Raw genomic sequence first — 115,343 nt, forward strand, 5'->3', positions numbered from 1 at the left:
CCGTTGCCTTCGCGATGAATTCCAGCAAGGCCGGAACGAGGTCGCGTCCCAGCCATGCATAGGCCGGCTCGCCGGCTTCGTCGAGCGTCTGACCTGGGAAGCGTTTGACAAAGGCTTGCGATGCGATGGCGCCTCGATTGAAGTGCACTTCGTGTTTGTCATCGGCCAGAGGTTCCGTACCGATCGTGATGGTGGTCGCGGATTTTTCTACGAGTGCACCAGGTCGCTTGTACATAGGAATGACCCGGTAGCGATATCTGTATCCTGGTTTGGCTGTGTAGTCGGCCCACTGGAACGCCTGGAAAGGGTGCTCATGACTGCTGACATCATTCAATCCGGTAGAGGGGCGGATGCTGGGAAAGGTCTTGTTCCCCCTCAGCCATATGGTTTCGTCTTCGATGAGGTCAGTACGCTGGATGGCAAATCCCAGGAGCCCCTTTGCGTCCGACTCTTTCATGTCGAATGCAAGGAAAATGACATGGGTTCCGCTGATCGCCCTGACGTTGACCAGTCCTGAGGCCGTTGTTCGCATAAGGTTCCTCCATGGCGTAGCTCATTTTCTGCACATCAGATCACACGACGGGGTGTCTAAATGCACTAAGCGTGCTGTTCAGAGTTCGCCAATCTCTCGACTCTCATGATCAGCAACTAGGTTCGATTCATCATCCATGAGCAGAGGCCAGGGTGACCCTGATTGAAGAATTGGCCAAGGTGCTTGTCTCAGGTTGATGGTCTTATGTCGATGCAACCTCCTGGTCTCGCTCAGGAGACAATACACTGCGCCGTTCCTCTCAAATATACGGCCGAATAGAGAAGCTGTGGCCCTGGCGGTGATCCAGCAATCGTGGTTGGAGCCGTTGTCCTGACTCCCAGTACTTTGATCCGCGTCCCGCTGGACTGAGGCATCACGGTGACTGCAGGCACGATCAGTGAAAATGACACGGTTCGTAGATCAGGAATCGCTTCGAGTGTGACCGTGACGACCTGACCGAGAACTGTCTCCTCGATATGGATCTCCGCACCGCTGAAGGAGAGGCTCAGATGATTGTCACGATAACTGAAAAGCGGTCCGTCCAAAATACTCGTCGTGGAGTAGGTGACGTGAATGGTTCCACCACTGAGTTCGAATAGGTTCGCATTCGTAAAGCCGTCCATGGTCATTTCCTCCTCAAGAAGGTTATTCATGCGCATAGGCTCGATTGTCTGGTAGCTAAGGTCAATATCTCCGTGTTACTTCAAGGGCAGTGCCAGCGGCGAACCTCCACGAATCAGCCAATTTGACTCGATGTTTGATAGGGTTTGCTGCTGCCGCTATCCTTTTGGCGTATCAGGATTGATACGGGGGTGAATCGGATTGGATACAAAACTGTGTGGAGGGATAGGGGTAGCCTCAGGATCTCCCTGATTACGAATGAGCAGCCCGGATGTTCTAAGTCGGTGCCGATGCTGGTCTCGGTAGCATGTGAGGGAGTGTTTGCTGGTAGACGACTATTGGCAACTAAGGAGCTAAAAAGGTGAGTGGCGCGAGAGACCTGCGTTCCCATACCTTCCCAGAATCCCGCTGCCGTATGTCGTAAACAATCGCGCGTCTGCTTCACAACGGCCTGTTCACGCCGGAGCTGTCCACACCTCTCGACCTGCTGCGGCTCTGCGCACCACCGGTAGCGCAGAAGGTCCGCACCGCCCAGATTCCGCGCCACCTGGGCGGCGGGCTGTCCGGACTCCCGGACGAAGCGCACTGCTGCTTCCTTGAACGCCTCCGGATACGGTCGGCGGGTCTTCGTACTCATCTGGTCCTCCGACTCCATCAGGCTCTCCCTTCTATAGGTGTCTGTGAAACCGAGGGAAGGTCATTCTCCAACGACCAGTGCCTTACGAACAGGTGGCGTATTTAGTAAGGGTATGGGCAATGAGTCCATCGTAAGATATTTCGGTACGCAAGGCACGGCCAAGAGTTGGACCACTCGGGAGCAACTGCAATGGATCTTAGGGCAGGTGGCTCGACTGGTGGCGGCTCATGCCTTGCTCCGGCGAGCTGCCTTCATGGGAAGGTGTCGGATCTCCTGGCAGCTTTCTTCGGGCTGGGCAGTCATGGTCTGGCCGTGGCACCGTTGGAGAAGCGCGCTGAACAAATCATGCAGTGCTATTAATGCTTCTCCCACGACATGACGAGCTTCTCGTTCCGTGTATTGCAGAGGAATCAGTCGCCGCCGCTGCCATCCTCGGAGTATGAACGTCCGCCCAACTTGGGCATAGGAGGAGCGTTCACACCCCATCACGAATTCCCTGCCTCGGTCGTCTTCGAGAATGAATCCCTTCACCTTCATCCTAGGTCTCCTTCTTCCAAGTCGCCTCTGTTGCAGTTCTCTACCGGGTACTGGTTCCCACCACGGTTCAGCCCGTGTGTTGAATGTCCTCAAGACGGGACGCTCTCCACAGATTAGTCAGGAGAGAATCACCGGGAGACCTGGTTATCGAAACGCGTCAACAACAACTGAGACGTTTTCCACCTCGGCCCAAGACAGTCTCGCAATTTCTGGCTCGACGTTCAAAGACTGAAGCAGCAGAAGGATACCGAGAAATACGGCAATGATCGCAGGCCAGGCTATTGAGAGGGCGCCAAGGACGAGTGCCAGGGTGATTCCTGCTAACATCTCCTGGGCGAATTGGCTTTTGACTATGATCATAGGACCCTCCGATCCGTGGGGTGACAACATGCTCCATCCTGGGGTCTAGTGAAGGTCTGGAACCGGCGTTCACTGGATGTTCCAGAAGGAATCATCCTGGTCAGGCTCTTTCTCCCCCTTAACATGACTCTATAAACGCGAGTCAGTAGTGAGCTTATGATAAGCAAGGCGCATGCCGCAGTTAACTTTCGGAACGTGCCTCGATTTCAAAGAGTTATCAGGATACCGACATACGTAGTAAATCTTGTATGCGTATCTTTTCGATCCAATGGATCAAAAAGGATTCATGGGGTGTGTGTTCGGTGAGGGGGTAGGTCGCTGCGAGAGAGGGTGTTGTATCCCTCATGGCGAAGTGTCTGTGGCTCTGAGGGTCTGAAGAGTTTTGCAAAAATGGCAAGAATCGGACGTCAGTTGGGTTCAGCTATTGGGTACAACTGATTCGTCTAAGGGTTTCTGTCATTTCCATCATCTTCTGATCCTTAGACGGCGACGAATTTCGTCTTGGTTTGTAGACCGGAGCGCTTTATGGGGTGCAGTTTTGGAGCTGCGAGCGGGAAGCACCGCACATGCTTGATGGGGATCTCAATATCCAGATCTGGCCAATACAGGCTGTCAGGATGGAGCCGTGCCACATGCATGAGACTTGACGAGGAGGCAGTTCGAAATTTTGGGAAATCAATGAATGAAACAAAGAGCTCGCTGGTGGTGGTCAACAGCCAGATACCGTGTGTAGAGATATGGGTTACATCCACTCTCGAAAGGGCATTGCTTTGGAGGAGACGTTTCATCCGACTGCTCCTGCTAAAAAGCTCGATCGGTCTTCACGAACCTGGTAGTAGGTCGTGTGAGTATCAGCTATCCTGTTTTTGACAGACCTTCGCGTCGAAGAATATCGGCGACGTTCTCTCCATTCACAAACACATCAGCAACGAGGCGATGGTAGACATCGCGCCCGTGGGGCACGATGTGAATGGGGCCGCTGCGCAAGAGCTCTTCCAGCCGTTGTTTGGCGGCAAGCCCCGCTTGGTCACTCATTTCGGGCGTATCGATGCCGCGCAGTCTGATACGCTCGCTTCCCGCACGAATGGTATCCCCGTCGACTGCCCGTACCTGGAGCGTGCTCAGCAGCCTCATTTCATACCTTGCCCGAGTTCGCAGAGTGGAAAGCCGAATAGGCTTGTGGCTGGCCCCCAGCTTGTAACGTCCTTTGGGAGAGCGTTGTGGGCGACTGTCTGGTGGGCGTTTGTGTCGTGGCTGTTTGTATGTGGGAAGGCGATCAGAACGCTCTTCATCCGGTGATGGGTACCAACACAGATCACATTGCTGGTTCAGGGTTGAGCCAAGATCGGACTGTTCAAGCCGTGCTGCAGAGGCCTCGGATGGTACTGGGAAATACCACCAGCCGATGAGCGACCAGATCGTCACGATTACACATTGCTTCATGATATGTTTCGTAACGCATGTGTTGTGCCAGATTTAGGCCAATTGACACGGGTCAAAACGACGTGCTGCAATGCATTCGTATCTCATTGGGATACATCGGTATTCTGGCAAGATACGAACGACGCTTCATGATTCACGGAGGTTAATGTCATGGATATGATGGGACGAGTGGGGTTGATTGAAATTCCTGTGTTGATCGCCCCTGATCAGAAAGTCTGGATGGATCGCATGATCAAGGAAGGGAAAATTGCCATTCCGCCAGGCGGGACGCTGGAAAAAGGGTCGTTGTATTCAATGTTTATCCGCATGCTACTCCACAATGCCATGGAAGAGCAGAAGCGACAGGAAGCCCTGGAGGCAGAAGACGAGAATGATGAATAGAGGGATTGAGAGCCTGTCTGGTAGGTGAAGGGAGAGGCTTTTTAGTGGAACGTGCTTGAATCTAAATGGATACGCCCTGTATCCATTTAGATTCAGCTGTCTGTCTTAAAACGAGACTTCTAATCCAGTGGGAGGTCCTTCCCCTGAAAAGGCGGGGGAATCTATAGCTTCTTGAATGCAACCTGAGCAGCACGGATGGTTTTCTCAACGTCCTGACTGCTGTGGGCAGTGGAAAGGAAGGCTGCCTCGAACTGAGATGGCGCAAGATAGATGCCCTGCTCCAACATGTGGTGAAAGAATTGGCCGTACCGCTTTGTGTCGGACTGCTTTGCTGTATTCCAATCGACCACCGGACCTGGGGTAAAGAAAGTCGTTAGCATGGATCCAATACGGGTTTGCGTCACGGGAACTCCGGCCCGTTTTGCGGCTTCACCGATACCGTTGGCAAGGGTACGGGATCGTTGCTCGAGTTGTTTATAGATTCCCTTCCCCCGTAATTGCTTCAGCGTCGCCAATCCAGCTGAGACGGCCAGCGGATTGCCTGAGAGGGTTCCTGCCTGATAGACCGGTCCAACCGGTGCGATGAGATCCATAATGTCTTTTCGTCCACCGTAGGCGCCAACCGGCAATCCCCCTCCGATAATTTTCCCGAGCACGGTTAGGTCTGGCTTGATGCCATACAGTGCTTGTGCTCCGCCATAATTCACACGAAATCCGGAAATGACTTCGTCAAAAATTAATAGAATCCCGTGTTCCGCCGTCAATTGGCGAAGTGCGGGCAAAAAGTCCGGTGCGGGCGGCACGACGCCCATGTTACCGGCAATCGGCTCGATAATCACGCAGGCAAGTTGCTTGCGATGGGATTTGATGAGCTGTTGAAGCGTCCGAATATCATTATAAGGCGCGGTCAAGGTGTGTTTCGCAAAATCCTCAGGCACGCCCGGTGAATCTGGAATTCCTAATGTCGCCAGGCCTGAGCCGGCCTTTGCCAATAGGTAATCGCTGTGTCCGTGATAGCACCCTTCGAACTTGATGATCTCGGTGCGTTTGGTGAACCCCCGAGCGACACGAATGGCGCTCATGACCGCTTCTGTTCCGGAGCTGACCAGCCTGAGTTTTTCCATCGAAGGGAATGCGTGGCGAATTTCTTTTGCCAGCGAGACCTCAAGTTCCGTCGGTGCGCCGTAACTCGTGCCTTGTGCAGCCGCCTTTTTGATTGAGGCGATGACTGCCGAATGGGCATGCCCCAGGATCATGGGTCCCCAGGACAGCACGTAATCGATGTAGGCATTCTTATCCACATCGTAGAGGCGTGACCCTTTTGCCCGCGCGATGAAGCGAGGCTGTCCTCCGACTGAGCGGAATGCACGAACGGGGCTGTTGACGCCGCCGGGGATCAGTTGCTGGGCTTCGGTGAAAAGTTTCGCCGAACGAGATGTTTTCATAACGGGGGCGCACCCTATCATGGAGGACGAGAGTCGGTCAAGAAACCGCCGGTTGGGACATCGGGTACCGATTTCTCAGGGACCAAAAAATGTTGCCAGGATCCACTTCTTTATCGATTTGGATACAGCAGAAGGCACGGTCTTTCGATTGTACGGTCAAATTTCCTTGTAATAGCCTACTCTGTCGACAGGTATCGTTGGCAGCATGATTCTTGCTGGACTCAAGAGAAAGTAGGAAAGTGAGATCGCCATGAAGGTTGTGTGTTCTTGGTGCCGAGGCGAAGGTCAGGACGGTGTCGTTGGGGAAAAAGCGCCGTTCGATGATCCACGAGAGACGCATAGTATTTGCTTCGCGCATGAGCAATCGGTCCGGGCTCGCTGGGAAGCACGTCGACAGCAGACGGGAGTTTTTTCGTTTCCTGCAAGGCGTATCCGGGGTTTTGTGTAGTGTGCCGGATGAGTGGTGTCCTCGATCCTACCGCCTGGGGCGGAGAGTCTCAAATAGCTGGTCTCCTCAATGGGGCACTTCTTCTGAGACAGTTTCAGGTTTTCAGTTTCATATTTCAGGTTTTTGATTTTTGCACAACGTGAAATTTGGAATATGAAACGAGGAACCCGCTTACGTCGCTCATCGTTTATGGAACGTGATGCGTCGTAATCCGGAAGAGATATGCTTCACGAGAGGCGCGATTTAAGAAGTGGTCTCGCCACGAACCGGCATGCATCGTGCGGGCTAGCTCTGCCTGATTCACCAGCGGCTGAACAGCTTCGGCAGAATTCTATTTCTTGGTAGGTTTCCGCTTAGAAATCGCCGAGCGTTTTAGGAGCGGGTTTCTTTGGGACCTCTTCTGCTCCGCGGAGTGGAACTCCTCCAACTCCCAACGAGGTCGTGTTGCCTTATCCTGTTCAGTTACGGCAAACACTGCATGAAATGGGGCGCTGCGACCATCCGCCGTTTGTCCCTTGCTCCATGCTTCTCCGGCGTCATTGAGGATTTCCAGCAACGTTTCATACTCTTCTTCATCATCCGGGAGCACCGCATGGGCATCCGTAATGAGGAGGATATATCCCTTAGCTGGTAACCATTCCAAGTCGGCGAGACATTCTTCTAGGGCGTCCCAATTGTGTCCGAAGTAGTCTGGGAAGGACAGGACCTGAGAGAATTCATCGAAAAGACTCGACGACGTTCGACATTTCTTGCCCTCGATCGTGCGCATCAGAAACCCGGCTGGAGCTTTGACTATCGCTGTGGCCGAACTTCCGCGCGGCAAGATGAGTAGACCTGACCATGGAGGTGATGGTTCGCTGAGATGAGTCTGGAAGGTCAGTTTTGCCGACATCGGGTGTTCGCTTGCTGGCGTTTCTGTCAATTAAGAGGAACAAACGTTCGGTAGTGGTCTCCGGTATAGTAGGCTTTCCCGGTCCGCCGTTCGATCACAATCCGTTCGGCATCACGCCCGCGGCCTCGGATCTTCGGATTGACATCATACTCCCGGTAGCGACCGGGTGGAAGGCGTCGTTCTCGGTTCTGGAAGTCACGTCCCCCGACATACCCTGGAAGCGGCAGACCCCCTCGTTTTTCAAGCTGTGTCAATAGATCATAGGCTTTGTGAGGTGGTGCTGCAAACCACGGGGGATCCTCAGTCTGTGGAGGCAGGAGAGTCGAGGGACTCGTGGTCCGAGTGTTCTGGCCGAGATCGGGACGTGCAATACCGATCGATGGAATGAAGACGATCGTGCAGCACAGGGTGAGGAGCAAGCTGAAGAGCTGGAGCTGTTGCCGTTGATGGGGTGGCACAAGTCCCCTTATGCCTGAAATGTGGTGCGGACGAGGAGACCGTAGCATTCTCATTTCACGAAGGTCAAACACCCTCCGCAAGGATTCGCGTACTTGCCTGGATGTCTCCCCGCCTGTTTGCTAGAATAAGGCGGATGAGGTGTGTGCCGTGAGCGAGCCTGAATCACCTTCGTTTCTTCATTGATCACCGTGCAAAATCAGCCTACTGTGTTTACGATCGATCTGAGCGGCTTGGTGCGTGTGTTACGGGCCGGTCTCTTCTCTCTGCTCGTCGGAATACTTCTCGTGTTGGCGGTGCCGTCCCATGCACAGTTGAGCCCGAGTGGGTCAATGCGGCGCTCGCCGGCAGAAGTCGTCAAGCGGTATGTTCTCTTGGATCAAAAAGGGGCGCGTTTGGATGCCGCCTCATTCGATACGATCACGCCCTATATCGGCTGGAAAGCAGAGCCGGCCTGGGAGCGTATCGTGATCGTGCAAAAACCGACCGTGCCCGAGGATTACCGGCAATGGGAAATCGTGAACAATTTGGAAGTCATCATTCCAGTGACCTTTCAGGTATTGGGGGTGGTGTCTCTCGAGGCGGCCAGTTTTGTCCCTGAAGACCGGACTGAAGAGGTTCGCTTTCGTGTGAAGGTGGTGGGCAATTATTGGCGCATCCTGTCACCGGTCATCCCTCCCCATGTCGGGCTGAAGCGGATGGTGAGTTTCGCTCGAGATGCGGCTCTCCACGAGCTGGACGACGCGCATCGTACGGTACTGGCCACCCTCATCGAATCTTTACGAAAGGCAAACTAATGGCACGGATGCCTGTGGACCTCCTGATCTTTGACCTTGACGGTACGTTGATCGAATCGAAATGGGATATCGCCCATGCCGTCAATTTCACGCTGAATGCGCTGGGATTGCCGGAGCGTCCCATTGAAGAGATTTTCGGGTTTGTCGGGGATGGGGTGAAGCGGCTGCTGCGTCTGGCGGTCGGAGAAGGGAATCAGGAGAAATTTGAAGAGGCGTTGAGCGTGTTCCGAGGCTATTATCTCGAACACTGCTTGGACCGGACGACCTTTTACCCAGGAATCGAGCCCATGCTCGAGCATTTTGCTCACAAACAGAAAGTGATCGCCACCAACAAGTCGATTGAATACACGCGCGTAATCTTGAATGGGTTAGGACCACAACATTTTATGTATATGGTGGGTGGAGACAATGGTTTCGGACTGAAGCCGGAGCCAGGGATGCTCCTCCACATCATCAACAAAATGGGTGTGCCGAAAGATCGGACGGTCCTTGTCGGGGACAGTACGAACGATATCAATGGGGGGCATAACGCAGGCATTCGGGTCTGTGCCGTGGGGTATGGCATGGGCAATCGGCAAAAGATGGAAGCCTGTCAGCCTGATTGGTTTATCGAGAAGCCGGAACAACTCACGGAGATTTTTGTATGACTACTCGAACGTGGCTCGTCTCTCGTAAAGCGTCTCTCATAACGCTCCTAACGCAAGGGAGGGTTATTGTGGACCATTCCGTTTCCTGCATGGGAAATCAGTCCCCCGTCCTTACTGCACGTTGCATTTCACGATTCACGATCTGTGCTGTTCTTATGGCCCTTAGTCTCGGTTTCGACGTCAACGTGCTGTCGGCGGCGTCACCGTCCCCGAGTTTTGCCGATCGGGTGATCGAGCATCGGCTCGCCAATGGGTTGACCATACTTATGGTCGAGCGGCATCAGACGCCGGTTGTTTCGATCAACATCACCTTTGCCGTGGGCGGCATCAATGAGCAGGTGGGGCAGACAGGCATCGCTCATCTCTACGAACACATGGCTTTCAAAGGGACACGGATCGTGGGGACGACCGACTACGAGAAAGAAAAACCCATCCTCGATGAGCTGGCCATCGTTGGGACAGAGCTCGATCTGCAGGAACGAGAGATGGCGGCGAAAGGGGCAACGGCAACAGCGGACGAACGAGCCGCAGTTGAATCGCTCCAGAAGCGGTTCCTGGCGTTACAGGCGCAAGCCGCTCAGTACGTAGTCGGCAATGAGATGGCGTTGATGTACCAGCGTCATGGTGGTGTCGGACTCAATGCATCAACAGGGAAAGACCTGACGCGGTACATGATCAGCTTGCCCTCCAACCGACTGCCCTTGTGGGCGGCGATCGAATCGGATCGGATGGCCAATCCTGTCTTACGTGAGTTTTATAAAGAACGCGGCGTTGTCATGGAAGAGCGGCGTCTGCGCAACGACGACAGTCCGAACGGGCTCTTATTCGAAACCTTCACGTCGGCTGCCTTCCGGGCCCATGGGTACGGGATTCCGACCATCGGATGGGGGTCTGATATCCTGTCCTTGACACCGGCTGCCACGGAAGCGTTCTTCAAGACCTATTATGGCCCGAATCGTGCCACGATCGCGTTGGTAGGGGATATCAATCCGAAAGAAGTCATCGCCTTGATCGAGCAGACGTTCGGGAAAATTCCTGCCGCGCCGCCGGCGCCACCTTTGGTGACGGTGGAGCCGGAACAACGAGGTGAACGTCGGGTCGAAGTGGAATTTGATGCCGAGCCGGCAATCGTGATCGGCTATCACAAGCCGACCTTGGGCCATCCGGATGACGATGTGTGTGACGTCATTGATGCGGTGCTCAGTGATGGTCTCACGTCTCGTTTGCATCAGAAATTGGTTCGGGAGAAACGACTGGCCGTCTCAGTCGGGTCCGATGCCAGTCATCCAGGAGTTCGTGCGCCGAACCTGTTCGTCATCACGGCGACACCATTGGCTCCCCATACGACCGCGGAAGTCGAAACGGCGATTTATGAGGAGGTTGAGCGGCTGAAGCAGGAGCCGGTTTCGGCTCAGGAGCTGGACAAGGTGCTCAATAACTTGGATGCCGATCTCGTGCGGGGCCTCCGGTCAAACAGCGGGTTGGCTTCTCAACTGGCTTTGTACCAGGCGCTTGCCGGTCATTGGCGATACATCCTGACGTCACGCGACAAGGTGGCCAAGGTGACGGCTGCTGATGTCCAGCGGGTAGCGGCACAATACTTTACCAGGTCGAATCGGACCGTCGCCGTGTTGGTCAAGAAAGGCTCCGGTAAAAGTGTGACGGCCATGTCGATCAATGAGGTGCAGCCATGAGGATGGTGAGGAGTGAGGGGCGAAGTATGAAGGGATATGGAATCGCTGGCCTGTTAGGCCTGGCCATCCTGCTGGCCTCAGCTATGGCGGCGTGTGCGGGGGGAGCAGCACTGGGTGATCCCAGAACCATGACGTTCAAGCCAGTGGAGTTTTCGCCGCCGGAGCCAGAACGAGTGGTGCTTGAGAACGGCATGGTCGTCTATCTTCTAGCAGATCATGAGCTGCCGCTTGTATCGGTGACGGCCATGATGCGAACAGGGAGCTGGTTGGATCCGATCGACAAGGTCGGTTTGGCATCCATGACCGGTGCGGTTATGCGTACGGGCGGTGGTGGGGGGCTGTCGGCCGAGCAAGTCGATGCGGAGTTGGAGCAATTCGCAGGCGATGTGAGCATCGGAATCGGTCGACAATCAGGGTCGGCGTCTCTCGATGTATTGAGTAAGGATTTCCATCGCGGGTTGGAAATCTTCGCCGGTCTCTTGCGACGGCCCACGTTCGAGCCTGCTCGCGTGGAGCTGGCCAAACTACAAGCTATCGAGGGAATTCGCCGAAGGCAGGATAATCCGGGGGCCATCGTCGGTCGAGAATTTGCGAAAGCGCTCTATGGAGCTGAGCATCCCAGTGCGCGAGAAAGTTCGATGGAATCGATCACACGGATTACACGGGAGGATCTCATCAAGTTCCATCGTGAGACGGTCCACCCCAATGGCATGTTCATTGGAGTGACGGGTGACTTCAAGCGGGATGACATGCTGGCGGCGCTTCGCCGGGTGTTCGGCGATTGGCAACAAGGAAGAGTTCCGGAGTTACGCATTCCCGATGTCGTGGAAGTTGATAGCGCTCAATCGGTTGTGCGGTTTGTGAATAAGGATACCTCGCAGACGCATCTTCGGGTTGGCCATCTGTCGATTAAAGAGCAGGATCCCGATTATGTTCCCTTGGCGATCGCCAACGACATTTTGGGCGGAAGTTCGTTCCGCAGCCGTCTCTTCAACGATGTGCGGACCAAGCGGGGGTTGGCCTATTCCGTCGGGAGTCGACTCAATGCGGGAGTGCATGATCAAGGAGTGTGGTTGATGCGAGCGGAAACGAAACTGACCTCCACGAAGGAAGTGATCGAGCGCTTTGTGGCGAATATCGAACGGATGCGTGTAGAGCCGGTGACCGATACTGAACTGGCTGAAGCCAAGGAAGCTTATGTGAACTCGTTCGTGTTTTCCTTTGCCAGCCCTTCGGCGATTGTCAGCCGGCTGATCGAGTTGGAGTATGACGGATTGCCGAAGGACTTTCTGCAGCAGCTTCGTGCCAAGGTCGTGGCACTGACCAAGGAGGAGGTCCAGGCTGCGGCCAAAAGACATTTGCATCCGGAACGTTTGAAGATTATCGCAGTTGGGTCTGGTGAAGCCTTACCGAAAGCTTTGGCGACGTTTGGAGAGGTCAAAGAAATTGCACTCAACCCGGAAGGGTGAAGGGGTGGAGCGCCTCGCTTCTGTACATAGGATGAAGAGAATAGAACATACTGCTCAGGGTTGATTCATGCCGCTCGAAGACGAATTTTGCGACATTCTCAAGAAAGCACGGATCGGACAAGGGTTGTCCGTTGGTGACGTGGCCCGAATGACTGGGTTGCCGGGCGGCGATATTACGGCGTTGGAACGAGGTGATCAGCCACGTGATCGTGCAGAAGTACAGGCCCTGGCTAAGGGGCTGGGACTGCGTGCGAAGCCGCTGGAACAGATTGCGATCGACAAGTGGGAACCGGTGGCCCAACGGATGCCGCCCTGGGTGGAGATGGTACAGGGTTCCATCAACGGGTATGGTGTGCAAGGATATATCTTGCACGATGAGGGAGAAGCGCTGCTGGTGGATACGGCGTATAACGCCCCAGTGATGTTGGATCAGCTTCGCCGTCGTGGGTTGCGGCTCCTCGGTATTTGTTTGACCCATGGCCATACGGATCATGCGGATGGGATTGAGCAGATTCTCCGTCCTCACGAAGTTCCTGTGTATCTTGGACCGGAAGATGTGGAACTCCTCAGTTGGCAACCACGGCGGGAGTTGCTGGTGGTCCCAGATAATGATCTCATGATCAGGTTCGGCCGTCGCACGCTCCGATGTATGACGACGCCTGGACATACGCCCGGAGGTATCTGTTACTGTGCGGATGATGTACAGGTGCCGGTCTGTTTTGTGGGAGATACCCTCTTTGCTGGATCGATCGGTCGATCCAATCCCAAAGACCTGTACTCGACCCACCTCCATTCCGTGCGCGATCGAGTGCTGACGCTCTCGCCGGACTATCGTCTTCTCCCCGGACATGGACCTGCCACCACCGTTGAGGAAGAGCTCGATCACAATCCGTTTGCTGCACTTCCATAAGGCGAGCTGATATGGATGGTTTGGGGCGAGAGGAACATCGAGATCTCGCGGACAGGAATGCCCTTGATATCAGGGACGAGACGGCTTCGCCGGTCATCGAGGTTGCGGATACCGATGAGATCGAGCCGTCGTTTTTCTCGAAATGGACGTTGCCAATCATCCTCTTTCTGCTGACGGTGTTTACGACGCTCTGGGCCGGAGCCTACCAAACCTACAATGGCCCAGCGCGCGGCCCATTGAATTTCCTCCTGACCTCGCCGGAGACACTCTGGCAGGGGATCCCATTTGCTGGTTCGTTGCTTTTTATTCTTACGACCCATGAATTGGGGCACTACGTTCTATCGAAAATTCATCGCGTCCCTGCGTCCTTACCGTTGTTCATCCCGGGCCTTCCCCATTTTATTGGGACCTTCGGCGCCATTATTCGTATGCGGGGACCGATCCTGAGTCGTCGTGCCTTATTCGACATCGGTGTCGCAGGTCCCCTGGCAGGGTTTGTGGTGGCTGTCGTTGCCCTAATCGTCGGGCTGAACTTGTCGACCGTGGTGGATCGAACCACCACGTTGGGATTGCAGTTGGGCGAGCCCCTGCTGCTGCAGTTTCTCTCATGGGTGGTGATTGGGCCCCTTCCGCCGGAAGCCGATGTGGTGCTCCATCCAATCGGTTTTGCCGCCTGGTTCGGGCTCTTTGTGACTTCTCTTAATCTCCTTCCGATCGGTCAGCTCGACGGCGGTCATGTGGCGTATGCGCTGTGGGGGAGACGACAACGGACCATGGCGCTCGCCTTTCTCCCGGTCCTGTTGGCGTTGGGATTTTTGGGCTGGCCTGGGTGGTTCCTGTGGGCATTTATGGCGGGATTGTGGGGACTCGGCCATCCTCCAGTTCTGGATCCTCACGTGCCCCTAGGTCGCAATCGAACGATTGTCGGATGGATCGCGTTGGCGGTGTTTGTTCTCACCTTTGTGCCGGTGCCGTTTTCCTTCCACTAAGCGAGCGCTTCATTCTCTTCCTGTTCTACTGATTTTCTTGTCCGATTCCATCCGGAATCCTAGAGTATTGGGATGATTGTGGTAGACGCATCGGTGCTCCGCTGTCCCAAATGTCAGACGCATCGGTCTGATGGAGCGGAGGAATGTGTCCGATGCGGGATTATCTTTGCCAAATACAAACCGCTTACCGCAAAAGCGCGTCCTTCGCCATCCAGTCCGACGTTTACAGCCAAGTGGTTCCGGACAGCGAAGCAATGGCTGATCGAGTCAGACCAGACAAACGAGTTGATGACGTTCTATGGTCGTGCGGTTGTATTCGCGGCCATGGTTTGGTGGGGATGGAAGTTCATCGTGACACCCCTTGAAACGAATTATACCGGCGAATCATTTCTCCACCTGATCAATCTTCCCTTTCATGAAGCCGGGCATGTGATCTTTATGCCCTTCGGTCGCTTTATGACGATTCTGGGAGGCACGCTCGGTCAGATCCTCATGCCGCTTATTTGTCTCGGAACATTTCTGGTGAAGACTCGCGATCCCTTCGGTGGCGCAGTGGCCCTCTGGTGGACGGCGGAAAGTCTGATGGATATTGCACCGTACATCAACGATGCGCGTGCCCTCGATCTCATGCTCATCGGCGGCGTGACGGGCAAAGAGACGGACGGGCATGATTGGAACAACATTCTGTCGATGCTGAATTTATTGGAACAGGATCATCGGTTGGCCCACCTCACGCACAATATCGGCCTCGTCATGATGCTCGCCTCTTTTCTTTGGGGAGGCGCTCTCTTGCTGCGCCACTATCACCGACTTTGGGAATAACGACCCACTCTTCCTGCACAAGTGCTCAGCAGGGTCACAAACAATAAACTAGGTACTTCACACTTCCAAAACACTGATCCATACGGTAGGGTAACGAAATTTAAAATTCTTCCGAGAGATTCTGCGTGATGCATCCCCAATGATTCTTGTGCCATGAGATATTTGTTCAACAGAGAGAAGTCAGGTGACAGAGTGAAGCGATGGAGTGTATTTGCAGGCATCCTCATCGGGTGCCTTCCAGTTTTGGTTTTCGCACAAACCGGGTACGACGCAGATCATCGATCGCAAGCATCTGAGGATCAGTCGAAAGTGCTTGCCGACCGTGAGAAGTCGTCCAAGAGTTTTCTAGGACGATTTGGGGGAGCCTATCTCGAAGGGCTCAATGGGACAGGTGCATCACAGTCAGTTGGTCCAGAACCGATGCGCCGGCTGCCGTCAGCACCGTTTGCCTCCCCACCGTTTCCTATGTCCGAACATGTCGGCCCAGCAATTGGTATTCCAGACTCGACTCCCAACAATTTGCCGCTGATGAACGCATTATCAGATACGGATATCGGACAGGTCCTCAGAGGGTCGAGGGTGAATATCTATGGATGGATTGTTCCATCGTTCAATGCCAGCACTTCTCGCAATACAAACATCCCGTTAACCTACCCGATTGTTCCAAATAGTGCTCAGCTCTCTCAAGCGGTGTTCATCATTGAGCGCGGCCTCGATACGTCGCAAACGAGCCATGTCGATTGGGGATTTCGCGTCACCCATTTATACGGCACGGATTATCGCTATACCGCGGCCAAAGGCGTGCTCGGACATCAGTTACTCGACCGCAATCAGCTTTACGCCTATGACCCGATGGAGTTTTATGGACAAGCATACTTCCCCGGAGTTGCAGAGGGAATGGTTGTGAAAATCGGTCGGTTTATGTCGCCGGCCGACATCGAAGCTCAGTTAGCACCGAACAACTATCTTGTTACCCATTCGGTCATGTTCACCTATGATCCATTTACCTTCATGGGTGTTCTGGCAACGATCAGGCTTAATTCTCAGTGGACGGTTGATGTTGGTGTCCACGGAGGAAACGATATGGCTGTGTGGTCCAATTCGGCCCAACCGAATGGCCATTTCATGGTCAAGTGGCTTTCCCGAAATAACAAGGACGCCATCTGGCTTGGCGCGAATTCAGTGGGAAGAGGGAAGTACACGAATGGACACGACAATCTGCAACACATGGTCGGCGTATGGTCGCATCGCTTCAATGACACGTTCCATATGATGTCGGAAGCGTATTATGCCTACCAATTTGATGCCGCTAAGGGAGGGACGTGCATCTTTGGCCCCACGAAGTCGTTCGCACCAGGTGGAGGCTGCGGCCCAACGATCCCCGGTCTCTCTGACTCCATCGGTGCCGTGAACTATTTCCAGATCAAAATTTCTTCCAAGGATTATTTGACGATTCGTAACGATGTGCTCGCTGATCTGAAGGGGCAACGGAGCGGTTTCAAAACGGTCTATTCAAGTCATACGGTAGGCTGGTCTCATTGGCTATCCAATGAACTCATTGTGAGACCGGAAATACGGTACGATCATGGGTGGAGTTCAGCAACGCCTTACGATAACGGTACCAGCAAAGATCAGTTTGCATTTCTCACTGACATTATCATCAAGTACTAAGCACGAGCGGTATGTTTGAGCGAGCGATGACAGTATCGCTACCTACGGCTTGGGCTTATTGAGGCTCTGCAACTGATCAGTGATGCGTTTACCGAGTGCTTGGATGGCTTGCTGCTTCGCTTCTTGGAGTGCCGTGGCGTCCTCGACGAAGGCTGCTGCCCCCACCGTCTTCGATCGTGCTTCCACTGTCAGGATAGGAGCGTGCCAGTCGGAGCGTACGGCCCACAGGCTTCCCGTGGCTATCGCGAGCGTGTCACTTTCGGTGCCGGGGGCGAGATAGGCGCCGATAACGGTCGGGTACAACCAAGCGAGGCGATTGTTGTACCGATCGACGGCCGCGACGCCATCGATGATCAAGACCATATCAGCTCCAAACCGAGCCCCCGCCTGTCGGATCCCCTTGATATTGTCGCCTCGCAATGTGATATCCACCAACACGAACGTATCTGTGAGAAGCTGTTCATCTCGTAGCGGTGCTAGTTCGAGGAGGAGCTGATCCCGATCTGCGCTCAGCCACTCGACCTTCCTGATGGATGGTGTGTCGGGAACATCATGTTTGACAAAGAAGACTCCAAGGCGAAACGGCGGGGAGGGGCGAGCGCTCTCATGTGAGACTGATTGGTTTTCTGGGGTTGAGAGAGAATCGAGATGAAGGGCTTCGCGCATCGCAGCCTGATCGAACCCTCGACTGGCCGCACAGCCAGCCAACCCTGCCACTATCAGCGCGAGGACAATTCTAAAGGAATACTGGGTTACCTTTCTGGAGAGCCGTCGCATCGCATTCCACCTGTTAGAATCCGCTTCCCCCGCCGCCGCCAAAGCCTCCTCCCGACGATCCGCCGGAAGACCTGCCACTGTTGAAGCCGGATCCTCCAGAGCTTCGTGGTGCAGAGGTCATGACCGCTCCGGTTGCGGTTGACATCTGCGAGAGATTATCGACAAAGCGGCTAGGGCGAAAGTCTTTGAGATGTCTTCCTTGATACCAGGTGGGCGGTTGCGTGTAAATGCCCTCAAAGGCTCGGACCCAATTGTGCTCGACGCCCAATGCCATCGCGAAGGGCAGGAATTTCTCGAACATCTGGGAAGTCTTCATGACTCGTTCAAAGCGATCGGACTCAACCCGGGTCAAGAATTCTTCGAAGCCAAGTATTTGCTCCAACACTCGCGTGCCACGAATCGTTCTCACGGGCATGAACCATCCGAATCCCATGATGATCGCACTGGAGAGCAGTCCCGCTGCGAGACCAGTCTGGAGTGCCAGACCATAGTTTTCCTGTAGGAATACTGCTCCGTAGAGTGACGCGATAGCGGCTGCGATACCGATGGCTATATAGATGTACCTGACGCGATCTGGTCGACTCGCATAGTATCCCTTCTTCAGAAGTTGGTCGAAGAGAGATGATTTGATCCCATCAAGATAGGTGTAGAAGCGATTCTTCAGATCGGAGATGGCAACAACTGTCACGTTGCCGTTCGAAAAGATTCCGTTCATGATTGTCCGTTCATGCGGCTTGAGCTCTGTCCACTCCTTGGCGGACTTCACTTGATGCAGGTAGAACCCTGTGCTCGACCAGAGGCCGAGGAGCTGGGGCTCCTGTCGTTCCTCAATGCGGACAAATCCACGAACGGCGAGGTCCACCACGGTTGCCGTGATATCGCGAAGATCCGGCGAGTTGTCGATAAGAGTCCCGATCTCAGCGGGTGTCAGTTGTCCCGGAGGTTCATAGGCGACCGTAATGGGACGTAGATGTGGATCACGGCCGCGCAGGTACCATAGGCGCCACATCAGGCCAAAGACGCCGATCGGGAGAGCCAGCGGCCAGTTGGATCGCAGAAATAAGCTTGTCAATTTCAGCGAACTTGGCTCGATGACGAGTCCTTTATCCCAGCCGACTACAGCAGTGAGCCCCTCACGAAAGCCGAGTGGCCGTGTCATCTGATAACGAATTTCAGGGCCGGTAATACCTACGTCCGCCTGTTGTTCACGTGCTCCGTAGGCACCGCTGAACGCGAGAGCCTTGACACCCGTCGCTCCAGCAGGCAGAAGAATTCGTGCCTCCGCTGATTCGATCGGTACGTCCCATTCGTCGCCCGTCACGTTCCAGTACAGTTCGTCGTGCTCTTCAAAGTATTTCAGCCCATTGGACACTCTGTAGGTCAGAATCAGCGTCTTGGTGGTGTCCTGAGCACTCGGCAGCCAGACCTTGAAGACTTGATAGTGCCGATCGCGAGAACTCTCATACTTCAGTGGGACGTGGTGTTCGTCCGTGGCACTGACGAGATTCAACCATAAGGTGTAATTGAATCCTTGCGGGGTTCGATATTCGACTGGAATATCACGTTTCAATCCGTTCCACGAGCCTGTAAATCGAGGTCGGATAGTCTCGGTGACGATTAGGTCCCCATTCGTGAGGACCTGAATCTCGGCGTGGAACTGTTCGATGACCATCGTCCGGCCCTGTGCGGGAGGACTGACGACCAGGACGACACTAACCACGAGGCATAGGGTGAGGAGTAGAGGGAAAAAACCGGATCTGAGGATGGATGGGGTGCGCCTTGTCACGGGGCCAATCAGCGTGTCTGCTCGAAGCTGATTTTCGGCACGCCTCGTTCTGCAACATCGACGAGCTCAAAGAATTCGCGCGTTTTAAAGCTGAAGAGATTCGCGATCATGTTGGAGGGGAATTCCTGGATCTTGGTGTTCAGGTCTCGGACCACGGCGTTGTAGTAGCGACGAGCATTCTGCAGGGCTTCTTCGATTTGGTTTAGTGAAGCCTGTAGTTGCGTGAAGCTCTCGATCGCGCGTAGTTGCGGATAGGCTTCAGCTACGGCAAACAGGGATTTCAAGGATTGCGCCAATATGCCTTCTGCTTCCGCCTTTGCGGAGGGAGTTGTTGCTGATATTGCGCGATTGCGGGCCGAGATCACGGCGTCTAGGGTCTGTTTCTCATGGCTCGCATAGCCTTTCACCGTTTCGACCAGATTGGGAATGAGATCATGCCGCCGTTTGAGTTGCACATCGATGTCTGCCCAGGCATTCTCAGACTGAACCTTCAACCGCACCAGGCTGTTGTAGATGCCGATGACAAGCAGTACGCACACTGCCAGGACGATCAAGGGAATCCATGTCATGGGCGCTCCATTGCACGAGTATTCAGAAGTCGGGAACTTGGGGAACTATATCGTTGGGTCGGGGAGCTGTAAAGAAAAGCGAGGATAACCGACACCAGGAAGGAACTATTCGACGATGGGGAGAATGCGGTCCGCTACTGCCTGTACGACCGTCTCTTCGTCGGTCGCCGTTTTCGGACCCTTGAAACTCAGAATCGTTCCTCCGTGACTGGGTGCCTGAATCGTGGCACTGACCTCAACTCGATCACCGTCTTCGACCGCTGGGTCGCGGACGACTGGTTTGCCACAGATTCCCAAGACGGCCACAGACAGGGTTGTCTCGTCCTCTTCCAGACGGAAAAGGTACGCGCCATAACAGAAATCCCCATTCGCTAGGGTATATGGGGCTAGTGACTGCACGTCTCGTACAATGCCTCGCATGGTCACATGCCGAAGATGGTAGGTTTTCGGCTCTTCCAGAATCTGTTGGATGCTAGTGGGTTCCTCAGCCCAGACCAAGGTTGAGGACATGATCGAGGCGGAGAGTGTGAGGCAGAAAAGGTGGTGAGTTGCACGACGAATCATGAGCAGAGACTGATTGGATTGGGTGTCATCCTATCATGTTCTTGATGTGGAACCCGCAGCAGCTTTCTCTTAAATGCTCGCCTCGTTATAATCCCAGCCTCATTGAGCCAAGGAGGGCGACGAGTATGGGACATGAGCAACGACTGCGGACCTTTATCGCAGAGACGCGGCCGAAGTTTGAGAATCTCTTGGGACAGATGGTGGAAGTGCCGTCGATCAGTATGGATTCATCTCGTACGGGGGACATGCGGCGCATGGCCGAGCTTGCGAAGCAATATCTGGGCAGTTTGGGGGCCAATCCACACATTGTCGAGACCGGTGGATATCCCATTGTTTCAGGTGGCTGGACCGTAGGGGCTGAGTATCCCACCGTCACGATCTACAATCACTTGGATGTACAGCCTGCGCAAGAGCCCGAGTGGAGACAAGCGCCATTCGCATTTCGGAACGATCATGGGATCTATCATGGACGGGGGGCTACGGATGACAAAGGGCCGGCCCTTACGGCGTTGTTCGGTGCCAGGTATGCGATCGAACAAGGGGTGCCGATCAATATCCGTTTCTTGTGGGAGCTTGAGGAAGAGATTGGCAGCCCCAATTTCCGGGCGGGTCTCAAGGATCGTATCGCGGTTCCAAGGCCGGATTCAGTCATTGTGTCTGATACGATTTGGATCGCCAAAGGGCGGCCTGCGGTTCCCTATGGCCTACGTGGTCTGCTCGGGGCACGTCTGGTCTTACGCACTGGAGAGAGAGATGCGCATTCCGGTGTCACTGGAGGAGCGGCTCGTAACCCACTGGCTGAGTTGATTGAGGTCGCACAGGCTTGTGTTGAGGCAAAAACCGGGAGGGTGAAGATTCCTGGCTTCTATGATGACGTGGTTGAACCTACGAAGGCGGAGATCAAGAGTTTCCTGAAGTCGGGGTTTCGAGTCAAGGGTTTCAAAGAAGCCTATGGGTTCCGGTCGCTAAGAGTCCAGGATCCTGCCGATGTCCTGCGTCGGATTTGGGCCTCGCCAACGTTCGAAATTCATGGTTTGAGCGGTGGCTACCATGGACAGGGTGTCAAGACCGTCGTGCCTGGCCATGCCGAGCTGAAAGTCAGCATGCGGCTGGTTCCCAACCAGGTGCCGGAACGTGTCTTTACCCTCTTAAAAAAACACGTCGCCAAGATCAATTCGACCATCAAGGTGGAGCGAGAGGGGATGCTCCATCCATTTAAGGGGAACTTTGCCGGCCCCTATGTAGATTGTGTGAAGCGAGCCATGCAGGCGGGATTTGGAAAAGGGCCAGCCTTCGTGCGAGAGGGAGGATCAATCGGGGCGGTCGTCACGATGCAGAATATGTGGAAGGTTCCAATCCTGTTCATGGGGCTCAGCCTGCCGGAACATGGCTATCACGCTCCCAATGAATATTTTGATTGGGGACAAGCTTCTGGTGGAATAAAGGCATTTGCTTGCTATTTTGAAGAGTTAGCACGAATGAGAAAGAGGTAAGGTTAAGATATAGCTCTAATTGTGTAGGTTGCTAGTGGTACCCACAAGAATCAGTTTTGAACACGGTTTCACAAAAATTGGTTGGCTGTGTCGTTTCTGCTGCAATGGTGGGCTTCAATTTCTCGGTTTTCATAATTTTGGTCGTCTAACTTGTTGAAAGTGAGAGCGAGGCAAGAAAATCCTCTCCTGTGGGTGGGCATAGAAGTTGCTGGTTTAGTGAAAGCGGTCAGTATGGAGTATGGTTGATTGTATAAGGACTGGTTGGGTATCCTGACCAGCCTATGGGTAGTGAATCAGCTCATACTATTGTTGTCGTCATGGTGAGCGTGGCGAACCAAGAGGAAGCGGAAAAAATTGCCGATCTGACGGTCCGGTCTCGGCTGGTGGCTTGTGCGTCAGCCATTCCCACAGTCCGGTCAACCTACTGGTGGGAAGGAAAGATCGTGAACGACCAAGAAGCGCTTATCATAATGAAAACAACCTCCGATAAAGTCATACCTCTTCAAGAGGCGATTCGAACGGTTCACTCGTATAAGGTTCCAGAAATTATAGCGATTTCGGTCGAACAAGGATTTCAGCCGTATCTTGACTGGGTTCGGAGCGAAGTGTCTTAGCTTATGGTGGTGGTTGAGAGGGTCTCAAAGGGACACCAGCTCTTAGGGGGGTTGACCGGGAGAAAGAGAAGTCGGTAACGTGACGGTCTCCACCGGGTAAACCTACTGGGATCAATTGGCAGGGGGGCGATTATTATGGCTCAGGCAACGAATCAAGACGGTGGGACCTATACGGTCGTAGTCTTTCGAGGGTCCACGGCAAAGCCGCTGCGTTTCAGTTTTTCCAAGAAGCTTCTCCGGACGCTGCTAACCTGTGTTGGTATTCTTGTTGTTGCCGATCTGCTCGTCGTTTCCCACTATGTCGTGAGAACGGGAGAGGTATGGGAACTCTCGGCCTTCCGCTCTGAAGCCATGAGCGCGCGGGAGCAGACTGCGGCGTTCACGACAGCCATTGATGATCTCAAGAAGCGAATTGGGGCCATGAATGAGGTCAATCAACGGCTTCGGGTCATGCTGGGGATAGAAGTTCCGAAATCAGGCGATATGGTGAATGGCCGAGGTGGTGAGGAAGTTCCCCTTCTTGAAGGAGGGACCATGCCCAGCCTCAGCGGGAATGTAAATGTGGGGCCAGCAAGTTCGGGAAGTTCAAAGGATGGAGGAGAGGGGGGATCCAACCAACATTCGGCTGCAAATGTTGATGAATCCAAAAACCATCTTGAAGCGGTTGCTGCAGTGAAGGATGGCCTGGAATGGCTCTCAAAGGCAACCACGGCCCAGGAACGCATCTTGTCAGAGCTATCGGAGGCTGCGGAGCAACGGTCCTCACGATGGGCCTCGACCCCTTCTATCTGGCCGGTGAAGGGGTGGGTGACATCGGGTTTTGGCCCTCGGGTTTCTCCCTTCACGGAGAAGCCGGCCTGGCATGATGGGTTGGATATCGGGGCGGCTCCTAATACTCCGGTTCGTGCACCGGCACAGGGGCGGGTGACTTCAGTAGGGTATGACCCGAAGCTTGGGAACATGGTCCGCCTTGATCATGGGTCCGGGGTTGAAACGCTTTATGGGCATTTGGCCAAGGCCTTGGTGAAAGAAGGTCAGCGAGTCGATCGCGGCGATGTCATCGCGTTGGTCGGTAGTTCAGGGCTGTCGACGGGTCCTCACCTGCACTATATGGTCAAACTGAATGGCCAGGCGCTTGACCCAACCAAATACATTTTAGAATGATGATGGGTTTAGAGCTAAGGGAGCCTCTCCTGCCCCTGTGTGATCGAGTCTAGCCAGGGTGAGCGCCTCTTGACCGACCTGGAAATCGCGCAATCTGTGACCCCTCGCTCCATTCTCGACATCGGAGCCCAATTGGGGATCCATGCCGAAGAACTGACCTGCTATGGACGGGATAAGGCCAAAGTCTCGCCGGAGATTTTGACCCGTCTCAACACCGCATCCAAAGGACACTACGTCCTCGTCACGGCGATTAATCCTACGCCTTTAGGTGAGGGGAAAACGACGACATCCATCGGTCTCGCCATGGGGCTTGCTCGGCTCGGGCATCGCGCTGCTCTTACGTTGCGGCAACCTTCGCTCGGTCCAGTATTTGGCGTGAAGGGAGGTGGCACCGGTGGCGGGCGTGCCCAAGTCATTCCGATGGAAGAGATCAATCTTCACCTGACCGGGGATGCTCATGCGGTGGCCGCCAGTCATAATCTGCTCTCGGCGTTCGTGGATAATCATCTGTTCCATGGAAACCGGCTTTCGATTGATCCACAAAAGACCACCTGGCCCCGAACGTTGAATGTCAATGATCGGGCCCTTCGGGAAATTGTCCTGGGAGAGGGAGCGGGCGGACGCCACGGCCAATTCGTCATTACCGAGGCATCGGAGATCATGGCGGTCTTGGCGTTGGCAAAGGATCAGCGGGATCTCCGGGATCGTCTCCGTCGTATCGTCGTTGGGCTGACGACGTCCGGAAAGTCGGTCAGGGCTGAAGAGCTGGGGTGCGTGGGGGCCATGGAGGTTCTTCTGAAGGACGCATTGAAGCCGAATTTAGTCCAAACTTTGGAAGGAACCCCGACTTTCGTGCACACAGGTCCCTTCGGGAATATTGCCCATGGTAACTGTTCGATCATCTCCGACGCGATTGCGTTGAGGTGTGCTGATTTCGTCGTCACGGAAGCGGGCTTTGGGAGTGATCTCGGGGCGGAAAAGTTTTTTAACATCAAGTGCCGGGTTTCAGGGGATGCACCGGCTGTGGCCGTGGTCGTTGCTACGCTGCGGGCGTTGAAACTGCATGGTGGGGGAGGTGTGGCAAAAGCAGGTGCACCGTTGCCCACAAGCCTGACGGGGCCGAATCAGGAAGCCCTCTCAAAGGGAATCGCCAATCTGCAACAACACGTGGCCAATGTACGGGCACATGGGGTGCCAGTGGTTGTTGCGGTGAATGCGTTCAAGGACGATCCGCGGTCCGAACTGGACTGGGTGCGTGAACAGTCGATGGAGATGGGAGCGGTAGATGCCGCGGTCTCAACCCATTGGGCGGATGGAGGCAAGGGGGCGGAACAGCTGGCAGCAGCTGTGGCCAAAGCAGTCCAAACCCCCGGTCAGTTCAAACATCTCTACGATGTGTCTTGGCCGATCAAGAAAAAGATCGAAGCCATCGCCATGAACATGTACGGAGCAGCAGGAGTTCAATTCGAGCCAGAGGCTGAACGCCAAATAGATACGGCAGAAGTATTAGGGTATGGCAACATGCCGGTGTGTATGGCCAAGACCCCGCTCTCACTCTCCCACGACTCGGCTCTCAAGGGGAGACCAATAGGGTTCATCGTCCCGATCAAAGAACTCCGAATCCTAGCTGGGGCTGGATTTGTAACCGCGGTTTGCTCGGGGATCCAGTTGATGCCAGGGTTACCGAAGAAACCGGCCGGTGAGCGCATCAGCCTTGATGAGACCAGTGGAAAAATTATAGGGCTGTCATAGCAGGATGTTGAAAAGGTCTCCAGCTTTGTTCTCGGCATCGCTCGGTGGCCAATGTACCGAAGCATCCGCCTCACCACTTTTCTCGCTTAGGCCTTGCAGGACGGCCTTTTTGAACATCCTGCAGGTGTTATGTCTGTTACAAGTCAGCGCTGCTTCAGATATCGGAAGAATTCTGAATCCGGACTCATCACCAGCGTTGAACCATCCTTGAACGCGCTCTTATAGGCTTCCATTGAACGCGTAAACTCGAAGAACTTCAGGTCCTGTCGGTAGGCGTCGGCGTAGACTCGAAACGCTTTGGCGTCGCCGGCTCCACGAAGTTCTTCCGACTCTTTATAAGCTTGGGCGAGGATAATTTCACGGTCTTTTTCCGCTTCTGATCGAATCTTCTGTGCTTCCTCCGCGCCTTCGGCTCGATATTGTTTGGCTTGGCGCTCCCGTTCCGCTTGCATGCGCGCGAAGACGGCCTTCTCGTTCTGTTCCGGCAAATCGGCTCGCTTGATCCGCACATCCTGAATGTCGATGCCGTACGCTGCGGCCTTTTCTTTTGCACGTTCGGTGACGACTTTCATGATATCGGCTCGTGTACTCGACACAATCTCCAGCAGTTCGTGCCGGCCGACCTCGACGCGCAACTCAGAATAGATGATGTCGTGCAACCGTTGCAGGGCACCGCGCTGGCTTTGGAATGCTTGATAGACTTTCAGGGGATCCGTGATCCGCCACTTCGCGAAGTTATCGAGGAGCAAGGTCTTCTTGTCCGAAGTAATAACGTCCTGGGCGTTTGAGTCATAATCCAACAGCCGTTTGTCGAAGTAGGTGACCTCTTGGACGAAGGGGACCTTCATGTAGAGCCCCGGTTCGGTGATGTTTCGAACGGGTTTCCCGAGTTGGACGACAATTGCGGTCTGGATGACGTCAACAACGAAGAGCGGAGAGGCTCCGAGGACGAATAATGCGATAATCACGGCCAGAAGTGTCAGCACCAACCCCTGCTTGGTCATGGCCGAGACCCTCTGGATTTTAGTGTGGGAGATGGTTCTGCCCGGGATTCCTCGCCCTCAAGCTGTGAGCTGGCCTTAGTTCCGCTCACGGATGTCGGCTTTGAACGGCGATCCAGCGGAAGGTACGGGAGCAAGCGCTCGCCCCCTTTCCCATCAATGATGATCTTTTCCATATTGGGGAGGATTTCCTCCATTGTTTCTATATAGATTCGCTTACTGATGACATCTTTCGATTGGTTGTACTCTTTTAACGTGGCCAGAAAGCGATTGGCCTCACCTTGTGCGCGATTCATGCGGGCTTGGGCAAATCCTTTGGCGCGGTTGACGAGTTCTGCGGCTTCACCTTTTGCCTTCGGGATGATGTCGTTGCGATATCCTTGAGCTTGATTGATGAGTTTTTCCCGGTCTTCCTTGGCGTTCGTCACGTCTTTGAACGCGGCTGCAACTGCTTCCGGTGGATCGACGTCTTGCAGCTGTACGGCGGCAATCTGCACACCGGAGTGGTACTGATCCAGAATCGTTTGCAGTAACGTCATCGTACCCTGCTGAATCTCGGCCTTGCCTGTGGTCAAGGCTTCGTCGATCTTACTCTTGCCAACTACTTCCCGCATGGAGGCTTCCGCTGCCTTGCCGATGGTCTCATGGATATCCGCGACGTTGAACAGGAACTCGCCGGCTTCTTTGATCTTATATTGCACGATAAACTCGATCGCTAAGATGTTCATATCACCGGTCAACATCAAGGCTTCTTGCGGCACCATTTGTTGGCGACCCTGTTGACTGGTGCGGAAGCCGACCTCGACACGATAGAGTTTGGCGACCTTTGGCTGGAGGACGGTTTCAGCGAAGGGAATCTTGAAGTGGGGACCTGGCTCGACGGTTCGAACCGGTACACCAAATCGCTTAACGACACCTTCTTCATCCGGCGCGACGATAAACACTGCTTGCCAGATGAACAAGATCACCACCGCAGCAATGACAAGATTCAAGACTCCGCCGGAAGGTAAGAGGCTTTTGAGCCCACCCGGGGGGATGAGATCTTTGAGCTGAGACTGTGCCTGCTTCAGCGCGTCTTCAAGCGGATCAGGCTTCTTGCCCCACGGATCTTTTGGGTCCCAGACCATTCAGCGATGTCCGAATACAATTGGTGATGAAACAACAGCGCTGCACCATACCAGAGTGTAGCCGGGAGTGACAAGATCCAGATAGATCTGCAAGCCGGAGAATAGAGATGGAGTGATGTGATCGATTCCAGAGGCATGCATGCTCAAACTCATTTCAAATGGCTGTAAGGCTCATCGCTGTCCCGCTATCCCCGCATACCGTCGACATAGGCAGCGGTCAGTGGGTCTTGGGATCCTCAAAATCTTCTTGACCCGCTCTCAACGAGTTGATCCACTCCGCTTTGTACTACAAATAAGGCGGTGTAGTCCGGCGATGTGTCGAGCTTAGCAGGGTGTGCGTCGCGATTCAGATGGGTTGACACGCGTGCAGGCTGACGATGAGATCCTCAAGTACGTCGATGATAATTCTCACTCCTTCTTGAAAGAGGGCCCCCCCTCATGAACGAGAGCACGAATACCGACCATCAGGGAACACAATCGATGCAGTGGTGCGCGATAGGGGGTTCAACTACGGGACGGGAGCAGCCTTGTTATGGCTGGCCCTTCAAATCCGAGTGGGGCACCTCTCGCTGTAATTGCTCGACCTGCTTTTGTAACTGCTCCATCCGTTTATTCTGTTCATCGAGCCGATCTTTCAGCTCCTGATTCGTGCCGGAGAGTTCCCGCATTTGACGATGCAACTCCTTCGGCGAGGTACTACCCTGAAGAGGCTCTGGTGATGTTGCGGTGTGTAGAGAAACTGGTGAGTCTGTTCTCCCTTGCTTCGGACGTACAGACGAAGTCGTTCCCTTTTGATCTGACAACTCTTTCACGAAGAGCGAGATGTGAACCCTGTCGAAGGGCGCCCATCGAGGTTCCTCGATGGGCGGCACGGTTGCTGCTTGATCGCTCCCCACGATTCCTAACTGCATACCCTTGGTATCACGGATATCTTTATAATCCCCTCCCCCGGTATCGGTGCGAATGATCGAAGAATGGTCGTTCACAACCACGTGGAGATAAGGCCCGCGAAAAAACAAGGATCCGACTGTTCGCTCTTCGCTATACGTCACGTCCGGTTTCGGCAATGAGAAGGACACTCGTTCATCGGGCTTGGCTTCTCGTAACGCGTTGGCCAGATATTTGGAGATCGTCGATAACTCCTGATGAGTAAAAAGGGGGACCGGTTGCGGTTTCGTTATCAAACCCGAAAGAGTACCACTGTATCCGATGAGCTGAATGGGCCGAAGAAGCGATTCAATCTCATGCGGCGTCAGGTCCAGGGGATGATTATTTAAAACAAGCTGATGTGAACGGGCGACCGTCGGATCGCCTTCCAGGCCGATGTGAATGCCGGCTTGGTTGTACACCACCCGATCACTGCTCAAGAAACTACAACCAGTTAGGTCGCCGATAACTGTGATTAGCAACAATAGGCTGAAGGTGATCGAAGTCAAAACAGGGTGCACTATGACAGGTTGTCCGTCTTTGAGTGTTGTATGCATGATCACGAGCCCGCCATTGAGCGGAATACCCATGGACTGTTTGCACATGTGGCCTCCCCAAGTGTTGCGCCTCGCCTTTCGCGGCGCGGATCGCCTGCCGATTTCTTGCTCACCTGAAGTCTCACGACGGATATCCTGAGTCTATTCAGTTCAAGGCTCGCGGGAAAATTCTCGACACTCACGACGGTTGCAGGTCCAGCCTACGGACACCCTACTTCTAAGTGCCCGTTTGCAGGGATACCGTCTCGATCGTTCTCATGCCCCTGAGCCATAGATAGTTCGCCCGAAGTCCATCCTCTTATCCTGTGCCGTTCCAGTATACAGCCTGAAACATCTCATGAGCCAAACGAACTAGAGCACACTACATGAATCGAACCTGCCACTGGAAGAAAAATGCGTTTTGGGCAAAGGGGTCCGTCGCGGCATTGAGCGCGATGCCGGGCCCCAATCCTGAATGGTGCCGAAACTCATAGTTGAACTGCACCTTGGACTGCATTTTGGGGGGGAAGTTTTCAAAATAGTAGGTCAAGCCAGCGATGTGCCTGGTGTAGAGGTCGTTCGATAACCTGGTATTAGGATCGAACTCCTCATACATGTAGACCGGCTCAAAGTTCTCAAGTGGTCCTTCCGTGAAGAGATACTTCGCCAGGACATACCATGTGCGTCGCTGGGCACCCGGCGCACCGGATCCGCCGCACGTATCAAGGCAGGCTCCGTTGGCCGCTGTCCCTACCGTGGTTGCATTCGAACCGTCATGGCCTTGCCAGTATTCGCCATACATCATGAATCCAGGCAAAAATTTCGGATTGTAGCGAAAATCTATGCCATACCGGTCAAAGTGGCCCTTGCCACGCCCATTGATGAAGGTCCCCGCGTTGTTTGACGTCCCCTGGATCATGGTGAAGCTGATGAACGACACGTCGTCTCCAAACAGCCGGATACGGGTGTACACCGCTTTCGGCTGATTGGCTCCGCCGACCCCCGATGTGTTGCTGACGATCCCGTTGGCCTGAAAGTTATTGTTATTCATGATCCCGACCACGTATTCGAGGCCATTGAGAACTTTCCCGCTTAAAACCTTCCCGCGTACATCGACAAAGTAATCGCGCTCCTGAAGAAATTCTATGGCGCCGCCCGTGCCGTTTCTATTCTGCCCCGGTCCACCGCCGCCGCCAACACCGTTCAGATAGGGAGAACTAATGATATCCCTGAGGCCTCCGGACGTTTCCGTGAAGATGCCGAACGGCATCCGGAAGATCCCCATCCTGATCATGTTCAGGTTCGGCGCCCACGATTGAATCGGGCGCACGTCGATGTAGGCTTCTCGAAAGAAGGTGCCCACAGACGTTGTGGAGGCGCCAGTCAGAGGTGTGTTGCTCGTACTACCGCTGCTTTGGAATTCCATCAGCATGTGCCATCGGGGAAGGTAGTCGCTGAGCTTTCCCCAGAACAACACCTCCGCGCGGCGAACAGAGAAACTATCCTGACTTCTTCCTTCAGGAACCTGTGCATTGACGTGTCCATACAGAAATTGGAGCGCGTTCAGACCGAAATTGACCTTGTCCCGCAAAATCGGAAGCCCTTCTGCTTTACTCTTCCAGTCCTCCAAATTGTCCAACCGTCGTGTTTGTTCAGCGGCTTGATACTCCTGTTCCGCACGAATCCTGAGCCAGTCATCCTTGGTAATGGTGCCCTTCTGAAGAAGCAGGTCTTCCAGCGAAATGGCGCCCTGTGTAGCCTGGCCAGCTGATGAAGGTCCTTGCTTTTCCGGTCCTGGTTCGACCTGTTGAGCGATTTGCATTGGAGCAGGCAACGGCATCTTATTAGATGAAAGCTCCTGGGCCAATATGGGTTGTTGGAATAACACGATGGTTGCGGCGGTCAATGTGCTGACAAGTATCATTCGGGCAGTATCCGCCGCCCTATACAATCCCCTCATGTAAACTCCTCCTGGGTAGAATTCTATTATTGTGTCGTAGCTCGAACGACGGCGTTCCTGCCGGATATTTTAGTGATTCATCAGCTGGGAGAGTACGGCAGGGCAATTATGCTGCTAGTCCTGTTCTCGGCTTGAACATGAGATAAGGGGAACAATCCAGCTCTCATCACGGTCTCTTCTCCCTCCTGACTCATAATGAAAGTCAAGAATTCCTGAACCGATTCAGGCAAGGACGTTTTCGGAGATTGGTCGAAATAGAGGTACAAGGCATGTCGAAGCGGATAGGTTTGATCGGCCACAGTCTCTCGAGTCGGCAGTACAAAGGGCATCCCATCCTTTTCCGCAACGGGGACGGTCCGCACGTTTGCTGTGTGCAAGCCAAGAGCACTGTACCCTATGCCCATAGGGTTATGATTGATGTTTAATGCAACAGAGGCGACTCCCGGATGTTCTTGAACACTCGATTTGAACTCGCCTCCGGCAAGTGCGTGCTCCAGAAACATTGCCCTGGCCTCTGACCGCCTGTCACGGCCATAAAGCCTAATCGGTGCCGCTTCCCAGTCTTCAGCCAATCCAAGGTGACCCCATTGCGAGATGTCGTTTTTGGCTCCGCGTTTTCGCGTCGACGAGAATATGGCATCGACCTGATCAAGTGTAAGCCCAGGGAGCGGATTATCCTTGTGCACATAGAGCGCGACGGCGTCGACGGCCACAGGCATAGCCATCGGTTCATAGCCATGTTGAGTGACGAATTCTTTTATTTCAGCATCGGAAAGCTGATGGGTGGCAGCAAGTAGTTGGAAGCTGGAAGACCTATCATCTATCATCATAATCTTGCCTGTTTTACGTAAAGGCGGCTGTAGAAACTCCGTAACAGCCTTAGAGGTTCCTTTCTTTATTTCAATGGTCACTTTCGGCTGAAATCTCTGAAAATCTGCACTGAGGCGAGTGAGCAGTGGAAACAGTGCTTCCGAGCTTTGAACTTTGAATGCGCCTGAGACGAGTCTCTTTGGACTGTAATGGGCCAGGGTCGAACTCGCGGTCACGGTAGCGAGGGGGTCGCTATGCTCGGCTGAAGACCGCTCAACAAAATAGAAAAGGTGAAAAGCAGAGAGCAGAGCACATTCAAGTGTAAATACTCTCAAAAATCGGTTCATCACTTGTTCCTCCCCCGATAGTAGGTAGATCGCTCCAGTAGTTCATATTGTCTTGCTTCAGGATTGCCGGATGGTAACGGCATTGTTACAGAACTGTTAATTTTCGCTTGCGTGCCTTGTGATAATGCTCTTTTGGAGTGAGATCAGTTTCCGTGTGGCTTAGCCGGACTTCAGATAACGAAGGGTATCCAATACAAGTAGTCCATAAGCGTATCCAGACTCTGTATAGTCTTCGACTGAAAAATCGTCGCTGGTGATGGTGTGTCGTCGGCCTACTACAAGCCTTGAGACGGCGATATCTGTTCCAGAATCCAGCCCTGGTATCCCCGGCTTCGCCGGATCCTTTTTTCATGGCGTGGCCAGCCATGTCGATGGCCCATGGTTATCCTCGCATCCCGTTGACATAGGCGGCGGTCAATGGATCACGAGGCTTCTCAAATAGTTGCTTCGCTGTTCCGGTTTCAACCAGCCGCCCCGCTCCGTTTTGAACCCAGAACAAGGCGGCATAGTCCGCCATGCGTCGAGCTTGAGCCAGGTTGTGAGTGACGATCAAAATCGTATAGCGCCCACGGAGTCTGACGATGAGATCCTCAACGATACCGCTGGAAATCGGATCGAGCGCGCTGCAGGGTTCATCCATGAGCAGCATTTCCGGCGAAAGGGCCAAGGACCTGGCAATACAGAGGCGCTGTTGTTGGCCACCGGAGAGTGACAAGGCCGGCGAGTCCAGCCAATCCTTGACCTCATCCCAGAGGCCGACATCTCGTAGGGAGGTTTCGACGGCAGTGACGAGCTGAGCCTGATCGCGCATGCCGTGCTCACGCAGTGGGAACTCAAGATTTTTTCGGATCGACAGGGGGAAAGGGTTTGGTTTTTGGAAGATCATGCCGATACGACGGCGTAGCTGGATGACATCGGTGCGAGGCCCCAAGATATCAAGCGCATCAATCGTGATTCGTCCTGAAACACGACAGCCAGCGATTAAATCTGTGAGTCGGTTCAGGCAGGTGAGGAAGCTGGTCTTCCCGCATCCGGATGGTCCCACCAAAGCCGTGATGCATCCCTTGTTGATCGATAGAGTCACGTTCTGAAACGCCGGCTTTCCCCGGTAGTGCAAGCTGAGCCGATCGACCTCGAGAAAGGGATGAAGCTCAAGAGAACCGGTTGAATCTTCAAGCGGAGGCTGGGAGGGGACCTCCGCGACGGGTTTAACGGGTGTCATATGGTGAGGATCTTTCGATGGAGGCCATATGTTGCCAGCCAAGATGCGGTCCCGTTGATGAGGAGCAGTAGGACAACTAAGACCACTGCCGAGGCATAGGCATTCGCATCTCCACCTGAGACATTCATGGAAAGATCGAAGATGTGAATGGAGAGCGCGCGACCGGAATCGAGTAACGACTCCGGCATCCGATCCACATAACCGCTGGTGAAGATGAGCGCTGCGGTTTCGGCAATCGCCCTGCCAACCCCAAGGATGAGGCCAACCATGAGACCGGGTACCGCTGCCGGTAGCAGCAGGTGAAGAAGTGTTGTGGTGCGCGATAGTCCAAGTGCGGCGGCGGATAGCCTGTAATCAACCGGCACGGCGCGAAACCCTTCCTCGGTTGAACGGATTAAGATCGGCAGCACCATGCAGGCCAAGGTCAACCCACCGGACAGGATCGAGAAGCCGAGGCCCAGCGTCTTGCAAAAAAAAGCGTTGCCGAAGAGACCGAATACGATCGACGGCACACCGGCCAGGACATCAAGGCTCCGGCGAGTCATCCGTCCGAAGAGACTTTGGTCCGAGGTAAACTCAGCAAGGAGGACAGCGGTGCCGATGCCGATGGGCAGCGAGACCGCGAGGCATACCCCCAAAATCAACGCTGTCGAAACCAAGATAGGCCCGATCCCCCCTCGGCGTCCGGCGTTCTCTGGCGGGGCAGTCAGAAACGTCCAGGAGATATAGCTGAGTCCGTGCCAAAGGATATCGCTTAACAGCCAGAAGAAGGTGCCAGTGACAAGCCCGGCCGTTCCCCAGACAAGAGCGAATGCCAACCATTCCTTTGGAGTTCTCGATTGGTCCCACATGTCAGCCGTAGATTCTCCCGCGGCTGACCCATTCTGCTGCAATTGTCAAAGCGACGATCATAGCCATCAAGACAAGCCCACTGACGAACAGCGCCGCGCGGTGGTCGTCGAGGGCATAGGCCATTTCCAGCGCGATATTGGCGGTCAACGTTCGGATCGGATCAAATATGCTGGAAGGAGCCTGAACTACGTTCCCACAGACCATGAGGATCGCCATGGTCTCACCGATGGCTCGGCCGGTTTCCAGGATCACTCCAGTGAAAAGCCCTGATTTTGCGGCCGGGAAGACGACGCCTCGGATCGTCGCCCATTGAGAGAGACCTAATGCTGCCGCTCCGCGAATATAGTGCTGTGGCACATTGGCAAGACTGGCGTCGGCCATCAATGCAATAGTGGGAAGGATCATGATCGTGAGGATGAGGATACCGGCCAAGAGGCTAGGTCCTGGAGGGTGCATCTCGCCGATCAGCGGGACCAGCACCACAAGCCCCCAGAATCCGTAGACTACCGAAGGAATGCCGGCAAGCAGCTCAATCAGGCGACGATAGGGCTGGGCAAGGGCAAGCGGCGCATAGTAATGACAGAATACGGCAGAGAGAATGCCGAGGGGTGTGGCGATCAACACGGAACCGGCCATAGCGAAGAGAGTCCCCCACAGCATCGGAGTCAGATTGTAGAAGCCTTCGGCCGGGTGCCAAGATGGGTCGGTAAAGAATCGAAGCAGGCCGATTCGATGAAGGACGGGAAGTGCCTCTACGATCAGAAAGGTCACGATGAGGATGACGATCGTGCCGGCGACGGCGGCAAGGCCACGCAAGAGCCAGCAGAGGAGGTCGTCAGTTGACCAATGGGACAAAGTATTGCTGTGCAATGATGTCATGGACGGTTTTGGACTGGGCATAGGCGATAAAAGCTTTGGTTAATCCGGCCGGTGGAGTTCGAGTGACGATGTGGAGTGGACGAGAAATCGGAAAAGTTCCGTTTCGCACCGTCTCTGTGGAGGCGGTCACCCCTCCGGTCGGGAGCAGCTTGATCGGCACTCCTTGCGATTCGTCATATTCGGCTGTTCCGATGGAAACGTATCCGATGGCGTGACGACTGCCCGCGACGGTCTTCACTCCCTGCTCGTTATCGCTGATCACTACCTGCGCCTTGACGTCCGCATTCTTCAGCTTGAAGTAGTGCAAAAACACTTCCAGCGTCGATCGGCCTTCCGCCTTGTTGACGACAGTGATCGGAGCGTCCCTCCCGCCGACATCTTTCCAATTGGTAATCTTTCCTGTGTAAATCGCGACCACTTGTTCGTCTGTGAGAGTCTGGACCGAATTGTCTTTGTGGAGAATGATACTCACGCCATCGCGAGCAACCGGAAACGCATGCAGGTCCTTCTCTTCATCTTTCATGGCGCGAGAGACCATCCCGATGTCGGCAAGCCCCTGGCGCGTATCCGCGACGCCGCGGGACGAGCCACCGGTTTGCACATCCACGCGCACTTTGGGATAGAGACCCTCAAAGCGCTTGCCGATCTCGCTGATCAGTGGGGCGAGGGTGCTGGCACCTGTCACCACGAGTTTGCCGGACAGTTCAGCTCCGGCCGTCTGGGCTGTTGCGATTCCTGGTATTCCGCACAGCGCAAGTAGAAGGACTAGGGGAAACAAGTTGTCGATCTGTTCGCGATAAAGATTCAGATATTGATACATCAACACATCTCCATATCTTCGTTAAGATTATCCGTTAGGTAACGGCTCCACCACAGGATGACCCGGAGCCGGCCGTACAGCCATAGCAATGGTTGCGGGTTACGATTCGGCGATGATTGAGCTGAGCCGGGTCGAAGTCGCGGATATGCGCCGGTGCGCCATGGTCAATGGGAAGCTCCAGCATCTGGTTGAAATCGCAGTCGTATAATTTGCCGTCCCATCCGACTGACAGTGTAGACCGACACATGACGCCGGCGGCGGCGGTAGGATTGAACGCATTGGCGAGGCGTGTCATGTACTGCTCATAGTTGCCGCTTTCAACAAGAAATTCTAGGAACCGGCTGATCGGCATATTCGTGATTGTATAGAGCCGGTTGAACTCAATACCGTGTTTAGTTCGTAGCTCCTTCTTGAATTGGGCTTCAATGGCTTCTTGCTTGGGAGGCAGAAACGCCCCAACGGGATTGTAGACCAGGTTCAAACCGAGGCCGCCGTTCGGTCGACCATAGCCAAGCCGGTTTAAGAGTCGAAGTCCATCCAAGGACTTCTCAAAGATTCCCTCGCCTCGTTGGGCATCCGTCTGGCTGGCACGGTAGGACGGCAGGGAGGCGATGATTTCAACCCGATGATGGGCTAAGAATTCTGCCAAGTCTGCCTGTGAGGGAAGCAGCAGCACGGACAGATTGCAGCGGTCCATGACATGTCGGCCAAGCCTGCGGGATTGTTCGACGAGCCACTGAAAATGCGGATTGAGCTCCGGTGCGCCACCCGTGATATCCACCGTGGGAATGTCGGTCTTGGCAAGGGCTCTTATACACTGCTGTGCCGTTTCCAATGACATGGTTTCGGGGCGATCAGGACCGGCATCGACGTGGCAATGGCGACAGGTCTGGTTGCAGAGTTTGCCGACATTGATCTGGAAGACGGTGATTCCAGTGGCGTGGAGGGGATGCAGGCCGGCTTGATCGAGTTGCGCCTCAAAGGGTGGATTCGGGATGGGCCGTTCCAGCACTTTAAGTTGTTCGGAAGCAGAGGCGAGGGGATTGTGTCGCCCCAGTAAGGTCAACGGCATATCAGTTCCCATCGGGCGGAAGGCATTGTCTTAGCACACAATGGATCTTAGCGTGCACGACCGATCGTCATCAGGGCCGACTCCGGAAACCGCAACTCACAACAGCCGAAATCCAGGGCTTGTCCTTGCCCGTTTGCCAGGGCTCTTTGAATCTCGGGCGTGACACGGTAGCACACCTGTTTGCCGCACCGATGTCCTTCGACCAGGCCGGAGTCCCGCAAGATGCGGAGGTGATGGGAGGCATGGGGTTGGGAACATCCGAGTTCTTGGACAAGGTCTGTCACGCATTTCCCCCCGATGAGTAAGGATTCCAAGATGCGCAGTCGAGTTTCATCGCCCAGTGCCTTGAGAACCGATGCACATTGGCGTGAAGTAAGGACGTTGGTATTAATGGTAGGCTTCATCAGCAACAGCCTCCATCAGGCGAGCAAATCACGGCTTCACCATTCACGTGCTCACCTGCCCGGTTCAGGATGACAAAGTGGGGCTGATATCCATTGGTTCCAAGAACCGCCACCGTCTTGGAGCAAATCTCCAGCGGCTCACCTCGGCGATACACATGCTGATCATCATCGGCTGCTTCAACGAACGGACCGGCTAGCAACGCATAGTGGCCTTGCCAGGTGCAGGGAGCATCGGCAGGTAAGACGGCGCTCCAACGTGGGTCATGGTTGTCCAGCGGGGCCGGTTCGGTCGTCAGAAGAAAGTGTTCGGTAAAGGGAGAATTGCTCAGCAACTGTGTATCGTTCGGGCTAATTGGTTGTGGAATGCCGCGCTGGTAGGTCGTGCCTCGCTCATTCACCAGCCGACTGAAAGGACCGCGCAGGGTGGCGTAGCGGACTGAAGAAGCAGCCGGTGCCGGAGGCAGCTTGTAACCGGTCAACGTCACGGAAAAGAAATGGATACCGTCGATCATGCGCCAGGGCGAGAACTTCACCAGATGGATACCGAGAAATCCGGCTGCCGTCATGCCGTTCATGTAATCGGTGAGCGTCAAGGCGCCGGATAGACAATCGCCCCATTTCTGAGTGTCGTGGACAAGGTACTGCGGTACGGTTTGATCCGACACAATATCGGAGATCGTGAACCGTCCGCCGGGTTTGGCAACCCGGTACATTTCGCGAAACACCTTCCGCTTATCCGGTGCCAGGTTGATCACGCAATTCGAGATGATCAGATCGATCATCCCGTCGTCGACTGGCATTGCATCCGCCAGGCCCTTTCGAAACTCCACGTTCGACGCGGGATAACCGAGGTTCGAAGCCACGACAGCTGTGTTTTTTCTGGCGATCTCCAACATCGTGTCGGTCATGTCGATACCGACCACGCGCCCGGTGGGGCCGACCAGCCGAGACGCTTCAAAACAGTCGATCCCGCCGCCTGATCCAATATCCAAGACCGTTTCTCCGGCCCGCACCGTCTTGAGCCCAGCCGGCGTGCCGCAGCCGTAAGAGATCTTCAAGACTTCTTCAGGAATGAAGGTCTTGAGGTGTCCCATGTCGTAGCTGGTGGGGCAGCACATCTCCTCACCGGTCCGTACGGCGTCCGTATAGCGTTCGCTGACTTTTTGTGTGATGTCATCAGTGGGCATGGTCGGCCTCGTAGGAGTTTCTTGATGATATGGAGCTGGCTCTATATGTACCAATCTCTTAGGGATCTGGTCAATCGGGATATAGTGGAAGCAATTGCCGTAGCATCGTTCCACTCTGAGCCTGTTTCTTGAGGAGTGGTTGTGACACGGGAGGAAATCTTACAGGTGCTCAGACCTTGCGGGGACAAGAATCCGCATGTCGTTAGCTGTTGAGGGGGTAAGATGGGCGGATTCGGGTGCTAAGGTACGAACAGATCGGACTATTTTGGTTTGAGGATGAGGCTAGTTACAAGGGAAGACTGAGTTCAGACACTTTTCGTAGAGCTTCCATCAAGGTGAGGTCAAAATTCAAACGATACAGGTTGGCTTGGAGGGCTTCAAGCGTCTCTCCGTGAGCCCAGTGGTCAGGGAAGTTTAGCAGATAGCCTAACCACTGCTTCTCATCATCCAAGTAGTAGCATTTGATCGCTTGCATGATCTACCCCATGTTGAGACGACGGACATGAATCGAAGAATGAACGGGTCATCAGGCTACAGATTCATTCCAACACGCGATCCTCTATCGGTCAGCGAGTCTTTCTAAGAGCATCTCCATGGCCGCTTTCTAGCGGTGCGCAGCCTTGTATTACGTTCAGCGGGAGACATGGTGACAAGATCGTGGGGAATCGACGTTAGTTATCCTCAACGGTTACTGATTATCGTAAACATGAGCTCTTCAACCCGTGCGCGGCGCTTACTCTGCGCGCGCGACATGGGGCGAGGCAGGGTGGGTATGTGACCATGGGTGCGGCCATGAGACCCCGGGTGCGCTTTTGGATCGGAATGCTGATAGCGGTCCTGATCTTGGATCACTTCTGGTTCTTGATGGTGGCCGGTGAGCTCTTGATGCAATTGCCACAGCTTTACCTGGAGCTCTTCAAACGACTCGCCTTGTACTTCATACTCGGGGTAGCCTTCCAGGTAGCCGCGCCAGCCGTTATCGTCTTGCCAGAGAATGTATTTTGATGAACGCATTTAGAAAGTATAGCCGGACATTTCATATGCGCAAGTGAAGAGGAGAAATAGGGTAGTCGTGCGTTAATGCCAAAAAACACATGGCAGGTCGATAAGTTATGTTGAGGACTTCCTTGCCGCTAGGCACTTCTTTGAGCTCTCCTAACTCGTCATGGCACTCTCCCTCGAATGATTTTAAATGTGAGTGTCCATGACAGATACGATCATCCTCATAAGATAACAAGAAGACAGTTGGGCTTCAGAACCAGCTCGTGCTTGATGGGGCGGAAGGGGGATGGGAGTGCATACGTTCTTGCCCATTCTGAACGGACCGTTGAGAACGAAAGATTGCCTGAAAGGTGACGCAACCCTTCATTGCCCCACCGATGTATCGAAGTGCGACCGGGAGGCTGTGCCGCATCATCCTGAAACGAGCCGTGCGTTCATTTTGATTCTTGCAGATCACGGATCAAACTTTATTGGGCAGCGCACGCCACGTGAAACAGTCGGCGAGTACGCGAAGCGTTGTCTTGAGCATCGGTCGCTCGACTGTGAGGTGGAGAGGCGCGCGAATTTTTCCAGAAAACAATCGACAAGAACGACGCTCACGGCTACATTTCTAATCGACTGCGATGATCACTTTGAGAGAGGAGCCGCACGATGATGCCAACCCACACACCGACGGATGAGGAGTTGAAGAATCAGGTGATCAGGCAAGTGCTGGCGGGTGATACGGCAGGAGCACAACAGACGGCGAACGAGATCGCAGACCACCGATATTTGCGAGACGCCTGGCAGATGATGTTGTTCGTCGAGTCAGAGCGAGGTAATGTGCAGGCCGTGAAAGATACGATTCTCTCCTGTCCCGATCCGTCGCTCTTGGCCAGCCATTTCTATCTTGAGCTTCCACAACTCTTTATCAAAGCCGGGGATCGATCTGGGGCGATCGAGATCGCGAAAGCGATGGGCAATGCGGGGGTTCTCCCGCTCATCGGCATTGCTGCTCATCTGGCACAGGACGGAGATATGGCGGGGGCTCACGACGCACTGTCCCATATGGAAGATGAAGATTTGAGAACCATGATTCTGCGGAAGGTGATTGCCTATCAGCCGATGATTCAACGACTTGATGGGTCGAATCTAGTCGGAGGCCAGGCCGCGGAAGGCGATTCACTGGCAGCCTGACCATTTCTACATCGGGATCTCTTCTCTCAGCTCACCCTCGTTCTGTTCCCTCAGGTGGCTTCCCTTGAAGCCGGTGTGCGACTGTCGATAGGGATGTCTTGACTGCACGTTTTCGTTCGGTCAGCTCGACTTGCCTATCACTGCTCATCTATACTTCCTTCTCGGTTGGTCTTGATCACATTCTATTCCTCTGATTCGCCTTCCCGTGGATGATCTGACTCGACAACTCAAGGAACGGTTCGGGTTTTCGGCATTTCGCCCTGGCCAAGAGGATGTCATACGCGCGGTGTTGGCTGGGCGCGATGTCATGGCAGTGATGCCGACGGGGCAAGGCAAATCGCTCTGTTACCAGTTTCCGGCCACTCTTCTGCCGGGGTTGACGCTGGTCATTTCGCCGCTCATTGCGTTGATGCAAGATCAGGTGATCGCCATGAAGCAGCGTAAGATTGCGGTTGCGGCGTTTCACTCCGGACTCAGTGGGCTGGAAAAGAGTCTGGTTCTGGAAGATCTCAAGCAGCGGCGTATTCAGCTCCTCTATCTCGCGCCGGAGCGGATGCAGCATGAAGGGTTTCTTCGCCTGTTACGGACTCTCTGGGTGTCGCTCCTGGTGGTCGATGAAGTTCATTGTATTTCTCAGTGGGGTCATGACTTCAGACCGGACTATCTCAAGATCGGCCGGCTGCGTCAGGAGCTCACGAATCCTCCCTGTTTGGCCTTGACGGCGACGGCCACTGCGCGTGTGCAGACGGATGTGTGTCGCCGGCTGTCGCTTCATGACCCGTTCCGACTCGTCGCCGGATTTCGTCGGAAGAATCTGGCCTTCTCCGTACATCATTGTCAGACCCTTCGAGACAAACTTGTCCTGGTAGACCGGCTGGTTCGAGAGACAGAGACAGGCACAATCCTCGTCTATGGCGCCACTCGCCGGACGGTTGAAGAGGTAGCTGCGTGGCTGGGCCAATCCCACCCGGCGGTCGGCTACTACCATGCGGGTTTGTCCGATGACGCACGGCGTCTGGTGCATCAGGATTTCCGCCGAGGGGCGGTGCGAATTCTGGCGGCGACGAATGCCTTCGGGATGGGGATCGATAAGCCGGATGTCCGGCTGGTCGTCCATTTCGATATTCCCGGCAGTCTGGAGGCCTATTATCAGGAGGCGGGTCGCGCTGGACGGGATGGGCAACCAGCTGCCTGTGTGGTGCTGTTCCATGAACGGGATGTGGCCACCCAGGAATATTTCATTTCGCAGGCATCCAAGGATTCTGACGGCGCTGAACGGGCGGGGCGCATGACGACGCTTTTGCAAGAATTGCTGGGATATGTGTCGACGTCGACGTGCCGACAGCTCGCGATTCTGGAATATTTTAGTGATCAGGGCGAGCTTGCCTCAGGTCTTTGTGGCCTGTGCGACCGCTGTGTGACGCCGGCGCGGCAGCCGAGTCGCAAGGTTCCTCAAGGGAATGCGATCGCACCGGCAGTACTGGATACGGTGGCCTGGTGCGGAGGTCGATTTGGGATGGGACGGATCGTCGATATTCTTCGCGGAAGTCGATCGAAGGTGCTTGCGGCCTATGGGGCAGCAGATTGTCCGACGTACGGCATGTGTGGAACGGAGACGAAGCTAGCGGTCACCGGTTATGTGAAAGCCCTCGTCAACTCAGGATATCTGCAAGTTGAAGGAACGGAGTACCCTACGCTTGAACTGACGGCAAAAGGACGAGAGGCCCTGCAAGGGCTTCGCCTGGTTGAACTGGAACAGCTGGAAGGTGCGACATCCCATGGATCAGGAGAGCGGCCGCGTCGCTTAGAGGTTGTGCCTACGCCTATTCCGATGACGTTGCCGCCGGATCGGCAGCTTGTTGAACGGTTGCGACAGCTCCGCTCCGAACTCGCTGAGGAAGAAGGCGTCGCGCCATTCCTCATTTTTCACGATAAGACGTTGAAGGCCATCGCCGGTTCCAAACCGGACACGCGAGCGGCGTTACTGGAGATTCCAGGCATCGGCGAGATGAAAGCCGAGCGGTATGGCCGACGGGTGTTGGAGGTGGTTAACGGGACACAATAGCATCCACCTGAATCCCCTCACTCTTTCATGCATGAAGGCAGCGCCTACGGAGCGTGCTTTCCTGTTGAATACGGTAAAGAGATAGTTCAGAAAGCACACCCCGTCTTGCGATCTGTCTGGCCTTGCTGCACCACCATCTTGCTACGCCGCCACTGCCGGTCGAGTCGTCTTTCTTGCAAAACGTGTCGTGAGCCGTCTGGCTCTCTGAGCCTGCTGGGTCGCGCGGTGAAAATGGATCAGTGGGTCCACGATATTGCCGCAGGTCAGGCACCGAAGGGCCTGCAGCCACATCGGCAGATAGCTCTCCTTCATGTCCAATAAATGATCCACCACCATCAGACCACTGCATTTTGTGCACCTCATGGGAATCCCTCCTTCGTGATTGGATGAGCACAGCTGATTGTGCTCAGTATGTATTCAGTCCTATACGCAATGATGATGCCACGGTAATGAGTGGTGCCAACGAAGCGCCTTGTTCCTTACGTTGGCGTGACTACCCTGTGACTCTGGATCAGCAACTGGTGAGCGTTTGCATTGATTCTGAGAGCGATGTCGTCGGGGGTGATGAGGCTCTCGCTAGAGGGAGGGAAGGCCGTGACAGCGTATCTCAAGTGATACGCCTAGAAGGACGAAACGATACAGGGCTCCCTCTGTCGATCCCATCAAAACCCGAGCGGGCGGATTCTTGGGAAGGCTTTATTCTGGCCTCTTGTTATGCTGTCTTGCGTAGGAGCGTCAATGAATGCTGAGAGTCAACGAGGTGGCGACCTTTTTGGATCAGGAGTTTCAACGGCATGACCGTGGGGAGGAGAATCCCACCCTTCTCATTGACGGAACTCTCCTAGGTCCCGATAATGCCAAGTATTGCGGTCTGGCGAGGGTATTTGTGAACAATATGGAGACAAAGAGGACATGCCTGTGAGCAGAGCTGGTGATCTGGTGGCTGCGATTATGAGCGGCGGGCACGTCGTGAGTTACCGATGACGTTTGCCCAGCTTGCCAAGGTGCTCCTGGTTCAGGCCTGTGAAGAACATGACCCTGACCACAAATTTATCTTGCGGTATGAACGGGGGTTGCTTCGTCATGAAAACGCTGGTCGGGACCGAACAATTGCGGGAGATCCTCTGCCAACCGGAGAAGCTCGGGTTCTTGAACGGGCTGAACACATTGTCGATCGACTGATACAGAATCATCCTGTATTCACGTCGGCCTTCGCCGTCCTCCGGTTCAAGGCTCCGTTCATGCTGCTCATCGCTTGTGCGCTTGTGGGAGGTTTCCTCGCCGACCCCATTGGACCTGCCGGGCATATTAACCTTCTGAATTTTCCTCTCCTCACGCTTCTCCTCTGGAATGCGGTCGTCTATATCGGGCTGCTCTACAACGCGGTCGTGCCTGGATCGTCACAAGATCGGTCACAGCCCGGTGTGCCGAGGTTCGTGGAATGGCTGTTAGGACGCATCGTGAAGGGACGGCTCAGCAGACTACGGTTTGATCGGCTACAGAGTCCCGATGAGGTGCAATGGGTCACAACGTCACTTGCGTCCTATGCCGTGCGTCTGCTCCAGAGCGGTCGAGATCTGTTGAGTACCCATACCCGCAGTCTCCTCCACGCGGCTGCGGCCACGTTGGCGATTGGCGTGATCGTGGGACTCTATCTGCGCGGTTTCAGCTTTCTGTACAAAGCTGGATGGGACAGCACGTTTATGCAGGCCGAGGGAGTCCACACCTTCCTGTCCTTCCTCTTCGCACCGGCGAGTTGGCTGTTGAAGATTCCAATGCCGAGTGTAGAGGTCATCACCGAGTTGCGAGGTACGGCCAGGGCCAATGCGGCCATCTGGATTCATTTCTGGGCGATGACGACGGTGCTGCTCATTGTCCTCCCACGAACGCTGTTAGCCGTGATGGCTTGGTTTCGCAAGACCCGTCTGGCTGCCGATGTCCGTCTGCCGATTCATGAGCCGTATTTTCAGCGTTTGCTGAATCCCTATCGTGGGAAAGGGCTGTTCGTGGAAGTGCTGGCCTATAGCCATCGTGTGAAGGAGGCCGATGATCGACTGCTGACATTCCTCAGCGATACCTTCGGTGTTCTGGCGGACATCCATATCGGGAGCTCGGTTCCCTATGGTGAGCACCATCCACATTTTCCGGACGACTCTGCTCGAAGCCTGTGTGCGGTCGTCCTGTTCAACGTGGCTCAGGCTCCCGAGGAAACGCACAGTGAATTTTTGGAGGAATTGAAAGCAACGATCCGAGGAAGAGGACGACCGAACATGTTGTTGGTTGTCCTGGATTGCGAAGCCTATGCGCAGATCGATCATGAGAAGCGTTTAAGAGAGAGGTGCCAATCTTGGGCGGCGCTGGTGAAAGGGTGTGGATTGCAAGCTCTCACATACCGAGATCCTTCCGGCCCTCCGGATCAGGAACTGCGAGCCTTGCCCGACTGTTTATGGCCCGGTGATTTTCGGGAGGCACGATGACGGTCAAAAAATCCCAGATTGCCCTCTCCCTGATTTCTCATACGAATATCGGGAAGACTACGCTGGCCAGAACGCTGCTTCGGAAAGATATCGGCCTCGTCGCAGATCGCGCGCATGTCACGCTCGAAAACCAAAAATACACGGTGCTGGAAACGGACGCAGGGGAGTCGCTGCAGCTCTGGGACACGCCAGGGTTTCCCAACTGTCAAAAGATTCTTTCTCGGTTACAGGGGGCCAAGAATCCGATCGTTCGCATTTTGACGGAAGTGTGGGATCGATTTCGCGATCGGCCTTCATGGTGTGCGCAACAGGCGGTGTTGAACGTCCAGCAAGAGGCGGACATCGTCCTCTATCTGGTGAATGCGGCCGAGGAGCCGAGCATGGCCGGGTACATCGCGCCGGAACTACAGCTGCTTGAATGGATCGAGAAACCCGTCGTCGTTCTCCTCAACCAAACCGGCCGCCCCCGGGACCGTGACGAACAGCAACGTCTTGAGCAACCCTGGAAGGACTACTTCGCCCGATATGGATTCGTCAAAGGTGTCCATAGCCTGGATGCATTCAGCCGCTGTTGGGTTCAGGAAGGGATGCTGTTCGAGACCATTCAATCACTGCTCCCCTCTCGTGACCGCTCCCTCATGAATCGATTGTTCACCGCCTGGCAGAATGCGAATCTGGCCGTCTTCCATGCGTCGATGGAACAGTGGACCATGCTGGTGTCACACGCGGCGAGGTCACGGGTGATGACGGGGGCTGACGGCTCACCAATGGATGTTCAGAAGCAACAGGCGGTCGATAGTCTCTTGAAGGACTTGGTGAACGAGGTTGGCGTGACAACGAAAGCCGTCATTGCTCTGCATGGCCTGGAAGGGGATGCGATTGGTGTCATCCAGGCCAGGATGGAACACGTCGAAGTCCAACGAGGCTCGCAGGGCCGTGGCGATGCGACTCTCAGCGGTACAGCCATTGGCGGAATCGGTGGTGCATTGACCAGCGGGGCCTATGCCGGGCTCCACCTTGATGCGGCGACGGGTGGAGTCAGTATGGGGCTGTTCACGGTCGCCGGGGCAGTGGTGGGAGGCGTGCTTGGGTTTTTCGGAGGGGAAGCCTGGGCGGACCGGCAGGCAGTGCGTACACCGACCCCGGTAACGTGGTCGAATGAATATCTGAATGTGCTGGTGCAAGACGTCATTGTCCGATATCTGGCTATTGCCCATTTCGGCCGAGGCCAGGGAGAGTACGTGATGGATCCAGAAAATCCTCGGTTCTGGGTCGAGAAGGTGAACACTTTGGTCTCGAAACACCACACCACCTTACATGAAGAATGGAAACGCCTGAGGGGGCAAGAGCCTCTATCCAAAACCGAGGAGAAACCTGCAACACTTGCGGCGCTGTTGACCTCCATCACACTCGAACTGCTCTGGAACACCTACCCCGCCTCAAAACGGTTTCTTAACCGCCTGGGATGAGAGCCGACCTGTTCATGTGCTCCGGCACTCGGTTGACAGGCCGCTAATCTGCACAGGAGAATCTGTTGCTATGTCATCGAAAGAGATCCCGGTCATTCACCAGCCGGTTCCAGCTGCGCAGCAAGAAGACGACCAGCCGACATTTCCCCGCTACGAGGGACCGGCGTTTCTGTCGTACGGGTTTCGTCCATTCTTTTTAAGTGCGGCGCTGTTTGCCGGTTTGGTGGTTCTTGCCTGGGTCGCCGTGGTCGCAGGCCGGATGCAGGCGGAGTTTCTCTATCCTGCTCGTGAGTGGCACGTACATGAAATGTTGTTCGGATATTTGCCGGCGTTGATCGCCGGATTTCTGCTGACGGCCATGCCCAACTGGACGGACCGCATGCCCCTTAGGGGGGTCCCGTTGCTGTTGCTGTTTCTGCTGTGGCTGGCAGGGCGGCTGCTCGTTGCCTCACCATGGTTTGGACCATCTGCCGCTGCCATCATCGATGGAGCGTTCTTAGTAGTGCTGGCCGCTTATGTTTGGCGGGAGATCATTGCCGCTCGCAGCTGGGATCGTGCGCCGATCGGTATACTGGTCAGTTTTTTTGCTTGCGCAAACATGCTCTTTCACCTCTCTGCATTACAGGGCAGGCCGACTGACTTTCCAGAACGCCTGGCGCTCGCCGTCATGACGATGTTGTTGACGGTCATCGGCGGGCGCCTTGCCCCGACCTTTACCCGAGAATTCCTGACAGAACGACACATGACGGGACTGCCTGATGTGTTCTCTCGGGTTGATGGCGTAGCGATGGTGCTGGTCCTCGTGGGCGTTATGAGCTGGGTCGCGCAGCCAGAAACGCTGTGGACGGGAACCATGCTGCTGGTGGCCGGGGTGGCGAGTGTGGTGCGTCTCCTGCGTTGGAGGGGATGGCGGACCTGGCAAGAGCCGCTCGTGCTGATTCTGCACGTCGGGTACGGGTGGGTTGGATTATTCTTGATAGCCCTGGGTGCCTCGATTCTGGGTATTGGGTTTTCTCCCGAGAATGCCGTTCATCTTCTTACCACTGGGGCGATGGGTACGATGACGTTGGCGGTCATGACCCGTGCCAGTCTCGGCCACACGGGACGAGTACGCCATGCGGACCGACTCACTGTGGTCATCTATCTGCTGATCAATATTGGAGCGCTATTGAGGATCTTTGCTCCGAACTCGGCGACGCCCACGCCCCTGACCCATACGATGCTTGGGTTGTCCGCGCTCGGCTGGAGCGGAGCCTATCTCCTCTTTGCCTTTCACTATGGGCCCTACCTTGTCCGCCCGAGCCTTGATGAATAGAAGACTTAGAAAGTGAGCGGTGGCGGTCTCTTGACCTATGCGGTATGATGAGTATCTAGAGAGGAGGCTGGAACGGCATGAAGAACCGAACCATCATGGCAGGTTGTTCAAAATGGCTGTCCAGCAAGGCCGCAGCGAGCGAGATGCCGAGGCGTACTTCTTAGTGCGTTGAGGCCTTGAGCGAAGCGAGAACGCAGCCGGCGGTCATTTCCAACAACCTGAACAAAGGGGGCGACCGGTTTCGACGGGGATACTGAGGTCACTGTCGCATGTCGAGCTCTCGGGAACTCGTAAAAGTCCGAGAAAACGCAACTGCCAATCAAGAACTGGCACTCGCAGCCTAATTTAGGCTGAGACGTCGTTCCATCTGAGGCCCGCGGGGGTGGAATGGCGTGATGCAGCGGGCTGGTCCAAGGTCGGTGCTCAGCGGCTGAGGACGAGAATGTTCTGGGCTAGCGGCTGTTCTAAGCCTGCCGATAGGCGTGGATGGCTGCGAACCTTAAATTGTCGGCTACACATGTAGACACAGTGCACTGACGATCTTCGGACAGGGGTTCAACTCCCCTCGCCTCCACCATTCGACTCGCGAATGTGCTCGACTGAGCACATTCATGCTCGCTCATGGCGGGCCATCAAATAATGTGAGGATTTCATTCGCCGGCGAGTCGAATGGTGCCCCGAGCCAGCGAAGCGCGTCGAGGGGCAATCACCAGAAGTTCAGCCCGCCTTTTTGCGTGCTTGACCAAAAGTCTCGACAGGTAGACTTAGGCTTGATATAGAACCCCATCGATGGATGGTAGAGCGCTCATCCCATGTATTACGTGTACATTCTCCGTTGCTCCGACGATTCCTTCTACGTAGGTTCAACTCGGGGCTTGCAAGATCGTGTTCATGCTCACAACGTCGGGTAAGGTTCCACGTATACATTCAACCGTCGGCCTGTTCGGCTCATGTACACAGAGGTCTTTGATACGGAAACGTAAGCCATCAAGCGGGAGCGTCAGTTGAAACGATGGAGTGCGGTGAAAAAGCAAAGCCTGATCTACGGTGATCTCACAACACTCAGATGTTTGAGTAAACGACGTACGTAGGCATGTAGTCTCGCCTTATTGACGCCGCCGGATAGAGTCCTCAACCCACCAGTGATTTCTCCATCCTTTCTATACCTCGCTCGACCCGGAGCCATCTGATGTGGCTCTGGGCGACGGGATGAAACACCACCAGTAATTTCTGTACTTCGTGCGTACCACCCAATCTTGGTCGCGCTGGTTTCTCTGAAAGGCGTCCGAGACGGGGCCTCGTCCTGCTGGATGAGGCCCCATGCCCTCACTTGATCTTGGCAGTGATCTCCTTGCTGCCGCTGTTGTCACCGATTGTGACACTCACGGTCACTGGGTTTTTGGTGCCAGTCAGATCGGCACCATGGCCTTCCACTTTCAATTCGTAGTCGTTCCCAAGAATCAACGACCGAAGCACCGTCTCGAGGTGCACGCCGTTGATCGTTCCCTCGAACACGAATCGTCCTTTGTGCTGTTTGAAGGAGCCAGCTGGGATCGCCGTCGAGAAGGTGCCCACCTGGATGATCATGGGTTCCGTGAGCGGAGCGATGCCGTTACTGCCGGAGCCGAGAGTGAAGGTAGCCTCCAGCTTGAACTCGTCGTCATTCTGACGCTGATGATAACGCCCTTCAACGTCATCGTAATGCGGACGATGGTGAGTTCTCCCGCCATGGTGCCGCCGATCATCTACATCTAGCTTGGCTCTCGCGTCGAACTCGGCGAAGGGGATGCTGCTGCTGATCTTCGCCACAAAGGCGTCAAAGCCACCACGAAGCATGTTCTGGAGTGGACTGCCGGCCGTGCTGGGAAAGTCAGACGAGGAGGTTCTTCCGGACACATAGGCGTTGCCGGCTGCATCCAGTGCGATTCCACTGCCAAATTCACTCCTGCTGCCACCTAAATAGGTGGAATAGAGAATCGCGGTGCCAGTCGAGTTGAGCTTTGTGACGAACGCATCGGTCTGGCCCCCGCCAAAGGTACTCTGGATTGGACTACTTGCTGTCCCTGGAAAACCGGACCCCGGTGTGTCAGTTTGACCCGTCACATAGGCATTGCCGGCTGCATCCACCGCGATTCCAAGGCCATATTCCCTCCCGCTGCCACCTAAATACGTGGAATAGACAATCGCCGTGCCGGCTCTGTTGAGCTTGATGACATAAGCGTCGGTGTCGCCACCGTTCGTGTTCTGGATGGGGCTGCTCGCCGTGCCGAGAAAGCCTGGCCCAGCACCACCGGTCACATAGGCATTACCAACGTCGTCCACCGCGATTGCAATGCCGATTCCACCGCCGTTGCTTCCTAAATAGGTCGAATAGACAATCGCCGTACCGGCTGCGTTCAACTTGGTGACAAAGGAGCTGCCGCTGTTATGGATAGGACTGTTCGCGGTACCTGGAAAGTTTGGCGATGCAGTGGGGCCAGTCACATAGACCTGTCCTTCCTGATCCACAGCAATTCCATTGCCATACTCGGACCTCTGGCCGCCCAAATAGGTGGAGTAGACAATGGCGGTTCCGGCTGCGTTGATTTTCGTCACGAAGGCATCAATGTCGCCACCAAAGATGTTTTGAATAGAACTGCCCGCGGTACCAGGAAAGTCAGACTCCCAGGTTTCTCCTGTCACATAGGCATTCCCCGATTGATCCACGGCGATCCCATATGCAAAATCATCCCCGCCACTACCCAGAAACGTTGAGTAAAGAATCGCGGTGCCGGTGGTATTGATCTTTGTCACGAAGGCGTCACGATCGCTGCGCATTGTACTTTGGATGAGGCTACCAGCAGTGCCTGGAAAGTCCGGCCCCCCCACGAGACTCCCCGTCACATAGGCATTGCCAGCAGGGTCCACGGCGATTCCGGAAGCCGTGTCACCACCGCTGCTGCCTAAATAGGTCGAGTAGAGAATCGCGGTGCCCGCTGGATTAAGTTTTGTGACAAATGCGTCGAGATCGCTGGGGCCAACACCAATAGTGTTCTGAATGGGGCTGCTCGCTGTGCCGGGAAAGTCTGGGGAATTAGTGCTCCCCGTCATGTAAATGTTGCCGGCGGCATCTAGTGCGATACCCGAGGAGGCGTCCCCCCCCCACTGCCACCCAAATAGGTGGCCCAGGAGAGGACGGGGTCAATGATGAGTGGTTTGCTAGCGTCGTAAGAGGCAACCTGAAAGGCAATGTGCTGGGTCTCGCTCGGATGCAGAGCAGCTGACGCAGTATGATGCGAAGGCTGCTTAGAGGATCGGACCGCATAAGTCCCGGCCAGCAGATGCTTCTCGCCTTGCTCATCTCGCTGATAGACCACCGGCTTGTGCAGGCGGAGCGTGGGGGCCACTTGATGTCCATTCTCCCTAGATTGCTGCGGCAGAGTGAGAACGAGATCGCCCTGCTCGTCTACCGCGATGTGCTCGGCTCCGTCGAACGCCAGCATGATCTGTGCGGGATCGGCGCCGGGTGCGACGACGAGGTCATATTCGAGCTGGCCCTGATTGCCGTAGTAGACCAGATCAATCCCCGCATAGAGATTCTTGTATTCGACCTTCCGATACGTCGGAATGTGGGTGCGCCACTTCGTCGGATCATCACCGATGAAGTAGTTGGTGATGCCGGGCAGTGGTGCAAACCCGGCGACCTCGGCGTTCGTATCAGCCCCGGCGAACTTCATTCGGACGACGGAGTTCGAGTGTGCAGAGGGGCGGCTCAATTGCGGGGGCTGCGTGAGGGCATTGTGTCGCTTGCGATCTGTCACTGTACCGGTACTCAGGCTCAGTACCGCTTCATTCGGCGTCAGGAAGAGGGTGTGATTCCTCCCACGAGTGGCGAACTGCACGGAGGGATCCCATTGGCCCTGATTGGCTTCGAAGCTGAGCGGCAGCTTTCCGTAGGTCGATTGTACAGTCGCGATCGCGGGCGCCGGGGGTTGGGTCGCGTTCTCCAGCGCGTTCGCCCACAGCGTAGCTGCGGGTTCGAAACTCACGACAATGAAGAAGACCATGCTGCTGAAATGCCGGAATGTTTCATGGCTGGGTTTCATGATGACTCTCTCCTTGTAGAGTGTAGTCAGCCGATCTGATTCAATAGGTCGAGTGCTCGGCGGTTCTCGCTGTTAACGGTATAACGAGAAGGAATGGTACTGAGAAACGGCAAGCGCTGTGCCGAGTCAGTCGATATGGAAATGCGAGCGATCCTGTGCACTTCGGTAGATCGATCGTAGAAACGGAGCTGTGTGTTGGGGGAATCTGCCCCGCCGAGATCATATCAGTGTCGCGTTTGTCCTCAATACGCCGCGTGTGGGTCGTTCATGGCCGGAAGATTGATCTTTTAGGACTGCGCTTCAGATTGCTGGGATATCTCGGAGCGACGCCTTTCGACCGCCTTGGTAGAAAAGGTCCTGTAAGTTCGTCCGCCATTCTTCTCAGTAACGCTCACCCCATCTGAGGACCACTACCCAACAACCCTGCATGCCGATTTTTGTTTCGTGATTGATACCTCGGATCGAGACGGTAGCTGCGCAAAGGACGAAGGTCCCGAACGGCAAGTTCAGATGGAAGGCTGCTAATTGGTCGTGGATTCATGGAGGTCTAAATTGACGATGTTCTGTCATTTTTGAACCTCTGAAAAACCCTAGCAGAATGCTGAAAAAGTCCTCCAGCGGCGTTCTCGCATCACTCAGAGGCTCGACGTACCGAAGCGTACGCCTCGCCCCTTCGCTCGCTGCGGCCTTGCTGGACGGCCTTTTTGAGCATTCTGGGGTGTAGAGTGCGACAGTTCTTTCTATCATCGTGCAACGGTGCGCGAAGCAGAAACCGAGTTTTTCAGCAGACTGCTAGGTTCCCAGGATCTACTTTCCAGTTGTGCTTAACCCGGGACCGGCACGCATTTCGACGAGGCATACAAAGCGGTCGATACTCACTGAGCGGTCACTTCGGGAAGGAAAGGACGGGTGATTCAGCTGATCGGGACTCCCCTACAGCACATCACTCCATGGAGGACTGATGGCGAAGGCGGCATTGATCAGGCCGACGTGGGAGTAGGCTTGCGGAAAGTTCCCGAGTTGGAGCCGGGTTTCCGGTACGAAGTGCTCGGCGAAGAGGCCGACCGCGTTGGCGCCGGTGAGGCACTGATTCATGATCTGCTTGGCTTCCGGCAAGCGGCCGAGTTTCGCCAATGCTTGAACGACCCAGAATGAGCAAATCACAAAGCTCGCTTGAGGTTTGCCGAAGTCATCCTGCCGCAGGTATCGGTAGAAAAACCCAGTCTCTTTCTCGTTCTGCCGGAGGGCAAGGGCGTGCTTGATCTGAGAGACCGTTGTGTCGCAGACCTCTCGATCCGGAAACCCGACAATCGCCAGTTGTGCCAAGGAGGCATCGTAGCTGTCATCGTTTGGGCCGTTCCGTAAGGCCTTGTCCTTCATCGCGCGTAGAAGCGCATTGGCTGCTCGGGCCCGTGCTGCGTCGAGATCGATCGGCAAGTCGCGGAGAAAGCCTGATCGCTGGATGCGGTAGGCACGATCGAGGCCAGCCCAGCACATGAGATTTGTGAAGGAATGTTCCCGCCAACCATTCCGAATTTCCCAGAGCCCGGCATCCGGCTGAGAGATGCTCCGTTCGCACAGTCGGATCAAGTTCGCCACCAGCGCTTCATGATCTCTTGTGCGGAGGTCGAAAAAGCGGTTATCGAAAAAGATCGGTGCCAGAGTAAGCAACATCTCACCGTAGACGTCGTTTTGCACATGCTCGGCCGCCTGATTGTGGCTGCGTACTGGTCCGCTGCCCAGAAAGCCTCGCCAGTTGGAATGTTCGGTTTCCGGGAGGGGGAGGTCTTGACTGAGCGTGTAGACCGGTGCCAGCCGGTCCTGTGATTGCTCGCGTGTATACCCGACATTCAGTAAGAATTTTAGAAACCCTTCCATTTCCTCAAAATGCCCCAGGTTATAGAAGGCGGAGAGTGAAAAATGCGCGTCGCGCAGCCAGCAATAGCGATAGTCCCAGTTCCGCGGGCCGCCTGGTTCTTCAGGGAGGCTGGTGGTCAATGCGGCAAGGATCGCTCCCGTGTCTTCATAGCAGTGGAGTTTGAGTGCGAGGGCCGAGCGGATGACTTCCTCCTGATAGAGGACCGGGATCGAACAATGTTTTACCCAGATCCGCCAATATTTCGTGGTCTGGTCCAGAAATTCGTGGCTGACCTTGACGAGATCGTCTTCAATCCCGATTCCCCAGGTCAATGCAAAGTACATTTTTGAGGTCAGCGTCACCGGCGTTTCCTCACACAGGTAGGTGAGGGGCATGTCGGTCAAGAGCCGCAAGTACTCACCGCGCATTTCGTATCGGAGGTGGCTATTGCCGCGAACGAATCGCACCGGCGTCTTGTCCCAGCCGGAAACCGGCTTACAGGAGACGCGAATGGAGGGAGAGCCGCTGAGCGGTTCAACGATTCGAAAAAGAGCGGTCGGCCGATAGACGCGGCCATACTGCAGAAATCGTGGACAAAAGTCGGTGATTTGATACGCGTCCCCGTTCGGGAGGGAGACGGTCGTGACCAAGATATTGGTGTTGGGGAGGTAATGCTGCTTGGAGGTTGTTTCCGATAGTGGGACGGATGGGTCGATCGAAAAATGTCCCCCGTCTTGGTCCAGGATCTTCCCAAAAACAGGGGGGCTATCCGGTCTTGGAAGACAGAGCCAGTCGATCGATCCATGAGTGCCGATGAGCGCGGAAATCTGGCAGTTTCCGATGAGTCCGAACTGGTACATAGCAGGACCATATTTGATTTCTGCATGAAAGTAAACTAACTTGTTTCCATGAGGCTCTTCGCGCTTTCGCTAAGGTTCGTCCTCCCCTTGGTGATCGTGTTGGCTGTGATCGCCTATGGGGTGGTTCCGGTCGTCGACTCACTCGAGCTCAAATGGTTTGTCCGCGACCTCGATATGCGGTCCAAGCTGATGGTCAACACGATGGGGGGACCGCTGGCCGATCTGCTGGTCTCCAACTCAACAGGGAAGATCTCCGCCTATTTTACCCGGATCATTCAGGATGAACGGCTCTTTGCTATGGGTTTTTGCGATCTCGAGAATCGTCTTCTTCATAAAACCCAGGCATTTCCGCAGGATGTGACCTGTCAGGAGACACTGGATCTTGCACCAAACTCTTCTGCCGTTCGATCATTCAGCAGCGGGCCGATGCATATTATGTCGGCTTCCATCGAATCCAACGGGCGCCGACTCGGACGGCTCCTGCTGCTCCACGATATGCGGTTCATCCAACAACGGAGCAGTGATACGAAGCGTTATGTTTTTTATGTCTTTGCGGCGTTGACGGCGATCATCTCATCGGTGACTTTGCTCATCGCGCATTTCAGCTGGAAAGAATGGGTGGCCGGGGTACGAGCGATGGTCAAGGGGGAACGACTCTTGACTCCGCTGACGCAGGAGCAGCACGCTCCGGAACTTCAGCCGCTGGCGAAGGACTTGCGCTCGTTGGTGGAAGCGCTCGAGACGGATCGTCGCATGCGGGATGAAAGCCAGATTTCATGGACCCCGGCCAGCCTCAAGTCGATTCTCCATGAGCAATTTTCCGGCGATCAGGTGCTGATCGTGTCCAATCGGCAACCCTACGCCCACTTTTGGCAAGGGCAAAGCATTGCGGTGCAGGTGCCGGCAAGCGGCCTGGTGTCGGCGCTCGAGCCGGTGATGCGTGCCTGTTCCGGCATCTGGGTTGCGCATGGGAACGGATCCGCAGACCGGGACGTTGTGGATGAGCGACACCATGTCAGTGTTCCGCCGTCGAATCCCTCGTATCAGATTCGTCGCGTGTGGCTCACCGCAGAGGAAGAAGCCGGGTATTACTATGGATTTTCCAATGAGGGACTGTGGCCGCTCTGCCACATCGCTCATGTCCGGCCGACCTTCCGGTCATCGGATTGGAAACATTACGTGGCCGTCAATGAACGGTTTGCCCAGGCCGTGTATGAAGAAGCGACGACCGATAATCCGGTCGTGCTCGTTCAGGACTACCATTTTGCTCTTTTGCCGAAGCTCATCCGAGACCGTTTGCCCACCGCTACGATCATCATGTTTTGGCACATCCCTTGGCCGAATGCGGAGAGCTTCGGGATTTGTCCTTGGCGTGAGGAAATTCTCGAGGGGCTCCTGGGGAGCAGCATTCTCGGGTTCCATACCAGGGTGCATTGCAATAATTTCATCGATAGCGTCGATCGCTCCCTTGAGGCACGGATCGATCGAAACAGTTCCACGGTGTCCTATGGGGGGAAAATGACGGCGGTCAATCCCTATCCGATCTCTATCGAGTGGCCGTTGCAATGGCTCCGTAATCAGCAACCGATCCAAGAATGCCGGGCCAGGCTGCGTGAGGCGTATGGAATGCCGGAGGATTGCCTCATCGGTCTAGGGGTCGAGCGGTTGGATTACACGAAGGGCATACTCGAGCGATTCATGGCGGTGGAACGTCTATTGGAACTCCAACCGGAATGGATCGGGAAGTTTACCTTTCTCCAGATCGCCGCTCCGAGCCGCTCCGTCATTGAACAGTACCATCATTTTACCAGCCAGGTCTCTGCGTTGGCCGAGCAGATCAATAAACGCTTTGGGCATGCCGGCTATGAGCCGATCTGTCTCCGAATTCAACATCATGAGCCGGCTGAGGTCTGTGCGTGCTACCGTGGAGTGGATCTCTGTGTGGTGAGTAGTCTCCATGATGGCATGAATCTCGTTGCCAAAGAATTCGTCGGTGCCCGGGACGATGAGCAGGGCGTGTTGATTCTCAGTCAATTTGCCGGGGCTGCTCGGGAACTGACGGAGGCGTTGGTGATCAACCCCTACGACATCGATCAGTTTGCCGCAGCCCTCCATCTGGGCCTGACGATGCCGAAGGTGGAGCAACGGGCCAGAATGCAGAGCATGCGTGGATTGATCCAAGAGTTCAATGTGTATCGGTGGGCGGGCCGGATGCTCATCGATGCCGCTCGCATGAGGCAAAAAGAACGAGTCATGAAGCAGGCGAGACGACCGAGTTTGCTGAGCTGATAGAAAGGCATCACAGGCATCATGGATTATCTCTTGACGGAAGCAGGAACACTGGAATTGGAGAAACTCATAAAGGGGAGGTCGCTCTACGCATTTGATTTCGACGGAACCTTGGCGAAGATCGTTCGAGAACATCATGCGGCGAGACTGTCACGTCCCATCCGCTTCTGGCTTGAAAAACTTGCACAGGGAGCTCCCACCGCGATTATCTCGGGACGCTCGGTCGAAGATCTGAAGTCGCGGGTTGGGACGGTCGTCCCGCACTTGATTGGGAACCATGGCTCAGAAGGCCCCCATACGCGCGAGGAGGATCAGCAGCAGGTTCGCGAGACCTGTCGAGCATGGTTGCAGTTTGTGACCGAGAGGTTTCACGATGAGCTGGCGCACTGCGGGGTGTCTATTGAGAATAAGTCCTATTCGCTCTCATTTCATTATAGAACTGTCGATCGCCGAGATGCGGCGCGGATACTGATCAATCGAGTGATCGGCGAGCTGTCTCCTCCGCCGCGCATTGTCCTCGGGAAATCCGTTGTGAATGTGATGCCGCCGACGGCCTCGCACAAGGGGACGGCATTGTTGGAGTACATGCGTCGGCTAGACTGTCCCACGGCGCTTTATGTGGGGGATGACGAAACGGATGAGGATGTCTTTGCGTTGAGGGACCATCGCATCCTGACCGTCAGGGTCGGTAAGAAGAAGGGTTCATCAGCCCGTTATTTTCTGAAAAGACAGGCAGAAATCACCGCCGTACTGCAGTTCCTGGTCGAAGGCGGTGATCGCGGCCTCCAAACCTGGAGTGGGTGCCATGAGCAGGGGATTTCCAGACCAACCTCCCACCCTAACGAATAGCGTTAGCTGGATGTTGAAAGGGTTCTATGGCGTCGTTCTCGTGTCGGTTCTAAGCGTGTGAGGGGTATCTCGTGAAGCGTCATTCGTTTGTGAGATATAAGGCGCGAACAACGAGAGAAGAACGATCGGCTTACTCCGCCAATTGCGAGCGCTCTCGTCCGAGAAGCAGATCATACGGGGCGAAGTCGTCGCTCAATACTACGCCTTGAGGCCAGGGGTCGGTTCGTCGCGTATTCAATAACGCGATGGTTTCCATCGGCAATCGTTGATTCAGTGCCGCCTCAGTCATTTTCGAAAGGGTCTGGCTGGTCGAGGCCTGTTCAATGAATCGGCCTCCAAAGAACACCAAGTTCTTTGCCGGGGACATGCCGGTCTTCCATGGTCCTTCCACGGCAAAACTCTCCAGAGCCGGGAAAGCCTGCTTCATCGTTTGTACGACCGCCGACGCACGGGCCAGATCCCCTTCTTTTCCGGACGAGGCCAGGTTGACTGCAACAATACCGTCTGGATTCAGGCGTGCTCGCACCAGCGCGTAAAACTCCGCAGTCGTGAGATGAAACGGGATCATGTCACGTGCAAACGCGTCGATCCAGATGAGGTCGTATGCCTGATCTGTCGCGTTGAGAAAGGCTCGACCATCCTTCACATAGACATGGTGATTGGCCGGGGGGCGATACGCAAAATACTCTTCGGCCATGCGGACCACCACCGGGTCGAACTCCACGATATCCAATTCCAATGTGGGCCACCGTCGTGCCAACCACTTCGCTATTGAACCACCGCCATGACCGATAATAAGGCCACGCTTTGGCTCGGACACTAGTGCCAGCGACGCGACCATCATTTGACTGTAGGGGAGAAACAGAGAATCTGGTTCGACTTTCCACATGGTGGCGTGGAATGTCCGGTCCAAGACGAGGTACCGGAACAAATCATCTTCACGAATACGGACCTGCTGGTACGGACTTTCCTCTTGATGGATGGGGGCCCTGAGTCGTTGGATAGGATGGAGTGCCAATGTTCCCAGCAGCGCGATGCATCCGACCACAATCAGCGAGACGAGGGGGTGAGAGGGTATGCCTTGCATCAGCCACAGGATCCCAAGTCCGACCTGAATGCCGCCCAACCAGGCAAGGAGAGACTGGCTTCCAAGCCAGGATAACAGAAAGAAGGCGGTTCCCCAGGTGCCGACCAGGCTACCCACGGTGGAGAGGGCGATCATGCGGCCCGTCTGCCGACCGAGGTGGTCCATATCGGCTACGGCCAACCGCAACATGGCTGGTAAGACCCCGCTCAGGCCGAATGCGGGTGGAGCCAGGAGGACGGTTGCGGCGAGACATGGGCCCCAACGGGGATCCTGTACGAGCTTCTCGATCTCAAACAGAACCGGCTGGTTCATCCATGCGACGAGAAACGTCCATCCACCGGAAAACAGCAATAAGGCCGCCAGGACTCGTCCGCTGGTATACCGATCGGAGATCCATCCGCCGAACGCATATCCGCTGCTCATCGCGGCGAGAATCACGCCGATCAAGGCTCCCCATACGAACAGCGAACTGCCGAACACAGGGGCCAAGAGCCGGCTTCCCAAAATTTCCAAGGCCATCACGACTGCTCCGGTCACAAGAGCGGTGCCGAGCAAGAACCAACGTGGAATGCGAGGTGGGTGAAGCGTCATCGAGTGGATGGGAGTCTGAAAACCCTTCTCCTGATATTGAGTGGGACGCGGCGTCGGATTGTACTCAACGCATTTCACGAGAGTCAACGAAGACGGATCTGAGTTCGCCTCAAGATCAAGCCTAGAATTGATTGCCCCAGGCTGGGCAGGTTGTTATACTTCTGGACGAATTCCTAAGGTGAAGGAGGGTTGGGTATGCATATCAGTGTGATCGGAACCGGCTACGTCGGACTGGTGACAGGCGCCTGTTTTGCTGAATTTGGCGTGAATGTCACCTGCATGGATAACGATAGCCGAAGAATTGAAAAGCTCAATAAGGGAGAAATCCCGTTTTTTGAGCCTGGCGTGGCGGAACTTGTGGCGAAGGGGACCAAGGAAGGTCGGTTAGGTTTCACGACGGACATTGCTCAGGCTGTGGACAAGGCGCTGGTGATTTTTATCGCCGTGGGTACTCCACCAAGCCAAGATGGCAGCGCCGACCTGTCGTTTGTCAAAGAAGTAGGGAGAGGCATTGCTCTCCACATGAATAGTTATAAAGTGATTGTCACCAAGTCAACGGTGCCGGTTGGGACCGGCGAAGCGATTCGCGAAGTCGTGAAAAAAACGCAGAAATCGCCGATCCGGTTCGACATGGTTTCGAATCCGGAATTTCTTCGGGAGGGATCGGCCATCGAGGATTTCATGCGGCCGAATCGTGTGGTCATCGGTGCAGACAGTGATCAGGCGGTCGCCATTATGAAGGATCTCTATCGTCCGCTTTACCTGATTGAAACCCCGATCGTCGTGACTGATGTGCCGACGGCGGAGTTGATCAAGTATGCGTCCAATGCGTTTCTTGCGACGAAGATTTCATTTATCAACGAAATCGCCAATCTGTGCGAGCGGGTTGGAGCCAACGTTCAACTGGTGGCGAAGGGCATGGGATTGGATCACCGAATCGGGTCCAAGTTTCTCCACGCGGGTCCCGGCTTTGGCGGGTCGTGCTTTCCGAAAGACTTGGCCGCGCTCATTCAAACCGGCGAACGCAACGGCTATCCTATGCAGATTGCCTCTGCTGCGTCACATGTCAACGATGTCCAACGTGGGCGGATGGTCGAAAAGATTCGGGATGCTGTCGGCGGATTGAAGGGGAAAACGTTGGCGTTCCTTGGCCTGTCGTTTAAGCCCAACACGAACGATCTCAGGGAGGCTCCGGCGTTGGCGATCGGGCGGGGTCTTGTGGCGGAAGGTGCGACTATTCGCGCGTATGATCCAGAGGCACTGGCGGAAGCTTGTCAGATGATGCCGGAACTCAAACCCTGCCAGGATGCCTACCATGCAGCGGAAGGGGCAGATGCGTTGGTGATCATGACCGAATGGAACGTCTTCAGAAATCTCGACTTTGAAAAGCTGAAGTCCGTCATGCACGCGCCGCTCTTGATCGACCTCCGGAATGTCTATGATCCTGAACGAGTCACGTCAGCGGGATTCAAGCACGTGTCGGTGGGGCGAGCGGCCTACGGCCCGAAGGGGTAAGGGCTGAACAGATTCGAGTGCTGCGTCCTTCGATCAACTCGGAGCAGGGCCTTTGACTGGCCTGCTCTGAGTTTGCCGAAGAGTTCAGAGCGAACGGATAGCGCAAACTGTTGAGGCATAATGTTTGCAATCGCGAAAAGCGGATCCGGTCTCCTTTCAGCATGACTCTGTCGGGATGTTGCCGACAGGGTTCCTACATCTGGTTAGGTCAGCCGTGGCAACTCAGCCTTTGAAGCCGTCTCCTTCGTTTTGGGTTTATACCCCATTCGATCCAAGACCTTCATGATTCTCGTCTTGAGCCGGTCGTCGGCCTCGGCTAACGCGGTGGCCAGCGGTTCCACTGCCGGCTTGCCGATCTTTCTGAGAATCTCGGTCGCCGATTGGCGAATTTCGTCTTCCTCCGATACGAGGAGGGGAATCAGTGGGGGGACCGATGGGCCACCGAGTTTGATGAGGGAATCATACGCTCGCTGGCGGACATCACCGACCTCGTCGGTCAGTGCTGAGACGAGTGGATCCACCGCACGAGGATCTTTCAGCTCACCCAACACCTCCGCAGCGTACTTTCGGTTCAGCCAGTGTGAATCTTTGAGGTCGAGCAACATCGCATCGGCTCGTGCGGTATTCGGATCTTTCGGGCGAATCTTGAAGCTTTTTGCGACCCGCTTGCCGCCTTCCTCCACGACGCGAATGGTGGCGCCGTCTCCGGCCTTGATTTTCTTAAGGTCCTCCAGCGCTTCTTCCGCCACATCCAACAGGACCGTCTTGCCGTCGTAGGCCAGGAGCTCGACCTCGAGCTGTCGGCTCTCCGGATTGACTGCGACGACGCGCTCAGTCACTAAGTTGAATCCGTCTTTTTTCTCTCCGCCCTTCGGGGCAATCTGAATCAACTTGGGGGCTTCATCTGCCATGGGAATGTATCCTCTAGAGTATGGAGTAAAAGGGTTTACTGTTCGGGTTTCCACCCGAGGCTGGCCAATACCGCCTCGACGGTTTCTTGGACCATGGTGTTTTCGTCTTCACGTAACGGCAACAGGGGTTGAATGGCTTCTGTGGCGCCGAGCCGAGCAAGCGACTCGGCGGCATTTCGCCGGACAAGCCAATCTTCGTCGCGGAGCGACGCAATCAAGGGCTCGATGCCTCGGCGATCGCCGATCTTGCCCAGCGCTTCCGCCGCGTGGCGGCGGACCATCCAGTTGGGTCCGAGCAGTCCGTCGATCAGGGCTTCGACCGCCCGCACGTCGCCGACTTTCTTGAGCACACGGGCTGCATCTTCCCGGAGGGTACTATCCATGAGGGCGTCAATCAGTCCGGGGACCGCCTGTGAATCGCCGATCCGCTCGAGCGCCCACACTGCCGCCGTCCGCACCGCCCCGTCACGGTCCTTGATTGCCTTGACCAACGGTTCCACCGCGCGCCGGTCTCGCAACTTTCCGAGTGCCGATGCCGCCTGTTCCCTGATCGCCCAGGACTCGTCCTGGAGAGCTTCGATCATCGGTTCGACGACCGACGGGCCCATTCGCACGATCGCGCTGGTCGCGGCCTCCCGAATGACCACGTCCTCATCGGCCATCAACTCAATCAGCCGAGGCAATGCGTCTTGGCCGGTCTGGCCGAGGCTTGCGATCGCGTGATCGCGTAGGGCTTCGTTTTCGTCGTAGAGCGCGTGAATCAGTTGTTCGATGCGATCAGATGTTGGGTGCTCAGTCATGCTCACTATCCTCTTCTCGAGTCTGGTGTTCCATGGCCATGATGGCCTCAAGCTTATCGGCGATCAACCCGGCATTATAGGCCACCAGGCCGTCGCGATCCGTCCTGAGTCGGTCGAAACTGTCTTTGTGCGGCCGCAACACCCCCACGTCTTTGATCTTGGCCAAGGCTTCCATCGCATAGACCCGAAGTGGTCGAATGGGAATGGCCTCGAGATAGAGGTGAGTCGGACGGGAGTCCCCGATCAACCCAAGGGCTTTGATCGCCAGTTCCTTCACGCCGGTATCTTTATCCTGTTCGAGTCGCTTCATCAGCGGAAGCACGGCCCGGACATCGCCGATTTTTCCCAGGAGATCGGCTGCCGCTTCGCGCACGAGCCAATCATCGTCTTCGAGATATTCGAGGAGAATTTCCACACTCGGCCGCCCGATCCCCAGAAGGTCGATGACGGTCGCCATCCGCGCCTCTTCCCGCTCACTGGCTCCTTCGACGTCGCGCAACGCATTGAATGTCGCATCGATACGTTCTCGAATGGCACTCAATTTCTTCAAGGTGCCCACGGCGATTTCTCGAACAGCCGGTTGTCCCATCGCATCAATGAACGCGTCAATGGAACGCGGATCTAGAAGTTGATCCAGCATCAGTGCCGCTGCAATCTGTGCTTCAGGATGGGGGTGCTTGAGCAGGTCGCACAGGGGCAGCACGGCGGTCGGAATGGCGCCAATCAGGTGCGTTAACACCTGCCTGGTTGGGCCTTCCGGTGTGTGCGGTAACAAGGCAACCAATGCCCGTGCGGTGTCCACATCGAGCACCCCTGCCATCTGTTCAAGCGCAGCCGCTGCAGCGTTGCGGACGCCATCCTCGTCGCATTCGAGCAGTGCGACCAGGGCGACTCCAGCCCGTGGATCCTTGATGCGCGCCAACATCGCCGCCGCTTCCTTCTTCAGCTCAGTCGGGCCGGTCCGCAGGGCGTCCATGAGCGCTTGGACTGACCGTGGTCCGCCGGCCACACAGGCGGCTGTCGCCCGCATGCGGCGCCAGTCTTCTTCATGAATGAGTTCCGAGACCAGGGTCTCGATGGTTTCTTTCGACATGGTGTTCAGAGGTGGCTGATGGAGACTTGGCGGGGTCGCCATCCCACGAGCGTCAAGGTCTCTCGAACATGGAATCTGATGTTCTCATCCTGCGAATCGTTCAATAGAGGAATGAGAACGGGAACGACTTTCGATCCGAATTTGGCCAATGATGCGGCCGCCTCTGCACGGGTATGAGTGGGGCTCAGGGCGGCGACGAGCGAAGGGATTGCTCTGTCGTCACCGATCAGGCCCAGCGCTCGTACGGCTGCGCCTTGCGTGATGAGTTCTTCATTCCACTGCTCTCCACAGCCGACCGCTGTTCTGGGTGCTTCCGGAGGGGTCGTGCCCCTGACAACATCGATCAGGACGGGTACGGCGCGGGGATTGCCGATACGTCCGAGTGCCTCGACCGCCACGGTCCGTAAACCCGGTTCACGCAGGACCACGTATAAATGATCGACGGCTCCGGCATCACCGATGTCGCCCAACGCCCGCACGGCATCCTCGCGCACAGCTGAATCATGATCGTTGAACAAAACCGAGAGCAGCGGTTCAACCGCGAGAGGGGAACGAGCCTTCCCGAGCGATTCCACTGCATGTAGGCGGACGAGCCAGTCGTCGTGCTTCAACGCATGCACTAAACATGGAATAGCCGCGTCACCGATGGCCGCCAGGGCTGTCGCTGTCTCCTCGCGAACCGCCTTGACCTTATCCTGCAGCAGCGGGATCAGGGCTTCCACGGTCTCTGTGCTTTTCACGCGGCCCAAGGCCTGAGCCGCGTGCATCCGGACGATCCAGTCGCTGCTCTTCAGTGCCGACAAGAGCGGAGTGAGTACGCGTTCATCCGCAATGGCTGCCAGGATCGCCGAGGCCGCCTCTTGAACTGCCAATTCGCCATCAATCAGGCAGGCTCCGAGCGCTTCAACAGCCGGTGCTCCAATCGCGCGCAGCGCGTCCACGGCCGCTTCTCGCACGGAGCGGTCCTCGTCTCGAAGCAAGGACACGAGAGGAGTCACTGCACGCGGATCTTTGAACCGACCAAGCAGACGTGCGGCCTCTTCGCGGATCGCCCAGTCCTCATCCCTGAGCGCGGTAATCTGTTCTCTAACGCTGTCGACCATGTTGCTTTCTGCCAGGATGTTGACAAAGTCCGCCGGCTTTGTGCTTATGTCGCTTTCACGCACGTGAAGCGTATCTCAAGAAACGTCGTTCAGGTGCGAGATGCCAACGACGAGATACGAGAGTGCGGCCTTGTGCGAAAGAATATGGCTCCCTCGGATTGAATCAGACGGTGTCACCGGATGGTCCAAACCGTCCGGTCTGTCCCAATGGCCGATCGATGCGCAGGTTGTCGGCTTGACTGGAACTAATTTCTACCTCCTCATCGGGAGGGGTCCACCCAAGCGTTTCCAGGGTTTCGAGCGTAATTTGCTTAAGAGCATCTTTGGCCGTCAGGCGAACTGAGGCGTAGGACAGCACGCGTTCCTTCTCCGCTTCCACCTCCGACGCCTTGGGGTCGTAGAGAAAGGCAATGAGGGGTTCAATCGCCGCATCCCCGATGACGGTCAGGGCCGCTGCGGCCTTCTCACGCAAGACCCCGTCTTTCAACAGCATGATCAGATCAGGAATCACGCGTGGGTCGCGAAACTGGCCCAGGGCGGTTGCCGCCGCTTCTTTGATGAAGGCATCCTCACTGACGATACATCCGGGTGTCGGCGAGCCTTCTTGCCTGATCCCTTTGCCCTTTAGGGCATCCAGTACGGCCGGGAGCGCGCGAGAATCGCCGATCATGCCGAGTGATGCGATGGCATGACGCTTCACGGCTCCATCTTTCATGGCTTCGATCAGCGCATCGATGGCCTGCGGGTCGCCGATCATGCCGAGCGCGATCGTGGCATCTTCACGAACGGCTCGATCCGGGTCTTTCAATGCTGCAATGAGCGCCTCAACCACTTTGGCGTCACGGACCCAGGTCCGGCCGATTTGATAGTCCGTCGTCATCCCCCCCAATGCCCGAGCTGCGTGACAGCGGACCACGAAGTCCTTGTCGCTCAGACTCTCAATGAGTGGGTCAACCGATGGGTGTCCGATGTAGACCAACGCGGTTCCCGCGGTTTCTCTTACGATTTTCGACGAGTCTCTGAACAGCTTGATCAAGGCTGGAACAGCCTTGGGATCCGCGATGCGGCCCAGAGCCTCCGCCACGGCGCTCTTGACGGCTCCGTCACGGTCACGACACGCGACAATCAGGGCATCGACGGTTCGGGGATCCTTCATTTTTCCGGCGGCTTTAGCGGCATGTTCTCGGACGCGCCAACGCTCGTCCTTCAAGGCCGTCATTACGCGATCGATGGCAGGTGAGCCTATCTTCACCATGGCTTCGACCGCCTGGTCTCGGACTTCCATGATGGGGTCATTGAACAGGCCGATCAGAGCCTCAATCGCTTTGGGGCCGCCGATTTTTGAGATGCCAGAACCGGCATAGGCTCGGACAGACCAGTAATCATCGCTGCAGGCGACGAGTAAGGCCTCAAGGGTTGACGGATCACCCAGGTCGGCCAGTGTTTTCGCCGCCTCCTCACGGGTGGCATCGTCCACATCCTCAAGTGCGTCCAACAGGGTATCGAGTGTATTAGCCATTGTTTGGTTTCTGGTCGTAATAGGGGTCAGGTTGTCCGCCGTGAGGGTATGTGCGCTTGCACAATATGACCAAGGTCTGCGTTCCACGACCTTGCACGCACTGGTCCAAGGCGCGTGAATAATCGATCGTACCGTTCAGGCCGACCGTAAAGGGAAAATCGAAGGTGAAGCTGATGAATTTATATTTGCCGGGCCGGAGTGTCAGGTCTCGGCGCTCAGTTGTTTTCGGGGCATCGAGCGACTCCGGGTCGGAATTCCAGATTGAAGGCGTGACGCCAGGTACTTGCCACCATGACATGGGGACTAACTTGGTCGCGTCAATAGTGATCTGGTATTCCTGGAGATGGGCAGCCGGCCGGTCTCCGGCGAAGCTGTTTTGAGCAAACACGATCGTGAGCAAACCATTGACGGTTGCGCAAAGGAGAAAAAGCAGATGTTTCATCACAGTGTTGCAGCTCATAGGTCGTTAGCGCTTCTTGGCACGGGGTACAGGCTGGGTGGCGGTCTCGGTTTGAAAGATCTCCTCGACCACCTTGCTATCCCATTCTGTGTGGGTTTCAAGCTGGAGTATTCGCATTACTGTCGCACCGGTATCGATGATGGATATCGGTTGACGGATGATCTGGCCCCGCGCGATCCCCGCTCCGGAGACGATCCAAGGAACAGACGCTGTATCGGTTCTCATGATTTCGTTGCCGGGGTCAGTGCCCTTCGTGCTCAGCGTTGTTACAAGGACGGTCGTTCGGTCTAAGAGGTTGTAGTGTTTGAAGAGGTCCAGGACGGATTTCATGGCGGCATCAACCGTCTTGAGGGCCTGTTGGTACTCCTTCGAATCCCAACCCTGGGTCACACCGGCTCGCCCAGCCTCTGGAAGATGCACCACTAACAAATGCGGCAGGGCGTGGACGGCATGGCCGTATCCATGACCGCTCGCGGCCTTCTGGAAATACTGTTGAATGTAGGCGACGAGTTTCTGGGAGCCGCATTCGGGCCGCAATGCGCCACAAAGTTGATAGTCGGTGTAAGGCGCAGGCTTCGCGAGCTGATAGAGCGATTCGTCCATAAAAAAGACGGCGCTATCTCGCCCTCCACTGACATCGAGGTAGTCGAAGAGACTCGGGGCACGTGGATAGCCTCGGCTGAACTCAAACGAATTCCAGGTGATCCCATGTTTTTCGACCGGCAGGCCGGTGACGAGCGAGGCCATCATGGGAAGTCGCAGGGCCGGTTGAACGGTGTTGGCTGACCATGTCACAGACCCTTCCTTGACGAGCTTACTGAGGACCGGCATGGCGCCACTCTTGAGCGAATCTTGACTAAACCCTTCAAGGACGAACAGGATGACATGTTCTGTTATGGGGCTGAGGGGGGCGGCTGCTTCACCGGCGGGAGGCGTCGCATGAACGGGAGTGTATGCTCCGCATACCAGCCACCAGGCTAGAAGACCTCCCAGCGTTGTGCATATGCGTGAAGGACGTTGTGTCATCACGTGACAATGAGCCTCTGGATTCGGAAACGAAAGCGTTACCCTAACATGCAAATTTTCAGGAAGGCAAGGTGGGGCACATCATCCTTCGAATGCTGGCGGAACCGTCGTTCCGGTGTTAAGCTGATTTTGCTAGTTGGCTCACGTTGCCTGCTCTGTCTGAGTGGGGAGGGGTGGTTGATGTCCGGTTCGACCCTTCGGCCGTGGTCTCTCTTTACCGGGATACATCGCAAGTCCTGTCCCTTCCTTTCGTTCCTTTTTATTATCGCTGCCGGTTTCTTTGTCTTCTCGCCTGCACGTGCTGAAATTCGGGTCGTCAATGCCCAAGGCGAACATCGCATGGGTGACCGCGATACCCGTGAAGATGCGATCCGCCTTGCGACGGAGGCGGCTAAACGAAATGCCCTGGAACAAGTCGCGACGTATCTGGAGAGTGTGACGATTGTCGATGGCATGGACGTGACCAAAGACGAAATCCGCACCTATACCGCCGGCTTGGTGCTTGTGCTCAACCAACAGATCACCACGAGTCTCGACGGCGATGTCGTCGCTATCAGGGCGAACCTTCTGGCGCAGATGGATACAGATGAAGTTGCGCGTGCGATCACCACCCTTCGAGAAAATGAAGATGCTCGTGTGCAGCTGGTTGAACTCAAACAAGAAAATGAACAGTTGCAAGAGGAACTTCGAGCGGTGAATCAGGCGCTGGGGACTGCATCTACCCCGGATCAGATCTACCAAGCCTCACAGAAGCGGAAGGAGATTCTCAACCGCGTGCAGTCGAATGCGATGGTCTCGCAAGCTTGGACCAATTGGGTGCTCGTGTCGCCGGTGGGGATCCCGCAAGGCTTTTTGAACAGCGCAAGCGGTCTCTTCCCGGCTAATCCGCACATCGCCATTGCCCAGCAGATTATTGCCTATCGGCAACCGATGGGTCCGCCTCAACCGCCAAGACCTGGGAGCAGGTCTGGTCGGATGCCAACCCATGAGCTGGTGCCGCCTCCTGGCGGGGCGACCGCACCGCGAACGTTCAACAACGAGATCATTCATCGGACACCTCCCGGTTCGCCTCAAGGGGATCGTCAACCGGTGGGCCAACCGGGCCAAGGGTTTGGTGGAGCAAGGCGAGTGCCGCAGGGGCCGCCGGGCTTGCAGCAATCAGGGCCGCCCCATCGAGGGGATCGGTCTTTCGGGGCACCGGGGGGAGGTCGTTAGTTACGATGGAAAATCTGAAGAAAAACATGGGAATAGGTGTTGTAGTCGTGGGTCTCTGGCTAGGTTGGGGGCTTGCTTCGAATATGGCTCCAGCCGCTGAGGTCGGCTACTCCGTAGATCAGTACTGGATAGGTCGAGGCCAGGGCGATCTCGCCAAAGGAAAAGTAATCTGTCAGCGTGTGTCGGAGCTGTCGGCTCGGACTGATCTGGCCAAGCAGATCCGTGTGTTGGTCAAAGAGCATCTGATCGATCGGGTCCGTGAACGGTCTGGACGTGAGACCGAGCAGGACATTGAACTGACTCGTGAAGAGATCGTTCAAGAATATTTGCAAGACGTCAAAATCGTTGATCGGCGGATTGATGAGGAGAATAAGACCTGTACTGCGACCGCGATCATGGCGAAACGTCCGATGTTGCCGAAGTCTCCGGATCAAGCACCAAGCCCCTCTGATATCCATTGATACCCATCAGTAAGGTCTCGCCCTCCGTATAGGCTGGGTTGCAGTCCCGAATCTAGATCGGCTATGTAATCCCTCATGCCGGTCGAAAACAACTTTCAGCACGACGAACTATCGCGGAAGAATCCGGGTGAGCGTTTGCGTGTCGCCGATCTGACGGATGTTGTCCCTCCGGATTCGCCAAAGTGGGGCGAGGCCATGGCTCAGTACGGGGCGAGCCTGTCTCAAGCCGGTATCGCCAGTGTGGTCTTTCTTCATGGCTCACTCCACGGGACCGATCTCTTCGGCATGCAGCGGTTGGATGAGGCCGGTGGGCTGAAGCGGGGCTATTCACGAGGTGTGTCGGGAGTTGATGCGTTGCTCGCGGCAATGCGAGAAGAAAGCAACGGTATTCCGTTGTTGCCAGGTGGACTCAAGCCACCGCTCTCGAACGATCATGCAACGAAGCATCTCCTGGACGAACAGATCGGGGCTGTAGGCAACTTCACCGAGGCCTATGTTCAATCGTTCAAGGACGCCATCAACAAGAATCTACCCCAACCTATCTCCTGCCACAGGCTCCTCTGGTCATGTGAGCACCATCATCTGGGGCGGGCGCTCGCCGCTGTGTCCCTGCTCGCGGAACTCGACAAGCTCTGTAAACAGCAAAGGTTGGAAAAAGGGCATCGAATTCTTGTCCAAGCGCATGGACAAGCGGGACTGGTTCTGGCGCTTGTGTCGAATCTCCTTTGTCCAAGCCCGATTACGGGACGACCCAAACTGCTCAGTATTCTGCGCGGCTATGCGGAACAGACAAATCAGCCGGCACTCATCGAGGCGGTGCAACGCATCGAATCGCTACTCGTAACGACGTCGCTCCTCGATGGCGCCGCGCTCGACGTCGTCACCTTTGGCACACCGGTCCGCTACGGATGGGATACTTCCGGCATTGGCAAGCTCCTGCACGTTGTGAATCACCGAAATCTTCGGACCGATGGAAAGAGCTGGTTGGCGAAGATGGAGCTGCCTCAGATCACGATGGAGATGCCGATTGCGTGGGGTGGGGACTACGTTCAGGAATTGGCTGTGGCCGGTAGTGATGCCGTGCCGACGACAGAGCCAGGCAAGGCTGCGAACAAAATGGTCTGGGAGCTGGTCGAGCCGTACGATGGGTTTGAGCGGTGGCTGGAATGCGCGAGGCGGGCCGTACGGTTCCCCAGCGAAGGCTGCTGTCTCCTGGTCGATTACAAAGATAGCACCGGCTCAACCAACCCACGCGACCACTACTATGGCCATGCGGTGTACACCCGTCTGAACATGATGCTGTTCAACACCAGTGCGATCGTCCGTTGCCTGTATTCCGCGTTAGGTTCTTCCTCTCCTTAATCGCCGGTGATAGGAGGTCATGTGCATCCGCTTGTTCGGCTTGGTCACGGAAAAAAAAGAGAAAGAAATCATTCGGACGGGATGCGATCAGGAAAGTTTGAAATGATACCGTCGACACCAAGGGAGAGTGCGCGCTCGATGGCGCTTGGACGATTGGCCGTATACACGAACACGCGTAGATCCGAGCTGTGGAACGATTCGATCAGACGGCGGGTCACTCTGTCGTGGCGAAGACCGACGCAGGACGCGGCGTATGTCATCGCGCGGGCGACGGAAGCGGCAGGAAACCTGTCAAACAGCACCATCAAGGAACTGCTCAGGTCAGCCGCCCGGACGTGTATCAGTTCTTCGTGCAGGAACGATGCATAGAGGATAGGGCCTGTAAAGCCTGCATGGCGGACGGTCTCGACCGTCTGTTGAGCGATGCCTGTGACCTTGATCTCCAATATCAATCCCGTTCGTCCAGTGGCAGCCTCCAGGACTTCCTGAAGGGTGGGGATTCGTTGGCCATTCCCTGCATCGAGCCGCTTGGCGTCCTGGAGCGACAGCCGATCGATCCGTCCTCTTCCATCGGTCGTTCGATTCACCGTGGCATCGTGCAGTGCCACGAGGGTGCCGTCCGCTGTACGGCGAAGGTCGACTTCCACAAAATCGACCCCGCAGGCGATGCCTGCGTGAATCGCTGCTACGGTATTTTCCGGGGCGTGGCCGGCTGCTCCGCGATGGCCGATCCGTATCACCTGGCGCGCGGAGTGCCTCGAACTCCGGTCGTTCGATTCAGGGCCGCTCATGATCGTGCCTGTCCGGCATGGGTGTGCAAAATGGAGGAGAATGAATCGGCATACGCAGAGTCTTTTCCGCTCCGCCGATCCCAGGATTTTCCACAAAGCCGAGGGCGTTGCAGGTTCCGGCTGAAGAACTCATGATGTGGGACGGGACCAGTCCGGCGCGGACCAATTCTGTGGCGGCTGCCGCCTGGAAGATGGCTTTGCATCCGCCTCCGCAGAATACAAACAGGATGTTGCCGTACTTATTCGAGAGGTCGTCGTGCATCTAAACGCTCCGGATTGATGTGTCCACGTTGCATCCCGGGACGCGCGTGGTTGGCTTGAGAGCCTACAGGATGAGAGTCCATGAAGCCGTATGATGTCTGCATCGTCGGCGCCGGTGTCGTCGGCTGCGCGATCGCCAAAGAATTCATGGTCCGGCACCGGCCCGCGCCGATCCGCCTCATCGTTCTCGAACAGCATGAACGTCCGGGGGAAGAAACCAGCGGACGCAACAGCGGGGTGCTCCACAGCGGCATCCATGAAACTCCCTGTTCGCTGAAGGAACGGCTGGCCCATGAAGGTTGCCGGTCGGCGGCGGCATATGCGCTGCGGCGCGGCATCCCGCTGCTCAGGACCGGGATGCTCATCGTTGTATCCAGGGAAGATATCCGGCGCGGCCTCTGGCGCGAGATCTCGATGCTGCGGCGATTATGGTTCAACGCCTGGAGGACGAACACGCGGGTGAAGTTCATGACATCCTCCGCTGTACGCGCGTGGGAACCTCAAGTGCGCGCCAGTTGCGGCATCGCCATTCCGACTGTCTCCGTCATCGATTCTCAGGCTTTCGTGCAGTCGCTCAAGACCGATTCGGAAGCGGCCGGCGCCGAGTTTGCCTTTGGCAACCGGGTCATCGCTGTCGACGAGATCGACGGCTCGTATCTTGTCTCCACCGATCGTCAACGGATTCGGACTGCTTGCCTGATCAATGCGGCCGGGGTCTATGCCGACGAGATTGCTTCCCTCGCGCTGCGCACCGATAAATATACCATCCATCCGTTGCGGGGTGAGTACTATGAGGTGGTGACGCCGGAGAAGAGAGGCCTTGTCGGACGCCCCATCTATCCTGCGTTGCCTCCCGGCGCGACCGGCAAGGGGATTCATGTGGGTCCCCGCCCGAATGGACGACTGTATATCGGGCCGAACGAAATACTCGTTCAAGACAAGGCGGATTACACGTCGCACAAGACGCCGCCGGGCCTGTTCGTTGACGCTGTGCAGAAATTCCTCCCGGCATTGGATGAGCAAGACCTGCGTTGGGCCTATTCCGGTATCAGACCGCGTGTTGTGACGGACGGCCGGTCCAAGAGCGACTTCATCATCTCGGTCGATCGAGAAGAACCCCTTCTCGTCGATCTGATCGGCATTGAATCCCCAGGGCTTTCCGCGGCGATGGCGATTGCTCGGCATGTGTGTGATCTGCTGTCTCTTCAGAAACGGTTCCCATCCGGCTGAGGCGGTCCTGTTGGATCATTGGACTGATGAAGATTGCAACGGCCCCTGCGCCGCTTCCTCGACCCGTAGGACTCGATGCAAGGTTTTCCCCAGGACTGATCTGGGAAGCTCCGAGCAGAATTCATACTTCTTGGGAATTTTGTACGGGGCCAGATAGCGCCGGCAATGGGCGAGGAGGTCGTCGGCGGAGACGGATTGGGGTGAGGCGATGACAAAGGCCTTGATCGATTCGTTCTCATTGCCGTTTCGTACGCCGATGACGGCCGCGTCGCGCACCTGGGGATGCAGCATGAGCACCTGCTCGATCTCGGAGGGGTACACGTTGAATCCGGACGAGGACAGGATCATGTTCTTCTTTCGATCCTCGATGTAAAAGAAACCGTCTTGATCGACCCGCGCGATGTCGCCGGTCGCAAGCCACCCGCCAGGTTTCAGCACGTTCGCGGTTTCCGCCGGGTTGTTCCAATAACCGTTCATCACTTGAGGGCCCCTCACCCACAGCTCGCCGGTTTCTCCCACCGGAACCTCCCGGCCCGTCTCATCAACGATTTGCGCTTCCGTATTCGCGATAGGCAGGCCGATGGAGCGTTTGACGGAAAGGCCTCGGGCGATATTGCAGTGCGTGACCGGAGAGGCTTCGGAGAGACCGTACCCTTCGACGATCATATGGCCGGTCTTTTCCTTGAATCGTTTCAGGAGATCGAACGGGAGGGCGGCCCCGCCGCAAATCACGAACTTCGCGTCTTTCAAGTCCTCCGCGTCACACTCGTCGAGCAGTTTCTGGGCGAGCGCGGGGACCAGGGTGATGACGGTCGGCCGTTTCTTGCGCAGCAGCGACAGCAGCACTGGGATATTGCGGAGGTCGGGGACCAGCACCATGCAGCCTCCGACGGCCAGGCAGATGTTTTGCGTGACCATCATACCGAAGACGTGAAAAAGCGGCAGCGCGGCCAAAAAGCTCTCCACCCGCTCGACGGGAGAAAACCAGCTCACGAGTTGCCGGATGTTGGCCGTCAGGTTGCGATGGCGCAGCTCTGCTCCCTTGGAGATGCCGGTGGTGCCGCCTGTGTATTGCAGCAGCGCGATATCGTCCGGGGTCACGGTCGGGAGTTGATCCGGCGGTACGGGTGTCGCGTGGTCCAATACATCGTGAAAAAACAGCGTCCGTTCGCCGGAGGGAATCTCGGCCGGTGGCTGCTTTTGTCTGTGTAGGTAGAGATATTTGACCAGCGTCGTCATGAAGTCGGTGATGCGGGTGACGATGATCAGGTCCAAATCGAGGTGGCAAATTTTCTGGTGCATCAGGTCGAGTACGACGATGGCCCGCGCCCCCGCGTCTCGAAGCTGGTGGGACAGCTCATGCTCCGTGTAGGTAGGGTTGCACGGCACGACAATACCCCCCGGCCCTGATAATGCCGAAATAAGCGATGACGGCCTGCGGCGCATTGGGAAGGCACAGCGCGACGCGGTCTCCTTTGCCGATGCCCAGGGCGGCGAGGCCACAGGCGAAACGCTCGATGAGGGAATGGCAGTCGCGGTAGGTGAGGGTCTTGCCGAAGAAGTACAGGGCCGGCCGGCGCGCAAAGCGCTGCGCGCTTCTGGAGAACATCGTCACCAGCGTTTCGGGGGGCAGCGGCAGCTCGTGGGGAACACCCTCCGGATAATGGAGGAACCAAGGGTGTTTAGACATGTAGCGGGTCCCTCCTCCGACGCCGGACGACGTGCTCCCGGCGCTACCACCCTCCATCAGCCAGACCGGGACAGGGCTCAAAGCGTTTGCCGTGCTTGGCCGTAAGCGTCTCCAACTGCTGGGCCAGTTGTGAGGGTGTGATCGTCTGTCGGGCCCAGGTCAGCAACCCTCCTCGGAAGGCCGGGAATCCGATCCCGTAGGTCAGCGCGAAGTCGACTTGCCAGGGCTGCTCCACGATCGACTCGCGCAGGCAGCGAACCGCTTCGTCGACCATCGGAAGAAACAACCGTTCTTGGAGAAGGTCATCGGACATCGGGCCGGCGCCACCGGCATCGGATGCAACGGTGCGGCGATACTGTCTGATCGCCTCCAGCGCACGCGGGTTCTCCCTGCCCGATGCCCAAAAGGTGACCGGCGGCTGCTTCTCGGGCAGGAAGTGTCGCAGCAGCGCATCGCGCGACTCGATCCGCGAACCCAGGACGGCGAGCGAGGTCAACACATGGATACCGACGGGAAGCCCGATCAAATCGAGGAGTTCCAGCGGCCCCATCGGGTGCCCGCTGTCCACGGCCATTCCAAAGTTCTTGGCGACCGCATCGATACGCCGGATCGGCACTCCTTCACCGGCCAGAATCACGGCCTCCGCGAGATAACGGGAGAGAATGCGGTTGACGAGGAACCCCGGTCCGTCGCTCACCACGAGGGGAAATTTACCCAATCGCTTAGCTAGCCCGCAGGCGTGGGCCAGCGCCTGTTCGGAGGTAAATGGCGCGCGCACCACTTCGACCAATTGCATTTTGGCCACCGGGTTGAAGAAGTGCAGTCCCACGCATCGCTCCTGATGTGTGGCTCCCGCGGCAATGTTGACCAAGGTGTACGACGAGGTGTTGGTCGCAAAAATCGTCTGGGATCCCGCGTGTGATTCGAACTCGGCGAGCACCGCCCGTTTTACATCTAGTTGCTCAGACACCGCTTCAATGACAAGGGGCGTGGTCCCGACGTCCTCAATGCGAACGGTCGGAACAATTCGGGACAGGCGGTATCGCATGTCGGAGGGCAGAATCAGCCGCTTGTTCACCTGCGCCGCTTGAGCCTTGTGAATTCCACCCATCGCTTTCGCTAAAATACCGGGAGAGAGGTCCCGTAAGACCACTTCGTGCCCCTTTTCGGCCAGTTGTGCTGCGATCTGCGACCCCATCAAACCGGCTCCCAGAACGGCGACCCGCGTCAGCGGTGTCGGCGCTGCCATGGCCTTCCGTTTGACCGTCTCACCGGACCGAAAGAGCCCGACGAGGTACCGAGAAGTCTGGCTGGCCATCAGGTTCATCAGGAGGGGATGTTCGACCCTGAGCGAACCTTCCAGAACATTCAGGCGCAGTCCTCTTTGGATGGCTTCGACGGCGCGCAGCGGAGCAGGATAGAAATCGCCGACATGCTTGGCCACCTGATGTGTAGCCGAACGGCACACAAGCATCTGGATTCCCGGAAGACTGAGGAGCCGGGGGAGTCCACGAAGGCGCCGTGGCTGGTAAGACGGCGAAGCGAGCGCTCGCACTTTGGCCGCGGCGGCTTGGACGAGAGTCTCATGCTGCACCCCGTCCAATGTTCTAAGACCGGAGGAGACGGAGGTCACCATTTCGTCCACGAGACCCATGCGCAGTGCTTGCCGGGGATAGACTGTCTTGCCCGTCGTGATCATGGCCAGTGCGGCAGGCAAGCCGATTAGCCGGGGAAGACGCTGCGTGCCGCCGAATCCGGGAAGAATGCCGAGCTTGACTTCCGGCAAGGCGAAGCAGGTTTTTGCATGGGTGGAGGCCAGGCGCGCGTGACAGGCCAGTGCCAGTTCGAGCCCGCCGCCCAGACAGGAGCCTTCCACTGCGGCGACAAAGGGTTTGGACGATCGTCCCATCGCGTCAAAGAGGTGATGGACGGTGACGACGAGTTCGTCCATCTCCTGGAAGGCATGTCGCTCTTGCGCGTCGTGCATCTGATCGAGATCCGCTCCGGCGCAGAACGTGCCTTCCTTGAGACTCAGCAGCACGGTTCCTTTAATCGTGGTGGCCTGTTCAACGAACCGCACGATGTCCCGCCACTCGGACACGCTGTCTCCATTGAGTACGTTGACCGATTTGCCTGAGAAGTCGAATCCCGCCAATAAGATTCCGTCGACAACGGCGGTCTTGAAATGTTTCAACTCACCGATGGAGGGGGACAAGATGGCGCCGCCGTTCGACATGGCTATGTCCTCTCCACGATCATGGCCACGCCTTGTCCGCCTCCGACACAGGCGCTGATGAGCGCCCGTTCCGCGTTCCGGCGTTTGAGTTCGAACAAGGACGTGATGGCCAAGCGAAGCCCTGAGACGCCGACCGGATGACCAAGTGCGATGGCGCCGCCGTTCGGGTTCAGATTGTCTGGCGGAAGTTCACCGAGACGGTCCGTCAATCCGTATCGGCCGAATTTGCGACCCATGAGCGACGAGGAATCGAGAACGCGGCTGATTCCCAACACAACGGAGGCAAAGGCTTCGTTGATCTCGAACAGCGAAAAATCCTTGAGCGTCAGGCCTGTCTTCGCCAAGAGCTTGGCGATCGCGCCGACGGGGGCCAGGCCCATGCAGGAGGGTTCATAGCCGAAATCCGCGTACTCTTTCAGGTGCCCAAGAATCGGCAAGCCGAGAGACTTGGCTTTTCCCTCCTCCATGAGCAGGACGGCGGCGGCGGCATCCGTAATCTGGGAGGCGTTGGCCGGCGTCACCGATCCATGCCGCTTGTCAAATATGGGCTTCATCGCACGAAACGTCTCTTGGCCGGCGTCTGTGCGAATGCCGTTGTCCTGCTCCACATACGCATTTCGCTCAGGCACGTACATCGGTACCACTTCTTCCGAAAAGAAACCCTTGTCCCATGCCGCTGCCGCTCGTCGATGCGAACGGATCGCATAGTCATCCTGATCCTGGCGGGTGATGCCGAGAAACGGGTCCTTCGCGATATTTTCCGCCGTCAGACCCATAATCAGATCGCACATCGGATCCGTGAGTCCCGTGATCAGGCCGATTCGTGGGGGATAGGATTTAAGGTTCAACAGCTTCGGAAGCAGAGCCGCAGCGCCGGCGGTCCGTTCGCGAAAGGTCCTGGCTTTTCCGTATTGCAGAATGAGGTCGGCTAGAGTGTGGTCGTAGACGACCGGGATTCTGCTCATCGCCTCCATGCCGAGTACGAGAACCGTGTCGACGTCGCCGCTCCGGATGCGCAAGCTTGCGTAGTACAGCGCGGTCACACCGGAGCCGCAGTTTTTCCCGGCTACCGTATCGGCGGGAATTGTCACGGGCAGGCCGCCGGTGACGGCGGCAACCCGTGTCGGATTGACGGCGTGCATGGGCGTCGCGACGTTGCTGCCTAACACACAATCGATCGTATCAATGGGCAGGTTCCAGCGATGACAGCGCTGGATCATTTCACGGACAACCCAAGAACCCAGGACATCCGCGTCGGTCTCGCGAAAGTGCGTTCCTTCCTTGCAGAGGGGGGTGCGAAATCCGTCGATGACAACAACGTTGCGCATTCCGTTGTCCGTCACGGTGTTCGGAAGGTTGATTGATGCGTGCCGGCTATAAGGCCCCTCCGTCACGTCTTCTTCGTCTAAAGATCATCATACCACTGATCCTGTGTCCTAATCTCTGTTTGAGAGTAGCGGGATGGGATTTTCTTAGGAATGGCAAGCGTCGGTTGAATCTTGGGAAGCGAGGGCGGGGGTAGTGGTGGTAAAGTAGTAAGCAAGAACGAAATCTCTATGTCACACATAGGTGATGTGTATGGCCAAATCCCAGCTGTTTCAAGGGGCTGAGGCGGTTGCCGAAATCGCTCGGGACAAGGCTTCCTATACCGGCTTTCTTTCAGGATTGTTCGAAGCCGATGTCCGATGGGATCTTCTGACCTCAATCGATATCCCGCGAACGAGTCAGTCCTCCCTGGAGTTTTTTGAACGATTCAAGGCTGTCCTCGTGTCCCTGGACTCGGAACAAGTGGATCAGGAGGAAGAGTTGCCCGAGTCGGTTTTGAAAGCCCTGGCCGATCTTGGGGCGTTCGGCATCAAAATCCCCAAACGGTTCGGAGGGCAGGAGTTCACTCAATATGAATATCAGCGGCTGGCGACTCTGTGCGGCAGTGTCGATGCCTCGCTTACCGTGTTATTGTCAGCGGCTCAATCGATCGGCGTTCCGGAACCATTGCGTCTTTTCGGCACGGAAGAGCAGAAGGCTAAGTATTTGCCCAGGCTGGCGCGGGGAGAAATTTCAGGGTTCGCGCTGACGGAACGTCATGTGGGCTGTGACATCTCCAAAGTGGAAACCTATGCCGTCCGCGTCATGGAGAACGGACAAATCATCGGGTATCGCCTGACGGGACACAAATTCTTCATCACCAATTCCGCCAAACGGGACGGAGAGTTTTTGTCCTCGATGCTTGTCGTCATCGCGCGGATCGTCGATCGGCCGGAAGAAGTCCATGATCCGCAGGCACAGAAGCGATACGGGGCTTTCATCGTCGAAACCGCCTGGCCGGGATGTTCGGTCATCCGGTTGCGTTTTGAGGGTGTGCGGGGAATTTACAACGGGGCGCCGTCATTCGATCAAGTCTACATCCCCTGCGAAAACCTTCTGGGCGGCGAAGAGGACGGACTGAGAATTGCGCTTGCCACATTGACCGTCGGCCGGTTGACACTGCCTGCCGCTTGTCTGGGTGGGCTCAAACAGTGTCTGGCCGTCATGCGCTGGTGGGCGAAGACCCGCGTCCAGTGGAATAAACCGATCGGCGAACACAATCTGATCGGAGAAAAACTCTGCCGGGCCGCGGCTTCCACATTGGCGCTTGAAGCCGTGATGGCGTTCTGCGGAGCTTGGGCGAACAAGAAAGGCGATCTTCGCCTGGAGTCGGCGGCGTCCAAAATCATCGGGAGCGAGTGGTATTGGCAGACGGTCAATGACCTGTTTCAAGTGCGCGGTGGGCGAGGGTTCATGACCACCGAATCACAGCGTAGGAGCGGCGAAGTCGACATTCCGGTCATGCGCATGATGCGGGATGCCCGCATCAATCTGGTCTGGGAAGGGACGAGCGAAATTCTGCGCATCTGGATGGCGCGCGAGGGTCTCGCGCCGTATATCGAGCAAGCGCTCGCGTTGCTTCGAGGAACGTTGGCGCAGCGGTTGGCGGCGCCGCTGTATTACGCGCGCATGGTGGTGCGATCCTGCCTTCCCTGTTCGCGTCCGGCACGCGCCGCCGGGCTGTTCGGGGGGGACTATCGGCGGTGGGTCCGGTTTGTTGAGTCCGCTTCCCAGCGCCTGACTCGTTCGATCCTCGGCACGACGATCCGCCACCGGCAGAGTTTGCATCACAAACAACTCCTGCTTCAGGATCTGGTGGACGACAGCCTCGTCCTGTTTCCGATGGCCGCAACCATTTGGTATGCCTCTCAGCCGGACATGCGGACCAAGCCGGGTGTCCAGGCGCTGGCCGATTATTTCTGTCAGGACATGGCGGATCGTCTGAATCCTGAAGCAAAAAAAATCAGCCGCCATAAGAAAGACGCCGCCGTTTATTGCTTGTCGAAGGCGATCATGAACGGTGAATATGCCTGGCTCGAAGAAGGCATCGTACCGCTGCTTGGTAAAGGGACGGATCGGCGTGTCGCGTGAGCAGGGCGGTTTGAGGGACGGCTGAACGTCATGATGAGCAAACAACAAGCCGTGATCGTCGTCGCCGCCCGCATCCCGCTGGGAAACTTCTAATGGAGCGTTCAGTTCTGTGCCGCAGACCAGCCTGTTACGCGTCCCCGGCCGTGCTGGATGCCGTCATCGCTTCGCGACCGTGGGATGTACCTTGTGAATCCGAGTTGAAGGCCGCCGGCAGCACCTCTTCAATCCGTTCGACCAGGACGAAAGTGAGTTCATCGCGCACTTCTTGTGGGACATCCTTCAGATCTTTTTCGTTAGCCTTTGGCAGAATGATCCGCTTAATACCCGCACGATGGGCAGCCAGGACTTTTTCCTTAATGCCACCCACGGGCAGTACTAGCCCGCTCAGACTGATTTCACCGGTCATAGCTGTATCGCTTCGTACGGCCTTGCTTTCGTACGCCGAGGCCAAGGCTGTCGCCATGGTGATGCCGGCAGATGGACCGTCCTTCGGAATCGCTCCGGACGGCACATGGATATGGAGACCGTTCCGCTTAAAGCGGGAGATGTCCAATCCCATGCTCTCAGCATGCGACCAGAGATAACTTCTCGCGGCGCGCGCAGATTCCTGCATGACGTCGCCCAATTGTCCGGTGAGGGTCAGATCATGACCGCCGGGCAAGAGAGTCGTTTCGACATACAGCACATCGCCTCCGGTCGGTGTCCAGGCCAGACCGGTTGCTACGCCTGGGGGTAAATGCTTTCGTGCCTCTTCCGGCATAAAGCGTTCGGAACCCAACCACTCGCCGAGACCATTCGGCTGAATGGCGACGGGCTGCCGCTCTTGGCCATCCGGGAGTTCCGCAAATGTGAGTGCCACTTTTCTGGTCAACCGCCCCAGCATTTGCTCGAGTTGGCGCACACCGGCTTCTCGTGTGTAGCGTGAGATGATGAGATTCAACACTTCGTCGGTGAGTACGGCTTGAGGTGCCTCGATCCCTGCCTCCTTGAGTCGTCTTGGCCAGAGATACCGCTTGGCAATTTCTGCTTTCTCCCGCTCGCTATAACCCTGAAGGCGAATCACTTCCATCCGATCCAGCAGGGGCTGGCTGATGGTGTCGAGCGTGTTGGCCGTGGTGATGAAAAACACCTTCGAGAGATCGAAGGGGAGATCCAAATAGTGATCACGGAACGTATGATTCTGCGCCGGATCCAGAACCTCAAGCAGCGCCGCCGCAGGGTCGCCTCGGAAATCGCGTCCCATCTTGTCGACCTCATCGAGCATCAGAACAGGGTTGTTGACACCTGCCCGACGGACCGCCTGAATAATACGGCCAGGCAGCGAGCCCACATAAGTACGGCGGTGGCCTCGCAGCTCAGCCTCGTCATGGACGCCGCCTAGACTGAATCGCTCGAAGGTTCGGCTCATGGCCCTTGCAATCGATTGACCGAGGCTGGTCTTCCCGACACCGGGAGGTCCGACCAAACAGAGAATCGGAGCCTTCGCCTTCGGGTTGAGCTTCAAGACCGCCAAATGTTCCACGATTCGTTCTTTGACTTCCTTGATGCCATAGTGATCTTCCTCAAGGACCTCACGGACGGTGGAGAGATCAAGGTGCTCGTCAGACGATTTCTTCCAGGGCAGTTCGAGGACCAGCTCAAGATAGGTTCGGAGGACTTGATGATCCGGTGATGTCGGCGGGACTTTGCCTAATCGGGTGACTTCTCGCTCGACTTCTTTGCGGATATGATCAGGAAGATCCGCCTCGGCGATTTGTCGCTTGAGGCGAGCCACTTCGTTCTCATCATTCTCACTTTCACCCAGTTCTTCCTGGATGGCCTTTAATTGTTCGCGCAAGATGTATTCCCGCTGGTTCTTCCCGATTTTGGTCTGTGCATCTCGGGTGATCTTTTCGCGAAGTTGCAGGATTTGGATTTCTTTCGACAAGGCGGCGTAGAGGCTACGCAGCAGGTCGAGGGTCGACGCACACTCGAGCAAGCGCTGTTCTTCCACTACGTTGAAATTCACTAACGAGGCAATACGATAGGCCAGCGCCACGGAGTCTTCTTCGTTACTCAGTACCGCACCGACTTCTTGAATGGCAGGAGCCTGAATCAGTCTGGGTAGCTCGGAAACGAGTTCTTGAATGGCTCGGTGTAGGGCTTGCACTTCCGGTCCATCGTCCGACGGGCGACCAAGAGGCCGAACGCGCACGGTGGAGTAAGGAGCCGACTGTTCCTCTTTCAGCAAGACGACGCGATCCAGGCCCTGGACGAGGGCATGGATGGCTCCCTCTGACGCTTGTCCGATTTGCTTGATGGTGGCTTTCGTTCCGATGGAGTACAGATCAACCAGGCGAGGTTCCTCGGTCTGAGGATCTCGTTGAGCCACCACGACGATCGTCTTTTCTTCCGTTTTCATCGCAGCATTGACGGCAGCGACGGATCGTTCGCGCCCAATCGTCAGCGGCATCATGACTCCCGGAAATAGAACCGTGCGCTTGACGGGGAGTATCGGCAGTATCGATAAAATATTCTCTTCCATGAGTAACCATCCTTGCTGAACGTTCAGCGCATTATAACAACCCAATAGGTTGCTCTGTACAGAAGTCAAGAGGGCAAACATGCAATGGGTGATAACTCTTCGAAAGATAAGGTCTTTGGCCTACTGCTTGGACTGTGGCCCAGAATTCTATTGGTCTAGACCCATACGTGCCGAGGCATTTGTTGTCTGTAGTAATGAGTAGTTGTTGCTGCGACCGAAGTGCTGTACCGACGTGCAAAGCGTTGATGATTGTGTTATCCATGCCAGTCTGTGTGATTGTGTGATCAACGCGTTGTCCTTGGTCGATCCGATTCGAGAATGCATCGGTTATGAACTATTGCAGTCACTGTGGCGCAACCGTCACACACAAAGTTCCGGCGGGTGATAATCTTCCCAGACATGTGTGTGACCAGTGCGAGTGCATTCATTATCACAATCCTAAGATTGTGGCGGGCTGTATTCCAGAATGGGAAGGTCAAGTCCTTCTCTGTCGTCGCGCAATCGAGCCACGGCTTGGACTCTGGACGTTCCCAGCGGGCTTTATGGAGTTGGGCGAAAGCACTGAACAGGCAGCGGTGCGTGAGACGATGGAAGAGGCGCAGGCTGATGTCACGATCACTGGACTCTATGCGGTGCTTAGTCTCCCTCATATCGGACAGGTCTACCTCGTGTTTCGTGGACGAATGAAGGAGCCGACTTTCATGGCCGGACCGGAAAGTTTGGACGTCAGACTGTTTCCCCTCTCTATCATCCCTTGGGAGACGATGGCTTTCCCCGTAGTCAGCGAAGCCCTCAGGCGCTACGTTGCCGATGCGAAGAACGGGGAGTTTCCCGTCCACCTTGTCAGCCTGCCGGATCGGCCTGCGTTTGATTAGATCACTGAGAACCTCGTAGCTTTTCTGCTCATTGGGATACAACAGTCCCACCTTTTTCACCGGTTATGCTCAGTCTGAAAACAGTCACGATCGGTAGTCAGATGGCATAACGCTGAGGAGTGTGAGAATGGACTGATTCGCGCTTCTTCGGGAGAGGGATCTGTAACCAGAAGGGGGGACGCTCTATCATGCATATCCAAAGCCGAACTCAATCTTGCAAACGGGAGGTCTTGGCTGACAAAAAACTTCGGCAGGCTATCAGTGTGGAGACGGTGCTGGCGAGGGGTGTGCCAGCGAGCAATGGTCACTTCTTCGGCAGCTCGCCTTTCGGCACGATGAGGGCCTGTCCCGCTGTGATCGAGAGCTGCTCGACCATTTTTTTGAGGCGTTCGTGTTCTGGGGCTTCTATTGCTAGAAATTCAACTCCAATACCTTGGAATCCGGACCATCGAACAGTTGCCTTACTGACGTGGATTGGGGTGGCATCTGCCGCAACTTGGAGGAGCAGTTCTACCTGCATGCCGGTGAAAGGACGAAGGGTGCTTTCCAACCGACAGCCTTTGATGGAGAGGTCTTTCACTAAGGCGTTGTACCGCAATTTATCCCGTTGTACCAGGGTGCTGGGGGCTGAAACCGGGAATCGCGGAAACTTCCGAACAACCATCTAGTATCCCTTTGAGAGGTCGCGTCGCCTGTTAGTAAACGGCCTCGAGGAGTGTGTTGGGCCCATTACTTGGGCGGATGGAAATCAGTTTGATCGTGTTCTCTAGAGCAGGCTATGTGGTGAAGGCGATCTTGTCAATGAAAAGCCCGATCTAAACAGCAGTGCACCAGCGGAACCTCCGGAGATTTTTCCGATGCCGTTGGCCCCTGACGTCATCAGCGGTAGCCCCAATAGCCGAAATGCCGGTGCCCCCAATATGGGCGGTAATAAGGTGAGGCATAGAACCCGGCGTTTCCAAAATAGAGGCCTAATCCGAGTCCAAGCCCAAGGGCCGGTGGCAAGGCGTAGCTGTAGGGATAGCCATATGAGAATGGAACAACGCTGGTTGTGGGCCGCTCGGCAAGTTGTCGCTGCAAGTCTGCTGTCGTCGTGGATTGTCGATCGAGCTGGTTTTTGAGTTGGCTGACAGCACCCTCTTGGGCCTGGAGTTTTCCTTCCAGCTCGGCAATTTTCTTTTGCTGCGCATCCATGAAGGCATTCACACAGCGGGTCTGTGCGTCGCCCGCATAGTTCGAGCACTCCCATGGTACTTGGAGGGTTTCAGCCGCGGATGGGAATGGGGTAAGGATGCAGGCCAAACTTCCGGCCAAGATCGATGCTTGCAACCATTGGTCTCGGAAGGTTTCCCATTTCATGGCCTTCTTCCCGTGCAGCTGTGTAGAGATTACCATGCGAATGTCACTTTGAACAGTCAGCCTCCGTTCCATGTGGGGCGTCGATTGGGCTGTTTGATTTTTTTAGAAAGGGACTTCTACAATGCCACCGGTCACGTGAGTGTGGACATAGGTTCGGTACATGCCTGGGCGACGTACTTCCAATAAGAAAAAATCTCGAAAGGCAAATCTCCCGGATCTTTCCGCCAAGCGTCGATTCCAGCAACGACTCTTGAAATGGTATGGGGAGCATGGCCGTGATTTGCCATGGCGTAAAACATCGGATCCCTATCATATTCTTGTATCCGAGGTGATGCTGCAACAGACGCAAGTTGATCGAGTCATACCCAAGTACCACGAGTTTCTTAAACGATATCCAAGCTTTGAGGACTTGGCTGAGGCACCGGTGACTGAGGTGAAGAAGGCGTGGTATCCGCTGGGATACAACGTTCGTCCGGAACGGTTGCACGGGATTGCCTGTGAAACGGTAGAGCGGTATGGGGGAAAGCTTCCCAGCGATGCAGAGGAACTGCTTTCATTCAAAGGGATTGGGCGGTATACCGCCGGAGCGATCCGCTCCTTCGCGTTCAATGAAGATGCCCCTATTCTTGACACAAATGTAATACGAGTTCTTCACCGGGTGTTTGTTGCCGAAGGGGATCCAAAAACACAGAAGGCGATGCTCTGGGAACTATCGGAAGCTCTGATTCCTCCCAAGAAGGGGTACGACTTCAATCAGGCGATCATGGATTTTGGGGCAATGGTCTGCACGGCGCGCGATCCCTATTGCCTCCTCTGTCCGATGAAGTTGTTTTGCAAGACCTATCCGTTCAGTCCACCGCCGCGTGAAAGGGCCTAGCGTGCAGAAGACGGTAATCGAAGTGGCGGCAGGGCTCATTTATCGAGACGGTCGATATTTGATCGGACGCCGGAAGCCCGGTGCCCATTTGGCGGGCTTCTGGGAGTTTCCTGGGGGGAAAAAGGAAGCAGGGGAATCGTTCGCAGAGTGTTTACAGCGTGAGTTGTTCGAAGAGCTGCATATCCAGATCGGTTGCCCCATTCCGTATCAGATCGTCCGGCACGAATATCCAGAAAAGATTGTCGAGCTACATTTCTTCCGCTGCAAAATCGAACAAGGCGATGCGGTACCGATCGGTTGTGAAGAAATCCGCTGGGTGTTCCCTGAAGAACTTTTGCAATTTGCCTTTCCGCCTGCGGACCATGCCGTCATTGAAGCATTACAGCGCGATGCAATTGGAGCAGCACCATGAAAGTTGTTCTCGATATCGAAACAGTTCAGGCGCCTCGTGCGGAATGGGCTCGCCTTGTCGGGAAGCCTACAGAGGGGCTTGGCCTGGCTCCAGGGGAAGCGGGTTACGATCTCTTTACGGCGAGTGCGGTGGAAGAAGCGCGTCGTGCGGACGACGAATCTTACGCGAAGTCAGCATTCGATGGGACGTTCAGCCATATTGTCTGTATTGGCCTTTTGGAATTTTCCGACCAGATGGAAGCGCGTAGCGCCATCGCGTGGTACGGGGCGAATGAACGCGAGTTGTTGCGGCAGTTTTGGGCCAGGTTGGCTCAGGACCGGCCGACTTTATACATCACGCACAATGGGCTGGGTTTTGATCTTCCCTTCATTAAAAAACGATCGATCATCAATCAGGTCAAACCCAGCGTCGAGATCAATCTGGCGAAATTTCGGGCTGAGCCGGTCTACGACACGATGGCCATTTGGAGCAATTGGGATACGAGAGGTTGGGTCAAGCTGGATGTGTTGGCGCGAGCACTACAAGTCGATACGAAGTCAGGCAGTGGGGAGCAGGTCGCCGAGATGTGGGAAAAGCGGCAGGGGCGTGAACTGGCGCAGTATTGTTTACAAGATACCTATGTGACCTATGCCTGTTACTGCCGCATGAATTTTCGCCAGCCGCTCTCCAGAGAAGTCGTTCTGCTGCAACCGGAGTTGTACGACGTCGGCTGATTCGATTGGTCCTCAGCGCGTCCGGCGCGCTTCCGCGGCTTTCTTCTTCGGCGCCGAGGGGGCTGAGGCCTTACTGGCCTTCAAGGCTTTGATTTCCTCCGTCCGTTGCTTGAGTTCCTTCTTTACCAGCGTGGTTTCTTTCTTCAGCGTTGCAATCTCGGAATCTTTCCGTTTGTTCGCCTCTCGTGCCGCTCGGAGCTCGTCCAGCTTTTTATTGAGCAATTCATCAGTGCTCAATTGCAGTGCATCTGGTTCGGTCTTGGCCTGGGCCGAGGCTTCTGAAGGATCAAGAAGGGCCTCACTCTCCCGCGATGGGGTGGCTTCCACAATTTGGCCACTTGGTATTGCCGAGGCGGGGTCTTTTGATCCGTCGACTACGACAATCGATCCCGGAACCGAAGCCTTAGCAACGGCCTGATAATCGATCACCATGGTCATGGCTCCCTTTCCCATTGCTACAAAGGAAGGAGCCTTCTCGGTACGAGCCGCAGAGGCAAGGGCGAATTTCGTTCCCTTGCTCGTTTGAGAAGGAGCGATGGTCAGATAGAGGGAGCCTTTGTGCATATAAAGGGTGCCCGCTGTGGGTTCAGCGCCTGACCCTGCCGATGAAAACACCTTGAAACCGACAATCTGCTCCGGTTTCGCGTCTGATAAACCTTGGGCTAGCAGGGGAGCAAGAAACTCGGTGTCTTCATCGCTGAATACTCTCATCGGCTTGCTGCCACTGGCGGGCATGTTGGATAACGGTTTGGCGGCGTCCTCGGTTACCACTCCTTTGATGACCATGCGGATGGTCGTCTGGTCGATCGTCACAGGATGGCTCGCCTCAAACGACCAATCGGCGATGTCTTTGAGATAGACGGATCCTTTCGCGGTTTTCAGAACTGTGGACTCTCCTGAGAGTGTGGAACATCCGGTCACGATCACGTTGAGGGCCAGAAAGGCGCCAACAGACCGGACATTACGGAGGCTCAACCATGCATGCATAGGAGGTCTCCTTCTGCGTGTACTATGCTCAAGAAATATCATGACTCTGAGATGAGTCCTATGAGTTTTCGTATTTCCGAATGCTGAGCTACCAAATACCGAGACCCATGAGCACCATGCCTATGGCCAGCCAACCGATTACCCCGACAGAAATGATTGCTTCGAGCGTGATACGAGAATCGGGCTGGGTGGGACCAGGTTTTGGATCAGAATCCTGAGGTTTCATGGCCGTTGCTCACCACTCCGGTACAGAAAAAGATGGACGTCGAGAGTACAGCAAGGTCCGTGCCTTCTTAGCGCTTGTGGAAGACGGTAGGGGTGGTCTGTGATCAACTACGGCCTCCGCCGATTGGCCAAATGGTTTGAACAGGGAACACTCGAGTAGGTTTTGTGTGGGGTAAGCAAGAATCTGTTCGGAGAGTCATGGGGTTAGCACGAGTTGAATAGTCAAGTTGGGAGAGAGGGAGGGAAAGGTACTGAGTGAGATAATGGTTCCTAAGGGTAGAGAACAAGGGAAAGGCCGGAGAAGGAGGAGAGAAAACTTGTCAGAAAGCCGACGGGGATCCTGTCAGAAAATGTTCATCGTGATCAGTGGGTGTACACAATTGTGCGTAAAGTGAGAGGGCATTTGGTTGCCATTAGTCATCATTCTCCGTACAACGTCGCGGCTGAGGCGTCAAAGATGTGTTTAGTCATAAGTGTGCCTGGCTCAGAATGGCCGGTGTTTTTATCCCAGACGACGGTGATGTTGCCGTCGGTTTTTCCCATGCCTTGGGTCGAGGAACGGGTTGCATCGCCTTCCACTAAAACCTCTACGGCTTTCCCGATATAGCGACGGTTGCGCTCCGCGGTAATGGCACGTTGAATCTCCACTAGCTTGGCGACCCGCTGGCCCTTCAGTTGATCGGGCACATCGTCGACATATTTTCGTGCTGCGATCGTATTTTTCCGCTCCGAGTACTTGAAGATATAGGCCGAGTCGAGCCGGGCCCGTTCCACCAGGTGAGCGGTGGCCTGGAAGTCCGCATCGGATTCGGAACAGAATCCACAGATAATGTCCGTGGTTAGAACGACATCGGGGACGATGGATCTGATCCGATCCACCAATGTCAGGTACTCTGTTCCCGTATAGGTGCGGCCCATCATTTCGAGGATCCGATCGCTTCCCGACTGCAGGGGGAGATGAATGTGCTTGCAGATCTTTGGATGGGCGGCGATGGCCTTGATCAGTGTCGGGGGAAAGTCTTTTGGGTGCGGAGAGGTAAACCGGACTCTTTCGATATCCGGCTGGTCTGCGACGGCGCTGATGAGCTGAGCAAAATCCCATTCCCCGTGGCGGTAGGAATTCACGTTTTGTCCCAGCAGCGTAATTTGCTTGAATCCACGTGTGGCCGCATCACGCGCTTCGAGGAGGACAGATTCGGGATCGCGTGATCGCTCACGCCCTCTGGTGTATGGGACGACGCAAAACGAGCAAAAGTTATCGCAGCCTCGCATCACGGTGATCCAGGCGTTCACACCGCTGTTCCGATCCGGCATGATGTTTTCGTAGGTTTCATATTCCGATAGATCGAGGGCGAACGCTTTCTGCCGGAGTCCCTGTTCTTGTGCGTCCAGCGCGCAGGTCAGCAACCGGGGCAATTGTCGGTACGAGTCCGGGCCGGCCAAGACGTCAATGAGCGGTTCTTTTTCAACTAGCTCGCTCTTTAAATTCTGAGCCATGCAACCAAGCACACCGACGACGAGCGGGCGGTGCTTCTTGAGGGCTTTGAGCTCAGAGAGGTGGGAGTAGATCTTGGTGTGGGCGTTCTCTCGAATCGCACAGGTATTGACCAGCACCACATCGGCTCGTTCGCGGTCTTCCGTAAAACCAAACCCCTCTTGCTTCAACAATGACCGGACCAACTCACTGTCAGATTCGTTCATCTGGCAGCCGAAGGTTTCGATATGAACCTGGGGAAGTGTCTTGACCATCATAATAGGCGCACCGGGGACGCGTTCATCGGCGTTGAGGGCGATACGAGATCACCAAATACGTAACGGTTTGCTGCAGCGGAAATCGTGACTGGCTTAATGTGGTTCTCCAGGTCGCCGGAATTTCTGACGGCAACTTTTGTAAAGTTCGACGTCGTGCCGAAGCGATAGGACTCTCTGGTGCCGGATTCAAACAGGACGGAGACCGTCTTGCCGATCTGTGCGTTGTGAAAGACCAGTCGTTTGGCACGATCGAGATCCAGTAGAAGAGTAGTGCGTTTCTTGATCGATGCGGATGGGACCCGCTGTTTGATGCGCAGTGCCGCAGTCCCTGGTCGCGAGGAATAGGGAAAGACGTGCAAATAGGAGAAGGGGAGGTCTGATGCAACAGCCATTGTATTTTGGAACGCGGCTTCAGTCTCTCCGGGGAATCCTACCATCAGGTCAGTTCCGACCCCGAGGTCAGGAATCTTCGTGAGGGCGGTGTCGATCAGCTTTCGGTACTCCTTGACTGTATGGCGTCGGTTCATGGCCTGTAGGATCTGATCGTCCCCACTCTGCAGAGGAATGTGGAGATAAGGACAGAGTTTGTTTGATGAGGCGATCAGATCAAGCAGTTCGTCGCTGACAGTGGTTGGCTCAATCGATGAGATCCGGATGCGCTCAAGGCCGTCAACTTGATCGAGCCGGCGAAGCAATGCGCAAAAGTCGTTGTCGCTGTGAACATACTGCCCGATATTCACGCCTGTCAGGACGATCTCCCGGTAGCCTCGCGCCACCAAGCTGTCGGCTTCGCGCAGAATGTCGTCGAAGGTTCGGCTGCGCTCGTGCCCTCTGGCGAACGGGATGATGCAAAAGCTGCACATCGCACTGCAGCCGTCTTGGATCTTCAAGAGAGCTCTGGTGGAATCCGGTTCTGCAAAATGGGGTAGATCAAAGTCTCCCCGCGCAATCGTCTTCGTGTAATGAATGTCCGGGGCCGATCGCTTCCGCAACTCATGAACGGCTGGGAGATAGGCCGGCAGGTCGAGCTTAAATTGATGTCCGACGATGAGATCGATGCCGGCCTGACGCTTGAGCTGTTCCATGCCGGTTTGGGCATAACAGCCGGTCACGGCTATGAAGGCATGAGGAGAATGTTTCAGCGTTTTCCGGATCAAATATCGCGATGTCCGTTCGGCGTCCTCCGTCACGGAACAGGTGTTGAGGATCAGTACGTCAGTGGGCTGGCCAAATTCGACGAGGTCGAACCCCTTTCGACGGAGGCCTTCTCCGAGGATCGAGGTTTCGGCTTGATTCAGACGGCAGCCGAGCGTATGTAGAGAGGCACGGGTTGTTCCCATAGGAGTGGCATTATAGGGTGGCCGTGTGCAATCCAGCAAGGTTGCCTTGCTCGCGGGATCGCTCCTGCCCCTTGCGCTCCGGTGGCTGAGTAGAGAGAACAGAGTCATTCCGTCTGAGTGTGGTGGATGGTGCGGTTGCTTGCCATTCTATCCGTTTCGCTGTGGCTTTTAGGGGGCACTCCCACGACAGGGTGGGGGAAGGATGCTCTCCCAACTGAACCAGATCTCAACTCTCGCGTCGATGAACTCTATGATCATGAAGCCCGCCTGTTCATTCTCCTCTATTCCCTGAAGGGCAACGGTCAGATCGATTACGTGACGGGTCGACTGGTTCAGGAGTATTCACGCAGCAGCTACGGCAATCCCGTGTACCAGACAGAAGTTCAGCCCTTGTTCTATTGGTGGAATCACACCATGTGGAGTGATCCTGAGCAGGACGGGGTCAACGGCAATGAACGGGTCTACCAGGAGAACACTGAGTTCGATCTCTCGCGGTATAAACCTTGTCTGTTCAACGGACAACCCTGTTAGCAGGATGTTGAAAAAGTCTCTCAGCGGCGTTCTCGCGTCGCTCAAGGTCTCAACGTACCAACCACGTACGCCTCGACCGTTCGCTCGCTGCGGCCTTGCTGGAAGGCCTTTTTGAACATCCTGTGTGCGATTTGTATTCAGTCTATGGCCTCCAAGATTTCGAGACTTGTCGGGAATCAAAGTAGGTTGTCAGCAGCCTGTTCGCTACAGTGCCGACCAATAAGTTCCTTACCCGCGTGTTTTGTGATTCTGCTGAGTTGAACCGGGAGGCGATGGTATCCTGCGTTCCAGCTGAGGGTCTGCTTGCTGCACAACGGCCGGTCTCATTCAGTCCGCTCTCACAACGGTGAGTTTCTGTGACACAAGGATCGTCCAATTTGGCAGCGTTGTTCAGCCAGCGTCTCCTGGTGATGCTGCCATTGGGGTTTCTATCCGGTCTTCCGCTCGCGCTCACATCGGGGACTCTCCAAGCCTGGTTGACGGTTGAGGGAGTCGACCTCAAGACCATCGGGATTTTCACCCTGGTTGGCCTTCCCTATACGCTGAAGTTCCTCTGGGCACCGGTGATGGACCGTGTGGTGCCCCCATGGTTGGGTCGGCGTCGCGGCTGGATGGTCCTGACGCAACTCTGTGTGGCTATGGCTCTTGGGCTCATGGCTCTGACCAATCCGAAGCTTCATCCTGGCTGGCTCGCAGCCTATGCGGTGCTCGTCGCATTCCTTGCGGCATCCTTGGATATTGTCTTCGATGCCTATCGAACGGACACGCTCCAGCCTCACGAGCGCGGGTTGGGCGCAGCCGTCTGGGTGAATGGCTATCGAGTCGCCCTGTTGGCATCCGGCGCCGGGGCACTGGCGCTGGCTGATTATGTTGGTTGGCAGATGACGTATCTGGCGATGGCAACCATCATGGTCGCCGGAGTGGTTATTGTCTTACTCAGTCCTGATCCGACGGTGGTGGCCGCTGCTCCCAAGAGTCTCAGAGAGGCTGTTGGAGCCCCGCTGGCGGAATTCTTCTCGAGGCCCACAGCACTAGGATTCTTGGCTGTGATCGTCCTCTACAAACTTGGAGATGCCTTTGCATCCGCATTGCAGACAGCCTTTCTGATTGGAGGACTGGGGTTTTCTTCGACCGAGGTCGGCGCTGCAAAGGGGCTTGGGATTTTTGCAACATTGGTGGGTGCCTTTATCGGCGGAATCTTGATGACTAGGTCTGGACTCGTGCGATCGTTGCTGACCTTCGGTGTCTTACAGGCTGTTTCGAACCTTGGCTTTGTCGTGTTGGCTTTGATGGGGAAACATGCCGGTGCGCTGACGGCAGCTGTCGTGATCGAGAATGTGACGGGTGGGATGGGGACGGCAGCATTCGTAGCGTTGGTCATGTCGCTCTGCGATGCGCGCTACACGGCAACACAGTTTGCGCTACTGTCCTCACTTGAAGCGCTGGGGCGAGTATTTGTCGGACGCCCCTCCGCAGATCTTGTTCAGGTCGTGGGATGGGCTCAATTCTATGTCTTTACAACGGTGGCGGCGTTACCTGGTCTCTGGGCCGTGTGGCGAATCCGCTGTTCTATCGAGACAGATCAGAAGGCGATTGGTCAAGCCTCTGTAGGGAAGTCAGCCGCCGTGCCTATTGCTGACTGACTTACGACAACCGCCGTTGGAGGAAGAGCACGAAGATCATGAGCGTAGGTAGCGGTGCTAGAATGAACGGCACGAGCCAGAGCCAGACGTTCTTGCCGCGGACGCGTGCTTGGTCGATCATCCAGACAAACAGCCAGACCAGCAGACAGGCATAGTTCAAGATGATCCATTGAGTGGTGTGGGTCTTGAGGATGCTCGTGGTTTCCGATGGACCTTGGAGAAGGAAGATTCCCAACAGTAACACGAAGATGCCTAACAGGGTTCCAACGAGTTTCTTGCTCCAGACAAACATAGCTCCTCCAAACTCGATAAGACGGTATGCACTGAATCTGGGCTAAGCTAATTGGCTCGACAATTGTTTGTCAAACAGTAGAGCGTCATGAGTCTCCTTCGCTTGAGTGTAATCGTCGGTGCACTGATTATCTTGGTCGGTTTGGCCTGGTCGAACCCGACGACGGACGATTATTTACAGTTCGTTGAACAGGAATTGGGGAAGGCGATAGACCGAATGGACCAGGGCACATCGACTCGGGAACAGCAATTTCTTCGGCAGATGTTTCGGTCTCAAAGCAAGAAGCTGCTGGAGTCATTCGTTCGGCCAAATACGGTGAGGCGCAATTGGGGGCTTGTCAGTCACTATGAAACGCGGGTGGCCGATACGAAGGTCCTTGTGCTTGGTCTTGCTGGTCACTTCATTCCCCTGCGAGGTGTTGAAGAGGCGACTCTCAAGATCGGCCGAATGGCCTTCTAGCAAGAAAAAATGGCAAGGGTCATCTGCGGGAGGTCTCTGGCAATGAAATTTTCTGTGGATAACCTCCTCACGACAGCACTGAAATAGGCACTGCCGTTCACATCTCGACTATTCACAGCCTATCCCCTTACTTCTCAAATATCCACAATACTTGGTGTTGACAAAAAAACATGCTAGCTATATGTAGGTGTCACGCGGTATGAGCGAGCGGCTCATACCGGTATGAAGGCTCCGAATCGACACCTGAATCCTAATCCTTTTCCCCTTGGAGGACTACTGTGAGAATTGATCGCAAATTTACCCGCCGCAGCATGAGTCCATATGAGGGATTGGCGTTCGTCAAACGGTCGTCCGAGATTCGAAACCCCGACGGATCGACCGTCTTCAAGCTGGAGAATATCGAGGTTCCTGAACCCTGGTCGCAGCTGGCGGTCGATATTTTGGCGCAAAAGTACTTCCGGAAGGCCGGCGTTCCGCAGTGCGATCAGAACGGCCAACCGCTCATCGATGCCGACGGCAAGTCGGTGCTTGGTGGTGAGCGCGATGCCCGACAGGTCTTTGAGCGCATGGCCGGGTGTTGGACCCATTGGGGTCGGGCCTACGGGTATTTCAAGACTCCGGAAGAGGCGGAGTCCTTTCATGATGAGATGTGCTACATGCTGGCGCACCAAATGGCTGCGCCGAATTCCCCCCAGTGGTTCAATACCGGTCTTCATTATGCTTATGGATTATCGGGACCGGCGCAGGGGCACTATTACGTCGATCCGAAAACGCAAGAGGTGGTGAAGGCGACGAATGCGTTCGAACATCCGCAGCCGCATGCCTGTTTCATTCAGTCGATCGAGGATGATCTCGTAAATGAAAACGGTATCATGGACCTGTGGGTTCGAGAGGCGCGTTTGTTCAAGTATGGTTCTGGAACCGGGACGAACTTCTCGAAACTGCGAGGAGATGGCGAAGGACTGTCCGGTGGGGGGCGCTCTTCCGGGCTCATGTCCTTTCTGAAGATCGGTGATCGCGCGGCCGGAGCAATCAAATCCGGAGGCACGACGCGTCGCGCGGCAAAAATGGTCTGTTTGGATTTGGACCATCCTGATATCGAAGAATTCATCGATTGGAAAGTCATCGAAGAGCAAAAAGTAGCGGCCATGGTGACGGGGTCGAAGATCTGCGCGCAGCGGCTCAATGCCGTCTTGAAGGCCTGTCATGCCGTTGATGGCACCGGTGCGCTTCGGCTGGATCTCGAACAGAAGACGAATTCGGCCCTGCGCGAGGCGTTGGCGTCAGCCCGCCGTGAGATGGTTCCTGAGGCCTATATCCAACGGATGTTCTCCTATGCGCAGCAGGGGTTCACGCATTTTGTGTTTCACGAGTACGACACCAATTGGGATGGAAAGGCTTATCAAACGGTCTCCGGCCAGAATTCGAACAACAGCGTCAGGATTCCCAATGAGTTTTTTGCCGCACTTGAAGCCGATGGCGACTGGCAACTGAAACGACGTACCAACGGCAAAGTCTGCAAGACTATCAAGGCCAGAGAGTTATGGGACCGTATCGCGTGGGCGGCTTGGACCTGTGCTGATCCAGGGACGCAGTACGATACCACCATCAATGAATGGCACACGTGTCCGGAGGATGGGCGGATCAACGCCTCGAATCCCTGTTCGGAGTACATGTTCTTGGACGACACAGCCTGCAACCTTGCGTCCCTCAATCTGACGAAGTTCTACGGCACTGATGGGCAGTTCGAACTCGAAGGGTTCCGCCATGCGGTTCGGCTGTGGACCATCGCGCTGGAGATCAGTGTCTTGATGGCATCCTTCCCGAGCCGATCGATCGCTGAAAAGAGCTATCAGTTCCGGACGCTTGGATTGGGATACGCGAATCTGGGGACGGTGCTCATGCGTCAAGGCATTCCCTATGACTCGCCTAAAGCTCTCGCGATCTGCGGGGCCATCACGTCGATCATGACCGGGGAAGCCTATAGTGCATCGGCGGAAATGGCGGCCGAACTGTCCCCGTTCTCCGGATACGCAAAAAATCGCGAACACATGTTGCGGATCATTCGCAACCATCGACGGGCAGCCTATCAGGCGTCTCTCGAAGAATATGAACGGCTGACCATTGCTCCCGCCGGAATCCGCCCTGAGCATTGTCCCCCCGAATTGCTCTTGGCCGCCCGGAGAGCCTGGGACCATGCGCTTGAACTCGGGACTGCGTACGGATATCGCAATGCTCAAGTGACGGTGATCGCTCCGACCGGGACAATCGGGTTGGTCATGGATTGCGATACCACTGGAATTGAACCGGATTTTGCACTGGTGAAATTCAAGAAGCTGGCCGGTGGAGGGTACTTCAAAATCATTAATCAAAGTATTCCACTCGCCTTGGCCAATCTCGGGTATACGGATCAACAGGTGAGGGACATCGTTCATTACTGTGTCGGGGCTCAGACCCTCAAAGGTGCCCCGTTCATCAACCACGACACGCTTCGGCTGAAAGGTTTCGACGACACGGTGCTTGATCACCTGGAACGCAGCTTGTCGCAAGCGTTCGAGATTCAATTTGCGTTCAATAAGTATACGCTCGGGGAGAGCTTCTGCATTGAGCAACTTGGTCTGACCGAAGTGCAACTGAACGAGAAAAACTTCAATATGTTGAAGGTGCTTGGCTTTACGCAGGAAGAAGTCGCTGCCGCGAACGATTTCTGTTGTGGGACGATGACCGTCGAAGGCGCGCCCCATGTGAAGGCCGAGCATCTGGCGGTCTTCGATTGTGCGAATCGATGTGGTCGCATCGGGCAACGTTCCATCGCCGTCGATGCCCACATTCGCATGATGGCTGCGGCGCAACCCTTCATCAGCGGTGCGATCAGCAAGACCATCAATATGCCGTCCGAGGCCACGATCGAAGACGTCAAGGCCTCGTACTTCCTTGCCTGGAAGAGTATGGTGAAGGCGGTGGCGCTCTATCGAGACGGATCCAAACTCAGTCAACCATTGAGCGCGTCGTCCGATAGCGGGAGGGCGTTGGAGACTGTGCCTGGTGTTTTAGAAATGGCTGAAAAAGTGACCGAGCGCGTGCTTGTCCGGTATTTGGCCAAACGGCGTCCACTTCCCACTCGGCGTAATGGGTACACGCAAAAAGCCATCGTTGGGGGGCATAAGCTCTATCTCCGAACCGGTGAATACGAGGATGGGACGGTCGGGGAAATCTTTTTGGACATGCATAAGGAGGGAGCGGCGTTTAGGAGCCTGATGAACTGCTTTGCCATCGCCATCTCTCTTGGGCTTCAGCATGGTGTGCCGCTCGAGGAATTTGTGGAGGCATTCGTCTTCACCAGATTTGAGCCGAATGGTCCGGTCAAACTGAATGATCGGATTAAGATGTCGACGTCGATTATCGATTACATCTTCCGTGAATTGGCCGTCACGTATCTTGATCGATATGACCTTGCGCAGGTCAAAGAAGAAGATCTGCGTATGGATTCAATGAAGAAGGACGACATGGATCCCGAATGCTTCGAGGAAGAAGCGGACCTCGATGCATTGGCCAAGTCTTCCGTCGTGACCGAGCATCTTCCGATCCGTCGGAACGGCGGAAAGGGAAATGGTCATAGCCATGCCCATGGGAACGGCCATAGCGTTGCCCGGCAAGTCGAGATTATGCGGGAAACGCTGACGCTGACAGCCGTTCAAAGTGCAAAAGAGGCGCGGGTCAAGGGCTACGAGGGAGATCCCTGCCCAGAATGCAAGCAGTTCACCATGGTTCGGAACGGCACGTGTCTCAAATGTGTGACTTGCGGTTCGACGAGCGGATGTTCGTAAGGGATGTGTCACGATGCAGAATAAGCGGCATTCATCCTGTATTGGGCATAGAAAACGACGTATTCTACGGACTCGTGTCGGGGGCAAGGGATGCTCAGGCATGCGAGTCAGGGTTGGAAAGTCCTGTCTAACACCGTCACTGTGGCGGGCTCAGGCCAACCCGCATAGGGGCTGGACTCCGCTCCAGACGGTTCGTTCAGCAAGGCGAAGAAGACTGTAAGACCAGAAAGTTATGGGGAGTATCGATATGCCGACTACAACGCAGCTTGTCATCAGCGGACAGAGTAAACCAGGCACATTAGCCGGAGTGACGGCAGTGCTCGGGGCAGCAGGAGTCAATATCAAGGCATTTTCAGCTCCGGAGGTCATGGGGACAGGTAAGTTGCGGTTGCTCGTAGCTGACCTCGATGGGGCTCGGGCTGCTCTTCGGGCGGCAAAGATCAAATTCCGGGAGGAAACGGCCCTTGTTTTGAGCCTTGAAAACAAGCCTGGAGCCTTGAGGAGAGTGGCGGACACGCTGATGAGGAGCCGGATCAATATTAAGTGTGGCTATTGCACACCCTCGCGGGAGGGGAAGCGGGCCATCGTCGTCTTGACCGTTTCCAAAACTGAAAAAGCTCTTACGCTTCTCCGCAATCAATCGCTCGACGAGTTTTAGCCCATGCGGCTGAGGCCGCTCACGGATCCTTCGTCTTTCCTACTCATTGCGGTCGGGCTTGGTGTGGCCCTGCATCAAGGTTGCGCCGCATCTCTTCGTCACGTCGATCGATTTCCTGACTATCCTGTTGGATTCATCGAACGGGGGATGGCCTCGTGGTATGGCCCAGGCTTTCATGGGAATAAGACCGCCAACGGAGAGCGGTACAACATGTATGCATTGACGGCTGCGCATCGAACGTTGCCGTTGGGATCCGTTGCAGTTGTTCGTTCATTAACGTCAGGGCGCCATGTCACGGTCAGAATCACTGATCGAGGCCCCTTTGCCAAGGGGAGAATCCTTGACCTTTCGCTGGCTGGTGCTCAAGCGCTTGGGATGGTCGGCCACGGAACCGACCAAATTGAGCTTCGGGTCATACGCTATGATCCTCGACCAGAAGGGATGGGGGTCCTAAGGGTTCAAGTTGGCTCTTTTGCAGACCTTCACAAGGCTCAGGCTCTGGTCGCGCGGCTCCAACGCGACTTTGCCGATGGGCGTATTGTTCAGATAGATCTCCCTGAGGGGCGTCGGTATCGAGTCCAGATCGGCCGGTTCCTAGTCGAGCCAGAAGCTCAGAAAGCTTCAACGCGTCTTGATCGACTGTTTGATCTCCAATCCCTCGTGGTGCGGGATGATGAACAGATGTGAAGGCCGACGAGAGCAGATGGTGGAGCCCAGCCGTCGTCATGCGATGGCCATTTTTTCGAACCGATTGATTTTTCAGTATGAATTTTTGAATTACTTGCCTGCTCATGGCCCCTGTGATAGATGTATCGACTGTGAGCCCTATTCTAAGCGGTCCGGTTATCCTAATCGTACAATCCTCCGAAGGGTGGACCAAGAGGTATCCTCTGGGGGACGCCCGGCTTCTCATCAGGCCAGCCGAACTGGTGCAACGTCCCTAAATAGACGATTGCTATGGACATCCTCATCCTTTTAGGGTTGATAGGGTTATCCGCCGTTATTTCCACTGCCGAGATCGGCTTCTTCTCGGTCAACGAAACCAGACTGAGGGCCCTGGCCCAGAATGGCAGCAAGCGAGCGGAGAAAGCCCTGCAGCTCAGAAGTGACCCTCAGCGGCTCTTCTCGACCATTCTTGTGGGAGATCGCCTGGTGAGTACGGCGATTCCCATGTTTGCCACCTTTATTACGTTGAATGCATATGGTGAGAAGACCATTTTGGAAGAGGCCATCGCTGTCATGGTCGGAATCTTGACCTTCGTGCTGTTGGTCTGCGTGGACGTGGTACCAAAGACGTTGGCAGCGAAGTTCTCGGTGCCTGTGACGCTGAATCTTGCCTACCCGATCTATGGGGTGCAGGTGATGCTGCGGCCGCTCCTGTTCTTGATGGTGCCGCTGATCTACAGTTTGACGGGTGGAAAAGGACTCACGCATCCTCTGGTTACCGAAGAGGAACTGAAGATCATGCTCGATCAGGGTGGGAAAGCGGGCGAGATCGAATCGGAAGAAGTGAAAATGATCAAGAACGTGTTCCAGCTGAAGGATATTACGGCTGAAGATGCGATGACGCCACGTATCTATGTGTTTTCATTGGACGGAAATCTTCGTCTCAAGGAGGCACAGGAACAACTCTACAATTCGAAATATTCCCGCATCCCGCTCTATGACGGCACACTCGATAACATCACGGGCATCCTCTATAAGACCAAGGCGTTGACGGAGTTGGCCAAAGGACGAACTGAGTTACGCCTGCGGGATATTGCCCATCCTCCACTCTTTGTCCCGGCCGGGAAGACGGCGGACGATTTGATGAAACAGTTTCAACAAGAAAAACGACATATGGGAGTGGTCGTGAACGAATTCGGCGGGGTTATGGGGCTCGTGACCCTGGAGGATTTGCTCGAAGAGGTGGTCGGGGAGATTGTCGACGAAACGGACATCACGGAAGAACTCATCAAACGTATCGGTAAGAGCCAGATCTTGGTCCATGGGCGGACTGAGGTACGGAAAGTGAACGATTTTCTCAAGGTCGAACTCGGTGGGGATGAAGCCCTGACGATCGGAGGCTTGATCCAAGAAAATCTCGGTCGAATCCCCAAGGCAGGAGAAGAACTCCGCATCGAGAATTGCCGTTTGGTCGTCCACGAGGCTGATCCTCGCTCGATACGGAGTGTCACTATTTTCAAGGACGAGAAGGTCGCGGTACCGGTCGAAGCATCAGTGTGAGCCTACCGTTGTTCGGACGCATCGATTAACTTCCTGAATTCCTCCTCGTTAAGGATCTGTACGCCCAATTTCCGAGCCTGTTCAAGTTTGGAGCCCGCTTCGGAACCCGCCACGACATAGGTCGTTTTCTTGCTGACGCTGGAGGAGACCATCGCACCCAGTTGTTCAACCAGCACCTTGGCTTCCTCTCTCGAGCAACTCGCCAGTCCTCCGGTGAATACGAAGCTCTTCCCTGAAAGGGGGCGTGGACCATGGCTCTGCGGAGAGCGTTGTTCCATGATTGAGACGCCCAGTTGTTTCAATTGGTCGATAACCCGACGGTTGGACTGTTCCTGGAAGTAGGACACCAGGCTTTCAGAAATTTCAGGCCCGATCTCCCGGATGGCCTGCAACCGGTCGCGATCTGCCGCCATGATGGCATCGAGTGAGCCGAATTCATGGGCCAGTACTTTGGCGATATGCTGACCGACCTGGCGGATTCCCAGCCCCATCAAGAACCGCTCAAGTGGCACAGTCTTGCTTCGGGCAATGGCTTCAAGAAGAAGCGTCGAGGATCGTTCTGCAAAGCCTTCAAGTTTCAGGAGTTGTTCCTGGTTTAGCCGGTACAGATCGGAAAGGTCCTTCACCAGTCCTTGATCGATAAGCTGCGCGACGGTCTTCTTACCAAGTCCGTCAATGTTGAGGGCCATTTTCGACGCGAAGTGTTCAATGGCCCCTTTGAGCTGCGCGGGGCAGACCGCCTGTCCCGTGCAGTAGTAATAAGCCCCTTCTCTTGCCACGGTGGACTCGCATATCGGACAGTGTGGTGGCATCAGAAAGGGTTCTGGCCTGATTTGACCGGAGATGGGAATTCGTTCGGCGATGGCTGGAATGACGTCCCCGGCCCGCTCAACACGCACGGTGTCCCCAACGCGGATATCTTTTCGGGCCACCTCATCGGCGTTGTGTAGGGTTGCGCGACTGATGGTGACTCCACCTACTTCTACGGGTTTCAAAAGAGCAAGTGGGGTCAACGTTCCGGTACGCCCCACGGAGATAGCGATATCCTGTATTTCCGTAATTTCTTTTCGCGGAGGAAACTTGAATGCCATGGCCCAACGAGGGCTTCTGGATTTCATACCCAGCCGACTCTGCCAATCTACGCGGTTGATCTTCACCACGACGCCATCAATTTCATAGGGGAGATTGTCGCGCTGTTCTTGGGTTTCCCGGTGAAAGGCCAAGACCTGGTCAATGGTGTCGCATCGTCGGCGGAGCATGGGAACGGGAAGTCCCCACTCGGCCAACCGTTCCAGTTCGTCCCAGTGCGTTGAAGGAAGAGGACCGGTCATCGCCATCACTTCATAACAGGTCACGACCAACGGTCGAGAAGCCGTCATGCGCGAATCGAGCTGGCGGAGAGAACCGGCCGCGGCATTCCGCGGGTTGGCAAAGGCGTCGTTCCCCTGTTCCGTCATGCGACGATTGAGGGCATGAAAGTCCGAGAGGCGCATGTACACCTCGCCTCGGAGGACGAGATGCTCCGGGTAGCGGTCGGTCTGTAGCTGGAGCGGCAGGGCGCGAATCGTGCGGAGGTTAATCGTGACGTCCTCGCCGATCGTACCATCCCCACGGGTTGCCCCACGAACAAAGGTTCCATGGTCATAGACAAGTTCGACTGAGAGACCGTCGAATTTCGGCTCGACCGTGTAGTCGATCTGTTCCGTCTCAAGTTCTCGTTTCATCCGCTGGTCGAAGGCCAAGACTTCCACGGGATCCATCAAGGAGTCGAGACTCAACATGGGTCGTTCGTGCGGGACCTTCCCAAGTTCGTCCAAAGGAGGGGCCCCGACACGTTGGGTCGGGGAATCAGAAGTGACCAGGTCTGGGTATTTCAGCTCGAGCTCGAGCAGTTCCCGAAACAAGCGATCATACTCCCCATCGGAGATTTCGGGGCGGTCCTTCGCATAGTACAGATAGTCGTGGTGTCGGATTTGGTTCTTGAGTGTCGCGAGGCGATTTTCATCGGCCTGACGAATCTTGGAAGGGGGCGGCACGTCGCTAAAGAGAGAGTCCTGTCGCATCGTTGGACTCAACGATGTGGGGCTGCGGTGATCGACGCGAGGATGTTATGACAGCCGTGACTCAACATGAAAGCGACGCATGCTTGAAGCCCGGGCTGACCGTAGCACAGGCCGGGGAAACGGTCAAACGGATTGGTCTGCTTGCTTTGACTTTCGCACCAGTGCCCACTATTCTAAGCGTCTCTTCGTCCTCGGGAATCGGTGACGGCCGGGCAAAGGAGGGTATATGCGGAGGGATGAGCAGCCAATCTGTGCGCGAGTGAGGAAGACCGTTCTCTTCGGAATCCTATTGTGTGGGGGGATGGTCGTGAGCGGGTGTGTGGTCTTGGAAGAAAAGTTCAACGCCGAAAAGGCACGAAGTCTCAATTTCCAGCGCCTCTTGGCTCAGGAAGAAAAACGCACCGCTGAACTGGATAGCGAAGTGAAACGGACGAAGACAGAGCTGGCCGAGTTTGAGGCGAGAAACCGGGAACTGTCGGCACAGGTACAGATGGCGCGTGAACAGATGGCTCGTCTCCAAGAGGAAACTGAAGCGATCAGAGAAGCCACGGTGCTTGAACGCAAAGCCCTCGAAGATATGCAGCGGAAAAGCTCTTCCACTACGGGAAAGCCGAAGAAACTTGAGCCATTCAAAGAACCGGTAAAAGCCGTCACGACGGAATCGAGCGGAAGCGACCCCAAAAGCTCTTCTTCTCAAAGTGCCACGAATGTCACTCCGAAATCCGGCCAGATGGTCCATGTCGTGAAACCGGGTGAGACGCTGTTTGGTATCAGCCGTCGGTATGGCCTTGACATCGAGAAGGTAAAGAAGATGAACAAGCTGCCTGATGACATCATTGAGGTCGGCCAAAAACTCATGGTGGGGAGCGAATAAGCGGAACGAGATGCAGTCTGTGACCTATTCGCTCAGCCTGGATGAGTTTCGTTCTTATGCCGAGCAGGGCAATCTCATTCCCCTGTTTCGCGAAATTCTCGCGGACCACGATACTCCAGTCTCGGCTTTTGCCAAGATCGACCACGGTCCCTCTGCCTATTTATTGGAAAGCATCCAAGGAGGGGAGAAATGGGCGAGGTATTCGTTTCTCGGTAGTGGATCTCCAGTCGTCATCTACGAAGACCGCGGGGATTTATGCGTCAAGAAGGGGGGCCGCGTACGTCGGATCCCCAGTCGAGGGGCCCCCATGGATCGTCTGCGGGAGATCCTTGAAACCTATCGCCCTGTGACGGTGCCGGAGTTGCCTCGCTTTGTCGGTGGAGCGGTGGGGTATCTCGGCTATGACATCGTCAAGACATTTGAGAATCTTCCCTCCCGACGAAAAGACGACCTCCACCTTCCGCAGTTCGCCTTTCTCCTGACCGAGACGCTGCTGATCTTCGACAACGTATCGCAGAAAATCAAAGTCGTGGCCAACGCGCACGTGAAGTCCGGGTCGGACCGAGACATTCGTGCGGCCTATCGAGACGCGACAGCCCGCATTGAAAAGATGATCGCCAGAATTCGTCGGCCGCTCCGCCGTGTCAAACCAACGCGCCGGAGGTCTCCGCTCCGCTTTACCTCCAATATGAACCAGGCGGATTTTGAGAAAATGGTCTCACGCGCGCAGGACTACATCAAGGCGGGTGATATCTTTCAGTGCGTGCTTTCACAGCGTTGGGAGACGAATTTGCAGGCGCCGCCCTTTCAGCTCTATCGAGGGCTTCGCGTGGTGAATCCTTCACCGTACATGTATTACCTGCGTATCGCGGGGGTCGAACTGGTGGGGTCATCCCCGGAAATTCTGGTGCGTTGTGAAGATGGCCTCGCGTCGGTGCGTCCGATTGCGGGGACCAGGCGACGTGGAGCGACAGCGGAAGAAGATGCGGAACTCGAGCGACGCCTGTTGGCCGACGCCAAAGAGCGGGCTGAACACATCATGCTGGTGGATCTGGGGCGCAACGATATCGGCCGTGTCGTTGAACAGGGGTCGGTCAAGGTCGAATCGTTGATGAATGTCGAGCGGTATTCCCATGTCATGCATATCGTGTCGAATGTCACGGGAAAACTGAGCAAGGACAAGACCGTCTACGATGTGCTCAAGGCCTGCTTTCCTGCCGGCACGGTGTCCGGAGCACCGAAGATTCGGGCGATGGAAATTATCGAAGAGTTAGAACCCACAAGGCGTGGCCCCTACGCCGGAGCAGTGGGCTACATCAGCTTTTCAGGGAACATGGACATGTGTATTAATATTCGTACGGTCGTGGTTTCGCGCCATCGGGCCTTCATCCAGGCCGGAGCCGGCATTGTGGCTGATTCGAATCCGGTCCATGAGTATGAGGAAACGTGTAACAAGGCCCGTGCGATGATGAAAGCCATAGAACTGGCAGAGCAGGGGCTGGAATAGGGAATAGTCATTGGTCATCTGTCATTTGGCAGATTGTTCCTCAACGGAAACCAGCTCTCCATTGACGAACGACCGATGACGAATGACGGGCTTTATCATGCTACTTGTCATCGATAACTACGATTCCTTCACCTACAACCTCGTGCAGTATCTGGGTGAGTTAGGCGAGGATGTCCAGGTCGTTCGCAACGACAAGATTACTCTGGATCAGATCGGGGAGTTACATCCAGACCGCCTGGTGATTTCTCCGGGGCCCTGCACGCCGAAGGAAGCGGGAATCTCAGTCGATGCCATCAGGCGATTTGGAGGGAAGATTCCCATCCTCGGCGTCTGTTTGGGGCATCAGTCGATGGCCGTGGCCTACGGAGGGGAAGTGATCCGTGCGGTTCGGCTGATGCATGGGAAGACATCCCAGATCAAACACAACGGGAAGACCATCTTTCAATCGTTACCCAATCCGTTTGAGGCGACGCGGTACCATTCGCTGATTGTGAACCGGGCGAATCTTCCGGGCTGTTTTGAGATCTCAGCAGAGACTGCCGAGGGTGAAATCATGGGACTCCGGCATAAAACGCTTGGTGTCGAAGGGGTCCAGTTTCACCCGGAATCTATTCTGACGACGGCAGGCAAGGATCTGCTGCGGAACTTCTTGAAACTCTAGCCCCACCTAATTTGTATTGCCATGATCAAAGATGCACTCGCCAAATTGGCTGACCGAATCGCTCTTTCCGCGCAGGAAGCCGAAACCGTCATGTGCGAGGTCATGGATGGCATGGCGACTCCGGCGCAGATTGCCGCCTACTTGATGGGCCTCAGGCAGAAAGGTGAAACGGTTGATGAAATCGTCGGGTCGGCGAGCGCGATGCGAGCGCGGGCTGCGCGTATCAGAGTCGGAGCTTCCATCATCGTCGATACCTGTGGAACAGGTGGTGATGGAGCCAATACATTTAATATCTCGACGGCCGCAGCCTTCGTGGTAGCGGGGGCCGGTATCACCGTCGCGAAGCACGGCAATCGTTCCGTGTCGTCCAGGAGCGGAAGTGCCGATGTGTTGAGTGCTCTCGGGGTCCAGATCGATCTGGATCCGAGTCGCATGGTGGACTGCATCGATGACGTTGGGATCGGGTTCTTGTTTGCTCCGCACTACCACAGCGCGATGAAATATTGCGCTGGGCCGAGACAGGAAATCGGTATCCGGACCATCTTGAATCTGTTGGGGCCGTTGACGAATCCGGCCGGAGCGACGCATCAAGTGCTTGGGGTCTATGAGGCACAAAAAACCGAAATATTGGGACGAGTCCTGATGGAACTGGGATCGCAACATTGCTTCGTGATTCATGGCATGGACGGACTGGATGAGATCACGCTGTCGGAACGGACGAAAGTCTCCGAGGGGAAAGGCGGAGTCGTCTCGAGCTACTTTCTTGCGCCGGAGGAATTCGGCCTGTCACGTGTGCCTAGGAAAGAGTATGCCGGCGGTTCGCCTGAGGATAATGCACGGATCGTAAAAGAGATCTTGCAAGGCCGGAAAGGCTCCAAGCGCGACATCGTCTGTTTGAACGCAGCGCCTGCTATGGTAGTAGGTCAGAAAGCAAAAACCCTTCAAGAGGGATTCCGTCTGGCGCAGCAGACTATTGATTCGGGGGCTGCCGCAGAAAAGCTGGAGAGGTTGATCGCCTATACGACGAGGGTATGAGTCTTCAATGATTCTCGATCGCATTCTCGAACATAAAAAAGCAGAACTGCGGCATAAGCAAAGCCGTACTTACCTTGCCGATCTGAAAGCCGCTATCCGTGATGCGCCGCCGACGTTGGGGTTTGCCGTCACGCTCGATGCGACAAAGCCTCCGGTTAGTCCTTCGCTCATCGCCGAGGTCAAAAAGGCCTCACCGAGCCTGGGGCTCTTGCGGGAAGAGTTTGCCGAAAAGTTTGATCATTTGGGATTGGCACGGATCTATCGAGAGCAAGGCGCTTCAGCCGTATCGGTCTTGACCGACAAGGACTTTTTCCAAGGAGACCTTCGGTATCTGAAAGAAATTAAACAAGCATTCCCAATCCCGGCACTCAATAAGGAATTCATGGTCGGGGATATCCAGTTTTATGAGGCTCGTGCTCATGGCGCTGATGCGATCTTGTTGATCGTGGCGGCTCTGGAACGTCGGCAGCTCATTGATTTCCATGCCCTGGCTACCGAACTTGGAATGGATAGTTTGTTCGAGACCCATCACGAGAGAGAGTTGGACACGGTGTTGGAGTGGATTCCCAATGCAAGGATGATTGGGATCAACAACCGGGACTTGAAGACGTTCACGACCGATCTCAATGTGACGTTTCGGCTGGCAAAGCGGATTCCGTCGGACAAACTGATCATCAGCGAGAGCGGGATTCACAAGCGTGAGGACGTCACCAAGCTGTCTGATGCCGGTATCCATGCCATGTTGATCGGAGAGTCGCTCATTCGTGCGGACAACACGGGAGACAAGGTTCGTGAATTGCTCGGAACCACGGCGCATAGTGGTCAATCGGCATAGATGATGGCGTTATGGTGAAGATTAAGATTTGCGGCATCACCAATGTGGCCGACGCGAAGGTGGCGGTGGAAGCTGGCGCGGATGCTTTGGGCTTTGTCATGTACCGCAAGAGCCCGCGTTTTGTGGAGCCAGCAGTGGTGAGGGCGATTGTGGTTGGGCTGCCGCCGTTCGTGCTGCCCGTTGGAGTCTTCGTCAATGAAGAGTCGGATCGAGTAAAGGCATTGATGGATGGATGTGGCTTGGTATTGGCGCAGCTACATGGAGATGAACCTGTATCCTATTGTCAGGACCTTGGGCGTCCCGTGATGAAGGCGCTCCGACTGAAAGATCGAGAGACCTTTCTGACGCTAACAGAACTCCAAGGACGCGCCAATGTACGCGGGTTTCTTATCGATGCCTTTTCCGATCAGGCCTATGGCGGAACCGGCCAAACCGTGGATTGGACGTTGGCACAGGAAGCGGCTCGATCCACACCGATTGTCCTGGCTGGGGGGCTGACTCCTGTGAATGTGGCCGAGGCCATCGCCCGTGTGCGTCCCTATGGAGTTGATGTGAGTAGCGGGGTGGAGCTGAGCCCGGGGAAAAAGGACCACGCGAAGATCAAAGCGTTTATTGACGCCGCCAGACTTGTGCCAGCCTGATCTGCGCCTCTATACTTCACCGTCTGAAGCATTATTCAGCCAGGAGGATGTAATCTCATGCCGACCCTTCCCGATAATCGTGGCCGTTTTGGACCCTATGGCGGGCGGTATGTGCCTGAAACCCTCATGCCGGCGCTGCTGGAGCTGGAAGGGGAGTATGCGAAGGTCAAGAAGGATCGTCGATTTCAAGCAGACCTGGCCTATTATCTCAAGCAATATGTCGGGCGCCCGACGAGTCTCTATCGTGCCGATCGGCTGACAAAGAAATTGAGCGGTGCCAAGATTTATCTCAAGCGGGAGGACCTCTGCCATACGGGCGCCCATAAGATCAATAACGCGATCGGACAAGCGTTGCTCGCGGTACGCATGAAGAAGCCTCGAGTGATCGCCGAAACCGGAGCAGGGCAACATGGTGTGGCTACGGCGACAGCTGCCGCGATGTTCGGGCTCGAGTGTGAAATCTACATGGGCACGGAGGACATGGAACGGCAGGCTTTGAACGTCTTCCGTATGCGCTTGTTGGGGGCCAAGGTCACCGGTGTGGATGCTGGAAGTCGGACATTGAAGGACGCCATCAGCGAAGCGATGCGGGATTGGACGACGAATGTGCGGACGACTCATTACATTCTCGGTTCAGTGCTTGGGGCTCATCCCTATCCCATGATGATCCGCGATTTTCAGGCCATCATCGGGCGAGAAGCGCGAAAGCAGATTCTGGCGGCGGAAGGCAAGTTGCCGAACTATCTCGTCGCCTGTGTCGGCGGCGGGAGCAATTCGATCGGGCTCTTCCACGCCTTTCTGGGAGATCCCAAGGTGAAGATGATCGGGGTCGAGGCAGGGGGAACGGGAATCATCAGCGGAAAACATGCGGCCCGATTCTCCGGTGGGAAGCCGGGCGTCTTACAGGGTACGATGACCTATCTGCTGCAGGACGAGAATGGACAGATCAATTTGACCCATTCCGTCTCGGCTGGTCTGGATTATGCGGCAGTCGGGCCGGAGCACAGCCTCTATCACGACCTGGGTCGGATCGACTACACCTACGCGACGGATAGTGAAGCCATGGCGGCGTTTGATCTGCTCGCGCGTGAAGAAGGTATCGTCCCGGCGCTAGAAAGCGCTCATGCAATCGCCCATGTGGTCAAGCTGGCACCCACATTGAAAAAGTCACAGATCATCATTGCGAATCTGTCGGGTCGTGGAGACAAAGATGTTCAACAAGTGGCCAGAATGCGAGGGGTCACGCTATGAGTGGACGGTTGGACAGCACCTTTGCACGTCTTCGTGAGAAGAAAGAGAAAGCCCTGATTGCCTATCTCATGGCCGGGGACCCTGGACTGGCAGAAACAGAGCAACTCGTTATTGCCCTTGAGCAGGCCGGTGCCGATATTATCGAGCTGGGTGTGCCGTTTTCTGATCCCATCGCCGATGGGCCGGTGATCCAACAGGCTGCCGAACGGGCGTTGAAGAGCGGCACGTCGCTTCGTCAGATCCTTGCGTCGATCACCTCACTCCGGCAACGGACGGAGATTCCGATCATCCTCATGCTGTATTACAATTCCATCCATGCCATGGGCTGTGAAGAGTTCTGCAAGGCAGCAAAGGCTGCTGGAGTAGATGGATTGATCGTGCCCGATATGCCGCCGGACGAAGCGGGGCCACTCAAGGCTCCGGCGGATGCGGTGGGGCTTTCGCTGATCTTCTTGCTTGCGCCGACGAGCACGACGGATCGGCGGAAACTGGTGGCAAAAGAATCACATGGATTTGTCTACTATGTTTCCTTGACGGGCATTACCGGGGCCAAACTCAGCAACGCAGCAGACATCCAGCAGAATATCGACAAACTCAGGAAGGTATCTGCGGCTCCTGTCGCCGTGGGATTTGGCGTGGCGACGCCGGAGGATGCGGCGCGCGTGTCGAAGATGGCGGATGGGGTGATCGTGGGCAGCGCCATTGTCAAACAGATTGCAGTACATCAACAAGACCCCGACATGGTCAGGCATGTGGCCGAGTTTGTCCGCTCGCTCAAAGCTGCGATGGGGCCAGCCTAACCGACTGCCAGAATCAGGGAGTTGACGCACAATACAAGATCCGACTCCAGATCTTGACCCTGTCTCGTCGTCCATTGGGACTTCTCGGAAGACCGGATCGAAGACCGTTGGGGCGCCCCCCCTTAACAGCCAATTCCATAATTGATCCCATAAATGGCCCCAAACGCCCTAAATACTTAATGCGGGCTAATGGACAACCACTTCCATCTGCTGGTGGAGACCCCAGAGGCGAATCTCGCTAAGGCTATGCGCCAACTCAATGGGGTCTACACACGAGTCTTTAATCATCGCCATCAGCGAGTCGGCCATGTGCTGCAAGGACGCTGCTGGAGCTTTGCTGGTATGTAGTGCTCAATCTGGTTCTCGCCAAACGGATTTGCAAAGCCGATATCTATCCGTAGTCTAGCTATCATGCGACCGCTGGACTAGAACCCACGCCTTCTTATCTCACCATCGACTGGCTACTGTCCTAGTTTGGTCTGCAGCCTGCAGTGGCTGAGCGGAAGGAAGAGGTCAGGGCTCGCCGTGAGAGGAGGTTTGCTGCCAGACCAACTCTGAGCCATTTCTTTGGTGCCGGGACCAGGACCGCACGTGTACGACGGAATGAAGCCATTTGCTGGGCCCATCTCGAATGGGTATCGGCTCGCCGAAATCGTCCGTGCTGTGGGCATGCACTATGCGGCGATCAGTCGCGTCGCCGATCCTCTGAGCGGTGATTGACGCACGAAGCATAATCTGACCTCCATCATTGTTCCTCGTTTGTTCCTTTTTGATTCTTCTGAAGGCCAAACCCTTCACCTGGTACATCCGAGGGTCTGGACTACGTACTCAAAATACATAAGAAGTTAATTCTATCAGGAGGCTTCTCGTGGCACCACTTTTGCTTGATCTCTTCATTCGTGCGACATAATAGGACGGGAATGACGGCAATTCTCTCGGTCTCACAGTGATCTCCATCGGGTGTGCACGAAATACCATCATTGCTCAGGTTAAATCCTCTGCAGGTAGTTGGTAACGTTCTGCGACGCGGGGTTCTTGCTGCGCATAGAGGCTCAATGTGCTGAGCCGAGTAGACTTCGCCCCTTTTGCCCGGTGTGGCCTTTCCGAACAGCTCGCAGGAGATTCTGGGTCGGTCTGTGGTCGTACCGGCGGTCACGTCCCCGGCCGAATCGCATACGGAGATCCTAGAGTTAAGAGGAGCACCAGAGAGCTCAGCGGCTTGATGAAGGTTTCGCATGGCAGGATTGTCACGGTCCTTCGTGGAGCAGCCAACTCTCATCATCCGACTGGTGATCAGACAAAGACCTCTAAGAAGCCAGCATCATTCAGAAGGTATTTGGTTGAACATAAGTTGCCGAGAAAAAGCAACAATGCGGAGGAGGCACTCTTTTATGGCACAGTCTAGTCGTACGAACCATGTTTCAGCTAGGCCATCGTTCTGGCAGGTTCTTCTGATGACTGTGTTCGTCTGCCTTAGGCTCGCTTCTGAAGGTTCGGCGGCCCCAGCTGTTGGCATAACACCCCAGATAGGTCTGACGTATAATGCCGTGCAAGGGGCGAGCAACCCACCGAACCAGACCATAACCGTCTCCAGGACCTCCACTCGGAAAGCTACATTGAGTGCTTCGGACAATGCCTCCTGGCTTTCTGTGTCGCCTGCCACAAATTCCATGACCACAAGCGCCCAGCTCACGGTCGCCGCCAACACACAAGGGCTCATAGCAGGCACCTACAATGTCACCATCACGATCAAAGTGGGCACCTGGTACACAGCAACAGTCCCTGTAAAGGTGGTTGTATCACCGCCCACGCAGCCCCCACCATCCACCACGTCCTCGGTGAACCTTGCGTGGAACGCGGTTGCCGGCACCACGGTCAGCGGCTATAAGGTGTATATTGGCCAGGTGCCCAGCCAATATGCCCAAACTATTGATGTAGGTAACGTTACGTCATCGACCGTGAGTGGATTGACCATTGGTCGAACCTACTATTTTGTCGTCACGTCGTATAACAATGTCGGCGAAAGTACCCCCTCCAATGAGGTCAGTAAGACCATTCAGTGATCACTCAATAGAAGCTCCGCAGTGCCGTGTATTCACTCCTCCTCACAAGAGTGAGAGGGCAGACAAAAGGCCACTCCTCAGTACGGGGAGTGGCCTTTTCTAATCACTTCTTTCCCTTAGAAACCGAAGTCCGCGTAGGGTCAATAAGTTAGAATTCAAACTGTTTCCTGTTGTACTGATGGGTAGACTTCTCTCCCTATGAGTCCGGCCATCACTTCAGCTTCCTTGATCTTCCTAGAAGTTCCCGATCATTCCATTGCTCACGTGGGCGGTATTGTGTCTTGGAGGTCAGAGGGTTCTTCCCTATCGGCCACTATTGAGTGCCTGTGTATCCCCAATCGCCAAGCGGACAGTGCGATATCTTCTCCCCATCCTCCGTAGGGTGATTGACTACTCTTTCGGGTCTTGTTCGAACGTGAGCTCATTCGGTAGGGTGCCAGGCGTTGCTCAAGTTCGAATTATTCGTGGCCATTTAGGAGGAGTCATGGATTTATCAATAGTTCAACAGCGGTCTCGTGTGCTGGCGTCAGGGTTGTCGGTGTGTCTTTTAGTGGGAATCGGGGCGGGATGTTCCACGAATAATAGCAATGACAGTGGTCCTTCTGGAATTTCTTGTGCCCCTGCTTCCTCACTCCCTGGCTTTCCTGTTCCCCAGGGACCGCCTGCCATCACTGGGGGCTTCGCATACGCGGTGCGTACTTCTTCGCACAAGATCGTTTGGTATAAGGTCGAGAGCTCAGGAGCGTTGACATCGAGAGGAGAAATCTGTGCGGGATTTCAACCGACGTTCATTGCAGTGAACAGCACAAAGAAGCTGGCGTATGTGACAAATTATAGTTCGGATACCGTGTCGGCCTATACGATTGGGGCGGATGGGGGGCTGACATCGCTGGGTTCGCCTGTTTCTGCCGGGAGTGGGCCTGCCTCTATCAGTGTGGATTGGACACACAATTTTGTGTATGTCGCGAATTTTGAGTCAGATACCGTCTCGGTCTACAAGATAGGCTCGGACGGATTGCTGACACTGGTGGAGCACAAGGCTACGGGTGGAGGTCCTGATGCCATTGCAATCAATAGCACGGGAACACGGGCCTATGTCGCGCATTTTAGATCAGATACTATCTCGACCTATAAGATTAACGCGACAACGGGAAAACTGGAAGACGTGACTGTACCCAACGTGCCTTTAGCAACTGGTAACGGTCCAAACGCAATCGCGATACATCCAAACGGATCATTCCTCTATGTCTCGAATGAGGAATCGGCTACTGTCTCGGCGTATAGCATCAAGACAACGGGAGAGCTAGAACTGTTGGGTGGTCCGCCCGTTGCCACGGGGAATGGCCCAGAGGGTGTGACGGTCGATCTTTCAGGGAAGTTTGCGTATGTGACGGATGGCCAAGCGGATACGATCTCGATCTATACGGTTGGTGCAAATGGGGTGCTGCAAGCACCACGTTCAATCGTTGGCGCAAACGGTGACCCTGAAGGTATTACGGTAGATCCGACTGGAAAGTTTGTCTATGTGGTGCATCGTGATACGAGGGATATCTTTGTCTATACGATCAATCCGGCAACTGGGACGCTGACGTTTCAGTCCAGCGTTTCACTATGAATTCCTTCTTTGAGTGGGAATAGCCAGTGTTCTGAGTAGTCTTGGCAAGACCGCTCAGAAAGCCAATCTGACGGGTTGCGGAACGGCCGGCTTCGAACGAAGCCGGCCGTTCTCGTTCAAAGCCCAACATAATCAGAATCGACCTGATGGATATCTGACGATCACGGGCACAACACAGGACTGACTCTCCCATAGCGTGGTGGCTCATCATTTGTCTGCTCACGTCACAGCTTGTCGTTCGTCTCGTCATATCATGAGCGAAGGTCTTGGGTCCGGTGTGTAGTGTTGCATAGGACCAGTCGGTGACTCTTCACATCAGCATAGCCCGCAATGCTTCGACCGGTGTATCCCCTGTGCTGAGACAGGGTTCAACGAGTCAGGTGAATAAAAATGAAGATTCTGCGAGTGTGTGGGAAGTGTGCAATATGGATG

The 115,343-nt window shown here is 55.5% G+C and carries 104 protein-coding genes, 1 other RNA gene and 1 pseudogene (1 of these 106 only partly in view); 52 read left to right on the forward strand and 54 right to left on the reverse strand.

Annotated features, from left to right (window positions below; all coding sequences use genetic code 11):
- The 7 genes from ACYX34_RS16770 to ACYX34_RS16800 all read right to left on the reverse strand — a co-directional run.
- Positions 1 to 532: the 5' end (the start) of a phospholipase D-like domain-containing protein gene (locus ACYX34_RS16770; protein WP_462077728.1), read on the reverse strand. The gene continues 1,160 nt to the left of window position 1, outside the view; only the first 532 of its 1,692 coding nucleotides appear in the window; its start codon is at positions 530 to 532; its stop codon lies off the left edge, out of view.
- Between the two features lie 230 nt (positions 533 to 762).
- A complete protein-coding gene (locus ACYX34_RS16775) occupies positions 763 to 1,155 on the reverse strand; it encodes a hypothetical protein (RefSeq protein WP_462077729.1) in 393 nt (130 codons plus the stop codon).
- A gap of 113 nt (positions 1,156 to 1,268) precedes the next feature.
- A complete protein-coding gene (locus ACYX34_RS16780) occupies positions 1,269 to 1,808 on the reverse strand; it encodes a transposase (protein WP_462077730.1) in 540 nt (179 codons plus the stop codon).
- Positions 1,809 to 2,015: 207 nt separating this feature from the next.
- On the reverse strand, positions 2,016 to 2,327 hold the full coding sequence (locus ACYX34_RS16785) for a hypothetical protein (protein WP_462077731.1): 312 nt from the start codon (positions 2,325 to 2,327) through the stop codon (positions 2,016 to 2,018).
- Positions 2,328 to 2,471: 144 nt separating this feature from the next.
- Positions 2,472 to 2,687, reverse strand: coding sequence for a hypothetical protein (locus tag ACYX34_RS16790; protein WP_462077732.1), 216 nt, complete (start codon positions 2,685 to 2,687; stop codon positions 2,472 to 2,474).
- Between the two features lie 479 nt (positions 2,688 to 3,166).
- Entirely contained in the window at positions 3,167 to 3,475 is a 309-nt protein-coding gene (locus ACYX34_RS16795; protein ID WP_462077733.1) for a DUF2442 domain-containing protein, read from the reverse strand.
- Positions 3,476 to 3,542: 67 nt separating this feature from the next.
- Positions 3,543 to 4,130, reverse strand: coding sequence for a thermonuclease family protein (locus ACYX34_RS16800; RefSeq protein ID WP_462077734.1), 588 nt, complete (start codon positions 4,128 to 4,130; stop codon positions 3,543 to 3,545).
- A 150-nt stretch (positions 4,131 to 4,280) separates the two neighbouring features.
- Between ACYX34_RS16800 and ACYX34_RS16805 the strand changes: the two genes are divergently transcribed.
- A complete protein-coding gene (locus ACYX34_RS16805; protein WP_462077735.1) occupies positions 4,281 to 4,511 on the forward strand; it encodes a hypothetical protein in 231 nt (76 codons plus the stop codon).
- A 161-nt stretch (positions 4,512 to 4,672) separates the two neighbouring features.
- On the opposite strand, the gene hemL is transcribed toward ACYX34_RS16805, so the two are convergent.
- The 3 genes from hemL to ACYX34_RS16820 form a co-directional block, all read right to left on the reverse strand.
- Positions 4,673 to 5,956, reverse strand: coding sequence for a glutamate-1-semialdehyde 2,1-aminomutase (gene hemL / locus ACYX34_RS16810; RefSeq protein ID WP_462077736.1), 1,284 nt, complete (start codon positions 5,954 to 5,956; stop codon positions 4,673 to 4,675).
- Between the two features lie 779 nt (positions 5,957 to 6,735).
- Positions 6,736 to 7,296, reverse strand: a complete 561-nt coding sequence (locus ACYX34_RS16815; RefSeq protein ID WP_462077737.1) for a barstar family protein — start codon at positions 7,294 to 7,296, stop codon at positions 6,736 to 6,738.
- A gap of 26 nt (positions 7,297 to 7,322) precedes the next feature.
- Positions 7,323 to 7,754, reverse strand: a complete 432-nt coding sequence (locus ACYX34_RS16820; protein WP_462077738.1) for a ribonuclease domain-containing protein — start codon at positions 7,752 to 7,754, stop codon at positions 7,323 to 7,325.
- A 189-nt stretch (positions 7,755 to 7,943) separates the two neighbouring features.
- On the opposite strand from ACYX34_RS16820, the gene ACYX34_RS16825 reads away from it, so the two are divergent.
- From ACYX34_RS16825 to ACYX34_RS16860, 8 genes are all read left to right on the forward strand, one after another.
- Positions 7,944 to 8,549: a hypothetical protein gene (locus ACYX34_RS16825; protein ID WP_462077739.1), complete on the forward strand. Its 606-nt coding sequence runs from the start codon at positions 7,944 to 7,946 to the stop codon at positions 8,547 to 8,549.
- The gene (locus ACYX34_RS16830) at positions 8,549 to 9,196 is read left to right on the forward strand and encodes an HAD family hydrolase (RefSeq protein WP_462077740.1); all 648 of its coding nucleotides are present in this window, start codon (positions 8,549 to 8,551) and stop codon (positions 9,194 to 9,196) included. Before ACYX34_RS16825 ends, ACYX34_RS16830 begins: the two co-directional genes overlap by 1 nt.
- Before the next feature lie 68 nt (positions 9,197 to 9,264).
- Positions 9,265 to 10,890 carry a M16 family metallopeptidase gene (locus ACYX34_RS16835; RefSeq protein ID WP_462077741.1) on the forward strand — a complete coding sequence of 542 codons (1,626 nt, stop codon included), beginning with the start codon at positions 9,265 to 9,267 and terminating at the stop codon, positions 10,888 to 10,890.
- On the forward strand, positions 10,887 to 12,359 hold the full coding sequence (locus tag ACYX34_RS16840) for a M16 family metallopeptidase (protein ID WP_462077742.1): 1,473 nt from the start codon (positions 10,887 to 10,889) through the stop codon (positions 12,357 to 12,359). Before ACYX34_RS16835 ends, ACYX34_RS16840 begins: the two co-directional genes overlap by 4 nt.
- Before the next feature lie 67 nt (positions 12,360 to 12,426).
- A complete protein-coding gene (locus tag ACYX34_RS16845; protein ID WP_462077743.1) occupies positions 12,427 to 13,269 on the forward strand; it encodes an MBL fold metallo-hydrolase in 843 nt (280 codons plus the stop codon).
- An 11-nt stretch (positions 13,270 to 13,280) separates the two neighbouring features.
- A complete protein-coding gene (locus tag ACYX34_RS16850) occupies positions 13,281 to 14,258 on the forward strand; it encodes a site-2 protease family protein (RefSeq protein ID WP_462077744.1) in 978 nt (325 codons plus the stop codon).
- Positions 14,259 to 14,330: 72 nt separating this feature from the next.
- Positions 14,331 to 15,080, forward strand: coding sequence for a zinc ribbon domain-containing protein (locus ACYX34_RS16855; protein WP_462077745.1), 750 nt, complete (start codon positions 14,331 to 14,333; stop codon positions 15,078 to 15,080).
- Between the two features lie 192 nt (positions 15,081 to 15,272).
- A complete protein-coding gene (locus ACYX34_RS16860) occupies positions 15,273 to 16,751 on the forward strand; it encodes an outer membrane beta-barrel protein (RefSeq protein WP_462077746.1) in 1,479 nt (492 codons plus the stop codon).
- 42 nt (positions 16,752 to 16,793) lie between these two features.
- Here the strand turns inward: ACYX34_RS16860 and ACYX34_RS16865 are convergent, their stop codons facing one another.
- The 4 genes from ACYX34_RS16865 to ACYX34_RS16880 form a co-directional block, all read right to left on the reverse strand.
- Positions 16,794 to 17,528 (reverse strand): hypothetical protein, encoded by a 735-nt coding sequence (locus tag ACYX34_RS16865; RefSeq protein ID WP_462077747.1) that lies wholly within the window; start codon positions 17,526 to 17,528, stop codon positions 16,794 to 16,796.
- 13 nt (positions 17,529 to 17,541) lie between these two features.
- Positions 17,542 to 19,248: a DUF2207 domain-containing protein gene (locus ACYX34_RS16870; RefSeq protein ID WP_462077748.1), complete on the reverse strand. Its 1,707-nt coding sequence runs from the start codon at positions 19,246 to 19,248 to the stop codon at positions 17,542 to 17,544.
- Positions 19,249 to 19,322: 74 nt separating this feature from the next.
- On the reverse strand, positions 19,323 to 19,883 hold the full coding sequence (locus ACYX34_RS16875; RefSeq protein WP_462077749.1) for a LemA family protein: 561 nt from the start codon (positions 19,881 to 19,883) through the stop codon (positions 19,323 to 19,325).
- 105 nt (positions 19,884 to 19,988) lie between these two features.
- Entirely contained in the window at positions 19,989 to 20,447 is a 459-nt protein-coding gene (locus ACYX34_RS16880) for a ubiquitin family protein (protein WP_462077750.1), read from the reverse strand.
- 125 nt (positions 20,448 to 20,572) lie between these two features.
- Here ACYX34_RS16880 and ACYX34_RS16885 point away from each other — a divergent pair, with 125 nt between their 5' ends.
- From ACYX34_RS16885 to ACYX34_RS16900, 4 genes are all read left to right on the forward strand, one after another.
- A complete protein-coding gene (locus ACYX34_RS16885) occupies positions 20,573 to 21,940 on the forward strand; it encodes a M20/M25/M40 family metallo-hydrolase (RefSeq protein ID WP_462077751.1) in 1,368 nt (455 codons plus the stop codon).
- A 281-nt stretch (positions 21,941 to 22,221) separates the two neighbouring features.
- A complete protein-coding gene (gene cutA / locus ACYX34_RS16890) occupies positions 22,222 to 22,554 on the forward strand; it encodes a divalent-cation tolerance protein CutA (RefSeq protein ID WP_462077752.1) in 333 nt (110 codons plus the stop codon).
- 135 nt (positions 22,555 to 22,689) lie between these two features.
- A complete protein-coding gene (locus ACYX34_RS16895) occupies positions 22,690 to 23,718 on the forward strand; it encodes a M23 family metallopeptidase (RefSeq protein WP_462077753.1) in 1,029 nt (342 codons plus the stop codon).
- A gap of 39 nt (positions 23,719 to 23,757) precedes the next feature.
- The gene (locus ACYX34_RS16900; RefSeq protein ID WP_462077754.1) at positions 23,758 to 25,470 is read left to right on the forward strand and encodes a formate--tetrahydrofolate ligase; all 1,713 of its coding nucleotides are present in this window, start codon (positions 23,758 to 23,760) and stop codon (positions 25,468 to 25,470) included.
- Positions 25,471 to 25,613: 143 nt separating this feature from the next.
- On the opposite strand, the gene hflC is transcribed toward ACYX34_RS16900, so the two are convergent.
- The 14 genes from hflC to ACYX34_RS16970 form a co-directional block, all read right to left on the reverse strand.
- Positions 25,614 to 26,474 (reverse strand): protease modulator HflC, encoded by an 861-nt coding sequence (gene hflC, locus ACYX34_RS16905; RefSeq protein ID WP_462077755.1) that lies wholly within the window; start codon positions 26,472 to 26,474, stop codon positions 25,614 to 25,616.
- Positions 26,471 to 27,598, reverse strand: a complete 1,128-nt coding sequence (hflK, locus tag ACYX34_RS16910; RefSeq protein ID WP_462077756.1) for an FtsH protease activity modulator HflK — start codon at positions 27,596 to 27,598, stop codon at positions 26,471 to 26,473. The genes hflC and hflK overlap by 4 nt, the downstream gene beginning before the upstream one ends.
- Positions 27,599 to 28,128: 530 nt before the next feature.
- Positions 28,129 to 29,130 carry a hypothetical protein gene (locus tag ACYX34_RS16915; RefSeq protein ID WP_462077757.1) on the reverse strand — a complete coding sequence of 334 codons (1,002 nt, stop codon included), beginning with the start codon at positions 29,128 to 29,130 and terminating at the stop codon, positions 28,129 to 28,131.
- 313 nt (positions 29,131 to 29,443) lie between these two features.
- On the reverse strand, positions 29,444 to 31,021 hold the full coding sequence (locus ACYX34_RS16920; RefSeq protein ID WP_462077758.1) for a hypothetical protein: 1,578 nt from the start codon (positions 31,019 to 31,021) through the stop codon (positions 29,444 to 29,446).
- 80 nt (positions 31,022 to 31,101) lie between these two features.
- Positions 31,102 to 32,178 carry a PstS family phosphate ABC transporter substrate-binding protein gene (locus ACYX34_RS16925; RefSeq protein WP_462077759.1) on the reverse strand — a complete coding sequence of 359 codons (1,077 nt, stop codon included), beginning with the start codon at positions 32,176 to 32,178 and terminating at the stop codon, positions 31,102 to 31,104.
- Between the two features lie 382 nt (positions 32,179 to 32,560).
- A complete protein-coding gene (locus ACYX34_RS16930; RefSeq protein WP_462077760.1) occupies positions 32,561 to 33,400 on the reverse strand; it encodes a phosphate ABC transporter ATP-binding protein in 840 nt (279 codons plus the stop codon).
- The gene (pstA, locus tag ACYX34_RS16935; protein ID WP_462077761.1) at positions 33,397 to 34,251 is read right to left on the reverse strand and encodes a phosphate ABC transporter permease PstA; all 855 of its coding nucleotides are present in this window, start codon (positions 34,249 to 34,251) and stop codon (positions 33,397 to 33,399) included. Before pstA ends, ACYX34_RS16930 begins: the two co-directional genes overlap by 4 nt.
- Position 34,252: 1 nt before the next feature.
- Positions 34,253 to 35,131 (reverse strand): phosphate ABC transporter permease subunit PstC, encoded by an 879-nt coding sequence (pstC, locus tag ACYX34_RS16940; RefSeq protein WP_462077762.1) that lies wholly within the window; start codon positions 35,129 to 35,131, stop codon positions 34,253 to 34,255.
- Entirely contained in the window at positions 35,088 to 35,951 is an 864-nt protein-coding gene (locus ACYX34_RS16945; RefSeq protein ID WP_462077763.1) for a phosphate ABC transporter substrate-binding protein, read from the reverse strand. The genes pstC and ACYX34_RS16945 overlap by 44 nt, the downstream gene beginning before the upstream one ends.
- 34 nt (positions 35,952 to 35,985) lie before the next feature.
- A complete protein-coding gene (arsS, locus tag ACYX34_RS16950) occupies positions 35,986 to 37,035 on the reverse strand; it encodes an arsenosugar biosynthesis radical SAM (seleno)protein ArsS (RefSeq protein ID WP_462077764.1) in 1,050 nt (349 codons plus the stop codon).
- A 35-nt stretch (positions 37,036 to 37,070) separates the two neighbouring features.
- Positions 37,071 to 37,427, reverse strand: a complete 357-nt coding sequence (locus tag ACYX34_RS16955) for an ArsR/SmtB family transcription factor (protein WP_462077765.1) — start codon at positions 37,425 to 37,427, stop codon at positions 37,071 to 37,073.
- Complete coding sequence (locus tag ACYX34_RS16960; RefSeq protein ID WP_462077766.1) at positions 37,427 to 38,614, reverse strand: methyltransferase domain-containing protein; 1,188 nt, start codon at positions 38,612 to 38,614, stop codon at positions 37,427 to 37,429. The genes ACYX34_RS16955 and ACYX34_RS16960 overlap by 1 nt, the downstream gene beginning before the upstream one ends.
- Positions 38,615 to 38,900: 286 nt before the next feature.
- Positions 38,901 to 39,089, reverse strand: a complete 189-nt coding sequence (locus tag ACYX34_RS16965; protein WP_462077767.1) for a type II toxin-antitoxin system HicB family antitoxin — start codon at positions 39,087 to 39,089, stop codon at positions 38,901 to 38,903.
- 206 nt (positions 39,090 to 39,295) lie between these two features.
- On the reverse strand, positions 39,296 to 39,628 hold the full coding sequence (locus ACYX34_RS16970) for a hypothetical protein (RefSeq protein ID WP_462077768.1): 333 nt from the start codon (positions 39,626 to 39,628) through the stop codon (positions 39,296 to 39,298).
- A 639-nt stretch (positions 39,629 to 40,267) separates the two neighbouring features.
- Between ACYX34_RS16970 and ACYX34_RS16975 the strand changes: the two genes are divergently transcribed.
- On the forward strand, positions 40,268 to 40,792 hold the full coding sequence (locus ACYX34_RS16975) for a hypothetical protein (RefSeq protein ID WP_462077769.1): 525 nt from the start codon (positions 40,268 to 40,270) through the stop codon (positions 40,790 to 40,792).
- Positions 40,793 to 40,997: 205 nt separating this feature from the next.
- On the forward strand, positions 40,998 to 42,857 hold the full coding sequence (locus tag ACYX34_RS16980; protein WP_462077770.1) for a RecQ family ATP-dependent DNA helicase: 1,860 nt from the start codon (positions 40,998 to 41,000) through the stop codon (positions 42,855 to 42,857).
- Between the two features lie 141 nt (positions 42,858 to 42,998).
- Here ACYX34_RS16980 and ACYX34_RS16985 read toward each other — a convergent pair whose 3' ends face one another.
- Entirely contained in the window at positions 42,999 to 43,220 is a 222-nt protein-coding gene (locus ACYX34_RS16985) for a hypothetical protein (RefSeq protein WP_462077771.1), read from the reverse strand.
- A 379-nt stretch (positions 43,221 to 43,599) separates the two neighbouring features.
- Between ACYX34_RS16985 and ACYX34_RS16990 the strand changes: the two genes are divergently transcribed.
- The 6 genes from ACYX34_RS16990 to ACYX34_RS17015 all read left to right on the forward strand — a co-directional run bounded on the left by ACYX34_RS16990 (position 43,600) and on the right by ACYX34_RS17015 (position 49,029).
- Entirely contained in the window at positions 43,600 to 43,779 is a 180-nt protein-coding gene (locus ACYX34_RS16990) for a hypothetical protein (protein WP_462077772.1), read from the forward strand.
- 58 nt (positions 43,780 to 43,837) lie between these two features.
- Positions 43,838 to 45,334, forward strand: a complete 1,497-nt coding sequence (locus ACYX34_RS16995; protein ID WP_462077773.1) for a DUF2868 domain-containing protein — start codon at positions 43,838 to 43,840, stop codon at positions 45,332 to 45,334.
- A complete protein-coding gene (locus tag ACYX34_RS17000; RefSeq protein ID WP_462077774.1) occupies positions 45,331 to 46,803 on the forward strand; it encodes a GTPase domain-containing protein in 1,473 nt (490 codons plus the stop codon). Before ACYX34_RS16995 ends, ACYX34_RS17000 begins: the two co-directional genes overlap by 4 nt.
- 70 nt (positions 46,804 to 46,873) lie before the next feature.
- Complete coding sequence (locus ACYX34_RS17005) at positions 46,874 to 48,118, forward strand: NnrS family protein (RefSeq protein WP_462077775.1); 1,245 nt, start codon at positions 46,874 to 46,876, stop codon at positions 48,116 to 48,118.
- 227 nt (positions 48,119 to 48,345) lie between these two features.
- Positions 48,346 to 48,695: a transfer-messenger RNA gene (ssrA, locus tag ACYX34_RS17010) on the forward strand.
- A 235-nt stretch (positions 48,696 to 48,930) separates the two neighbouring features.
- A complete protein-coding gene (locus ACYX34_RS17015; RefSeq protein WP_462077776.1) occupies positions 48,931 to 49,029 on the forward strand; it encodes a GIY-YIG nuclease family protein in 99 nt (32 codons plus the stop codon).
- 415 nt (positions 49,030 to 49,444) lie between these two features.
- On the opposite strand, the gene ACYX34_RS17020 is transcribed toward ACYX34_RS17015, so the two are convergent.
- The 3 genes from ACYX34_RS17020 to ACYX34_RS17030 form a co-directional block, all read right to left on the reverse strand.
- Complete coding sequence (locus tag ACYX34_RS17020) at positions 49,445 to 51,208, reverse strand: SBBP repeat-containing protein (protein WP_462077777.1); 1,764 nt, start codon at positions 51,206 to 51,208, stop codon at positions 49,445 to 49,447.
- A 20-nt stretch (positions 51,209 to 51,228) separates the two neighbouring features.
- The gene (locus ACYX34_RS17025) at positions 51,229 to 52,203 is read right to left on the reverse strand and encodes a DUF7948 domain-containing protein (protein WP_462077778.1); all 975 of its coding nucleotides are present in this window, start codon (positions 52,201 to 52,203) and stop codon (positions 51,229 to 51,231) included.
- 933 nt (positions 52,204 to 53,136) lie between these two features.
- On the reverse strand, positions 53,137 to 54,921 hold the full coding sequence (locus ACYX34_RS17030) for a glycoside hydrolase family 15 protein (RefSeq protein WP_462077779.1): 1,785 nt from the start codon (positions 54,919 to 54,921) through the stop codon (positions 53,137 to 53,139).
- Between the two features lie 48 nt (positions 54,922 to 54,969).
- On the opposite strand from ACYX34_RS17030, the gene ACYX34_RS17035 reads away from it, so the two are divergent.
- Positions 54,970 to 57,210 carry an alpha,alpha-trehalose-phosphate synthase (UDP-forming) gene (locus ACYX34_RS17035; RefSeq protein WP_462077780.1) on the forward strand — a complete coding sequence of 747 codons (2,241 nt, stop codon included), beginning with the start codon at positions 54,970 to 54,972 and terminating at the stop codon, positions 57,208 to 57,210.
- Positions 57,211 to 57,231: 21 nt separating this feature from the next.
- The gene (otsB, locus tag ACYX34_RS17040) at positions 57,232 to 58,059 is read left to right on the forward strand and encodes a trehalose-phosphatase (protein WP_462077781.1); all 828 of its coding nucleotides are present in this window, start codon (positions 57,232 to 57,234) and stop codon (positions 58,057 to 58,059) included.
- Between the two features lie 130 nt (positions 58,060 to 58,189).
- Here otsB and ACYX34_RS17045 read toward each other — a convergent pair whose 3' ends face one another.
- Positions 58,190 to 59,815 carry a fused MFS/spermidine synthase gene (locus tag ACYX34_RS17045; protein WP_462077782.1) on the reverse strand — a complete coding sequence of 542 codons (1,626 nt, stop codon included), beginning with the start codon at positions 59,813 to 59,815 and terminating at the stop codon, positions 58,190 to 58,192.
- 117 nt (positions 59,816 to 59,932) lie between these two features.
- Here ACYX34_RS17045 and ACYX34_RS17050 point away from each other — a divergent pair, with 117 nt between their 5' ends.
- Positions 59,933 to 61,252 carry a UDP-glucose dehydrogenase family protein gene (locus ACYX34_RS17050; RefSeq protein WP_462077783.1) on the forward strand — a complete coding sequence of 440 codons (1,320 nt, stop codon included), beginning with the start codon at positions 59,933 to 59,935 and terminating at the stop codon, positions 61,250 to 61,252.
- Positions 61,253 to 61,455: 203 nt separating this feature from the next.
- Here the strand turns inward: ACYX34_RS17050 and ACYX34_RS17055 are convergent, their stop codons facing one another.
- The 7 genes from ACYX34_RS17055 to ACYX34_RS17085 form a co-directional block, all read right to left on the reverse strand.
- A complete protein-coding gene (locus ACYX34_RS17055) occupies positions 61,456 to 62,163 on the reverse strand; it encodes a HEAT repeat domain-containing protein (protein ID WP_462077784.1) in 708 nt (235 codons plus the stop codon).
- Between the two features lie 35 nt (positions 62,164 to 62,198).
- Entirely contained in the window at positions 62,199 to 62,963 is a 765-nt protein-coding gene (locus ACYX34_RS17060; RefSeq protein ID WP_462077785.1) for a HEAT repeat domain-containing protein, read from the reverse strand.
- Complete coding sequence (locus ACYX34_RS17065) at positions 62,956 to 64,056, reverse strand: HEAT repeat domain-containing protein (RefSeq protein WP_462077786.1); 1,101 nt, start codon at positions 64,054 to 64,056, stop codon at positions 62,956 to 62,958. The genes ACYX34_RS17060 and ACYX34_RS17065 overlap by 8 nt, the downstream gene beginning before the upstream one ends.
- Before the next feature lie 5 nt (positions 64,057 to 64,061).
- Positions 64,062 to 65,222 (reverse strand): HEAT repeat domain-containing protein, encoded by a 1,161-nt coding sequence (locus ACYX34_RS17070; protein WP_462077787.1) that lies wholly within the window; start codon positions 65,220 to 65,222, stop codon positions 64,062 to 64,064.
- Positions 65,223 to 65,322: 100 nt separating this feature from the next.
- Positions 65,323 to 66,678 (reverse strand): HEAT repeat domain-containing protein, encoded by a 1,356-nt coding sequence (locus ACYX34_RS17075; protein ID WP_462077788.1) that lies wholly within the window; start codon positions 66,676 to 66,678, stop codon positions 65,323 to 65,325.
- A complete protein-coding gene (locus ACYX34_RS17080) occupies positions 66,671 to 67,120 on the reverse strand; it encodes a hypothetical protein (RefSeq protein ID WP_462077789.1) in 450 nt (149 codons plus the stop codon). Before ACYX34_RS17080 ends, ACYX34_RS17075 begins: the two co-directional genes overlap by 8 nt.
- 24 nt (positions 67,121 to 67,144) lie before the next feature.
- Positions 67,145 to 68,164, reverse strand: coding sequence for an alkaline phosphatase family protein (locus ACYX34_RS17085; protein WP_462077790.1), 1,020 nt, complete (start codon positions 68,162 to 68,164; stop codon positions 67,145 to 67,147).
- 180 nt (positions 68,165 to 68,344) lie between these two features.
- Between ACYX34_RS17085 and ACYX34_RS17090 the strand changes: the two genes are divergently transcribed.
- From ACYX34_RS17090 to ACYX34_RS17100, 3 genes are all read left to right on the forward strand, one after another.
- Positions 68,345 to 69,379, forward strand: a complete 1,035-nt coding sequence (locus ACYX34_RS17090) for a hypothetical protein (RefSeq protein WP_462077791.1) — start codon at positions 68,345 to 68,347, stop codon at positions 69,377 to 69,379.
- 5 nt (positions 69,380 to 69,384) lie between these two features.
- On the forward strand, positions 69,385 to 69,840 hold the full coding sequence (locus ACYX34_RS17095) for a hypothetical protein (RefSeq protein WP_462077792.1): 456 nt from the start codon (positions 69,385 to 69,387) through the stop codon (positions 69,838 to 69,840).
- Positions 69,841 to 69,915: 75 nt separating this feature from the next.
- Positions 69,916 to 71,202 (forward strand): hypothetical protein, encoded by a 1,287-nt coding sequence (locus ACYX34_RS17100; protein WP_462077793.1) that lies wholly within the window; start codon positions 69,916 to 69,918, stop codon positions 71,200 to 71,202.
- A 68-nt stretch (positions 71,203 to 71,270) separates the two neighbouring features.
- Here ACYX34_RS17100 and ACYX34_RS17105 read toward each other — a convergent pair whose 3' ends face one another.
- Both ACYX34_RS17105 and ACYX34_RS17110 read right to left on the reverse strand, forming a co-directional pair.
- Positions 71,271 to 71,993, reverse strand: coding sequence for a glycerophosphodiester phosphodiesterase (locus ACYX34_RS17105; RefSeq protein WP_462077794.1), 723 nt, complete (start codon positions 71,991 to 71,993; stop codon positions 71,271 to 71,273).
- The gene (locus tag ACYX34_RS17110; protein WP_462077795.1) at positions 71,980 to 72,255 is read right to left on the reverse strand and encodes a patatin-like phospholipase family protein; all 276 of its coding nucleotides are present in this window, start codon (positions 72,253 to 72,255) and stop codon (positions 71,980 to 71,982) included. Before ACYX34_RS17110 ends, ACYX34_RS17105 begins: the two co-directional genes overlap by 14 nt.
- A gap of 80 nt (positions 72,256 to 72,335) precedes the next feature.
- On the opposite strand from ACYX34_RS17110, the gene ACYX34_RS17115 reads away from it, so the two are divergent.
- Entirely contained in the window at positions 72,336 to 73,484 is a 1,149-nt protein-coding gene (locus ACYX34_RS17115) for an NAD(P)/FAD-dependent oxidoreductase (protein WP_462077796.1), read from the forward strand.
- 15 nt (positions 73,485 to 73,499) lie between these two features.
- Here ACYX34_RS17115 and ACYX34_RS17120 read toward each other — a convergent pair whose 3' ends face one another.
- The 4 genes from ACYX34_RS17120 to ACYX34_RS17135 are packed head-to-tail and all read right to left on the reverse strand — an operon-like array spanning position 73,500 to position 78,738.
- Positions 73,500 to 74,873: an AMP-binding protein gene (locus tag ACYX34_RS17120; protein WP_462077797.1), complete on the reverse strand. Its 1,374-nt coding sequence runs from the start codon at positions 74,871 to 74,873 to the stop codon at positions 73,500 to 73,502.
- Positions 74,842 to 75,174: an AMP-binding protein gene (locus ACYX34_RS17125; RefSeq protein ID WP_462077798.1), complete on the reverse strand. Its 333-nt coding sequence runs from the start codon at positions 75,172 to 75,174 to the stop codon at positions 74,842 to 74,844. The genes ACYX34_RS17120 and ACYX34_RS17125 overlap by 32 nt, the downstream gene beginning before the upstream one ends.
- 43 nt (positions 75,175 to 75,217) lie before the next feature.
- Complete coding sequence (locus ACYX34_RS17130) at positions 75,218 to 77,410, reverse strand: 3-hydroxyacyl-CoA dehydrogenase NAD-binding domain-containing protein (RefSeq protein ID WP_462077799.1); 2,193 nt, start codon at positions 77,408 to 77,410, stop codon at positions 75,218 to 75,220.
- Between the two features lie 2 nt (positions 77,411 to 77,412).
- Positions 77,413 to 78,738, reverse strand: coding sequence for a thiolase family protein (locus tag ACYX34_RS17135; RefSeq protein WP_462077800.1), 1,326 nt, complete (start codon positions 78,736 to 78,738; stop codon positions 77,413 to 77,415).
- 250 nt (positions 78,739 to 78,988) lie between these two features.
- Here ACYX34_RS17135 and ACYX34_RS17140 point away from each other — a divergent pair, with 250 nt between their 5' ends.
- Entirely contained in the window at positions 78,989 to 80,866 is a 1,878-nt protein-coding gene (locus tag ACYX34_RS17140) for an acyl-CoA dehydrogenase family protein (protein ID WP_462077801.1), read from the forward strand.
- Between the two features lie 127 nt (positions 80,867 to 80,993).
- Here the strand turns inward: ACYX34_RS17140 and lon are convergent, their stop codons facing one another.
- On the reverse strand, positions 80,994 to 83,390 hold the full coding sequence (lon, locus tag ACYX34_RS17145) for an endopeptidase La (RefSeq protein WP_462077802.1): 2,397 nt from the start codon (positions 83,388 to 83,390) through the stop codon (positions 80,994 to 80,996).
- 329 nt (positions 83,391 to 83,719) lie between these two features.
- Here lon and ACYX34_RS17150 point away from each other — a divergent pair.
- A pseudogene (locus ACYX34_RS17150) lies at positions 83,720 to 83,809 on the forward strand (zinc ribbon domain-containing protein); the annotation flags it as partial.
- A 27-nt stretch (positions 83,810 to 83,836) separates the two neighbouring features.
- Entirely contained in the window at positions 83,837 to 84,265 is a 429-nt protein-coding gene (locus tag ACYX34_RS17155) for an NUDIX hydrolase (RefSeq protein ID WP_462077838.1), read from the forward strand.
- A 304-nt stretch (positions 84,266 to 84,569) separates the two neighbouring features.
- Here the strand turns inward: ACYX34_RS17155 and ACYX34_RS17160 are convergent, their stop codons facing one another.
- A complete protein-coding gene (locus tag ACYX34_RS17160) occupies positions 84,570 to 84,929 on the reverse strand; it encodes a PilZ domain-containing protein (protein WP_462077803.1) in 360 nt (119 codons plus the stop codon).
- Between the two features lie 215 nt (positions 84,930 to 85,144).
- Positions 85,145 to 85,660, reverse strand: a complete 516-nt coding sequence (locus tag ACYX34_RS17165; RefSeq protein ID WP_462077804.1) for a hypothetical protein — start codon at positions 85,658 to 85,660, stop codon at positions 85,145 to 85,147.
- A 124-nt stretch (positions 85,661 to 85,784) separates the two neighbouring features.
- Between ACYX34_RS17165 and ACYX34_RS17170 the strand changes: the two genes are divergently transcribed.
- The 3 genes from ACYX34_RS17170 to ACYX34_RS17180 are packed head-to-tail and all read left to right on the forward strand — an operon-like array spanning position 85,785 to position 87,626.
- Positions 85,785 to 86,501, forward strand: a complete 717-nt coding sequence (locus ACYX34_RS17170) for an A/G-specific adenine glycosylase (protein ID WP_462077805.1) — start codon at positions 85,785 to 85,787, stop codon at positions 86,499 to 86,501.
- Between the two features lies 1 nt (position 86,502).
- Positions 86,503 to 86,913, forward strand: coding sequence for a (deoxy)nucleoside triphosphate pyrophosphohydrolase (locus tag ACYX34_RS17175; protein WP_462077806.1), 411 nt, complete (start codon positions 86,503 to 86,505; stop codon positions 86,911 to 86,913).
- Complete coding sequence (locus ACYX34_RS17180; protein WP_462077807.1) at positions 86,910 to 87,626, forward strand: 3'-5' exonuclease; 717 nt, start codon at positions 86,910 to 86,912, stop codon at positions 87,624 to 87,626. Before ACYX34_RS17175 ends, ACYX34_RS17180 begins: the two co-directional genes overlap by 4 nt.
- Positions 87,627 to 87,638: 12 nt before the next feature.
- Here ACYX34_RS17180 and ACYX34_RS17185 read toward each other — a convergent pair whose 3' ends face one another.
- The 3 genes from ACYX34_RS17185 to mtaB form a co-directional block, all read right to left on the reverse strand.
- Positions 87,639 to 88,613 (reverse strand): hypothetical protein, encoded by a 975-nt coding sequence (locus tag ACYX34_RS17185; RefSeq protein ID WP_462077808.1) that lies wholly within the window; start codon positions 88,611 to 88,613, stop codon positions 87,639 to 87,641.
- A 645-nt stretch (positions 88,614 to 89,258) separates the two neighbouring features.
- Positions 89,259 to 90,590: a tRNA (N6-isopentenyl adenosine(37)-C2)-methylthiotransferase MiaB gene (gene miaB, locus ACYX34_RS17190; protein WP_462077809.1), complete on the reverse strand. Its 1,332-nt coding sequence runs from the start codon at positions 90,588 to 90,590 to the stop codon at positions 89,259 to 89,261.
- A complete protein-coding gene (gene mtaB, locus ACYX34_RS17195; RefSeq protein WP_462077810.1) occupies positions 90,587 to 91,930 on the reverse strand; it encodes a tRNA (N(6)-L-threonylcarbamoyladenosine(37)-C(2))-methylthiotransferase MtaB in 1,344 nt (447 codons plus the stop codon). Before mtaB ends, miaB begins: the two co-directional genes overlap by 4 nt.
- Before the next feature lie 126 nt (positions 91,931 to 92,056).
- Between mtaB and ACYX34_RS17200 the strand changes: the two genes are divergently transcribed.
- Together ACYX34_RS17200 and ACYX34_RS17205 are read left to right on the forward strand one after the other, a co-directional pair.
- Complete coding sequence (locus tag ACYX34_RS17200) at positions 92,057 to 92,461, forward strand: hypothetical protein (RefSeq protein WP_462077811.1); 405 nt, start codon at positions 92,057 to 92,059, stop codon at positions 92,459 to 92,461.
- Positions 92,462 to 92,817: 356 nt separating this feature from the next.
- Positions 92,818 to 94,104, forward strand: coding sequence for an AmpG family muropeptide MFS transporter (locus tag ACYX34_RS17205; RefSeq protein WP_462077812.1), 1,287 nt, complete (start codon positions 92,818 to 92,820; stop codon positions 94,102 to 94,104).
- 1 nt (position 94,105) lies between these two features.
- Here ACYX34_RS17205 and ACYX34_RS17210 read toward each other — a convergent pair whose 3' ends face one another.
- Entirely contained in the window at positions 94,106 to 94,396 is a 291-nt protein-coding gene (locus ACYX34_RS17210; RefSeq protein ID WP_462077813.1) for a hypothetical protein, read from the reverse strand.
- An 87-nt stretch (positions 94,397 to 94,483) separates the two neighbouring features.
- Here ACYX34_RS17210 and ACYX34_RS17215 point away from each other — a divergent pair, with 87 nt between their 5' ends.
- The 5 genes from ACYX34_RS17215 (at position 94,484) to ACYX34_RS17235 (ending at position 101,566) form a co-directional block, all read left to right on the forward strand.
- Positions 94,484 to 94,855, forward strand: a complete 372-nt coding sequence (locus ACYX34_RS17215) for a DUF4359 domain-containing protein (RefSeq protein WP_462077814.1) — start codon at positions 94,484 to 94,486, stop codon at positions 94,853 to 94,855.
- Positions 94,856 to 95,133: 278 nt separating this feature from the next.
- Positions 95,134 to 98,682: a vitamin B12-dependent ribonucleotide reductase gene (locus ACYX34_RS17220; protein WP_462077815.1), complete on the forward strand. Its 3,549-nt coding sequence runs from the start codon at positions 95,134 to 95,136 to the stop codon at positions 98,680 to 98,682.
- Positions 98,683 to 98,929: 247 nt separating this feature from the next.
- Positions 98,930 to 99,340, forward strand: a complete 411-nt coding sequence (locus ACYX34_RS17225; protein WP_462077816.1) for a hypothetical protein — start codon at positions 98,930 to 98,932, stop codon at positions 99,338 to 99,340.
- Between the two features lie 3 nt (positions 99,341 to 99,343).
- Complete coding sequence (locus ACYX34_RS17230) at positions 99,344 to 100,027, forward strand: septal ring lytic transglycosylase RlpA family protein (protein WP_462077817.1); 684 nt, start codon at positions 99,344 to 99,346, stop codon at positions 100,025 to 100,027.
- Between the two features lie 270 nt (positions 100,028 to 100,297).
- Positions 100,298 to 101,566: a hemolysin family protein gene (locus tag ACYX34_RS17235; protein WP_462077818.1), complete on the forward strand. Its 1,269-nt coding sequence runs from the start codon at positions 100,298 to 100,300 to the stop codon at positions 101,564 to 101,566.
- Positions 101,567 to 101,568: 2 nt separating this feature from the next.
- On the opposite strand, the gene ligA is transcribed toward ACYX34_RS17235, so the two are convergent.
- Positions 101,569 to 103,629, reverse strand: a complete 2,061-nt coding sequence (gene ligA / locus ACYX34_RS17240) for an NAD-dependent DNA ligase LigA (RefSeq protein ID WP_462077819.1) — start codon at positions 103,627 to 103,629, stop codon at positions 101,569 to 101,571.
- A gap of 226 nt (positions 103,630 to 103,855) precedes the next feature.
- Between ligA and ACYX34_RS17245 the strand changes: the two genes are divergently transcribed.
- The 11 genes from ACYX34_RS17245 to ACYX34_RS17295 all read left to right on the forward strand — a co-directional run bounded on the left by ACYX34_RS17245 (position 103,856) and on the right by ACYX34_RS17295 (position 114,911).
- A complete protein-coding gene (locus ACYX34_RS17245) occupies positions 103,856 to 104,503 on the forward strand; it encodes a LysM peptidoglycan-binding domain-containing protein (protein ID WP_462077820.1) in 648 nt (215 codons plus the stop codon).
- 10 nt (positions 104,504 to 104,513) lie between these two features.
- Complete coding sequence (trpE, locus tag ACYX34_RS17250; protein ID WP_462077839.1) at positions 104,514 to 106,010, forward strand: anthranilate synthase component I; 1,497 nt, start codon at positions 104,514 to 104,516, stop codon at positions 106,008 to 106,010.
- Positions 106,011 to 106,107: 97 nt separating this feature from the next.
- Positions 106,108 to 106,671: an anthranilate synthase component II gene (locus tag ACYX34_RS17255; protein WP_462077821.1), complete on the forward strand. Its 564-nt coding sequence runs from the start codon at positions 106,108 to 106,110 to the stop codon at positions 106,669 to 106,671.
- A 21-nt stretch (positions 106,672 to 106,692) separates the two neighbouring features.
- Positions 106,693 to 107,706: an anthranilate phosphoribosyltransferase gene (gene trpD, locus ACYX34_RS17260; protein ID WP_462077822.1), complete on the forward strand. Its 1,014-nt coding sequence runs from the start codon at positions 106,693 to 106,695 to the stop codon at positions 107,704 to 107,706.
- Between the two features lie 7 nt (positions 107,707 to 107,713).
- The gene (gene trpC / locus ACYX34_RS17265) at positions 107,714 to 108,541 is read left to right on the forward strand and encodes an indole-3-glycerol phosphate synthase TrpC (protein ID WP_462077823.1); all 828 of its coding nucleotides are present in this window, start codon (positions 107,714 to 107,716) and stop codon (positions 108,539 to 108,541) included.
- Between the two features lie 11 nt (positions 108,542 to 108,552).
- Complete coding sequence (locus ACYX34_RS17270) at positions 108,553 to 109,182, forward strand: phosphoribosylanthranilate isomerase (RefSeq protein WP_462077824.1); 630 nt, start codon at positions 108,553 to 108,555, stop codon at positions 109,180 to 109,182.
- A 57-nt stretch (positions 109,183 to 109,239) separates the two neighbouring features.
- Positions 109,240 to 110,433, forward strand: a complete 1,194-nt coding sequence (trpB, locus tag ACYX34_RS17275) for a tryptophan synthase subunit beta (RefSeq protein WP_462077825.1) — start codon at positions 109,240 to 109,242, stop codon at positions 110,431 to 110,433.
- Positions 110,430 to 111,233 (forward strand): tryptophan synthase subunit alpha, encoded by an 804-nt coding sequence (trpA, locus tag ACYX34_RS17280; protein ID WP_462077826.1) that lies wholly within the window; start codon positions 110,430 to 110,432, stop codon positions 111,231 to 111,233. Before trpB ends, trpA begins: the two co-directional genes overlap by 4 nt.
- Positions 111,234 to 111,422: 189 nt before the next feature.
- Complete coding sequence (locus tag ACYX34_RS17285) at positions 111,423 to 111,581, forward strand: transposase (RefSeq protein ID WP_462077827.1); 159 nt, start codon at positions 111,423 to 111,425, stop codon at positions 111,579 to 111,581.
- A 1,322-nt stretch (positions 111,582 to 112,903) separates the two neighbouring features.
- Positions 112,904 to 113,296, forward strand: a complete 393-nt coding sequence (locus tag ACYX34_RS17290) for a fibronectin type III domain-containing protein (protein WP_462077828.1) — start codon at positions 112,904 to 112,906, stop codon at positions 113,294 to 113,296.
- A 484-nt stretch (positions 113,297 to 113,780) separates the two neighbouring features.
- Positions 113,781 to 114,911 carry a lactonase family protein gene (locus ACYX34_RS17295; protein WP_462077829.1) on the forward strand — a complete coding sequence of 377 codons (1,131 nt, stop codon included), beginning with the start codon at positions 113,781 to 113,783 and terminating at the stop codon, positions 114,909 to 114,911.
- Positions 114,912 to 115,343 lie beyond the last annotated feature (432 nt).

This window comes from Nitrospira sp. CMX1 (genome assembly GCF_054902215.1).

Coding starts and splice junctions, on each gene's coding strand:
- ACYX34_RS17215 (WP_462077814.1), top strand. CDS start 94,484: ATGAGTCTCCTTCGCTTGAGTGTAATCGTCGGTGCACTGATTATCTTG.
- ACYX34_RS17270 (WP_462077824.1), top strand. CDS start 108,553: ATGGTGAAGATTAAGATTTGCGGCATCACCAATGTGGCCGACGCGAAG.
- ACYX34_RS17065 (WP_462077786.1), bottom strand. CDS start 64,056: ATGTCGAAAGAAACCATCGAGACCCTGGTCTCGGAACTCATTCATGAA.
- ACYX34_RS17055 (WP_462077784.1), bottom strand. CDS start 62,163: ATGGCAGATGAAGCCCCCAAGTTGATTCAGATTGCCCCGAAGGGCGGA.
- ACYX34_RS16995 (WP_462077773.1), top strand. CDS start 43,838: ATGACGTTTGCCCAGCTTGCCAAGGTGCTCCTGGTTCAGGCCTGTGAA.
- ACYX34_RS17025 (WP_462077778.1), bottom strand. CDS start 52,203: ATGAAACCCAGCCATGAAACATTCCGGCATTTCAGCAGCATGGTCTTC.
- ACYX34_RS16880 (WP_462077750.1), bottom strand. CDS start 20,447: ATGATTCGTCGTGCAACTCACCACCTTTTCTGCCTCACACTCTCCGCC.
- ACYX34_RS17035 (WP_462077780.1), top strand. CDS start 54,970: ATGAGGCTCTTCGCGCTTTCGCTAAGGTTCGTCCTCCCCTTGGTGATC.
- cutA (WP_462077752.1), top strand. CDS start 22,222: ATGGGTAGTGAATCAGCTCATACTATTGTTGTCGTCATGGTGAGCGTG.
- ACYX34_RS17115 (WP_462077796.1), top strand. CDS start 72,336: ATGAAGCCGTATGATGTCTGCATCGTCGGCGCCGGTGTCGTCGGCTGC.
- pstA (WP_462077761.1), bottom strand. CDS start 34,251: ATGTGGGACCAATCGAGAACTCCAAAGGAATGGTTGGCATTCGCTCTT.
- ACYX34_RS16850 (WP_462077744.1), top strand. CDS start 13,281: ATGGATGGTTTGGGGCGAGAGGAACATCGAGATCTCGCGGACAGGAAT.
- ACYX34_RS16915 (WP_462077757.1), bottom strand. CDS start 29,130: ATGTGCAAACAGTCCATGGGTATTCCGCTCAATGGCGGGCTCGTGATC.
- ACYX34_RS17005 (WP_462077775.1), top strand. CDS start 46,874: ATGTCATCGAAAGAGATCCCGGTCATTCACCAGCCGGTTCCAGCTGCG.
- ACYX34_RS16920 (WP_462077758.1), bottom strand. CDS start 31,021: ATGAGGGGATTGTATAGGGCGGCGGATACTGCCCGAATGATACTTGTC.
- ACYX34_RS17135 (WP_462077800.1), bottom strand. CDS start 78,738: ATGCGCAACGTTGTTGTCATCGACGGATTTCGCACCCCCCTCTGCAAG.
- ACYX34_RS17060 (WP_462077785.1), bottom strand. CDS start 62,963: ATGACTGAGCACCCAACATCTGATCGCATCGAACAACTGATTCACGCG.
- ACYX34_RS17165 (WP_462077804.1), bottom strand. CDS start 85,660: ATGGTAATCTCTACACAGCTGCACGGGAAGAAGGCCATGAAATGGGAA.
- ACYX34_RS17185 (WP_462077808.1), bottom strand. CDS start 88,613: ATGCATGCATGGTTGAGCCTCCGTAATGTCCGGTCTGTTGGCGCCTTT.
- ACYX34_RS17170 (WP_462077805.1), top strand. CDS start 85,785: ATGCCTGGGCGACGTACTTCCAATAAGAAAAAATCTCGAAAGGCAAAT.
- trpE (WP_462077839.1), top strand. CDS start 104,514: ATGCAGTCTGTGACCTATTCGCTCAGCCTGGATGAGTTTCGTTCTTAT.
- arsS (WP_462077764.1), bottom strand. CDS start 37,035: ATGGGAACTGATATGCCGTTGACCTTACTGGGGCGACACAATCCCCTC.
- ACYX34_RS17095 (WP_462077792.1), top strand. CDS start 69,385: ATGGAAAATCTGAAGAAAAACATGGGAATAGGTGTTGTAGTCGTGGGT.
- trpD (WP_462077822.1), top strand. CDS start 106,693: ATGATCAAAGATGCACTCGCCAAATTGGCTGACCGAATCGCTCTTTCC.
- ACYX34_RS16790 (WP_462077732.1), bottom strand. CDS start 2,687: ATGATCATAGTCAAAAGCCAATTCGCCCAGGAGATGTTAGCAGGAATC.
- ACYX34_RS17100 (WP_462077793.1), top strand. CDS start 69,916: ATGCCGGTCGAAAACAACTTTCAGCACGACGAACTATCGCGGAAGAAT.
- ACYX34_RS17015 (WP_462077776.1), top strand. CDS start 48,931: ATGTATTACGTGTACATTCTCCGTTGCTCCGACGATTCCTTCTACGTA.
- mtaB (WP_462077810.1), bottom strand. CDS start 91,930: ATGGGAACAACCCGTGCCTCTCTACATACGCTCGGCTGCCGTCTGAAT.
- ACYX34_RS17200 (WP_462077811.1), top strand. CDS start 92,057: ATGGTGCGGTTGCTTGCCATTCTATCCGTTTCGCTGTGGCTTTTAGGG.
- ACYX34_RS17110 (WP_462077795.1), bottom strand. CDS start 72,255: ATGCACGACGACCTCTCGAATAAGTACGGCAACATCCTGTTTGTATTC.
- miaB (WP_462077809.1), bottom strand. CDS start 90,590: ATGATGGTCAAGACACTTCCCCAGGTTCATATCGAAACCTTCGGCTGC.
- ACYX34_RS17080 (WP_462077789.1), bottom strand. CDS start 67,120: ATGAAACATCTGCTTTTTCTCCTTTGCGCAACCGTCAATGGTTTGCTC.
- ACYX34_RS16945 (WP_462077763.1), bottom strand. CDS start 35,951: ATGTATCAATATCTGAATCTTTATCGCGAACAGATCGACAACTTGTTT.
- lon (WP_462077802.1), bottom strand. CDS start 83,390: ATGGAAGAGAATATTTTATCGATACTGCCGATACTCCCCGTCAAGCGC.
- ACYX34_RS17255 (WP_462077821.1), top strand. CDS start 106,108: ATGCTACTTGTCATCGATAACTACGATTCCTTCACCTACAACCTCGTG.
- ACYX34_RS16875 (WP_462077749.1), bottom strand. CDS start 19,883: ATGACATGGATTCCCTTGATCGTCCTGGCAGTGTGCGTACTGCTTGTC.
- ACYX34_RS17180 (WP_462077807.1), top strand. CDS start 86,910: ATGAAAGTTGTTCTCGATATCGAAACAGTTCAGGCGCCTCGTGCGGAA.
- ACYX34_RS17140 (WP_462077801.1), top strand. CDS start 78,989: ATGGCCAAATCCCAGCTGTTTCAAGGGGCTGAGGCGGTTGCCGAAATC.
- trpB (WP_462077825.1), top strand. CDS start 109,240: ATGCCGACCCTTCCCGATAATCGTGGCCGTTTTGGACCCTATGGCGGG.
- ACYX34_RS17000 (WP_462077774.1), top strand. CDS start 45,331: ATGACGGTCAAAAAATCCCAGATTGCCCTCTCCCTGATTTCTCATACG.
- hflK (WP_462077756.1), bottom strand. CDS start 27,598: ATGGTCTGGGACCCAAAAGATCCGTGGGGCAAGAAGCCTGATCCGCTT.
- ACYX34_RS17105 (WP_462077794.1), bottom strand. CDS start 71,993: ATGAGCGGCCCTGAATCGAACGACCGGAGTTCGAGGCACTCCGCGCGC.
- ACYX34_RS17130 (WP_462077799.1), bottom strand. CDS start 77,410: ATGTCGAACGGCGGCGCCATCTTGTCCCCCTCCATCGGTGAGTTGAAA.
- ACYX34_RS17245 (WP_462077820.1), top strand. CDS start 103,856: ATGCGGAGGGATGAGCAGCCAATCTGTGCGCGAGTGAGGAAGACCGTT.
- ACYX34_RS17085 (WP_462077790.1), bottom strand. CDS start 68,164: ATGACACAACGTCCTTCACGCATATGCACAACGCTGGGAGGTCTTCTA.
- trpA (WP_462077826.1), top strand. CDS start 110,430: ATGAGTGGACGGTTGGACAGCACCTTTGCACGTCTTCGTGAGAAGAAA.
- ACYX34_RS16965 (WP_462077767.1), bottom strand. CDS start 39,089: ATGCAAGCGATCAAATGCTACTACTTGGATGATGAGAAGCAGTGGTTA.
- ACYX34_RS17075 (WP_462077788.1), bottom strand. CDS start 66,678: ATGGCTAATACACTCGATACCCTGTTGGACGCACTTGAGGATGTGGAC.
- pstC (WP_462077762.1), bottom strand. CDS start 35,131: ATGACATCATTGCACAGCAATACTTTGTCCCATTGGTCAACTGACGAC.
- ACYX34_RS16975 (WP_462077769.1), top strand. CDS start 40,268: ATGATGCCAACCCACACACCGACGGATGAGGAGTTGAAGAATCAGGTG.
- ACYX34_RS16885 (WP_462077751.1), top strand. CDS start 20,573: ATGGGACATGAGCAACGACTGCGGACCTTTATCGCAGAGACGCGGCCG.
- ACYX34_RS16795 (WP_462077733.1), bottom strand. CDS start 3,475: ATGAAACGTCTCCTCCAAAGCAATGCCCTTTCGAGAGTGGATGTAACC.
- ACYX34_RS17090 (WP_462077791.1), top strand. CDS start 68,345: ATGTCCGGTTCGACCCTTCGGCCGTGGTCTCTCTTTACCGGGATACAT.
- ACYX34_RS17230 (WP_462077817.1), top strand. CDS start 99,344: ATGCGGCTGAGGCCGCTCACGGATCCTTCGTCTTTCCTACTCATTGCG.
- ACYX34_RS16805 (WP_462077735.1), top strand. CDS start 4,281: ATGGATATGATGGGACGAGTGGGGTTGATTGAAATTCCTGTGTTGATC.
- ACYX34_RS17050 (WP_462077783.1), top strand. CDS start 59,933: ATGCATATCAGTGTGATCGGAACCGGCTACGTCGGACTGGTGACAGGC.
- ACYX34_RS16895 (WP_462077753.1), top strand. CDS start 22,690: ATGGCTCAGGCAACGAATCAAGACGGTGGGACCTATACGGTCGTAGTC.
- ACYX34_RS16815 (WP_462077737.1), bottom strand. CDS start 7,296: ATGTCGGCAAAACTGACCTTCCAGACTCATCTCAGCGAACCATCACCT.
- ACYX34_RS16840 (WP_462077742.1), top strand. CDS start 10,887: ATGAGGATGGTGAGGAGTGAGGGGCGAAGTATGAAGGGATATGGAATC.
- ACYX34_RS16785 (WP_462077731.1), bottom strand. CDS start 2,327: ATGAAGGTGAAGGGATTCATTCTCGAAGACGACCGAGGCAGGGAATTC.
- ACYX34_RS17125 (WP_462077798.1), bottom strand. CDS start 75,174: ATGTCTAAACACCCTTGGTTCCTCCATTATCCGGAGGGTGTTCCCCAC.
- ACYX34_RS16960 (WP_462077766.1), bottom strand. CDS start 38,614: ATGCCCACTGATGACATCACACAAAAAGTCAGCGAACGCTATACGGAC.
- ACYX34_RS17160 (WP_462077803.1), bottom strand. CDS start 84,929: ATGGTTGTTCGGAAGTTTCCGCGATTCCCGGTTTCAGCCCCCAGCACC.
- ACYX34_RS16800 (WP_462077734.1), bottom strand. CDS start 4,130: ATGAAGCAATGTGTAATCGTGACGATCTGGTCGCTCATCGGCTGGTGG.
- ACYX34_RS17285 (WP_462077827.1), top strand. CDS start 111,423: ATGGACAACCACTTCCATCTGCTGGTGGAGACCCCAGAGGCGAATCTC.
- ACYX34_RS16925 (WP_462077759.1), bottom strand. CDS start 32,178: ATGAACCGATTTTTGAGAGTATTTACACTTGAATGTGCTCTGCTCTCT.
- ACYX34_RS17235 (WP_462077818.1), top strand. CDS start 100,298: ATGGACATCCTCATCCTTTTAGGGTTGATAGGGTTATCCGCCGTTATT.
- ligA (WP_462077819.1), bottom strand. CDS start 103,629: ATGCGACAGGACTCTCTCTTTAGCGACGTGCCGCCCCCTTCCAAGATT.
- ACYX34_RS16830 (WP_462077740.1), top strand. CDS start 8,549: ATGGCACGGATGCCTGTGGACCTCCTGATCTTTGACCTTGACGGTACG.
- hflC (WP_462077755.1), bottom strand. CDS start 26,474: ATGACCAAGCAGGGGTTGGTGCTGACACTTCTGGCCGTGATTATCGCA.
- ACYX34_RS16985 (WP_462077771.1), bottom strand. CDS start 43,220: ATGAGGTGCACAAAATGCAGTGGTCTGATGGTGGTGGATCATTTATTG.
- ACYX34_RS16780 (WP_462077730.1), bottom strand. CDS start 1,808: ATGGAGTCGGAGGACCAGATGAGTACGAAGACCCGCCGACCGTATCCG.
- ACYX34_RS16990 (WP_462077772.1), top strand. CDS start 43,600: ATGCTGAGAGTCAACGAGGTGGCGACCTTTTTGGATCAGGAGTTTCAA.
- ACYX34_RS17290 (WP_462077828.1), top strand. CDS start 112,904: ATGACCACAAGCGCCCAGCTCACGGTCGCCGCCAACACACAAGGGCTC.
- ACYX34_RS16855 (WP_462077745.1), top strand. CDS start 14,331: ATGATTGTGGTAGACGCATCGGTGCTCCGCTGTCCCAAATGTCAGACG.
- trpC (WP_462077823.1), top strand. CDS start 107,714: ATGATTCTCGATCGCATTCTCGAACATAAAAAAGCAGAACTGCGGCAT.
- ACYX34_RS17030 (WP_462077779.1), bottom strand. CDS start 54,921: ATGTACCAGTTCGGACTCATCGGAAACTGCCAGATTTCCGCGCTCATC.
- ACYX34_RS16865 (WP_462077747.1), bottom strand. CDS start 17,528: ATGCGACGGCTCTCCAGAAAGGTAACCCAGTATTCCTTTAGAATTGTC.
- ACYX34_RS17225 (WP_462077816.1), top strand. CDS start 98,930: ATGCCGACTACAACGCAGCTTGTCATCAGCGGACAGAGTAAACCAGGC.
- ACYX34_RS17295 (WP_462077829.1), top strand. CDS start 113,781: ATGGATTTATCAATAGTTCAACAGCGGTCTCGTGTGCTGGCGTCAGGG.
- otsB (WP_462077781.1), top strand. CDS start 57,232: ATGGATTATCTCTTGACGGAAGCAGGAACACTGGAATTGGAGAAACTC.
- ACYX34_RS17210 (WP_462077813.1), bottom strand. CDS start 94,396: ATGTTTGTCTGGAGCAAGAAACTCGTTGGAACCCTGTTAGGCATCTTC.
- ACYX34_RS17020 (WP_462077777.1), bottom strand. CDS start 51,208: ATGACGGGGAGCACTAATTCCCCAGACTTTCCCGGCACAGCGAGCAGC.
- ACYX34_RS16775 (WP_462077729.1), bottom strand. CDS start 1,155: ATGGACGGCTTTACGAATGCGAACCTATTCGAACTCAGTGGTGGAACC.
- ACYX34_RS16970 (WP_462077768.1), bottom strand. CDS start 39,628: ATGCGTTCATCAAAATACATTCTCTGGCAAGACGATAACGGCTGGCGC.
- ACYX34_RS16955 (WP_462077765.1), bottom strand. CDS start 37,427: ATGAAGCCTACCATTAATACCAACGTCCTTACTTCACGCCAATGTGCA.
- ACYX34_RS16845 (WP_462077743.1), top strand. CDS start 12,427: ATGCCGCTCGAAGACGAATTTTGCGACATTCTCAAGAAAGCACGGATC.
- hemL (WP_462077736.1), bottom strand. CDS start 5,956: ATGAAAACATCTCGTTCGGCGAAACTTTTCACCGAAGCCCAGCAACTG.
- ACYX34_RS16930 (WP_462077760.1), bottom strand. CDS start 33,400: ATGACACCCGTTAAACCCGTCGCGGAGGTCCCCTCCCAGCCTCCGCTT.